General features: G+C 57.8%; 100 protein-coding genes, 1 tRNA gene, 1 other RNA gene and 2 pseudogenes (2 of these 104 cut by a window edge). 59 read left to right on the top strand and 45 right to left on the bottom strand.

Annotation, left to right across the window (positions count from 1 at the left end):
- The 3 genes from recB to J2T60_RS08060 form a co-directional block, all read right to left on the bottom strand.
- Positions 1-1,488 carry the beginning of an exodeoxyribonuclease V subunit beta gene (gene recB, locus J2T60_RS08070; protein ID WP_253448133.1) on the bottom strand. 2,271 nt of this gene lie to the left of the window's left edge, so 1,488 of the gene's 3,759 nt are visible here — the first part of the coding sequence; it begins with the start codon at positions 1,486-1,488; its stop codon lies beyond the left edge, outside the window.
- Positions 1,485-5,000, bottom strand: a complete 3,516-nt coding sequence (gene recC, locus J2T60_RS08065; RefSeq protein ID WP_301288399.1) for an exodeoxyribonuclease V subunit gamma — start codon at positions 4,998-5,000, stop codon at positions 1,485-1,487. The genes recB and recC overlap by 4 nt, the downstream gene beginning before the upstream one ends.
- Before the next feature lie 131 nt (positions 5,001-5,131).
- Complete coding sequence (locus J2T60_RS08060) at positions 5,132-6,514, bottom strand: PD-(D/E)XK nuclease family protein (RefSeq protein WP_253448125.1); 1,383 nt, start codon at positions 6,512-6,514, stop codon at positions 5,132-5,134.
- A 213-nt stretch (positions 6,515-6,727) separates the two neighbouring features.
- Here J2T60_RS08060 and J2T60_RS08055 point away from each other — a divergent pair, with 213 nt between their 5' ends.
- The 3 genes from J2T60_RS08055 (at position 6,728) to J2T60_RS08045 (ending at position 8,572) form a co-directional block, all read left to right on the top strand.
- The gene (locus tag J2T60_RS08055; protein ID WP_253448123.1) at positions 6,728-7,381 is read left to right on the top strand and encodes a HEPN domain-containing protein; all 654 of its coding nucleotides are present in this window, start codon (positions 6,728-6,730) and stop codon (positions 7,379-7,381) included.
- Between the two features lie 122 nt (positions 7,382-7,503).
- Positions 7,504-7,956, top strand: coding sequence for a GIY-YIG nuclease family protein (locus tag J2T60_RS08050; protein ID WP_253448121.1), 453 nt, complete (start codon positions 7,504-7,506; stop codon positions 7,954-7,956).
- Between the two features lie 49 nt (positions 7,957-8,005).
- Positions 8,006-8,572, top strand: a complete 567-nt coding sequence (locus J2T60_RS08045; RefSeq protein WP_253448118.1) for a hypothetical protein — start codon at positions 8,006-8,008, stop codon at positions 8,570-8,572.
- Positions 8,573-8,575: 3 nt separating this feature from the next.
- On the opposite strand, the gene J2T60_RS08040 is transcribed toward J2T60_RS08045, so the two are convergent.
- Positions 8,576-9,439: a hypothetical protein gene (locus tag J2T60_RS08040; protein WP_253448116.1), complete on the bottom strand. Its 864-nt coding sequence runs from the start codon at positions 9,437-9,439 to the stop codon at positions 8,576-8,578.
- Between the two features lie 272 nt (positions 9,440-9,711).
- Between J2T60_RS08040 and J2T60_RS08035 the strand changes: the two genes are divergently transcribed.
- From J2T60_RS08035 to J2T60_RS07995, 9 genes are all read left to right on the top strand, one after another.
- Positions 9,712-9,900, top strand: coding sequence for a hypothetical protein (locus J2T60_RS08035; protein ID WP_253448112.1), 189 nt, complete (start codon positions 9,712-9,714; stop codon positions 9,898-9,900).
- Between the two features lie 9 nt (positions 9,901-9,909).
- Positions 9,910-12,048, top strand: a complete 2,139-nt coding sequence (locus J2T60_RS08030; protein ID WP_253448109.1) for an AAA family ATPase — start codon at positions 9,910-9,912, stop codon at positions 12,046-12,048.
- 9 nt (positions 12,049-12,057) lie between these two features.
- Positions 12,058-12,729, top strand: a complete 672-nt coding sequence (locus tag J2T60_RS08025) for a hypothetical protein (RefSeq protein WP_253448106.1) — start codon at positions 12,058-12,060, stop codon at positions 12,727-12,729.
- A 202-nt stretch (positions 12,730-12,931) separates the two neighbouring features.
- On the top strand, positions 12,932-13,360 hold the full coding sequence (locus J2T60_RS08020; protein WP_253448103.1) for a hypothetical protein: 429 nt from the start codon (positions 12,932-12,934) through the stop codon (positions 13,358-13,360).
- An 81-nt stretch (positions 13,361-13,441) separates the two neighbouring features.
- Positions 13,442-13,627, top strand: a complete 186-nt coding sequence (locus J2T60_RS08015) for a hypothetical protein (protein ID WP_253448100.1) — start codon at positions 13,442-13,444, stop codon at positions 13,625-13,627.
- Positions 13,614-15,656, top strand: coding sequence for an AAA family ATPase (locus tag J2T60_RS08010; RefSeq protein WP_253448097.1), 2,043 nt, complete (start codon positions 13,614-13,616; stop codon positions 15,654-15,656). The genes J2T60_RS08015 and J2T60_RS08010 overlap by 14 nt, the downstream gene beginning before the upstream one ends.
- A 2-nt stretch (positions 15,657-15,658) precedes the next feature.
- Positions 15,659-16,144 carry a DNA phosphorothioation-associated 4-like protein gene (locus tag J2T60_RS08005; protein WP_253448094.1) on the top strand — a complete coding sequence of 162 codons (486 nt, stop codon included), beginning with the start codon at positions 15,659-15,661 and terminating at the stop codon, positions 16,142-16,144.
- On the top strand, positions 16,113-18,293 hold the full coding sequence (locus tag J2T60_RS08000) for a DEAD/DEAH box helicase family protein (RefSeq protein ID WP_253448091.1): 2,181 nt from the start codon (positions 16,113-16,115) through the stop codon (positions 18,291-18,293). The genes J2T60_RS08005 and J2T60_RS08000 overlap by 32 nt, the downstream gene beginning before the upstream one ends.
- 353 nt (positions 18,294-18,646) lie before the next feature.
- Positions 18,647-20,575 carry a GmrSD restriction endonuclease domain-containing protein gene (locus J2T60_RS07995; protein WP_253448088.1) on the top strand — a complete coding sequence of 643 codons (1,929 nt, stop codon included), beginning with the start codon at positions 18,647-18,649 and terminating at the stop codon, positions 20,573-20,575.
- A 232-nt stretch (positions 20,576-20,807) separates the two neighbouring features.
- On the opposite strand, the gene J2T60_RS07990 is transcribed toward J2T60_RS07995, so the two are convergent.
- Positions 20,808-21,932: a cysteine desulfurase family protein gene (locus tag J2T60_RS07990; RefSeq protein ID WP_366518297.1), complete on the bottom strand. Its 1,125-nt coding sequence runs from the start codon at positions 21,930-21,932 to the stop codon at positions 20,808-20,810.
- A gap of 112 nt (positions 21,933-22,044) precedes the next feature.
- Between J2T60_RS07990 and dndB the strand changes: the two genes are divergently transcribed.
- The 4 genes from dndB to dndE are packed head-to-tail and all read left to right on the top strand — an operon-like array spanning position 22,045 to position 27,083.
- Positions 22,045-23,160 carry a DNA sulfur modification protein DndB gene (gene dndB / locus J2T60_RS07985; protein WP_301288422.1) on the top strand — a complete coding sequence of 372 codons (1,116 nt, stop codon included), beginning with the start codon at positions 22,045-22,047 and terminating at the stop codon, positions 23,158-23,160.
- A complete protein-coding gene (gene dndC / locus J2T60_RS07980; RefSeq protein WP_253448079.1) occupies positions 23,132-24,712 on the top strand; it encodes a DNA phosphorothioation system sulfurtransferase DndC in 1,581 nt (526 codons plus the stop codon). Before dndB ends, dndC begins: the two co-directional genes overlap by 29 nt.
- On the top strand, positions 24,709-26,703 hold the full coding sequence (gene dndD, locus J2T60_RS07975; protein WP_253448075.1) for a DNA sulfur modification protein DndD: 1,995 nt from the start codon (positions 24,709-24,711) through the stop codon (positions 26,701-26,703). Before dndC ends, dndD begins: the two co-directional genes overlap by 4 nt.
- Positions 26,700-27,083, top strand: a complete 384-nt coding sequence (gene dndE, locus J2T60_RS07970) for a DNA sulfur modification protein DndE (RefSeq protein WP_253448072.1) — start codon at positions 26,700-26,702, stop codon at positions 27,081-27,083. The genes dndD and dndE overlap by 4 nt, the downstream gene beginning before the upstream one ends.
- A 283-nt stretch (positions 27,084-27,366) precedes the next feature.
- On the opposite strand, the gene J2T60_RS07965 is transcribed toward dndE, so the two are convergent.
- The 3 genes from J2T60_RS07965 to J2T60_RS07955 all read right to left on the bottom strand — a co-directional run bounded on the left by J2T60_RS07965 (position 27,367) and on the right by J2T60_RS07955 (position 30,669).
- Positions 27,367-28,476 (bottom strand): HNH endonuclease domain-containing protein, encoded by a 1,110-nt coding sequence (locus J2T60_RS07965; RefSeq protein WP_253448069.1) that lies wholly within the window; start codon positions 28,474-28,476, stop codon positions 27,367-27,369.
- Positions 28,477-28,493: 17 nt separating this feature from the next.
- Positions 28,494-29,117 (bottom strand): class I SAM-dependent methyltransferase, encoded by a 624-nt coding sequence (locus J2T60_RS07960; RefSeq protein ID WP_253448067.1) that lies wholly within the window; start codon positions 29,115-29,117, stop codon positions 28,494-28,496.
- Positions 29,118-29,211: 94 nt separating this feature from the next.
- Positions 29,212-30,669: a PD-(D/E)XK nuclease family protein gene (locus J2T60_RS07955; RefSeq protein ID WP_253448064.1), complete on the bottom strand. Its 1,458-nt coding sequence runs from the start codon at positions 30,667-30,669 to the stop codon at positions 29,212-29,214.
- 413 nt (positions 30,670-31,082) lie between these two features.
- Between J2T60_RS07955 and J2T60_RS07950 the strand changes: the two genes are divergently transcribed.
- The 7 genes from J2T60_RS07950 (at position 31,083) to J2T60_RS07920 (ending at position 37,681) form a co-directional block, all read left to right on the top strand.
- Complete coding sequence (locus J2T60_RS07950) at positions 31,083-31,823, top strand: hypothetical protein (RefSeq protein ID WP_253448061.1); 741 nt, start codon at positions 31,083-31,085, stop codon at positions 31,821-31,823.
- Positions 31,824-33,320: a DUF2779 domain-containing protein gene (locus J2T60_RS07945; RefSeq protein ID WP_253448058.1), complete on the top strand. Its 1,497-nt coding sequence runs from the start codon at positions 31,824-31,826 to the stop codon at positions 33,318-33,320.
- A 46-nt stretch (positions 33,321-33,366) separates the two neighbouring features.
- Entirely contained in the window at positions 33,367-34,221 is an 855-nt protein-coding gene (locus J2T60_RS07940) for a hypothetical protein (RefSeq protein ID WP_253448056.1), read from the top strand.
- 83 nt (positions 34,222-34,304) lie between these two features.
- Entirely contained in the window at positions 34,305-34,526 is a 222-nt protein-coding gene (locus tag J2T60_RS07935; RefSeq protein ID WP_253448053.1) for a hypothetical protein, read from the top strand.
- A 59-nt stretch (positions 34,527-34,585) separates the two neighbouring features.
- Positions 34,586-35,224 (top strand): hypothetical protein, encoded by a 639-nt coding sequence (locus J2T60_RS07930; RefSeq protein ID WP_253448050.1) that lies wholly within the window; start codon positions 34,586-34,588, stop codon positions 35,222-35,224.
- Positions 35,211-35,519 (top strand): hypothetical protein, encoded by a 309-nt coding sequence (locus J2T60_RS07925; RefSeq protein ID WP_253448047.1) that lies wholly within the window; start codon positions 35,211-35,213, stop codon positions 35,517-35,519. The genes J2T60_RS07930 and J2T60_RS07925 overlap by 14 nt, the downstream gene beginning before the upstream one ends.
- Positions 35,520-35,602: 83 nt before the next feature.
- Positions 35,603-37,681 (top strand): AAA family ATPase, encoded by a 2,079-nt coding sequence (locus tag J2T60_RS07920; protein WP_253448045.1) that lies wholly within the window; start codon positions 35,603-35,605, stop codon positions 37,679-37,681.
- Between the two features lie 59 nt (positions 37,682-37,740).
- Here the strand turns inward: J2T60_RS07920 and J2T60_RS07915 are convergent, their stop codons facing one another.
- Positions 37,741-38,538 carry a restriction endonuclease gene (locus J2T60_RS07915; RefSeq protein ID WP_253448042.1) on the bottom strand — a complete coding sequence of 266 codons (798 nt, stop codon included), beginning with the start codon at positions 38,536-38,538 and terminating at the stop codon, positions 37,741-37,743.
- A gap of 460 nt (positions 38,539-38,998) precedes the next feature.
- On the opposite strand from J2T60_RS07915, the gene J2T60_RS07910 reads away from it, so the two are divergent.
- The 3 genes from J2T60_RS07910 (at position 38,999) to J2T60_RS07900 (ending at position 42,223) form a co-directional block, all read left to right on the top strand.
- On the top strand, positions 38,999-40,036 hold the full coding sequence (locus J2T60_RS07910) for a DUF2157 domain-containing protein (RefSeq protein WP_253448039.1): 1,038 nt from the start codon (positions 38,999-39,001) through the stop codon (positions 40,034-40,036).
- A gap of 170 nt (positions 40,037-40,206) precedes the next feature.
- Complete coding sequence (locus J2T60_RS07905; protein WP_253450794.1) at positions 40,207-41,862, top strand: diguanylate cyclase; 1,656 nt, start codon at positions 40,207-40,209, stop codon at positions 41,860-41,862.
- A gap of 22 nt (positions 41,863-41,884) precedes the next feature.
- Complete coding sequence (locus tag J2T60_RS07900) at positions 41,885-42,223, top strand: TraR/DksA family transcriptional regulator (protein WP_253448036.1); 339 nt, start codon at positions 41,885-41,887, stop codon at positions 42,221-42,223.
- 17 nt (positions 42,224-42,240) lie between these two features.
- Here J2T60_RS07900 and J2T60_RS07895 read toward each other — a convergent pair whose 3' ends face one another.
- The 4 genes from J2T60_RS07895 to J2T60_RS07880 form a co-directional block, all read right to left on the bottom strand.
- Entirely contained in the window at positions 42,241-43,437 is a 1,197-nt protein-coding gene (locus J2T60_RS07895) for a hypothetical protein (protein WP_253448034.1), read from the bottom strand.
- On the bottom strand, positions 43,425-46,661 hold the full coding sequence (locus J2T60_RS07890; RefSeq protein WP_253448031.1) for an amidohydrolase family protein: 3,237 nt from the start codon (positions 46,659-46,661) through the stop codon (positions 43,425-43,427). Before J2T60_RS07890 ends, J2T60_RS07895 begins: the two co-directional genes overlap by 13 nt.
- A gap of 104 nt (positions 46,662-46,765) precedes the next feature.
- Entirely contained in the window at positions 46,766-48,928 is a 2,163-nt protein-coding gene (locus J2T60_RS07885; RefSeq protein WP_253448028.1) for a TonB-dependent siderophore receptor, read from the bottom strand.
- A gap of 106 nt (positions 48,929-49,034) precedes the next feature.
- On the bottom strand, positions 49,035-50,024 hold the full coding sequence (locus tag J2T60_RS07880; protein WP_253448025.1) for an alpha/beta hydrolase: 990 nt from the start codon (positions 50,022-50,024) through the stop codon (positions 49,035-49,037).
- A 94-nt stretch (positions 50,025-50,118) separates the two neighbouring features.
- Between J2T60_RS07880 and J2T60_RS07875 the strand changes: the two genes are divergently transcribed.
- On the top strand, positions 50,119-50,907 hold the full coding sequence (locus J2T60_RS07875) for an AraC family transcriptional regulator (protein WP_253448022.1): 789 nt from the start codon (positions 50,119-50,121) through the stop codon (positions 50,905-50,907).
- Here the strand turns inward: J2T60_RS07875 and J2T60_RS07870 are convergent, their stop codons facing one another.
- Both J2T60_RS07870 and J2T60_RS07865 read right to left on the bottom strand, forming a co-directional pair.
- Positions 50,908-51,543 (bottom strand): FMN-binding negative transcriptional regulator, encoded by a 636-nt coding sequence (locus tag J2T60_RS07870; RefSeq protein WP_253448019.1) that lies wholly within the window; start codon positions 51,541-51,543, stop codon positions 50,908-50,910. It abuts the gene before it with no gap.
- A gap of 124 nt (positions 51,544-51,667) precedes the next feature.
- A complete protein-coding gene (locus J2T60_RS07865; protein WP_253448016.1) occupies positions 51,668-53,755 on the bottom strand; it encodes a tetratricopeptide repeat-containing diguanylate cyclase in 2,088 nt (695 codons plus the stop codon).
- A gap of 256 nt (positions 53,756-54,011) precedes the next feature.
- Here J2T60_RS07865 and J2T60_RS07860 point away from each other — a divergent pair.
- Positions 54,012-54,263: pseudogene (locus tag J2T60_RS07860) on the top strand (methylated-DNA--[protein]-cysteine S-methyltransferase); the annotation flags it as partial.
- On the opposite strand, the gene hemP reads toward J2T60_RS07860, so the two are convergent.
- Positions 54,260-54,445 carry a hemin uptake protein HemP gene (gene hemP, locus J2T60_RS07855; RefSeq protein WP_253448010.1) on the bottom strand — a complete coding sequence of 62 codons (186 nt, stop codon included), beginning with the start codon at positions 54,443-54,445 and terminating at the stop codon, positions 54,260-54,262. The pseudogene J2T60_RS07860 and the gene hemP overlap by 4 nt on opposite strands.
- Entirely contained in the window at positions 54,438-55,154 is a 717-nt protein-coding gene (locus J2T60_RS07850) for a Fur family transcriptional regulator (RefSeq protein ID WP_253448007.1), read from the bottom strand. Before J2T60_RS07850 ends, hemP begins: the two co-directional genes overlap by 8 nt.
- Before the next feature lie 337 nt (positions 55,155-55,491).
- Here J2T60_RS07850 and J2T60_RS07845 point away from each other — a divergent pair, with 337 nt between their 5' ends.
- Positions 55,492-56,481, top strand: coding sequence for a DUF6607 family protein (locus tag J2T60_RS07845; RefSeq protein WP_253448004.1), 990 nt, complete (start codon positions 55,492-55,494; stop codon positions 56,479-56,481).
- 97 nt (positions 56,482-56,578) lie between these two features.
- On the opposite strand, the gene J2T60_RS07840 is transcribed toward J2T60_RS07845, so the two are convergent.
- The 5 genes from J2T60_RS07840 to J2T60_RS07820 form a co-directional block, all read right to left on the bottom strand.
- The gene (locus J2T60_RS07840; protein WP_253448001.1) at positions 56,579-57,223 is read right to left on the bottom strand and encodes a class I SAM-dependent methyltransferase; all 645 of its coding nucleotides are present in this window, start codon (positions 57,221-57,223) and stop codon (positions 56,579-56,581) included.
- Positions 57,224-57,243: 20 nt separating this feature from the next.
- Positions 57,244-58,437 carry an HmuY family protein gene (locus J2T60_RS07835; RefSeq protein WP_253447998.1) on the bottom strand — a complete coding sequence of 398 codons (1,194 nt, stop codon included), beginning with the start codon at positions 58,435-58,437 and terminating at the stop codon, positions 57,244-57,246.
- 29 nt (positions 58,438-58,466) lie between these two features.
- Positions 58,467-60,488, bottom strand: coding sequence for a TonB-dependent receptor plug domain-containing protein (locus J2T60_RS07830; protein ID WP_253447995.1), 2,022 nt, complete (start codon positions 60,486-60,488; stop codon positions 58,467-58,469).
- A 232-nt stretch (positions 60,489-60,720) separates the two neighbouring features.
- On the bottom strand, positions 60,721-62,253 hold the full coding sequence (locus J2T60_RS07825) for a tetratricopeptide repeat protein (RefSeq protein ID WP_253447993.1): 1,533 nt from the start codon (positions 62,251-62,253) through the stop codon (positions 60,721-60,723).
- Between the two features lie 111 nt (positions 62,254-62,364).
- Positions 62,365-63,249, bottom strand: coding sequence for an AraC family transcriptional regulator (locus tag J2T60_RS07820; RefSeq protein WP_253447991.1), 885 nt, complete (start codon positions 63,247-63,249; stop codon positions 62,365-62,367).
- Between the two features lie 170 nt (positions 63,250-63,419).
- Here J2T60_RS07820 and J2T60_RS07815 point away from each other — a divergent pair, with 170 nt between their 5' ends.
- Positions 63,420-63,782 (top strand): DUF2200 domain-containing protein, encoded by a 363-nt coding sequence (locus J2T60_RS07815; protein ID WP_253447988.1) that lies wholly within the window; start codon positions 63,420-63,422, stop codon positions 63,780-63,782.
- A gap of 66 nt (positions 63,783-63,848) precedes the next feature.
- On the opposite strand, the gene J2T60_RS07810 is transcribed toward J2T60_RS07815, so the two are convergent.
- A complete protein-coding gene (locus J2T60_RS07810; protein WP_253447985.1) occupies positions 63,849-64,232 on the bottom strand; it encodes a YciI family protein in 384 nt (127 codons plus the stop codon).
- Between the two features lie 138 nt (positions 64,233-64,370).
- Positions 64,371-65,282 carry a LysR family transcriptional regulator gene (locus J2T60_RS07805; protein ID WP_253447982.1) on the bottom strand — a complete coding sequence of 304 codons (912 nt, stop codon included), beginning with the start codon at positions 65,280-65,282 and terminating at the stop codon, positions 64,371-64,373.
- Positions 65,283-65,382: 100 nt separating this feature from the next.
- Between J2T60_RS07805 and J2T60_RS07800 the strand changes: the two genes are divergently transcribed.
- On the top strand, positions 65,383-67,311 hold the full coding sequence (locus J2T60_RS07800) for a TonB-dependent receptor domain-containing protein (RefSeq protein ID WP_253447980.1): 1,929 nt from the start codon (positions 65,383-65,385) through the stop codon (positions 67,309-67,311).
- Between the two features lie 31 nt (positions 67,312-67,342).
- Here J2T60_RS07800 and pdxR read toward each other — a convergent pair whose 3' ends face one another.
- Positions 67,343-68,803, bottom strand: a complete 1,461-nt coding sequence (gene pdxR / locus J2T60_RS07795) for a MocR-like pyridoxine biosynthesis transcription factor PdxR (RefSeq protein WP_253447977.1) — start codon at positions 68,801-68,803, stop codon at positions 67,343-67,345.
- Positions 68,804-68,907: 104 nt separating this feature from the next.
- Here pdxR and J2T60_RS07790 point away from each other — a divergent pair, with 104 nt between their 5' ends.
- The 6 genes from J2T60_RS07790 (at position 68,908) to J2T60_RS07765 (ending at position 75,420) form a co-directional block, all read left to right on the top strand.
- Positions 68,908-69,594 (top strand): pyridoxamine 5'-phosphate oxidase family protein, encoded by a 687-nt coding sequence (locus tag J2T60_RS07790; RefSeq protein ID WP_253447974.1) that lies wholly within the window; start codon positions 68,908-68,910, stop codon positions 69,592-69,594.
- Between the two features lie 173 nt (positions 69,595-69,767).
- Entirely contained in the window at positions 69,768-70,181 is a 414-nt protein-coding gene (locus J2T60_RS07785; RefSeq protein WP_253447970.1) for an SRPBCC family protein, read from the top strand.
- 284 nt (positions 70,182-70,465) lie between these two features.
- On the top strand, positions 70,466-70,759 hold the full coding sequence (locus J2T60_RS07780) for a cupin domain-containing protein (RefSeq protein WP_445376055.1): 294 nt from the start codon (positions 70,466-70,468) through the stop codon (positions 70,757-70,759).
- The gene (locus tag J2T60_RS07775) at positions 70,752-71,627 is read left to right on the top strand and encodes a CPBP family intramembrane glutamic endopeptidase (protein ID WP_253447965.1); all 876 of its coding nucleotides are present in this window, start codon (positions 70,752-70,754) and stop codon (positions 71,625-71,627) included. Before J2T60_RS07780 ends, J2T60_RS07775 begins: the two co-directional genes overlap by 8 nt.
- Positions 71,628-71,830: 203 nt before the next feature.
- On the top strand, positions 71,831-75,073 hold the full coding sequence (locus J2T60_RS07770) for a S41 family peptidase (protein ID WP_253447962.1): 3,243 nt from the start codon (positions 71,831-71,833) through the stop codon (positions 75,071-75,073).
- The gene (locus J2T60_RS07765; RefSeq protein ID WP_253447959.1) at positions 75,073-75,420 is read left to right on the top strand and encodes a hypothetical protein; all 348 of its coding nucleotides are present in this window, start codon (positions 75,073-75,075) and stop codon (positions 75,418-75,420) included. The genes J2T60_RS07770 and J2T60_RS07765 overlap by 1 nt, the downstream gene beginning before the upstream one ends.
- Positions 75,421-75,462: 42 nt before the next feature.
- On the opposite strand, the gene J2T60_RS07760 is transcribed toward J2T60_RS07765, so the two are convergent.
- From J2T60_RS07760 to J2T60_RS07720, 10 genes are all read right to left on the bottom strand, one after another.
- Complete coding sequence (locus J2T60_RS07760; RefSeq protein ID WP_253447955.1) at positions 75,463-76,521, bottom strand: patatin-like phospholipase family protein; 1,059 nt, start codon at positions 76,519-76,521, stop codon at positions 75,463-75,465.
- On the bottom strand, positions 76,518-76,883 hold the full coding sequence (locus J2T60_RS07755; RefSeq protein ID WP_253447952.1) for a P-II family nitrogen regulator: 366 nt from the start codon (positions 76,881-76,883) through the stop codon (positions 76,518-76,520). Before J2T60_RS07755 ends, J2T60_RS07760 begins: the two co-directional genes overlap by 4 nt.
- On the bottom strand, positions 76,849-77,682 hold the full coding sequence (locus tag J2T60_RS13470) for a DUF1538 domain-containing protein (protein ID WP_445376053.1): 834 nt from the start codon (positions 77,680-77,682) through the stop codon (positions 76,849-76,851). The genes J2T60_RS07755 and J2T60_RS13470 overlap by 35 nt, the downstream gene beginning before the upstream one ends.
- A complete protein-coding gene (locus J2T60_RS13465; RefSeq protein WP_445376052.1) occupies positions 77,682-78,416 on the bottom strand; it encodes a DUF1538 family protein in 735 nt (244 codons plus the stop codon). Before J2T60_RS13465 ends, J2T60_RS13470 begins: the two co-directional genes overlap by 1 nt.
- 66 nt (positions 78,417-78,482) lie before the next feature.
- Positions 78,483-79,376, bottom strand: a complete 894-nt coding sequence (locus J2T60_RS07745; protein ID WP_253447950.1) for a phosphoribosylaminoimidazolesuccinocarboxamide synthase — start codon at positions 79,374-79,376, stop codon at positions 78,483-78,485.
- Positions 79,377-79,535: 159 nt separating this feature from the next.
- Positions 79,536-82,121 carry a fused MFS/spermidine synthase gene (locus J2T60_RS07740; RefSeq protein ID WP_253447947.1) on the bottom strand — a complete coding sequence of 862 codons (2,586 nt, stop codon included), beginning with the start codon at positions 82,119-82,121 and terminating at the stop codon, positions 79,536-79,538.
- A gap of 230 nt (positions 82,122-82,351) precedes the next feature.
- Entirely contained in the window at positions 82,352-84,823 is a 2,472-nt protein-coding gene (locus tag J2T60_RS07735; RefSeq protein WP_253447944.1) for a heavy metal translocating P-type ATPase, read from the bottom strand.
- The gene (gene cueR, locus J2T60_RS07730; RefSeq protein ID WP_253447942.1) at positions 84,820-85,257 is read right to left on the bottom strand and encodes a Cu(I)-responsive transcriptional regulator; all 438 of its coding nucleotides are present in this window, start codon (positions 85,255-85,257) and stop codon (positions 84,820-84,822) included. Before cueR ends, J2T60_RS07735 begins: the two co-directional genes overlap by 4 nt.
- Before the next feature lie 135 nt (positions 85,258-85,392).
- On the bottom strand, positions 85,393-86,331 hold the full coding sequence (locus J2T60_RS07725; RefSeq protein ID WP_253447938.1) for a winged helix-turn-helix domain-containing protein: 939 nt from the start codon (positions 86,329-86,331) through the stop codon (positions 85,393-85,395).
- Between the two features lie 101 nt (positions 86,332-86,432).
- Positions 86,433-86,954 (bottom strand): hypothetical protein, encoded by a 522-nt coding sequence (locus J2T60_RS07720; RefSeq protein ID WP_253447935.1) that lies wholly within the window; start codon positions 86,952-86,954, stop codon positions 86,433-86,435.
- Between the two features lie 180 nt (positions 86,955-87,134).
- On the opposite strand from J2T60_RS07720, the gene J2T60_RS07715 reads away from it, so the two are divergent.
- The 14 genes and pseudogenes from J2T60_RS07715 (at position 87,135) to trpC (ending at position 104,317) form a co-directional block, all read left to right on the top strand.
- A complete protein-coding gene (locus J2T60_RS07715) occupies positions 87,135-87,515 on the top strand; it encodes a hypothetical protein (protein WP_253447931.1) in 381 nt (126 codons plus the stop codon).
- An 87-nt stretch (positions 87,516-87,602) separates the two neighbouring features.
- Positions 87,603-88,862: a TolC family protein gene (locus J2T60_RS07710; RefSeq protein ID WP_253447928.1), complete on the top strand. Its 1,260-nt coding sequence runs from the start codon at positions 87,603-87,605 to the stop codon at positions 88,860-88,862.
- Positions 88,859-90,268 carry an efflux RND transporter periplasmic adaptor subunit gene (locus tag J2T60_RS07705; protein WP_253447925.1) on the top strand — a complete coding sequence of 470 codons (1,410 nt, stop codon included), beginning with the start codon at positions 88,859-88,861 and terminating at the stop codon, positions 90,266-90,268. The genes J2T60_RS07710 and J2T60_RS07705 overlap by 4 nt, the downstream gene beginning before the upstream one ends.
- A 172-nt stretch (positions 90,269-90,440) precedes the next feature.
- Positions 90,441-93,554, top strand: a complete 3,114-nt coding sequence (locus J2T60_RS07700; protein ID WP_253447922.1) for an efflux RND transporter permease subunit — start codon at positions 90,441-90,443, stop codon at positions 93,552-93,554.
- A 126-nt stretch (positions 93,555-93,680) separates the two neighbouring features.
- The gene (locus J2T60_RS07695; RefSeq protein WP_253447919.1) at positions 93,681-94,280 is read left to right on the top strand and encodes a DUF2231 domain-containing protein; all 600 of its coding nucleotides are present in this window, start codon (positions 93,681-93,683) and stop codon (positions 94,278-94,280) included.
- Positions 94,281-94,338: 58 nt separating this feature from the next.
- Positions 94,339-96,570 (top strand): annotated as a pseudogene (locus J2T60_RS07690) (heavy metal translocating P-type ATPase); the annotation flags it as partial.
- Positions 96,571-96,596: 26 nt separating this feature from the next.
- On the top strand, positions 96,597-97,523 hold the full coding sequence (locus J2T60_RS07685) for a cation diffusion facilitator family transporter (RefSeq protein ID WP_253447916.1): 927 nt from the start codon (positions 96,597-96,599) through the stop codon (positions 97,521-97,523).
- A gap of 95 nt (positions 97,524-97,618) precedes the next feature.
- Positions 97,619-98,434 (top strand): co-chaperone DjlA, encoded by an 816-nt coding sequence (gene djlA / locus J2T60_RS07680; RefSeq protein ID WP_253447913.1) that lies wholly within the window; start codon positions 97,619-97,621, stop codon positions 98,432-98,434.
- 238 nt (positions 98,435-98,672) lie between these two features.
- Complete coding sequence (gene rpe / locus J2T60_RS07675; RefSeq protein WP_253447910.1) at positions 98,673-99,347, top strand: ribulose-phosphate 3-epimerase; 675 nt, start codon at positions 98,673-98,675, stop codon at positions 99,345-99,347.
- Positions 99,344-100,060 (top strand): phosphoglycolate phosphatase, encoded by a 717-nt coding sequence (gene gph, locus J2T60_RS07670; RefSeq protein WP_253447907.1) that lies wholly within the window; start codon positions 99,344-99,346, stop codon positions 100,058-100,060. Before rpe ends, gph begins: the two co-directional genes overlap by 4 nt.
- Before the next feature lie 156 nt (positions 100,061-100,216).
- Positions 100,217-101,704: an anthranilate synthase component I gene (gene trpE / locus J2T60_RS07665; RefSeq protein ID WP_253447904.1), complete on the top strand. Its 1,488-nt coding sequence runs from the start codon at positions 100,217-100,219 to the stop codon at positions 101,702-101,704.
- Positions 101,705-101,889: 185 nt separating this feature from the next.
- Entirely contained in the window at positions 101,890-102,474 is a 585-nt protein-coding gene (locus tag J2T60_RS07660) for an anthranilate synthase component II (RefSeq protein WP_253447900.1), read from the top strand.
- 17 nt (positions 102,475-102,491) lie between these two features.
- Entirely contained in the window at positions 102,492-103,505 is a 1,014-nt protein-coding gene (gene trpD, locus J2T60_RS07655) for an anthranilate phosphoribosyltransferase (protein WP_253447896.1), read from the top strand.
- Entirely contained in the window at positions 103,502-104,317 is an 816-nt protein-coding gene (gene trpC, locus J2T60_RS07650; protein ID WP_253447893.1) for an indole-3-glycerol phosphate synthase TrpC, read from the top strand. The genes trpD and trpC overlap by 4 nt, the downstream gene beginning before the upstream one ends.
- 3 nt (positions 104,318-104,320) lie before the next feature.
- On the opposite strand, the gene crp is transcribed toward trpC, so the two are convergent.
- Positions 104,321-105,004 carry a cAMP-activated global transcriptional regulator CRP gene (gene crp, locus J2T60_RS07645; protein WP_366518295.1) on the bottom strand — a complete coding sequence of 228 codons (684 nt, stop codon included), beginning with the start codon at positions 105,002-105,004 and terminating at the stop codon, positions 104,321-104,323.
- Between the two features lie 174 nt (positions 105,005-105,178).
- Between crp and speD the strand changes: the two genes are divergently transcribed.
- A complete protein-coding gene (gene speD, locus J2T60_RS07640; protein WP_253447890.1) occupies positions 105,179-105,973 on the top strand; it encodes an adenosylmethionine decarboxylase in 795 nt (264 codons plus the stop codon).
- Positions 105,974-105,993: 20 nt separating this feature from the next.
- Here speD and coq7 read toward each other — a convergent pair whose 3' ends face one another.
- Positions 105,994-106,638, bottom strand: a complete 645-nt coding sequence (gene coq7, locus J2T60_RS07635; RefSeq protein ID WP_253447886.1) for a 2-polyprenyl-3-methyl-6-methoxy-1,4-benzoquinone monooxygenase — start codon at positions 106,636-106,638, stop codon at positions 105,994-105,996.
- A 7-nt stretch (positions 106,639-106,645) separates the two neighbouring features.
- Entirely contained in the window at positions 106,646-107,929 is a 1,284-nt protein-coding gene (locus J2T60_RS07630; RefSeq protein WP_253447883.1) for a (Fe-S)-binding protein, read from the bottom strand.
- A gap of 60 nt (positions 107,930-107,989) precedes the next feature.
- Between J2T60_RS07630 and J2T60_RS07625 the strand changes: the two genes are divergently transcribed.
- The 5 genes from J2T60_RS07625 to J2T60_RS07605 all read left to right on the top strand — a co-directional run bounded on the left by J2T60_RS07625 (position 107,990) and on the right by J2T60_RS07605 (position 110,285).
- Positions 107,990-108,820, top strand: a complete 831-nt coding sequence (locus tag J2T60_RS07625; protein WP_253447880.1) for a DUF481 domain-containing protein — start codon at positions 107,990-107,992, stop codon at positions 108,818-108,820.
- 13 nt (positions 108,821-108,833) lie between these two features.
- Positions 108,834-109,145: a (2Fe-2S) ferredoxin domain-containing protein gene (locus J2T60_RS07620; RefSeq protein WP_253447877.1), complete on the top strand. Its 312-nt coding sequence runs from the start codon at positions 108,834-108,836 to the stop codon at positions 109,143-109,145.
- A gap of 157 nt (positions 109,146-109,302) precedes the next feature.
- On the top strand, positions 109,303-109,731 hold the full coding sequence (gene rplM / locus J2T60_RS07615) for a 50S ribosomal protein L13 (RefSeq protein ID WP_253447874.1): 429 nt from the start codon (positions 109,303-109,305) through the stop codon (positions 109,729-109,731).
- A gap of 30 nt (positions 109,732-109,761) precedes the next feature.
- Positions 109,762-110,154 (top strand): 30S ribosomal protein S9, encoded by a 393-nt coding sequence (gene rpsI / locus J2T60_RS07610; RefSeq protein ID WP_253447871.1) that lies wholly within the window; start codon positions 109,762-109,764, stop codon positions 110,152-110,154.
- A 57-nt stretch (positions 110,155-110,211) separates the two neighbouring features.
- Positions 110,212-110,285: transfer RNA gene (locus J2T60_RS07605), tRNA-Gln, on the top strand.
- Positions 110,286-110,499: 214 nt separating this feature from the next.
- Here J2T60_RS07605 and rpiA read toward each other — a convergent pair.
- The 7 genes from rpiA to J2T60_RS07570 form a co-directional block, all read right to left on the bottom strand.
- Positions 110,500-111,162 (bottom strand): ribose-5-phosphate isomerase RpiA, encoded by a 663-nt coding sequence (gene rpiA / locus J2T60_RS07600; RefSeq protein WP_253447868.1) that lies wholly within the window; start codon positions 111,160-111,162, stop codon positions 110,500-110,502.
- Positions 111,163-111,315: 153 nt separating this feature from the next.
- The gene (locus J2T60_RS07595) at positions 111,316-111,912 is read right to left on the bottom strand and encodes a hypothetical protein (RefSeq protein ID WP_253447866.1); all 597 of its coding nucleotides are present in this window, start codon (positions 111,910-111,912) and stop codon (positions 111,316-111,318) included.
- A gap of 129 nt (positions 111,913-112,041) precedes the next feature.
- Positions 112,042-112,506, bottom strand: a complete 465-nt coding sequence (locus J2T60_RS07590) for an EVE domain-containing protein (protein WP_253447863.1) — start codon at positions 112,504-112,506, stop codon at positions 112,042-112,044.
- A 43-nt stretch (positions 112,507-112,549) separates the two neighbouring features.
- Positions 112,550-113,131, bottom strand: a complete 582-nt coding sequence (locus J2T60_RS07585; protein WP_253447860.1) for a 5-formyltetrahydrofolate cyclo-ligase — start codon at positions 113,129-113,131, stop codon at positions 112,550-112,552.
- A 64-nt stretch (positions 113,132-113,195) separates the two neighbouring features.
- Positions 113,196-113,379: non-coding RNA, 6S RNA (ssrS, locus tag J2T60_RS07580), on the bottom strand.
- Positions 113,380-113,506: 127 nt separating this feature from the next.
- A complete protein-coding gene (locus tag J2T60_RS07575; RefSeq protein ID WP_253447857.1) occupies positions 113,507-113,833 on the bottom strand; it encodes a cell division protein ZapA in 327 nt (108 codons plus the stop codon).
- A gap of 107 nt (positions 113,834-113,940) precedes the next feature.
- On the bottom strand, positions 113,941-114,171 hold the full coding sequence (locus tag J2T60_RS07570) for a TIGR02449 family protein (RefSeq protein ID WP_253447854.1): 231 nt from the start codon (positions 114,169-114,171) through the stop codon (positions 113,941-113,943).
- A gap of 93 nt (positions 114,172-114,264) precedes the next feature.
- Between J2T60_RS07570 and J2T60_RS07565 the strand changes: the two genes are divergently transcribed.
- Together J2T60_RS07565 and J2T60_RS07560 are read left to right on the top strand one after the other, a co-directional pair.
- Positions 114,265-114,864: a UPF0149 family protein gene (locus J2T60_RS07565; RefSeq protein ID WP_253450788.1), complete on the top strand. Its 600-nt coding sequence runs from the start codon at positions 114,265-114,267 to the stop codon at positions 114,862-114,864.
- A gap of 38 nt (positions 114,865-114,902) precedes the next feature.
- Positions 114,903-115,343: the beginning of an aminopeptidase P N-terminal domain-containing protein gene (locus J2T60_RS07560; RefSeq protein ID WP_253447851.1), read on the top strand. The gene runs 876 nt beyond the window's last position; only the first 441 of its 1,317 coding nucleotides appear in the window; the start codon lies at positions 114,903-114,905; the stop codon falls past the right edge of the window.

Here is a 115,343-nt window from a genome sequence, read left to right as displayed (position 1 = left end):
GTTGACCGCTTCAACCATCGCAACACTGGATCGAAAATTCTTCCCCAGGGTGTGGATGAAGTTCGTGGATTCCTCGCGTGCCTTCAAATAGGTTTCCAGGTCCGCGCCCCGGAAAGAATAGATGGCCTGCTTGGGGTCACCAATCAGGAACCAGCTGCTGTCCTCGCTGCCATTGTCCTTGCCATAGATGGCACGAAAGATGCCGTACTGAACCGGGTCAGTGTCCTGGAACTCATCCACCAGGGCCACTGGGAAATGCTCTCGGATGGTAGCCGCAAGGCGTTCCCCGTTGCCACCCTCCAGGGCCTCATGCAGGTCATTGAGCATGTCATCGAAGCCGATCACCGATTGCTGCTGCTTGAACTGCTTCAGACGTTTTTCAATCCAGCCGCAGGCTTGAGCGAGCAGGGCACTGCGTGCCATCTGCAGTTGCTCACTGGCTTCCACCAGCCGGTCAGAAGCAGCGATGACGGGGTTATCCAGGATCTCGCTCGGCGTATCCGCGTCTTTCTTGGTCGCTTTCTCCAGGGTTTCGAGCGTCAGTTGCTGCCAGGGGCTCACATCACAAGGGGGCGAACCCAGGGTTGGGCGCTGAATCCATTCCCGCAGGGCGGGCAGCATTTTGCCGCGCCAGGTTTTTGGCGTGGGCCGGGCATTGCCCTTGAGGGTCTTGGTTTTCCAGGCCGCTTCCAGGGCCTCGTTGAGATCTTCAAGGTGGTCAGCGACCTGCTGGCGAAAGTGTTCCATCGCCGATTGCCAGGTTTTGCTGCGTTTCTTCAGTTGTTCAAACAGCTTTTCCGGGGGGGCTTGGTCCAAATGCGCGGAATGACCAATGGCCTTGCCCACAGTGCCGGCAAAGGATTCCAGGTCGGCGGGTTTGACGGCCTCGCCATTGGCTGGGTCGCCATTGAGCAGCACGCTGAGACCGAGCAGGGTTGTACGGTCCATGCCATAGAAATGCTCTCGCCAGTAATCTTCCAGGGCCAGGCGGGTCAAGCGGTCTTGTTCTTGCGTCAGCTCCAGGTCGAAGGGGCTGCCTGAATCAAAGGCATGCTGGCGCAGCATGCGATTACAGAAGCCGTGAATGGTGTAGATGGCGGCCTCATCCATCCACTCGGCTGCTGCCTGAAGATGATGGCCGTGTTTCAGGCGTCCTTCCTCATCTTGATAGGCCGCCAGCAGGCCGGTGAGGAATTGATCATTCGGGTCTGCCTCAGCACGTCCCAGAAAGCAATCGGCCGCCTCGGCCAAGCGGGCGCGAATACGATCACGTAACTCCTTGGTGGCCGCCTCGGTAAAGGTCACCACCAGAATTTCCGGCGGCAACAGCGCCCGACGTTCGTCCGCATCGTCCGGGCCGCAATGACCCAGCACCAGGCGCACATACAAGGCAGTCAGGGTATAGGTCTTGCCCGTGCCGGCACTGGCCTCGATAAGGTGACGGCCACTCAGGCCGATCTTGAGAGGATCAAGTACGCCCTGGCTCATGATTCGTCCCCCTCGTCCGTGTTATTCAATGCGTCCACCAACGGCTGGTACAGCGCTTTGGCCCAGTAGGCGAAGGCGGTTTCCTCATCCACTTGATCCACCAACAGAGACGCGGCATCTGGAAAGGCGCGTCTGAGTGCCGCATTACCGCCATGATCCATTTCCCCGGTCTTGCGTGAATTGCCTTCGTATTCGGTTTCCAGCTGCTCGGGGATTGGGTCGTCGGATTCTGACCGCTCTCGTTCACGGCTCCCCAACCACTGAAAGACGGTTCGGACGGGCAGCGGCAGGGGCTGACGCAATCCCGCCAGCCAGCCTTTGAAAAGGGCTTGCAGCAATGCCAAGGCCTGCTTTTCACGGACAGGCGCCAAGCAGTATTCAGTATCCGAAGCGATAATCCAGCTCTCAAGATTCTCGCCCTGGGCACAGACGGCCAGGTGAATCACCCAGTCTTCCAGCAGCCGGTTGTAGCGGGGCTTTCCGTCCTTGCTGATCGGGCCACCCTTCAAGGCCAGCCGGCCCCGCTTGTCGGTATCCGTCCCCTGGCGCAGATCACTGATCCAATCTTCCAGCCGCACGCTCTGCCCATCACAGTTAAAGTCCAGCTCAATCTCCAGAGCCGGGGCCATCTCGGGCCAGTCACTCAGGCGGGCTTGCCAGCGTTCGGCCGCAGCCAGGGCCTGGTGGCTTTCCTGCTCAAGGTTCAGTTCACCGAATTCGCCCACCGGCAAGCGGCCGCTGCGCAGCAGGCGTTGGCCACTTTCTTGGATACCGGTCGCGACATCGCTTTCGGTGGCCTGGCGGACTGGCTCAAGCAGGTGGTTGGCCAGGTCGTATTGTTCCAGGCCCGCAACCTGAAACGGTTCATGTTCCTCCAGGGCATCCGATTCATCGTCGAAGCGCAGCTTCAGCCGTTCCCGGAAGAAATGCGCCGGCGCATCCTTGAGGAAACGCATCAGATCCGAGATGCGAAGGACTTCCGGGTCTTCCAGCTCTGGGGCTGGCAGGGGGGCGTAGCTGGGTTCATCCGGCAGCTCACCGTCCTCGAGCAGGGTGCCCGCGTAGGTGAACATTTCCCCTTCCCCGTTATAAGCCGGACTGAAGCCCTGCAGGGGGTGGGCCACGGTCAGCCAATCCACTGGCGTTTTAATCCGCTCATTCTGTAATTCAGTATCCAGTTGCCAGCCATGCTGGATATGGTCCCGCAGCTGACTCACCAGCACCGACGGCGGCAGCGATTCATTGTCGCGAATATTGCGGCCTACCCAGCTCACATGCAGATGTTCCCGAGCCGAGAGCAGGGCTTCCAGAAAGAGGTAGCGATCATCTTCTCGGCGGGAGCGGTCTCCGGGACGGTACTGCCCACGCTGGCCCATCAAATCAAAATCCAGCGGCGGGCGGCTGCGCGGGTAGTCGCCATCATTCATGCCCAGCAGGCAGACCATCCGAAAGGGAATGGAGCGCATGGGCATGAAGGTGCAGAAGTTGACCCGGCCAGCGAGAAAACGCTGGGCCGGGCCTTCATCTTCCAAAGGTTCCAGCCAGGCCTCTTTGGCAATCCCCAAGGGGATGGTCTCGTCAAAGCCGGCATCGCTGCAGGCGGTTTGCCACTCGGCCATCGCCTCCATCAGGCGCACTTCCAGTTGCAGCTCCTCCGGCGAGCGCAGGTCAAACAGGCCGGCCAACAAGCCTTCCACTCGTTCAGCCCATTGAGTGGGCGTGCCATCCTCAGCCAGGATCTGCCATTGTTGTTCCAGAGCATCCAGCAGGGCACGCAGCCGGCCCAGTAACTCGGCATCCAGGCCACCGATCTCCGGGTAAGGCTCAATACCCGCCCAGGCCTCGCCCCGGCCCACGGCATAACCCAGTAACATGCGTTTGAGCCCGAAACGCCAGCTATTGGCTTCGAAATCAATGGCCAGGTCCAAGGCCTGGCGCTGCCCGGCATCCAGACCCCAGCGAATGCCCGCCTCGCGAATCCATTGCCGCAGCAAGGGCAGGTCCTGCTCACGCAATCCAAAGCGCCGCTGAATGGCCGGCACATCCAGAAGATCCAACACATCACCCAGGGTGAAACGCCAATTGGGTAGGTCCATCAAGTGTTCCAGAGCAATCGCTAGCGGTGTGCCATGGCGCTGGCGGCGGTCGCCTATGGAATAGGAGATGTAGCGGGGGTCTTTTTCGTCCAGGCTGCCGAAGACCGCTTCAATCGATGGGCTGTACTGCTCGATATCCGGCACCATGACAATGATGTCCCGGGGGCGCAGGGGCCTGCCCTGGCGATCGGCCGCTTCAAAGGCGGCCAGCAGCCGATCATGCAAGATCTCCACCTCCCGCTGCGGGCTGTGGGCCTGATGAAAACGAATGGAGTTGTCTTTACCCAGGGTTCTCTTCTCCTGGGGCAAGGGATTGAGATCAAAAATATCCTGCTGGATCTGCTGCAGCAGGGGCGCCGATGCCAGTGCGTTTTCGTCTTTGACGACAGGCTCGAAGATATCGATGGCACTGAACCATTCCGCATAACGCTCAGGCAGGTCATAGTCATACAGCAGGCCGATGTAGTCCCGGCCCTGCTTGCCCCAGGCCGCCAGCAGAGGGTGGCCCGGGCTGCCCGCCTTGCTGCTGTGCCGGGTTTGCTCCAGCTTGAGTAGGTGGCGGTCTTCAATAATGTTGGCCCAGTAATGCTGGCAGGGGTTCTGAACCAGCATCAGGATCTGACAATGCCGGGACAGGGCATGCAGGGCTTCCAGCACCTGGCGAGGCAGGGAGGTAATACCGAAAATCACAATGCGGCGTGGCAGACCCGCCACCCCTTGCGCTTCCCCATCCAGTGCATCAATGAAAGCCTGGTGAATACCCGCCCGGGAGGCCTGATTGTCCGGCTCACCGATATCCTCATGCAGGGCACGCCAGAGCGCTGCCTGCCAGCGCTGCTCCCCTAGCGGTTTTGTCTCCCCCTTTAGCGTACGCAACTGGTCCTCGCCAGCCAGCCAGTCCCCCAGCCAGTCGGCGCGATAGACCTGGTACTGGTCAAAGAGATCGGCCAGGTGGCGGGAGAGCTGATGGCGCTTACGCAGCGGGTCACCTTTCTCCAGAAAGCGCCGAAGCGGCAGGTAAGTCTCCGGTTCAGCCTCCAACAGCTCGGGCAGCAGACGAAACAGCCGCCATTGCAGGCGGGTTTTCTCAAACGGCGAGGCTTGGGGCACCCGGTCGTCTCCCAGCGCCGACCGGTAAGCCCGCCACAGAAAGGACTGGGGCAACTCAAAGCGATGCGCCGCCGAGATCCCCAGGCCCGGCTGCTCAGCCGAGGCGGGTGCCGCCAGGGCGAGCTTCAGCCACTGGGCCATGCCGTTGGACTGGACCAGAAAAACCTCATCCTCCAACGGCCCCAGTGGATACTGGCGCAGCCAGTCCACCGTCACGTTGGTCAGATCTTCAAGACGGTTCCCATGGAGAACACAGAATCCAGGCGAAATCGAAGTCCTTGGGAAAGCGGTCTCAGGCGAATTCAACGGGGCGGCTCCTTTGCCAACGGGAATCAATCGATGCTTACCTTATCTCAAACGGGTATCCCATGAGTATCCGCCAAGAAAGCGACATAGCGTGTCGCTCAAGGGATTGTTCGGCTTGGGTATTAATCCTTTCAATGGAGGAGTTGAGTCAGCTTTTTGACTTGAGTCTCGACCCACGCCGGGAAATCCTCGCCTTCTCTTCCAGTCCAGCGAGTTATATGAAACCAGTGGGTTTCTGTCGCTGAGAGAGGATCCTTTGGCTTTTCTCGATTTTTCAGTTTCTCGAGGACTTTTTTCCACTCGTCCCTTTTGAAATCCCCACTGAGCAAGCCTTCCGGTAGCTCGAGGTGGAGTTGCAGTCTACCCGGCCCGGGATTATTTGCGGTTTCAGGCCTCGTCGTGCGTTTCTTTCCATCCAATTCTATTTTGTCGAGCCTGAAATTTATCCAGGCAGAGCCGCCCAGGGGCTTGCAGAAAGATTCCAGTGCTTTAGGGGATATCGCCAAGTCTGAAGTGTAAGCTTCTGCTGCACTTTTTGGTATCTGTCTGAATTTTTCTATGACGCCCTCAAATACCTTGCTTGAGGTGAGCATTTCCATGGTGTGTTGATATCGGTAAGCGAAGTAGGCGAGCCGTAGTGCGTCATCGCCGTAGGTGCCCTCTTTTTTTAATTCTCGACTTCTATTTCTTGCGAGGTCATATGTGGAGTGACTATTCATTGCTTTATTTATTTCGTCAATGGGTTCCTGGTGGGAAGCCTTCAGGTTTGTCCTTAAGGGGACAAGGTTTTCAGCTACCTCGGGGTAGCTCTTGTCCGTGTCTTCCATGTGATTTATCCATTGTCGGATAACGCTGTCAGTAACGTTGAGTTCAGGTTTTTCATCGATGATTTGCTTAAGGAGTTCTGTTAGTGGGGAGAAGCCCATCGGGGAGAAGTAGCCGGGTTCTGTTATTTGTCCTGTTTCTCCTGTCATCAGCATCTCGTTATAGTCGAGAACAATGACGCCGCGATTATGCCCATCTTCTGAAGCAGCCCAGCGCTCATACATCTCAAGTTGGTTATCTCCGAACCTTGCCCCGGTTTTTACCTCGATGGCTAATGTAAATTGCTGGCCAGGGTTCATTAATAGAATGTCAGATCGCAGTGTTCTTCCATCACCTTCCTCAAACGAATGCTCTGTGAAGACCATGGTGTCTTCCAGGGAATGTGCATCCATATCCGATAATCGCCATTCGGACCAAAATCCTTTTTTTGATACGCCCTTTTGCTCTGAGAAATCATCTGCGTGTTGAATAGCGCTCTTTAAGAACTCTCGCAGCACCCGAGTGCCGAATCCATGGCCCTGATGCGAATCCAATAGCCAAGCAATGAGCCGGTTGTGGTAAACCTCATTTAGTTCCAGAACATGAAAAATATTCTGGAATCGATCATATGAGGAAGCTTTTCGGAAATTCGGGTCAGAAAGTAACGCTTCAATGTGATCGATGGTGGTCTTTTCTGTCTTGTTTGACATAGTGCTTCCTTCGGATTGCTTAAACTGGGTCCTGAGCGGGGCGCAACATCATGCATGTGCTAAGTGGTGATGCTAATCGATAAGCTTAAGTTGGAGAAAATATTGATCGTTTGGGATTAATGGGTCAAATCGAGGGTGCTATGTTCGAGGGGATGTAATGCCTGCTAGCATCGGGCAGTCTGTTAAATTCAGTTGATGGCAGGGAGCGTGAACGTGGGTAAGGGATACACCGAACTCAAGGAACGCCAGCGCGCCGAGCGTGATGGCTATCCGGAAAACCTGAGCCTGCGCGTGCACCGCGCCCTGAGCTGGCTTAACCGTGCCGAGCAGTGCGAGGACGACCTGGACGGTCGTTTCATCTTTCTCTGGATCGCCTTTAACGCAGCTTATGCCAATGACACTGGTGAAATCCGTATCGCCGAAGGCCGGCGCCTCGGTGAATTTCTGGAACGCATTGTCCGCCTGGACGCGGGAGGTCGGCTATCCGGCATCGTATGGCAGCAATATCCCCAGGCCATTCGTGTCCTGCTCGACAACCAGTTCGTGTTTCAGCCCTACTGGGATCACCTGAACGGCATTGAAGGGGCCGAAGATTGGGAGCAGGAATTTCGGAGCGCCCGCATCGCCGCCCAGAAATCGTTGGCCAGGCAAAACACCGCCAAAATCCTCGGCATTGTCTTTAGCCGCCTTTACACACTGAGAAACCAGCTTGTCCACGGCGGAGCCACCTGGAACAGCCAGGTCAATCGGCAGCAGCTTGCCGACGCCAACCAGATCCTGGGCGACCTCGTCCCAGTTATTATCGAGATCATGATGGATAATGACCAGGATTATTGGGGTGAGGCTTATTATCCGGTGGTTCTATAACATTGATCCATTATTTGCTATTTGGTAGATGTGGAGCGTCACGCCGTAGCGCATATAGAGGATAGTATTGCTGATCGTAAATTGTTTATATCTCCACTTGGATATCCTCACTAGGAGGATTTATGCAATCTCCCTTTCCCCGCGGAAAACCACGTGTATGGCGCAAGGATTTTAGCTATTCGACGTTGCCCCAGCAGTGGGCAATGTATCGATTTGTTGCACCCGGTAACGGAATCGATTATATCGGGATAACAAATAATTTATATCGTCGGGCCGCGAACCATAGATCTAAACCAAAGGTGTATCTGCCAGATATTCACGAGATCCATTATCAGATTCCTCGCGAAGGAGTGCATTATGATGAACTGCGGGCATGGGAGATTCATAAAATCGCCCAACATGAGCCTCGTCTTGTTGGGAATATGGGTGGGGGTGGTAAAACACCCACGATTGTCATATATGGTGAGGAAGTTGCTATTGAAGATGGCGAATCCGCAGAAGATGCAGCAGAGCGAGTCGGTCTATTTCAAGAGTTTTTGGATATTTTTCGGTCCCGGTTCGGCTCAAGCGGCTAGCTAGGTTTGAGAGTGCGGAGTTGTTTCTAGGTCACCATGGAGAGGTACATTGAGCATTAAGCTGTATAGAAAGACGAATAAAACCGACAGTAGTATCTTCGAGTATCAGAAATCGAAATCCACTCGTCGTCCGCCCGGTAATGTGCCCTACATCGTGGATAATCTCTGGGAATGGGCGAGGCCCGAGGATATGCCTAACCGGCGGCACTCGGTGTTTGCGGGCCCCGATCCAGAGGCACTGGATATCGAAGGGCAGGCGTATCAGGTGGAGTTGTCTTCAGACGCGGTTGTTGCCCAGATTCCTGAGAACGATGCTAAGTGGCATCCTGATGTAAAGAGGCTCCCCAAGGCGGTTCTAAAGCACCTCGGCCTCGGCTGGGCAACTCTGCCATTGGAAGAAAAAGCTCATATTAGTCCGCTCTGGGGCCCCTGCCTGTCTGCGCAGGAAGTGGAGCGCCTCCTCGATGAGGAACTCTTGGTGGATTTGAAAGGCGAACTCCGCAAGCTAATCACCCTATGGGATGACGCTAAGCTGGTTAGTCAGAATGGAGACTGTCCGTTCAGCACTGGCGAAGCGTTCTTTGAAGCTTCCAGCTGGCGTCTGATACCGACCTAGCTGCTAGTCGACTCCGAGTTGCGGCTTCAAGGCGTTTCGAATGGCCTTCTGCCGCAGGCTCCTATTGTTGCTTTTTAGTTGCGCCGCAAAACGCATGAGCTCTCGACGGCGGGTGAGATCGGTGATTCCGGGCAGTTTCAGAATCGTTTCATATCGAGTCTCAGGCTGCGGGATTTGCCGTGAGATTTTTGAGAAACCGTGCATCAATTCGGGGTCTTCCAGTTTTTCAATAGTCTGGTAAATCCGCTGGATCATACGGAAGTGGTCGGCTTCGAATAGAGTTGCCTGAGACCAGTCCCTCTGCGCGGCTGCCAATTGGGCAGGGCACATCCGATCATCTCCAAATCGACGCACAATCTTCCCGAATAGCCTCACGGCGGGGGTCTGATTGAGCGATTGTGCCGGGGCGGTCAAAATCCATGATGCCAGCATGGCCGCGTGGCGCGGGCTGGCAGTATTTTCAAGTAGGTCCACGAAGTCCTGGGTTGCCGGGAGCTCCCGGCAGGCGTGGAAGAGTTCGATGTCGAGAATGTAACAGAGAGGCTGATCGGGCGGAGACCAACCCCAAAATCGGTTGCTATTCTCAATAGCCTGCTTAACCGGCTCACTGTCTTTGCAACGCGGGCCATTAAACAGGCAGCGAACTTGCCAGATAGCCTCATCAGGCCCTTTAGCCCTGGCAAGCCGAAGCAATATGGCCAGGATTGTCCCGCTCGTGGTCAGATCGTGTAGCCATGAGACACCTTCCTTGATCTTGCGGCATCGAATACGTTCGTCAGCCCGCCCCAGCTGTCGACTTGAGAGGCCACAGAGTGTGCGTAGCGAGTGGACCAGGACTTCAATTTGATTTGTATGAGAAGTTTTCATGATGGTGGCCCGGATTGTGTGGGGCTCCGCAGCTCAACAGGCCACCTCGTCTCGGCGGCGCGGTGAAAAGTGCAAGGCTTAGCCCTGAAAGAGCTGCCCTTGAATGCTTTTCAGCGTGCCAACGGCGCGCGACATCAGCTGTCGCCACCCCCACCTACGCTGAAACCTGCGACACATCCCACCCGCTGGGCGGAGCTCGCCTGGCAGGGACGCGGTGGGGTGTGTCGCCCCGTTTTCGGTTCAGCCAATTTCGACCTACAGGGGTGGCGCTCATGAATACACAAAACCGCTTCGAGACCGGCCACCAGGCCACACTCGCCGCCACTGGCGAGAAAGTCACCATCCTTTACCGACTCCATGACGGCCAGGGTGGCCACGCCCGGTACCGGGGCATCCTGCCCCCACAGGCCCCCGGCCACCGCGAGCGCATCCAGACCATCCGCGCCCAGCGGCTGGCCTAGGAGGCCGTCATGTCTCCCCAGGCATTCCTGGAACGCATCAAGGCCCAATCCAGGGCGGCGGAGGGTCGTTCTCAGCACTTCTCGGCCCTGACCGCCACCTGGCTACTCAACCTTCTCCTGGCTCGGCGGGGCCGCATCCATCTGCTGCTGCAGGACGATCGCCGCCCCTTGCACAGCCTGTTGGATGAAATGGGGATCGAAACCCACCAGGCCCTGGAAGCGGCCGAGATTCAGCACCTGCTAAGTGATCGCGCCCAGCGTCTGCAGGCGGCCCGGATTCGCCCGGGGGGCCGCTTTGCCCGCAATCTCGAAAGCCTGCGAGAAAAGCTGGGGCTGACCCCGCTGGAGCGCGATGCACTGGGCTTTCTCGTCATCACCCGAGCCGACCCCACCGCGCGAATGCTCATCGACGCCCTCTATCCCCAGGCCCCACAGCACGCCTTGATCGAGGCCATCAGCACCGGCCTGCAGGCTTCAGCTTCCGGCGTGGCGGCCTGTCTGCGATCGGATGGCGTCTTGCGTCGGGCTGGCTTGATCAGCCTGATGGACGGCTCCAACTTCCCCTTCTGCTCCCGGCTCGGCATCCGGACCGGGCTGATCGACGCCCTCGGTGCCCGGGAACTGGATCTGGAAGACTTCCTGCGCGATGCCATGTACCCCGCACGCCCCAGCCGCCTGGCCTGGGAAGACTTCCAGTACATGCAGCAGGAAGCCGAGCTGATCCGAAGCAGGCTGGCCCACGCCTACCAACGCCGCGATAACACCGCCCGCGAACAGCCATCCAATAACGCCGCCAGCCCCGGCCACTGCAACGTCCTGCTCGCCGGGCCACCCGGCACCGGGAAAAGCGAATTCGCCCGCCTCATGGCCCGGGAACTGGCCGCCGATGCCTGGGAGATCGCCGACCTGCAGCCCGGGGATGATGCCAGCGCCCGAACCCGTGACATGAGCCTGGCCCAGGAAATCCTCGCCCACGCCAAGCGGCCCCTGATCATCTTCGATGAAATCGAGGATGTCTTCGGCCGTGACCTGGGGCTTGGCAACCAGGACAGCGCTGACCACAGCAAGGGCTGGATGAACCGTTTCCTTGAATCCAATCCCGTCCCCACCCTCTGGATCACCAACTCCGTGGCCCGCATTGACCCGGCCCACCTGCGCCGCTTCGACCTGGTCATCGACATGCCACAGGCCAACAAACCCACCCGTGAGCGCCTGGTCCGCCGACAACTGCCCGAGCACCTGGCAGAAACCCGCCTGGGCCGTTACCTGACCCGGACCCCGGACATCACCGCCGCCGATGTGGAAATACTGGCCAGGGCCAGCCAAAGCCTCGCCACCAGTCATCCGGCATCCACCGAAGCCAGCCTGGAACGCCTGCTCGACCATCGCCTTCGGGTCATTCACGGCCAGCGTTACCAGCCCCCCCATAACGACAACGCCCCCTACAGTCTCAAATGGCTCAACCCGGACACCGACATCGAACCCATCGCCAACGGCCTGGCCCGCAGCCGAATGGGCCGCATTCTCCTCCACGGCCCACCTGGCACCGGCAAGACCGCCTTCGCCCACTACCTGGCCGAACGCCTCGATCTCCCCCTGGTCAGCAAATCCGCTGCCCAACTGCTAGGCTGCTTCGTAGGCGAAAACGAACAAAACGTTCGCCGCCTCTTCGAACAAGCCCGCCGTGAACAGGGAGTGCTCATGCTGGACGAAGCCGACAGCCTCGTCGCCAACCGGGAAGGCACCAGCCAACAATGGCAAGTCAGCCTCACCAACGAAATCCTCCAGCAAATGGAAACCTTCCCCGGCATCTTCATCGCAGCCACCAACCGCATAGACCATCTGGACCCCGCCGCCATGCGCCGCTTCGACTGGCGCATCAAGCTGGATTGGCTGAAGCCTGAACAGGTGGTGGATATGGCGCGGGCGACGCTGAGAGCCCAAGAAGGGCAAGAGCCCAGCGAGGCTGACTTGGCGCAGTTCAAGCAGATTGGGCCTGTGGCCCCGGGGGATTTCAATGTGGCCCGGCGTCAGGCTCTTGTTCGTGGGATTGAATTGAATTCGGGTGCTCTTAAGAGAGTCTTGATGGAACAGAGACGTGGAAGGCAACTGGAATCGCCAGGAATGGGGTTCCTCGCTCTTGTTTAAAGGATACGAATGGAGCTGCGTAAAGTGGCCAATAAAGTTGATTTCTCATCCAAAACCCAAATCGAACCATGGAAAGGCGATTTGTTTGAAAGCCCGGATAATATCTTCGGGCTCAAATTAATGTTTGTCGGCCTTTCAGCGTACTGGAGCCATGACTCCGAAGTAGACGCGCAGCATTTGATCGAGGATACAAAGAAATTTGGTGTCGAACGCCGCGAAAGGAACGCTTTCTGGACCCGTATTCAGCAGGTAGGGTTGGGAAAGCCAGTAGAAGATACCTGTGACGACGAGCGCAAGCAATTCTGGCATTCCATTGCCTTGGTGAACTATGTGCCGGCTGTAGTGGCAGATGCCGCTAGAAAGGATCCAACGAGCGAAGAGCTCGAGTGGGGCTGGCGCTGCTTCAAAGATACATTTGAGACGCTTAGGCCAGACTGCGTCGTCGGCCTGGGGTGGCTTGTGCACTCAGAATGGAAGAAACGCTCGAAGGACTACAATATCAGGCAGACCAATCTTATTGGCAAAGAAGGGAAAGGCAGCCATATAAGGAAACTCTCCACGGATGACCACTCGGCTCAAGCCGTACATATTCGCCATCCATCAGGTGGTTTTAGCTCCGATACCTGGAGAATCCCCGTCGAAGCGTTGCGGCTACATACCCGCGCGGGTGAACGGCTTTGAATACGGCGGTAGCTACCAGCGTGAGCAGGAGCTTAGCACTCGGCAGGAGTCTGGAGGGGCAGTAGTAGATGTCGTGTATGGCGAACGATGTCATTGCCAGGAAAGCTTGGAGATATATGATTGAAATGGCAATATCAGCCTTCTAAGCCATGCATAGCGCTGCTACCCTAATTTCTTTACATAATCGACGAACGGAATCGCGATGGCCAAGGCAGTTCTCACAATCTTCCCCAGTTCTATCTACGACGACCTGCCGGAAGCACACTACCATTTCCCGCGGACCTTCCTGCGCCAGATGGAGGCTGCGGCGGGGGGTTGGGTGATCTACTACCAACCCCGAAGCGATAGCGGCATTTCCAGGTCCGACGGCCAACAGGTCCACTTTGCCGTGGCTCGGGTGGGTAGAGTTCGCCCGGAGCTCGCCAAACACGACCATTTCTACCCAGAAACCACCCAATACCTCACATTTGATCAGTCGGTCTCCCTTAAGGGCGTAAACCAATACCGTGAGCCCCTGCTGAGGCGACAGAACGCCGCCTTCAACAAGAGCGCCTATAGCCGAACCGTGGCGGTGTTATTGGAGGCGAAATTACAGCCTATCCACGCCCCTTCCGGGAGCAGGTTTTGGTAAGTATTGATTGCCTGCTGTTTTGCGACAGCATTAATAATGTAGATTTGAATGAGATTTAGCCATATGCAGCGAGGTGAAAAAATGGCCCAGGATGATCAAGAAACAGATGAGTTTGAAATCAGTGTCAAAGAATTAGTTCAAGATGTTATAAAAATTGAAAAAGAGTACGCTCACGAGAATAGAGGTGCGGAAACCAAGAGGCGTGAGAGAATTCGCTCAGAACTTGAAAGAATCGGATACCAGGTGACTAAGCATGAAGATTCGTAGCATAAAGATAGAGGATTGGCGGCAGTTCTACGGCGAGCAATCTCTGTGCTTATCCACGAGCGATAAGAAGAATGTCACTTTAATTCATGCGGCTAATGGCGTTGGTAAGACGACCATACTGAACGCTATTCTGTGGTGCTTTTATGAGACGACGACCAGTCGTTTTGAGAAAGCGAAAAGTTTGATCAATAACGAAGCAGTCAAAGAAAGAAAGAAAAAAGCATCAATTGAAGTAGAGCTCATGCATGCCGACGCCCAGTTCCGCATACTTCGTAGGGTTTTGGATAAGCGTGGTTCTGGTGCTGGACCAAGGTTCAAAAAAGATTGGGATTTTTCTGCGTACGCTGTCGAAAATGGAATAAGTCGTGCTTTAGATGCACCAAAGTCGTTTATAAATTCTGTAGTACCCGAAGAGATGGCTCCATATTTCTTCTTTGATGGGGAAGCTGCTGAGACCTTTTCTGCCGAGGGTGATAAGAAAGCGACGGAAGAAGCGATCAAGAACATATTGGGATGCAACCTTCTAGAAGATGCTATAAAGGATCTTAGTTATTGGGTTAAACGTGACAGGAAGGAAATGGGCGACCTCCCGGGTCAGGATGAAGTGCGTTCATTGGCGGATAGGTATGACGAAGTTGAAGTTCAGATAGAAAAATGGAGAGCGGAAAAAAAGGAGTGCCAAGACAAGTACAACACTGCTGTGAAGCAAATCAATGTTCTTGAGGACGCGCTTCGTAAGAACGAGAATGCCGCGGCAATACAAGAAATGCGTGATACCCAGTCCTCAATACTCGAGGACAAGAAGACACAAGATGATGATCTTCTTTCGCAAAAAGTTACCTGGCTTAGAGAATTCTTAGCCCCTATGCTAGCCCATGAAAAATTAATACGTTTACAGAGCCTTCTGGAAAGTGAATCAAGGTCCGGGAGAATTCCAAGCCCCTATAATGAGGAGTTCGTTCGCAGTTTGCTTAATGCCCGGTCATGTGTATGTGGGCGTAGCCTAGAGCCAGGAACGAACGAATTCAATGCAGTAGCTAAGCTTACAGGTGATGCGGGTGATTCCACCGTTCAGCGTCGGATTGTCGCGGTCCAAGCCTTCATCCGGTCTTTTTCGCAAGGTACCGAAGGGGCAATGGATAAGTACAAAGAGATTGAACGAAAGATTGCAAAAGTCAGCGACGCAATTACAGCTGCCGAGCAAAAAATTACGGATTGTAAGGAAAAGTTAAAGGGTATTGATGTTAAAGAGATAAAGGAGAAGGAAGCGAAGCGTGCTGAGTGGGATCGGTTGAGAGATGAAGCAAGTAAGAAAATAGGTATTCTCGACTCAAATATCGAGAGGTTTAAGATTGAGGCGGATCAGATCAAAAGCAATATAAGGAGAGTCGCAGCGAAGAGCAGGCAGCTTAGCCCTATTCAGGCTCGCATACGGCTGGCAGAAGCAGCCCAAGAGCGTCTGGAATCAATTGCAAACGAGCATATCGAGTCAGCACGTAAATCAGTTGAAAAAAATATAAATGATATTTTGGACGAAACAACACGACGCGCGTATCAGGCTCAAATTAACTCGGACTTCTCGATGGAGCTTCATCACGAAGGCACAGTAACGGCTAAAAGCAGCGGTGAAAATCAGCTGCTTAGCCTTGCCTTTATGTCAGCATTGATCAAATTTGCGCGTACCCGACAAGGCCAGACTGCGGGTGGCTACCTTATACCTGGTACCGTTGCTCCTCTTGTGCTTGATTCACCGTTCGGGCAACTAGACCCCCATTACCGAAGGAGTACGGCAAGGTTTATATCCGAATTGTCGGATCAAGTTGTGCTCTTGTTGTCGGAATCACAAGCGAGCGGAGACGTCCTAGAGGAAATCGAACCATATGTTGGAAAGGAGTACGTTCTGGTCGCACACAATCGGGAAGAAAGGAGAGCGCGTCCGGAAGATACTATCGTGTTTCAGGGTGAGCGTATTCCAACAACAATTTACGATTCTGATCGGACCTATACAGAAATTCTGGAGCTCCGGTAATCATGCAGAATATTAGATGTGAGGCAACGACGCAGCAAGGGTTTGAGATGTCGGCGGAAGAGGTAGTGAGAAAGTATTGTGAATCTGTCGACCCTAAAACTGGGAAACCGCTTTTTCCAACAATGCGGGAATTCGTCTGTTTTGCAGCGCTTCTCGGGCTGTCGGAAAGTAATCTACGTCATTTGACGGGCGAGATTGTCACAATTGTTGATGGTCGAATCTTTGAGAAGAGTGACCGAGCAATGGACATTTACTATGCAGTTGTTCTTGCTCACGATCGATCGACGTCTATCCTTTCGGATGAGAATGAAGATCTCGCACACAGATTGTTCGAAGCTTATGTTAACGGAGGTTTAGAAATAGTTCAGCGCACAATGATAGACGAACCCGGATCGTCTTCTGGTCTTACATATCTTGAAAGACTCGCCATAAAGTTGGCAGACGAGGAAATTATCGGTGATAAAAGGTCGATTGATGTCGAATTCTAATCGTCTTAAAGAGTTTAGCTGGAAAGCTGTTTATTCATCAGATGTAGATGATTTTCTTGAGGATTTTTATTTTCCAGTTCTTAAATGTGCCGCAAAGTATGATCGGTCCGTTGGGTATTTCACAAGCGGGATTATTTCAGCTGCAGCGAAAGGCCTATCGAACTTGATCGAGTCTGACGGGAAGATGCGACTAATCTTTAACGGAGAAGTCAGTGACGAAGACTTGGAGGCAATAAAGACAGGCTATGGCTTAAAATCGATCGAATCTAATCTCGAAAAGCGGTATTTCAAAGTTATCGATAATATCGGAGATTACCTAGTAAATCATAGACTGGATGCGTTGTCATGGCTAATAGCTTCTGGCCAATTAGATATTCGGATTGCGTTACGGCCACGAGGGATATTCCACGAAAAGGTAGGGATTGTCTATGATTGGTCAGGCGATTGTTTGGTGTTCTCTGGATCATCAAATGAGACAGCACCGGGAGTTATGCCGGATTTCAATTTTGAGTCGGTGAACGTATTCTACGATTGGAATCCAGCATTTCGGCAGCATGTAGAAATGCATCGCGAGAAGTTTGAAAGATTGTGGGATAACAAAGCGAAAGGCACGTTCGTTACTGACTTTCCAAACGCAGTCAAGGAAAGGTTGATACGAAGGGTGGCGGGAAAACCAATTCCGAATCCAGATGTGGAGGTGTCCCTTTGGCGTCGCATCTCTGGCCGAGAAGAGCAGCACGTAAAAGAGGAAGACGAATGGCCGCTGGCACCGACTATTCCCGACGTTATAAATGGCCAGCCTTACCAATTGCGAGACCATCAGTACCAAGGGTTGTACAGTTGGAAGGGAAGCGATTATCGCGGGGTGCTTGAATATGCAACGGGATCCGGAAAAACGATTATGGCATGCCACGGTCTAGTAAAGTTATTCGAAGCGCTTAAGCAGTTATTCGTTGTCATTTCCGTCCCGTATCAGAACCTAGCGGATCAATGGGTTGATGTCCTTCAGGAATTCGGAGTGGCTCCAATTAGGTGTTATCGATCATCAGATCAATGGAGGGATAAGCTTAGTTCGGCATTGAGATCGTATCAACTTGGTGCGTTGGAACTCGTCTGTTGCGTGGTTGTGAATAGAACGTTGAGTAGCGATAGCTTCCAATCGAAACTAAAGGAAATACCGGGGGATGATCTTCTATTCATTGGGGATGAATGCCATCATCTAGCTAGTAAATCGTACTCGAGTACCCTACCGATGCATGCTAGGTATAGGTTGGGTTTATCCGCGACACCCACAGTTCGTGGTAGTTCTGAAATGGCCGAGCAACTATCAGAGTATTTTGGGGATATCGTATCCCGTTATGGGTTGGCAGATGCTCTACAGGATGAAGTTCTAACTCCTTATAGATACTATCTAGAATGTGTTCGGCTAGAAGAGGATGAATCCGACGAGTATATCAGTTTATCAGATGAGATTGCTCGACTGTACGCGGCTGAATCTGATGGCTCGGATATTCAGAATACCCGGTTAAAAGCTTTGTTAGGTAAGCGTGCACAAATCGTAGCGCATTCGCGCCAGAAGTTGCGTAGATTTTCAGAGCAAGTGGAAGTTTTGGAGAATACGCCATATACGCTCGTGTACTGTGGTGCGGGGACCCCTGATTATGAGGATTGCGTAGAAGGGGAGGTCAGTCACCTAGAGTCAGTCGCGAAAACAGCTTACAAAGCAGGTTGGTCTGTAGGACGATTCACTTCGAAGGAAACCCTTGCAGAGAGGCGTAAGATCTTACAGCACTTCGTTGATGGCAGGATAAGAGCCTTGCTAGCAATTCGATGTTTAGATGAAGGTGTGGATGTCCCCGCGTGTCGCAGAGCGTTTATTTTGGCTAGCTCAAGTAATCCCCGGCAGTTCATACAGCGCCGAGGTCGGATACTCCGTCGGGCACCGGGTAAAGACTTTGCGGAGATCTATGACTATCTAGTCCTTTTGTCTACTTCTCACGAGTCGCAAGAAAGTGCGGCAAAGAATTTGTTAAAGCGAGAGGTTGAGCGTGTTGTAGAGTTCGCAATGCTTGCCGAAAACTGGCAAGAAGCCATTGATTCCCTCCACCCTTATCTAAAAGCTTACGATCTAGATCATCTAACATTATGAATTATTTCGACTTGCGGGTGCTCTGGACAGTGTTATCCGCGTGTCAAGGTGTTCTATGTGTTCAATGTATAAGGGGCTCGGTAGTTGTGTTTCTCTGTGGTGAGCCTTTATCTCGCGCAGAGGCTCCACTTCGAGATTCCGATCGGTGCTGGGATTCGCTTGTCTACCGCAGTTGCGTATCAGAGAGAGGGTGCGTGCGAAGCTGATGTGTCCGAGGCGCGTTTAATGGTAGCGGATCTCCACCGATACGTTTTACGCTATTTGCTAATTTCTCGGTGCTCGCTTGTGGAGTGGCTTTCCAACGTTGCATCTCGTTGGAAAGCATTACCATAATCTAGGTTCAGGAGAACGGCATGGAAGGTTTGATTCAGGTTATACGGCAGAGATTGTTTGTTATTCCACATAATCAGAGGGGGTTTAGCTGGGAAACAAGACATGTAAAAGAATTTCTCGGCGATTTAGAGCTGGTGGGTAATAGGTATCACTATATGGGTCCCATAATAATTACCACTGTAGACGATGGGGATATCCAGGAGAAAGATTACAATGTTACCAAAAAAGTAATTCTTGAGGATGGACAACAGAGAATTACGGCGTGTTTCTTCTTGTTGAATGCAATATTTCGCCGCCTAAAGGAATTAGACGCTTCTGATGCGGATTTGGAAGAATTCAAAAGGGTTCTCACATATAACATGGGTGGTGCGTTATCTTTGCGCATAGAGAACGAAAACGATGCCCTCAACATGTGTTTGAATCACTGTGTCGACATCGCTCGCAGTAGCCCAATGCCTGAATCAAGAACAGCACCAATGAATAACATGTTGGATGTGAAAGTGTGGTCGGAGAATTTCTTCAGTGACAAAGACCATTCAGAGTGCTTGATGTGGAAAAATAAGATATTAAATCAAGCGCGTTTCATTCTGGTAGATTTACGCGCGGAGAATATCGATAGATATCTAACATTTGATGCAATTAATTCCCGAGGGTTGCCGCTAAGTCAGTTCGATAAAATCAAAAATTTTAGTATTCTTGTATCTAATAGAAGAGAGGCGAATCTAGACGCAGAGAGTCAGTGGTACAAATCGTTGGAAGAGCTTGATAGATATGGTGTCGGTGGGCGAAGCCATGAAGAGTCCTTTGTGAATGAGATCTATAATGTTTACCACCAAGTGAAGGTCTCCCAATCGGATGTTCATTCGGAATTCGTTAAGCGCTATCGGGGCCTGTTGGAGGATAGCGAGGCGAGCAAAGAAAGCAATTTTCTTGGATTTGTGAACATCTGGTCAAGCTACGCAAAGTCTTTCGGTTTTATTACCTCGAAGAAGAGGAGTAAATTGTGTGTTAACGAATCAACGTTTAGGGCAGGGGTATGGCTTAGAACATTAGATAACCTAGAACTAAGCACAATCACTCGAGCTCTTCTCGTTACGGGGCATATGAAATTCTCCAGTTTAGACTTTGAAAGGTTGGCGGAAGCTTGCGAAAAATACACTTTCCGCGTACATGCTGTGATGGGGCGTCGGATAGATAGAAATGCAACTAAGATAATCGGTCTCGCTCATGAGGTTCTAAGAAATGATAAAGACATCGAATTTGTTCTGAGAGAGTTGTGCGCGCTAACAGTAGAAGACGCGCCGCTCAAAAGTGTGATTCATCAGTTGTGTAGTGGAGAACCAAAGTATCCGTTTGACCCAACGGTATCTGGATGGGCTTACTGTTACTATTTTCTATATGAATATGAGCTCTCTGTTTCGCCAGAGGGTGTTAGCCCAATGGAGTGGCGCGTAAAGCCAGCCGAAAAGAAAAACACGATTGAACACATTCTTCCGCAGCAGCATCGGGATGCCGGATGGTGGGAAGCGCATTGGCCTGAAGAGGCTAAGGCGGACAAGTATAAGCATCGTCTGGGTAATTTGTCGTTGACGGCAGGTAACCATTTCCTTGCAAGGAAATCCATTGAAAGAAAGATCAGCGACGAGAGCGGGGCTTATTCATTTACGTCAACGAATGCGACAAACTCCGAGAAAAGAATCCCAAGTTTTACTGATGGAGTATCGTGGGATGATGATTGTGTGCTGAAACGAGAATATGAGATGTTGAAATTCGTGATCGACAGGTGGAGTTTTCCATGCTGTGCCGATAATTGTAGCGTGCTTTTGCCTGAGGAATTCCGGGGTATCGGGGAAGAGTTCATTGCGATCGAATTTGTAGATTGTATAGAGAGCGCAGACGATGAAGCGTTGGAGCCGGACGAGTTGGGAGCTGTCGGCGAGTCAGATTAAAAGCGAACGTAAATAGTTGGGATTGTTTTTGAGCGTGTGTCGCATTGTTTTGTTGTAGGAGGCCATAGGTGTTTTTATACGCTATTAGTTGAAACGGGATGTCATGGTTGTAGCGGTAGGCGTGATGTATTGGTTTATGTAGAAGTGTTATTGGACGCATCACAGTTATAGATATTTCACCTGGGGGATTGTCTGCAAGTACTGGTCTGCGGCGGGATGGTTATGCTTGGGACTAAATGGGTGAAAAAAAAGCGGAAGGAATCGGTGGGGTCATGTGACACCAGGATGCACGACATGCTGTGTCCTGAAACGAGCCATCTTTGTACATCGCAGAGATAACATGACTGGGTTTCCATTCTGTTGACGTACACGCACTTCCCGTTGCTAATGCGGCAGAATGTTTTACAGCTAATATTAAAGCTTCAGAATCTAAGTTAGGGATCGAAAAGTTAATGATATATGGGCTGGTAGGTTCTGTGCCGTGGATTATTGCGTGATGTTGTTTTAGTTGCTGGCGGAATTCGTTTTTTCGGCAATTAGCAATTGATCGGTATTGGTCGTGATTTGTTGTTGCGAGTTCAGCGGCGTATCCGAATGCAGCTATCAATGGGACTGGTAACGTGCCTGCCCTTAGGCCGCGTTCCTGTCGTCCCCCATGGAAAAGCGGAGTCAGTTTTCGGGATGCTTTTCGACGTGCTCTGAGTATGAGGGCTCCCACTCCTTTTGGTCCGCAGATCTTATGGGCACTTGCTGATATAGCGTCTATACGCGGATGCCTTAGGCGTCGAAGATCCTTCGTGAATCCCTGTGCGGCGTCGACATGAAAGATAGGACCGTCTTCAGGTAATTCGTCGGCGATTTCATCAATTGGCTGAATTACGCCAGTCTCATTATTGATGTGCATGACGGAGACGAGCGCAGTGTCCGACCTGATTGACTGTACAATATCTTTCGTGTCTATCCGTCCGGACTCGCCCGGATATATGTAGTCGATCTCGAAACCTTGACGCTCCATTTCTGCCATGGGTTCGAGCACTGCTTTGTGCTCTATCGCGGTTGTTACGATGTGGCGACGGTCCTTGCTTCTTGCATAGGGGGAGCAACCAAGGAGCACGATATTGTTGCTTTCGGTCGCACCCGACGTGAAGATGACCTCCATGGGTGAAGCGTTGACTACAGCGCCGATCTGCTCTCTAGCACGTCTTACCGCCTTCGCCGCCTCTTGGCCGTACATATGTGTACGGCTTCCCGCGTTGCCATACTCAATGTCGAAATATTCGAGCATCACCTCTCGGACTCTGGGGTCGAGGGGGGTAGTGGCTGCGCAATCCAGATAAATTGGCCTATTGTCAGGCACCTAGAGCCTCCGATGATCCAAACGTACGTCAGTTAATTGACAAACGTATGTATTGTATTTACAGTTTACCGAAGATTTCGTGGAATTCAAGGAGTGGGCCGTGGCCACCGATATGCGGTTCGGATATACGTTTCCAGCGATACGGGGTGTCCAGGCGAATCGGGAATATTTTACCTCAATGTGCCCCCTTCGCCTGATCCCCAAAATATTCCTGTTCGATGAAGACGAGGCGGAGTTGTCCCCGGAGTTGCGGGCGCAGCGGACCCTAAATCGGGGCCGTGTGCCGGACATGGCGGACTATCTGCTGCGGAATCGCGACAACTACGTATTTTCCGCCCTAACGGCCTCAATTGACGGAGATGTCCAGTTCGAGTCGCTGGGCGAGGACGGGCATGAGAGCCTTGTCGGCCTTCTCCGTGTGCCCATGGATTCAAAATTTATTATCAACGATGGACAGCATCGTAGAGCCGCTATCGAAGAAGCGCTCAGGCAACAGCCGGACCTCGGCGACGAGAGTATCGCAGTAGTTTTTTTTCTCGATCCAGGGCTACAGCGTTGCCAACAGATGTTTGCCGACCTTAATCGACATGGTATCCGTCCGAGTAAATCACTTGGCGTGCTCTACGATCATCGCGATGACATGGCGAAGCTTGTCCGTTTAACCGTATTGAAATCCAAGTTCTTGAAAGATCTCGTGGAAATGGAGAGAAGCAACCTTTCTCCAAGATCCCGGAAGCTTTTTACGCTGAGTGCTCTCTATCATGCAACTGACGAGCTCTTGAAGAATATTAAGCTGAATGACCAGGAAGAGGCTGCTGAGCGCGCGATTGAGTTCTGGGAGGCAGTCGCGGCTCATATGCCTGAATGGAAGTTTGTGAAAAAGCGACAGATGTCTTCAGGCGAAGTGCGAAAAGACTTTATCCATTCGCATGGCATCGCGATCCATTCGCTTGGTCGTGTCGGGAATGCGCTTATGCGCCGTTATCCCAAGAATTGGAAAGCAAAATTAAAGGGGCTCGACGATATTGATTGGTCACGCTCGAACTCCAAAGTGTGGGAGGGCCGGGCCATGATCGGTGGTCGTGTCTCAAAGGCTCAGCAAAATCTAATATTGACTAGCAATCTAATTAAACACTATCTGAATCTGGAACTGACACCGGAGGAAGAGCGACTGGAACGGGCATTCCAAGGAGCCAGCGATGAAAGAGCGAGCAGCAGCGGGAACTAGCATCTTTTCGGCCGGGGGTTTTGCGAACTCTATTGGCGACCATAAAGAAGCCATCCGTGAGCTATATCTCTCCGATAGTACGCCTTGGGTTATTGGGTATAGCGGTGGCAAAGATTCCAGTGCGGTAGTGCAACTTGTTTGGCTCGCTCTTTCCGAGCTCCCAAAGGCGCAGAGAAAGAAGCCGGTTCATGTTATTACCACGGATACCTTAGTAGAGAACCCTGTCGTTGCGGCATGGGTGGATAACTCGCTTCGAACGATGGAAGAAGCGGCAGAGAAGCAATCCATGCCTATTACGCCGCACCTGTTGAAGCCCGATGTTGAGAATACATTCTGGGTAAACCTGATTGGGCGTGGCTATCCAGCGCCGCGTCCCAAGTTCAGGTGGTGCACTGAGCGTCTGAAGATTAAACCTTCTAACCGATTCATCGAGAACGTAGCCAGCCGCCATGGTGAGGTGATTTTGCTCCTTGGAGCCCGACGGCAGGAAAGTATTACGAGGGCGCAGGCATTCAAGCGCAGAGAGAAAAGTGCCGTGAGAAAGCAGCTCGCGGGCCATCCGGATCTTGTCAACACCCTTGTCTATACGCCAATTGAGGATTGGAGTAACGACGATGTTTGGACGTTTCTGCTTCAGGTCCCGAATCCATGGTCATTCAACAACAAAGACTTGCTGTCTATGTACCGGGGTGCGAGTGAAGACAATGAATGCCCGGTAGTGGTGGATACTAGTACGCCGAGTTGCGGCAACAGCCGGTTTGGTTGTTGGACCTGTACTTTGGTCGATGAAGATAAATCCATGGGCGCGATGATCCAGAATGATCATGAGAAGGAATGGATGATGCCGCTCCTGGAGATTCGTAACGAGCTGGATTTCCGCGGCGATGAAGCGAGAGAGAAAGATCGAGAGAGGAGAGATTTCAGGAGGATGGGGGGGCATCTTCAATATTATCGGGATAAGGATGGCGAAGCACAGCTGATTCCGGGGCCTTATACCCAAGACTCTCGTATGTATTGGTTGAGACGGGTTTTGGAGGCTCAGCGTGAGATCCGGGATGACGAGTTCGCGCCGGACTATGTGACCGAGCTGGACCTGATCTCCCTTGAGGAGTTAGAGGAAATCCGCCGGATTTGGTTGACGGAGAAACATGAAGTCGAGGACTTGGTTCCGAAGATCTACGAAGAGGCAATGGGGGAGCCATACCCGGGGACTGAAAGAGCCATCGTCGATCTTTTTGAAGGTGAAGTGCTTGAGCTCTTGCGTGAGGTGTGTGAGAACAATCCCATGCGTTATGAAACAGCGAGGAATCTCTTGGCCGTAGAGCGTCGCTATCAGGGAATGGCTAGCCGACGCGGCCTTTTTAAGGATTTGGAGAAGGTTCTCAAGGCTGGTGCGTTTGAGACACGCCAGGAAGCGCTTGAGTTTAAAGAACGTGAGGCGAAGATTCACCGTAAGTATAGGATCAACAGTGAGGATACGACTAAGCAAATTAAGGAGCATGCCGGCGCTTATTCGGAACAGTCAGCTCACGTAGCGGGGGAGGCGGAATGAGATTTCAAGAAATAACACTTCACAATGTGGGTGTTTATCAGGGGCGCCAGGTCATAGACCTTTCATCAACTAGCGTGGATAAGCCGGTTTTGCTATTTGGTGGCTTGAACGGTGGTGGTAAAACGACATTTCTCGAGGCTATTCAGCTTGCATTGTATGGGAAATTGGCACAGACAGCCCGACGAGGAAGTCGGGCCTACGAAGATTATCTCCTTGAGCTTACGAATCGTGCAGTTTCACCAGAGGAAGGTGCAGCGATCACGCTCGTATTTGAAGAGTCTGAAGGCTCTGAGCGTCATGAATACACGCTTGTACGTACTTGGCGGGTGAAGGGTAAGGGTTTTCGTGAGTCAGTTGAGGTTTATGTTGATGGCGGTTATTCGCCGGCTTTGAGCGAAAACTGGGAGGAAGAGGTTGAGCGATTTCTCCCTCAGAGGCTTTGCAACCTGTTCTTCTTTGATGGGGAGCAGATCGAGGCATTGGCCGAGCCTAGCCGTACGACAAGTATCCTGAGAACAGCGATAAGCTCACTTCTAGGGCTTGAGTTGGTCGATCAGCTGCAAGCCGATCTGACGGCAGTGGAACGGAAAAAACGACGACAGAATGCATCCCCAGGGTCAGATGACGAGATCCGGAGGCTCGAAGAGCAACGCGCGGCGGCGATGCAACGATTGGAGTTCTTGCAGTCTGATAGCATAGCAAAGCACGCCGATTTGCAGGCGGCAAAGCAGCGTTTATCGAAGGCAGAGGCAGATTTCGAGGCTCGAGGCGGCTCGCTCTTTGAGCGTAGCCAAGATCTGGAGAAGCAAAAAACGGAGCTTGAATTAAGGCTAAGGTCCCACGAGGGAGACCTTCGTGAACTGGCGAGCGGCGTACTACCCCTGGCGTTGGTAAAAGATCAGCTTGTAGCGCTGCAAGGAAAGGCAGAGTCGGATTCTGAAGCGCGAAGTGCGTCCGTAGCCGTTCAGCTTTTGTCCGCAAGTGATGCCGCGCTTCTGGAGGACCTTAAGTCGAAAATTCATGACCATAAGGTTATAAACACCCTAGAGTCGAGTCTGGCGGCTAGGCGAGAGGGCCTGCACGAAACAGCTGGGAATAAGGCTAGTGGTTTGGCATTGGACGAACCTGCTAAAGATCAGTTGAATGGGCTCCTCCAAGGGGAAAGGTTGGACAAGTCGATAGGAAAGGTAGAGCAGGTAAAGCAAGACCTGGATGAGCTATCAGAGGCTTTGACTAAAATTGAGCGTGAAATCGCTCGAATCCCGGATGAGGGCGCCTTGCATGACATTATAGAGGCCCGAGCGGACGCGAAGGTGAAACTTGAGTATGCAGAGGCTCAGTATCAAGAGTCGAAGAATGCCTGGGAGTCCTGTAGACAGGGACTGGATACTCTAGATGAACAGTTGGCGAAGACATATGAAAATATTGAGCTAAATAGCCAACGAGACGAATTGGATGGCCGAATAGTGGATAGGGCCGTTCAAATAAGAGAGGTCATGACAAGCTTCAAAAAGAGAGTTCTTGAGAAGCATGTTGCTCGCTTGGAATCTCTGATCCTCGAGTCATACCAATGCTTGCTACGGAAAACTGGCCTCATTCGGGGCGTCGAGATCGATCCCGACAGTTTGACACTTAATCTCAGAGGCATTCATGGGGAGGTTGTCCAGCCCCGGCATCTGTCAGCAGGGGAACGCCAGCTATTAGCGACATCTATTTTGTGGGGGCTTGCAAAAGCCTCTGGACGTTCACTGCCTATAGTGATTGATACTCCGTTGGGTCGGTTGGATAGCAGTCATCGGACGAACCTGGTAGAGAATTATTTCCCTAATGCCAGTCACCAAGTGATCCTTCTATCTACGGATGAAGAGATCGATGGGCGCTATTTGAAGAAGCTCAAGCCTCATCTAGCCGCTTGTTATGAGCTTTCGTACGACGATGAAACTGGCGGTACAAATGTCGTCGAAGGATATTTCGAGGAGACCGCGGCATGAATACGACGATCGAAACAGTTCGCCTGGACCAGCGCTGTCGGAATCAGCTGATGACGCTAAAGCGTCGGACAAAGATCGAGAATTGGAACATCCTTTGCCGCTGGGCATTTTGTATGTCTCTGAATGAGCCGACTGCGATTAGGAAGGACGTTATTGGGACGGAACTTGGGGTTGAGATGACCTGGCGAACTTTTGGCGGCGAATACGCGGATGTTTACCTAGGTTTGCTTAAGCAGCGGTGTCAGAATGATGGGTTGCCTCTAACCGTGGATTCAGTGAACGAACAGTTGCGAGGACATATCCAGCGGGGTGTAGGGTATTTGCTTAATGCAACTAAGGACAGTGGGATCTCGGAATTCGTCGATCTAGCGAAGACCTGATAGGTCCGCTATCAGGTCTCTAACTGAATTGATATTGGGCTTAAGATGTCAAGTTCGTGAATTGTGGGTGTTCCCGAGTCGTTGTGGTTCGACAAGAATTAGAGTCTGTGTGTCGATTGTTGAGGGCCATTTCATGTTCGTTAACATTGATAGGCTATCATTTAGCTTTACTGTTTCCGGTACGTCTTTCATTTTTCTACTGAATCATGCATTTATGCGGAAATCTCCACTTTCGGCATGACGTGGGGAGGGGTAGAACTAATTCCGCCCCCTTTTCGATGGTTTACCTACGTTTAACAAATCCCATGTTTTCGGCTAGCGAGATCATAGGGTCTAATTGCTGATTATAGGCGTTTGTAAGCTCGGTTTTATCGATTATGTCGCATGGGGCGAGCTTTAAGTCGGTCCGATATGATTCTATAGCTATTTTCCACTCCGTTTTTTTAAGCAGTGCGTAGCTCGTGGTAAGAGCGTGATGCTGTGTCTCAATGAATTTCTGGATGTCATGACGGCAAGGTAATTTGGATCCTTTGATCGAGTTCTGTGTTGGGTCAGAAGGGATGAGATTCCATAGTTGATCATGACCGACAAATGACCAGGGAAGAAAGTGGTCTAGAGCGTAGTTCTCTTTGGTTAGTAGTTTTCCGCTGTAAACGCAATAAATTTCTGTGTGACCTAAGATTTTTTCCCAAAAGGCTTTCTGTTTGGTCAGAGATCGCCGGAAAGAGGGTTTTGTAGCCTTTGTTATAACAGCAGGGACGTTCGGATTTCGTGATTGAAGGAAGGAAGCCCAGTGATGCTGATGCCAGCTCTTTATGATGGGCAAGTGTTGGGTTAAGTAAGCCATCCAATAGGGATGGAGGTGTATGGTTTGCTCGATTTGGCAAATACGGTATAGCGGTGGAGTTGGTGTAAAGAAGCGTTGGTCAGCGAGCTCGTTTATTCGCATTCGTCGAGCTGAATCTCGGGTTCCGCTCAGTTCTTTTGTGAAGAACGGCGTTAACAAACGGTAGGGGGCATATCTAAGCAGTGATTTTGCCTGGATTGCTTCGAACTGATATTCGATTTGTGCTCTTAGGTCTCGGGCGTTTTGCGCTTTACACGCATTCTCATCGGTAGGGAACTCAATTTTTTCTAAAATAGATCCAACTTTATCTTGCAAGCCAAAGGATAGTGCAAAGAAACGATGTGGGTACCAGGCGTCGATAAGCATCTCAATGCAGATCGATCGGTAGCTGTATTTTCCTTTCCAGGTTTTGCGTTCACTTTCTTTCTCCAGAAGAGACAAGAGTGCACCAAAAAAGAGCAGTTTGTAAGAGGTGGTCTTGTGTTCAAATAGCCGTGATAGGCAGGCTACATCTAGAGTGGTCGATTTCGGCAGGAAGTTGAACATTTATCTCCCTAGGTTAATTAGCGCTTATGCAGAATTTCTGGATTTAGGAGAATGTTGCTCCAGGTCGCGTCCCGTCTGCCGGCTACGTCTGGAATGTTGGTCTCCAATGATTCTATCGTTATGTTGTGTTTGCTCGCCAGATCCACGGCCTCGTCAATTGAAACATGGTGAAAACCTCTGGCAGCGTCGGCTGGCCCGTGGCGTAGGGTGAGCGCAAGCCGTCCGCCGGGTTTTAGCGTACGGACAAGTTGCCGAAAAGCGTGCGGGCGCTCGTCCGGCGGGACGTGCATCCAGACCGCGCTCAGGAGAATGAAGTCGAATTGCAGTCCCAGGCGCTGGGTCTGGGCCAGGCCGGGTAGTTGGTCCTTTAGCCAGCGGATTCTGGGGTGGGGGTGGCGGCGGTCGGCTTCCTCGAGCAGGGTGTCGCTGGGTTCGACGGCGACGACTTCATGACCGCGCTCTGCCAGCCAGGCGGCGTCGCGGCCGGATCCTGCGCCGATGTCCAGGATCGTGGCGTTTCGGTCTTCTGGTAGCAGGTAGAGCAGCCAATTGTGGACTACGGCGAAGTCTAGGCGCTCGTAGCCTTCGGCTACTTCCTTGCCGTGTTGGTTGTACCAGTCGATTGGGTCGTTTCCACTCATGACCGCTCGTTTTGAGGTTTGCCGAAATGAGTGTGAAGTGGCTGCATCCATTTATTCATTGGGGCTTTTCCAATTGCCATCAATGATATCCCTCTCAGAGGTGTTTTTTGATTATTCCCGTCACTTCTTGAATATGGTCGTTCAACCACGGAGGAAAGGTTGTGTTATGAGCGTCACTGCCATCCCAGCGTTTAATAAGGAAATTCTCTCTTTTCTTCTGCACGGGCTTTTGGATTCGTTCTGTTTTCTTTCTTGTTGTGATGATGCTTTCTAGAAAGTCCCACCACTTGCAATTCTCTGATGCGCTGAGCGATTCAGGCACTTCTAGCCATAACGTAAGCCGGCCAGGCCCTGGATCATTAGATGTTTCGGGTGCCCGACGGTGGACATTGTCATCAGAATCCTGGTGGTCAAGCTCATAGGTGAGCCAGGCATATCCGCTTAGCGTTATTGCGAACTGGGTGAGAACCTCAGGATATATGTGGAGAGTGGCGCGATTGGCGACGTAATCGATTGTTTTGAGGCTCGAGTGACTTTCCATTGCACCTTCAAAAGTCCGGCTTTGCGCCAACAGTTCGAGTGTATCTCCGTATTGGTGGTAGAAACGCATCAAGGCGTATTTTTTCTCTACTTCTGCTGTTTTTCTATCCGGGAATTCAGAGAAGGTAATTTCTGTCGGGGCATATTTCGAAGCGTGGGCGTTGAGTAAATCAATCTCTGCTCGGAACGCGCTGCGAAGTTGAGTCCTTAGGGGAATCAGGTCCTCAGAAACATTGCGATAGGAAGTGTCGGCATCTTCCATGCTGTCAATCCACTGGCTGATGATCAGGGAGATGTCGTCGGAGATTGCTTCCTGCTTTAGAATGCGTTTCAGTATTCCGAAGATTGGCTCAAACCCCAATGGGGAAAAATACCCGGATTCTCCCTTTGGGCAGTGGCTGGTAGTGGCTGTGCAACCGTCCGATTCACCCTCAAACTGCTCGTCGAGATCGAGAAGTACGATGGCTTTGTCGTAATTCGGATCTTTATTGGAATTCAAGTGGTAATTCGAAGCCCAGTGGGAGTATCGCTTAAGCTGTCCGACACCGTAGCTTGCACCCGTTTTGATCTCAACTGCGATGGACCATTCGTGGTAGATGTTGACCAAAAGGATGTCAGCGATAAGCCCGGAATCGTCGCCGTTTGATTTGTCTGCAATTTTTGACTCGGTCAGAACAATGGTGTCATCCAGATGCCAAGAGTCGATGTCGAGCAGTTCCCATTCATTCCAGAAGCCCTTTAATCCTTTTCGACCAGGCGCTTCTCCCTGCCAGGAATCGGCTGATTCGCGGGCTAGCAAAAGAAACTCACGCAGGAATCGCGAGCCCAGACCATGGCCTTGATTGGGGTCCAAAAGCCAGGCAATGAATCGGGTGTGATAGATCTCGCCCGGGTACAGTACATGGAAAATATTCCGGTAACGGTTGTAGGCGCCGAGCTGGCGGAATAGTGGGTGTACGGTTAATTGCTCTGCAGCTTTCGCTAGTGCGGCAAGTGTTGTGGTGTCCGTCATCCGTCGATCTCCTTGCTATCCCACGGCGATGCTTATCAAACGCTTCCTGCCTGCATTGATTGTGTTTGCAGCTATTTTTTCAGATTAGCGGAAGCCCGCGCGCCGCCCTTCGAGTGCTTTCTATCCTTTGGGCCGCTGTATTAAACCTCTGTGCCGGTTCGAAACCGCAGTATCGCGCCTATGCTGGGGTACAGCAAGGTGGCTGTTATCGGTAATCCGGTTGCCGGATTTTCAGTTATTCGGGTCGCTCGAAAAAACAGTGCGACATAATCTGTCGTTGATTTTTGCCTAAATATGTTGTGCTCTCGAAATTAGGCAGTCGGTTTTTGGAGTTGGTGTGGGCGTGGACAGCAAAAAATGCACAAATTAATCTGGTGGGAAGTCGATTGAGTCGTGGATATAAGGATGGGGTAATGAGTAAAGAGAAAGCGGAACTGATGCTAGATGCGCTTCGAAAGTTTAACCGTAAGGAGCGCTATCACCTGATACGGAAAGTGGTGATTGGTCGTCCGATGGGCCTTCAGGATGATTTCAAGAAAAGCCTTGAGTCCGAGTTGGGGATCAGGATTCCACAAAACCCCTATGTGGCCATGGATTACCATCTTGACTGGATTTCGGCTGCCTATCATCTTGGATCGAAGGGTGTGGTGGTCGAGGATGCGGTACGAGAAAGTCGTCGGTATAGCAATTACCCGGGGCAACAGGAAGATGGCTTGCCACTTCTGTCGGGCAATCAGGAGGATGTGGATCTTCTGGTTGCCTTTCGGGAAAAAGACCAGGTTGTTTTGATACTGATTGAAGCGAAGTTGGATTCTGGTTGGTCTGGGGAGCAGCTGGCATCGAAAGGAAACAGGCTTGATGCCATTTTCAAGAAAGGGCAGGCCAGTTCGTCCTTGGTGCGGCCATATTTTGTTCTGATGGGCCCTTCCCGGAGTGATGAGAAATCAATGGGATTCGATGATAACTCGATTGATCAGTGTCCAACTTGGTTCTTTCGGGGTAAAAAGTCGGCTGGGAACCTATTCTTTGTCCCTCTGAATCCAGATGTTCCACTATATGCGCCAACGAGAAAGAAAAACGACGATGATAACTCTGAGCGATACAGTAACTGGATTGTACAGAAGCGGCTTGTGAGCGACAGGGATGGAGAATAAATGAGTGCTAGGAAGGCAAAAAACTCTAGGATCTCAAAGTCCCGATTCATCTCGGGAACCCAGTGCCCCCTGCGCCTCTGGTATGACATCCATGCCCGGCATCTTGCGGCGCCGCCGGATGAGGGCTTGGAGGCGGTTTTCGCGACGGGGCATGCGGTGGGTGAGTTGGCGCAGAAGCGTTGGTCTGGCGGTGTGCTGGTTGATGGGCCGTATTGGGAGGTTGAGCGGGCGATTGAGCGTACTCAGGCGTTGATGGCGGATCTGTCGGTGCCAGCGATCTATGAGGCGGCGATCGAGCATCGCGGGGTGCTGACGCGGGTGGATATTCTAGCGCGGGCGCCGGAGGGTGGCTGGGATCTGGTGGAGGTGAAGTCCTCAACTCGGGTGAAGGAACCTTTCGATACGGATGTGGCACTTCAGTACTGGATACTGCGTGGGGCCGGGCTGGATGTGCGGCGCGCGGGGGTGTTGGTGCTGAATCGGGATTATGTGTATCCCGGTGGGGAATACGACCTGGATCAACTGTTTCATTTTGAAGATCTGACAGCGGACAGTGAGCATCGCTTAGGGGAGATTGAAGCGCAGGTGTTTGCTTTCCAGGAAGTGGTGGCCAGCGAGGAGCCGGAAGTCGAGATTGGGGATCATTGTTTTACCCCCTATGACTGCCCCTATTACGGCCACTGCAGTCGTGATGTGGAATTTTCCGAGCAACCCATTGACTGGCTGCCTCGGCTTGGGAAAAAGCGGGATGAGTTGAGGGCGATTGGGGCGGAGTCGATTGACGAGATTCCGGATGGCTTTCCTTTGAGTAACGTTCAGGAGCGGGTGAGGCGCTGCGTTGCCTCTGGTGAGGCTTGGGTTTCTCCGGCGTTGGGGCGGGCTCTTGAACGGGTGGAATGGCCGTTGTACTTCCTGGATTTCGAGGCGGCCATGCCGGCACTTCCTCGATGGCCGGGGACGAGCCCTTACGGGACCGTCCCGTTTCAGTTTTCCTGTCACAGTCAGGCCAGGCCCGATGCGGAGCTGGAGCATTCCGAGTTTCTGGCCACCAGCGATGATGATCCCCGCGAGGCCCTGGCCCGGGCCTTGCTGGAGTGCCTTGGGGAGCAGGGGTCGATCATTGTCTATTCCTCGTATGAATCGCGTGTCCTGGGCTTGCTGGCTGATGCCGTGCCCGCGCTGCGGGGGGAGCTGCTGGCCTTGCGGGACAGGCTTTGTGACCTTTTACCGGTGGTTCGGGATCATTACTGCCATCCCGGGTTTCGGGGTTCTTACTCGATCAAGGCCGTACTGCCGGTGCTTGCCCCCGGGATGGATTACGGCGATCTGGAAGTGGCGGATGGTCAGGCGGCGGCCCGGAGCTGGCTACAGATGCTCGATTGTGCGGATGCAGCAGAGAGAGAGCGCCTGGAGAACGCGCTCAGGGTGTATTGCCGGCAGGATTCCTTGGCCATGGTTCGAATCCGGGAGGCGTTGTTGAGGGTGGTTGGGCGCTGATTTGGGCGACACCTTAATTTCAGGGGGCTTAGCTGGAACAGCCGGTATGAACACCATGACGATTGAAACGGCATTGAGAACGTCCTCGGTTCAGGCGAGCGAGGCGGAAGTGGTCAATGCCTACAAAAGCCAGTTCCCCAATGGTTCGGTGGGATGGGTCGATGGCTGGAGTGATGCACTGCACCGCCTGATCCGTGAGGTTGAGGGCGAGATTGAACGACGTGACATCGCGAATTTTGAGTGGGCACAGATCAAGTCGAAGTTTGGGACCTTGCGTGCCTATTACGAAGGCCCGGAGGGATTGAATCGGTGGGTTGAGCAAGCCTGTCGTGAAGCGGCGCATACCTGCCAGGTCTGTGGTCGTGAAGGCCGGCTGAGGCAGCTGGGGCGCAAGCAGGCAACGCTGTGTGTACTTCATGCCATACAGGAAGTTGCTGTATTGCTGGAAGAGAATGGGGAGCCGGAGGGCATGCTTGGCCAGTCATGGCCGGAGCTAGGTGGTAGTCGGCCTCTGGCAATGGAAGCGAGCCCGGAGAATATCGAGTCCCTGTGGAAGTGCATTCTCTCCCGCTTTGCCAGGCAGCATGCCTGTGCGCCAAGGAGATCGCTGGAAGACGCTTTTCCTGATTTCCCGTCTGCCCCTGATATGGATTCGTTTGTCTTTCTGTGGCTGGGCGAGGTGTATCTGGCCGGCTCCGGTGCCCCTGTGCCGGATGGGGTGGTCATCCATGATCCCGCCAATGAGGCCGTAGCGCGTGCATTCAGGGACGAGATTGCGCGAGCCTACCGCGGCAGTCCCGTCCATTGCCTGTCGTCCGAAGACCTCCACCGGCCGGCTGACTCGAGTCGACCGCTTCGGGCCATCTTGGCCAACCATGCCTGGCGGGCCCGCTCAGTCTGACCCGTTTGCGACAGCCCTTGTCGCTCCTTGCTCCCAAGCTCGTTTCAAGCCGTTGTAACGGGTACGGTCCGGGGAGGTTGGAGATGGCGGAGAATCTGGCATTGGGATTGGCGGTGTATGTGGGGCTATTTTTCCGCACCACGTTAGGGTTCTGGGCAGGACTGGTTGCTTGTCTCCTGTTGATTTTTGTCGGCGATAAGGAGGTCGGTCATACTGGCTGGCTGGTGTTCTTTACGGTGCTGTGCCTGGTGGTGATGTTCGCTTCCCAGGCGATGCATGAGGCTCAGCGCGATCAGGAGGAGTAGGTCTGGATCTTTTGATTGCCTGGATGTTGCCTTCTGAAAGGACGTTGGAGCGGTGATTGATGCGCGACTGTGACCGGATTCATCTGGATGTGACTGCCTGGCATGAGGCCGGCCATCTGGTGGCGGCCCTTTTTGAAGGCTATACCGTGTATGAGGTCGAGGCCTCGCCGGTGCGGCCGGGTAATGGGGTGACGCGGTTGATGCATCGCCGACGGCCAACGCGTTTTGATCCGGCCCTTGGGGTGGGCAATGGGCGCTTGGCCTGGGCGGAGAGTGTGGCGCGGGTTCAGCGGGAGATGCGGGTGTTTCTGGCCGGGCCGCTGGCCGAGGCCAAGGTGTTGGGCAAGCCGCTTCGCGCCCTGGGGGCGCGATCGGATCTGGACCACTGCAAGGCGATGGCAAAACGCCTTTTGATGCTATGGGGAGATTTCGGCGTGCATCAGGGGGCAACCCGGCCACGGCCTCATGCGCTGATGAACCAGGAGCGGGCTCGGATGCGGCGGTGGATTGCTCAGCCCCGGGTTTGGTCTTTGGTGACGACCTACGCTGAGATATTGAGTTCTGAATGCTATTTGGATCAAAGCGATATACAGCGAATCCTCAACAATCACGATGCGGCGCATGGGCAGAGGGGGCTCGACTTGTTGCCGAGGGGTGGCTGGGGCAACACAACGGTGAAACGCCTTGAAGCCGCCTGACGAAGAGGACCGTTTCGATGACCAGGCAGACGCTGAGCCTGCCGTGCCGGGCTTTAGCCGCGAGGCGGCACTTAACATGGCCGCCTGGCGGGCCAAGGTGCCTGTCTCCGAATTGAAGATTTACGATGAGTTGCCGCCCAGAGCATCGCCTTATATGACCGAGTCGGGCGATTGCTGGTGGATCATGGCGCCCTGGAATGATGGGGTGATTGCCCTTCGCTCATCGCGTCTGATTGGCATACGCAAGTCTGATGGGCGCGTACTGTATGACGGCAGTGCCGGTGATGAAGGCTAAAAAAGCCGACAGGCATTTGCCACGACAAGATCTGTCGTTGCCTTGCCGTAAGCTGTTGTACCAACAGCAGAGGAGGGCGACGGATGCTGAAAGTCGAGTATGCACCGATCCAATCGGCCACAACGCCGCGGTTGTCGGCATCGGAATGGATGGCGGCGGTCTGGGCTGTTCGCTTGATGCTGGCGGCGGTGCCGTTCAGCTCGGGCATGATGGGCCGGCCGTCGCTGGGGCTTCAGGCGGCCCGGATGACCGGGATTGAGGAAGGCCTGGATCTGTCGCAATCGGAGTGCCGTGAGCCCTTGGCTGAGGCCCATGAGCGGCTGTTGGCCGACCCCGTTTCTTCCCCGGATGAACCCCTGCGTAACCTGCATCTGCTGGCGGAGTGCCTGGGCCTGTGCGAGGCCGAAGAAGTGGTGCTGGCGGTGGGTGTGTTTTATGAGATGTACGACTGGTTTGAGGACGTGGTGGATGATGCCTTGCGTTGCGGCAACGTCCGCAGTGCCGGGCATATGATCAGTGCCTGCACGGGCCTGTCCCGCCAAGTGGTCAAGCAGGCCATGGACCCGGCCGGGCCGCTGTATCGCAGTGGTTTGATGCAGACGAACCGCCGGGGCGCCACGCCGGGCCTGGCCACCATGCCGGGGCTGGATGAACGGCTCTGGCAGCCTCAGAGCGATGCCATGGAGTTGTTCCGGCACCGGGTGACGCCGGGCCGGGTGGCGGAGCTGGGCCTGGATGATTTTGGCCACATGTCGGAGCAGGTGGCTTTGCTGCGCGATTACCTGGCCAAGGCCCATGCGGCCAAGGGCCGCAATGTGCTCCTGCATGGCCCGCCGGGGGTGGGCAAGACGGAGTTGGCCCGGGCCCTGGGCCAGGTGCTGGGTTTTGAGACCTTTGAGGTGGCGGATGAATCCCGCCCCGGGGAGCCCATGTCGGCCTCCGAGCGCTTTGCCAGTTTCGAGTTGGCCCAGACCGCGCTGCGTTCCAGTGGCCGGGGGCTGATCCTATTCGATGAGATCGAGGATGTGTTCGGGCGGGATCTGCCGATGTTTGCCATGGGCCGCAAGGAAGAGCATTCCAAGGCCTGGGTGAATCGCCTGCTGGAGTCTAATCCGGTGCCGGCGGTCTGGATCAGTAACAGCATCCGCATGCTGGACCCGGCCCACCTGCGGCGTTTTGATTTGGTGATGGAGGTCAAGGCGCCGCCCCAGGAACACCGGGAGCGGATCCTGCGCCGCTATTTTCGGGGCATGGGCGTTGATGGTGGCTGGCTGAAATCCGTGGCCGCGCGCCGGGATGTTTCGCCGGCTATCGCCGAACGGGCGGCGCGGGTGGCCCGGACCGTGGCGGCGGATGATCCCCAGCGCGCCCGGGCGGTGGCCGAGCAGGTCTTGACCGGGCAGCGGGGGGATAGGGCCAAGCACAAGCTTCGGCCGGCCAAGCCGCCCAAGGATTTTGATATGCAGTGCTTGAATACCCGCCCGGGGGTATCCGAGCTGCTGCGACTGATGCGGGGCGGCCAGGGTGGCCGACTCTGCTTCTGCGGCCCGCCGGGGACGGGTAAGACGGCCCTGGCCCAATACCTGGCTTATCGCCTGGGCCGGCCGGTGCTGGTCAAGCGGGCCTCGGATCTGCTGGGCAAGTATGTGGGCGAGAATGAGAAGAACCTGGCCAATGCCTTTGAGCAGGCGCGGCGGCAGAAGGCGGTGCTGGTGATGGATGAAGTGGACAGCTTTCTGCGCAGCCGGGCTGGGGCCCAGGCGGGCTGGGAAGTCAGTCAGGTGAATGAGCTGCTTACCCAGATGGAGGCCTTTGAAGGGTGGTTCGTGGCCACGACCAACTACATGGAGGCACTGGACACCGCCGCCTTGCGGCGCTTTGATGTGAAGGTGTCCTTTGATTACCTGCATCGCCAACAGGCCGAACGCCTGTTCCGTCGCACCTTGGGTGGGCGGCGTGGCCCGCTATCGCGCTCCATCAGCGAGCGTCTGGCTCGCCTGCGCCAGCTCACGCCGGGCGATTTTGCCGTGGCTCAACGGCAGGCCGGCCTGTTCGGGCGCGCCTTGACGGCTGACTCCCTGATGGCGGTGCTTGAGCGTGAAGTGGCTCACAAGCCGGGTGCGCAGGCGACCGGGATTGGGTTTCTAGCCACGGTGGAGTAGGGGCTTACTCTGCATCGGCCAGCGCTATACAAGTCGTGCGGTCGTCCATTAGTAGGGACCTAGTTGAACGGGCGGGTCTGTCGGCAGTTGGGGAAGTTGGGGCAGCCCCAGAATTGCTGTCCGGCATTGGGGCTACGGCGGGCGGTGCGGGCAACCATGGGGGTTTTGCAGGCGGGGCAATCCGGGGCGGCGGCTTCTTTGGAGCGGCGTTCGATGCCTGCGGTGTTTTGGGGCTCGCTTTTGGGGGATTGTCCGGTGAACCATCGGCGCAATTCCACCGGGCCGATCAGGCGGACGCCCGCCTTTTTGGCGAAACGCTTGGCATCGGGGGTGAAGCCGCTGCTGGAGACTACAATGCCGGCGTCGACGCCGGCGGCAGTGACAACCCCGTGATGTTCGCGGATGACGCTGACACCCACCGGCTTGTGATGCCAGTGTTTGGCCTGGACGTAGATTTTCTCCCGCCCTTTTCGGAGCCTGAGGTCGATGCCCTCGTCCGGGCCGGGGGGATTGTCGGCCACCAAGTAGCCTTGTTCTCGGAAAGCCCCGGCCAGCATCTGCTCAAAGTCACGCCAACTCAGGCTCTCCACGGGCTGGCCGCCCTTCATTTTGTAGAAGAGCTTACCCTGCCACCAACTGCGGCCCACGCTGACGGTGGCCGAAAGAAAACTGAGGAAGGCGAGGAAGTAGACGAACCACTGCACATGGACGGTGAATAGTCCGACGAACTTTTGCCCTTCAAGCAAAGCCGGCACAAAAACCAAGCCAACGATTAAAAAAAGAATGCCGAAAATGACCCCGACCCACCAGGGCAGATACACCATGTCGACAAAGATGGATTGGGAGCGCTTGGCCATTGAGCAAGTTCCTTTTGCCTAGATGCTGGGCGTCTAGTTTACCTGCAATTCGGTCTAGGGCAACGTTTACGAAGACGTTCCATCATCACGACCCGGCCGCCTGAGGCCGAGGTGCAGAGTTGTGGGCCCAGAGCTGTGAGATCAATCCTGGAGCCTAGATTAGAGCAAGAATTTAGAGCTAGTCCGGGTTTCGCCATAAAGACAGCGTAGGGTATTGGATGAGTGATCAGGAAGACGTTAATCACCACAGAATGAAGTTACTCCGGTCCGGGCAGCGAGCGCCACAGGAGTCTCGTCGGGGGTGTGCCCGTGCTCGTTTTAACTTCGGCTCCAGGAGGCAATAGCAACCGTTATAGCTCAAGTTCGGGGTGCGACAAAATGGAGGCGTTATCCCTGTCTAGATACATGATAACTTCAGGATGTCTGTCGAGGGCGTTTCTTTGAGAGGGGGAAGCAGAACATGAAGATATCCAAGCGGGATCTGGAAGCGGCGGCGGCCGAGGGGCGGATTGAGTCGGGGCAGGTGGAGGGGCTTTGGGCCTTTCTGTCGGATCGGCAGGCGCATGGACCGGGTTTTCGGGCGGCGCATATTCTTTATTACCTCGGTGGTTTGGTGGCCATTGGGGCGGTGAGTTTGTTTATTACCTTGGCCTGGGATGCCTGGTCGGGTTGGCCCATGCTGTTGCTTGGCCTGGGGATGGCTGGGGTTGGGGTGGGGTTGACTGAACGGTTTCGGGCTCAGGGGCTGCGCCTGCCGTCGGGGGTGACAATTACCTTTGCGGTGGCGACGGTGCCGTTGATTGTTTATTCCTTCCAGCAATTGATCGGTGTCTGGGAGGGGGATCGTTTGGTGACGGATTATCACCGTTATATCGATTGGCGCTGGTTCTATATGGAGCTGGCTACGCTGGCGGCGGCTGCTATTGCGTTCTGGCGTTACCGGGAGCCTTTTGTACTCCTGTTGGTGGCGGTGACGCTGTGGTATCTGAGTATGGATCTGGTACGGCTGATTGAGGTGGACGGGGGGAGCTGGTCGGATTACTACGATCTGCGGCGGATGGTCACGCTGTACATAGGAATTCTGACCGTTGGCCTGGCCTTTTGGGTGGATCTACGAAGTAGCCACAGCCAGCGGGATTATGCTTTTTGGCTTTATCTGGTGGGCGTGTTGATGTTCTGGTGTGGGATGACATTCACCAGCTCGGACAGTGAGCTGGCGAAGTTTGTCTACATGCTGATCAATCTGACAATGATCTTTGTTGGCGCCGCCTTGCGCCGTCGGGTGTTTGCCGTGTTTGGGGGACTGGGTGTGGCGGTCTACCTGGGCCATCTTTCCCGGTTTTTCCAGGATAGTCTGCTGTTTCCAGTGGCGTTGGCTGCGATTGGCCTGCTGATTATCTATGCCGGTATTCTCTGGCAGAAGCACGAGGCCAGGCTCCAGGCTTGGCTGTTCGCGCGCATGCCGGCGCCGCTGCGCGCATTGCTCGATCACGGTTGATGGGGGTGATGCCAGGCTGAGCAGGGGTCGAAGTCCGCATTGGACAGGGCCGGTGGGTATGACCATACTCCAAGGAAGCGTAATTCATCAGGGATGTGCTGATATTGGATAGTCCCCGAGGCCTATTGCTGGGAAGTTTTTCTGATGCGGGGCCTTGCCGTTTGGGCCCTGTGTTTGTCATTGCTGTCGCTTTTGTCCTGTTTTCTCCCGCCCTTTATGCCGATTCCGGCCCGCTGATTGAACTGGAAGCCGTGGAAGCGGAGCTGATGCAGGACGTTGATGACGAGCAGCGTCTGTCCTTATTGCTGCGCCGGGGTCAGCTGGCCCGTGGTTTGGGACGTTATGCGCAAGCCAAGGTCGATGCGAGAGAGGCGATTGAGTTGGCCGAGACCCTGGGCTCTCCCGAGAAGCGCGGGCGTGCCCTGCATCTTTTGGGGACGGTAAAGGCCGAGCAGGGGCGGCTGGCGGAGGCCATCGACACCTTTTTTGAAGCCCGGGAGATCCTGGCCGATACCGATGACCATGCTGGGCATGGTCGGGCCCTGATGGCCATTGGGGTGGCCTACCTGATGGCGGAGGAATACAGGGGGGGCCGGGATTATCTGGAAGAAGCGCGGGCGCTGGCCGAGACCCATGGGCTGGATGGGCTGAAGCTGGCAGCGATCAATAACCTGGCAATTGTTGCTCAGAATCTGGAAGGCATGGAGGCCAGTCTGTCCTTGTACCAGGAGGCGTTGGACTTGGCCCGGGCACAGGATAATCAACCCGAAGTGGCGCGGGTGTTGGCGCTTCTCTGTCAGCCCTTGGTGGAAACCGGGCAATTGGATGACGCCGAAGCGGCCTGTCTGGAAGGCAAGGATCTCTTGGACGAGCTGGGCAGTCTTCGCTTGCGAGCAGGGGTGGGGGTCAATCTGGCTCGTCTGCGGCTGGCACAGGGCGAGCCCGACCAGGCCGAGGCGCATCTGAGGGAAGCTGTGGATCTGGCTGAGGGGAAAGTGCCGACGGTGGAACGAGATGCGCACCGTGTACTTTACGAGCTCTACGAAGAAAGGGGAGATTATCGCCTTGCCCTTGAGGCCTATCAGCGGGTCCACGCGCTAAATGAAAGCATGCTGGCTGAAGATCGCCGCCGTGAGTCGGCACGCCTGGAAGCCCAGTATGAACTCGATCGGAGTGAGCGCGAGATTGAGCTATTGGAGCTCGACAGGCAGCTGGCGGCGGTCAGAATGCAACGCCAACGGTGGATGCTGTGGGGCACGGGTTCGGGATTGATCATTTTATCCTTCGTGGCCTTTTTTATCTGGCGCGTTTACCGTGCCCGGGCTCAGCGGGGCGAGGAACTCGCGGCGCGTGACCCCCTGACGGGGCTGCTGAATCGCCGGGGCTTTACCATTCTGGCGGACCTGGAAGCCTCACGAGGTCAACGGGAAGGTTATACCAAGGCCATTGCCATGGCCGATATCGATCACTTTAAACCGATTAATGATCAATACGGTCATGCCATTGGCGATACGGTATTAAAGGTCATCTCCGATCGTTTGCAGAATAATGTAAGGGGCTTCGACTCGGTGATTCGCTGGGGCGGTGAGGAGTTTTTGATTATGCTGCCCCGGGTGGCGGAAGCGGAATGTTTCGAGTTGGCCAGTCGCCTGTTGGAAGCCGTTACCCGGGACCCTGTGGAAACCGAAGCTGGGTCGATTCCCATCCAGATGACCATCGGAATCGCGCAAGTGACTGATGGCTTTGACGATGCTGTGGCCCGCGCCGACGAGGCGCTCTATGAAGGCAAACGGGCTGGCCGCAATCGAGTCATTGTCGCGGACTGAATAGGCGCATACAGGAGTGGATGTGGACAAGGCAAAGCGCGAAGCCTATCGGGATAAATTGCTGACTATGCGCGAGGAGCTCAAGGCGGCGGCGGAGGACGATGCCGATGCCAATCGGCCGGTGGAGTTGGACCAGACCCGCCAGGGTCGGCTGTCGCGCATGGATGCCATGCAGGCCCAGCAGATGGCCCAGGCCGTGGCGCGGCGTCGGCGGGACAAGCTGCACCGGGTCGAGGGGGCCCTGCGCCGGCTTGGGGATGACGAGTTCGGTGATTGTTTCAAATGCGGCCAGCCCATCGAGGAAAAGCGCCTGGCCGCCGACCCCACCATTACCCGCTGTATCGATTGCACGGCTGAATAGCAGCGCTAACAGAAGATTCATGGCGCAATCCGGCCAGTGAAACGGATGTAGATATCCTGGCCGGTGCGCCGTGAACTGGTGTCCACTGGAATTTCCAGTTCCCGGCGCATACGGAAGCGGCTCTCCATGCTCCAGGTTGGGTTGAAGCGGTACTGGTGCCGGATCTCGAAAAGGGCATCGTTGTTGCGATAGTCGACGGAGTGAAGCCATCCGCCTCCGGCCCGACCGTAGACCACGCCAATGCGGTGCCCGGGCAGAAATTGCTCCAGGTTGGCGGAGAGTTGCCAGGCGCTGCTATCGGCACGGCCCTGGTCTCCGCTGCCAATGACCGTGGCCTGGGGACGATGCCGGACCTGGCCGAGTTCACCGGCCAGCAGGAAGTCGGTGCCGGTATCCCCGATCGCCCAGCTGGCCGCGCCGCTGGCGGTCAGGCTGAGATAATCCTCCCGGCGCGGATCATCAAGGCCGTAGCTGGCGAGACTGTCCGGTTCCCAGGTCAAGGTCAGTCGACGGAGCACGACCGGTCCGAGGGGTTGAGTGTTTTCCAGTTTCTGGGTCAGGCCGATGCGGCTGCCGGAATCACTGTAGTCCAGCGGGGCGCGATGCACACTGCCGCTGCCCCGGCGGTGGTTGTAATGCAGTCGGGTCTGGCCTTGCCAGTGATCGGTGAGCCGGTAATCGGCCTCGATGCCATCGGTCCAGGAGACGCCCACATTGGAGCTGTCCTTGCGGTCGATGCCTTTGGCGGGAACGACCGGAATACCGGCGCGTGACTGGAAGCGCCCGAAGCGAAGCGACCAGTCGGCTCCCAGCGGCTGCCAGCCCAGATGGAGCTCATCCACGGTAGTGTCCCCCGGGCGAAGACCACTACGTGTGGGGGCATGGGCCCTCAGGAAGGCACTGCTCTGGTCCTGGTCGTTTGTATATACGCCTGCGATCCGGCCTCTGGCGGTCCATGTCGGGCTGAGGGAGCGCTCGGCATGGAAGCGCAGGCGTGTGCGCCAGTTCTCGTTGCTGCTGGTCTCCCCGGTCCGGGATTCCTGTTCGCTGGCGTACAGACCACTGCGGATGTCGATGCCTGTCTGCCAGAGATTATCTTGTCTGTCTTGACTGACGGATTCCTCCGCCACTACGGGTACGGGTGTCAGCAGTATGGTGGCGATGGAGACGGCGCCGAGAGAGTGTATTGCCGCGTGTCGGATCATTCGATGCATGCTGACTCTTCCTGGAACCAGAGTGGGGGTAGCGGTCGTGCTCGTGGCCAGACCTCGTCCAGGGTGTCGGCCTCATGAAGACGGCCGTTTTTCATCACGTAGTCGAGGGTCAGGGTGTTGTGGATGTCGTCCAGGGGGTTGTCCCGGAGGACGAGCAGGTCGGCGAGTTTTCCGGCTTCGATACTGCCCAGGTCGCCGCTGCGACCGATGACCCGGCTTGAGCCGTGGGTGGCAATACGAAGCACTTCATGTGCCGACAGTCCACCCTGGGTCAGCGCCTGCATTTCCCAGTGAAACCCGATTCCCTGGAATTCCCCGTGACTGCCGGCACCCACCAGGGCGCCGGCCCGGTACAGGCGGGCCGTGTTTTCGGCATGCTGCTTGACCCGTGCATGTTCTTCGCTGCGCAGGGTGAGGTCGTCGGTCTTGTCACGGATTACGAATTCCGGAAAGAAGTGGCGGATCTTGGGGTCGTTTTCCGGCTCGGCATCCTTGATGAAGTGATTGAGGCCGGGTGCTGAGTCGCTGATGGTGAGCGTGGGGGAGTAGGCCAGGCCGCTACGAGTGAACAGTTCGATAATGTCCCCGCCCAGGCTGGCAAGTGGCAGAGCGTGTTCGAGCCCGGCAAAGCCGTCCAGGACCTGGGTCAGGCTGAGCTTCAAGTTGTCGGCGCCTTCGGTAGTGGTCATCAGACCCATGTCGGCGGCGGCACGGGCAAACCACTGGCGGGTCTGGCGGTTGCCCACCCGGTATTGCTTCAGATTATGAACCCGGTAGTGATCCCGGTAGCGGCGCAGGACATCGCGGACGGCCTGTTCGGACCGAAACTCATTGAAGGAAAAGACAGCCGGGCCGGTGGAAAAGGCGCGTGGGCCGGTCATCAGGCCGGCATCGATCATGTCCTGGTAGGCGAGCATGTCGATGGTCAGGGTCGAGACGTCCAGGCCGGCGGTGACGCCATAGGCCAGGTTGGCGAGAAAACCATGGCTTTCGAGGTCGTGGACATCGCGCCGGATGTCCGCCCAGTGAGCATGGGTGTCGATGAATCCAGGCAAAATGTACTGTCCGCTCAGGTCGCGGGTGTCGGCCCCTTTGGGGACCGAAATGTCACCGCGTTCACCGACGGCCTGGATGCGATTGCCGGCAATCAGGATGTCCGCATTCTCGATGATTTCATCGTCGCGCATGGTGATGACGGTCGCCCCGCGCAGCAACAGGTGGCCGTCGGGCCGGTCCCGGGGGTATTCGATGTGGACAAGGGTGCTTTCCGTGTGGGCCTCGATGCGGGCATTGGTTTCTGCCTCGCCTGTCAGGGGCAAGGAATCTGTTGGACGACGATGGAACCGGGCGCCGACCGTCCAGGTCAGGGTCTTACCATCCTTCGACCACTCGGCATAATCGGCCCCCACGGTGGTAATCTGGCGGTTGGCGGTCTCATCCTCGCCCAGATCCACGGTGGGTGGGTCTTCCTGCTCCGGTACGTTGTCAGGGACGGCCAGCAGATGAAGCTGGGAGCGCATCACGGCCAGGGCACGGTCGCCGTCGGGGTGGAGGCGAAGTGCCTGGACGGGGCTGCGGCCTTCCTCGAAATAGTAGGACGGGCCGGTGACCCGGAAATGCAGGCGATGGTCTCCGCCGTCGCGATCAATGGAGGCGAGGCCGTCCTCGCCGTAAATAAAGATGCGCTCCGAGTCGTGGAGGAACTGGACCGGGCCGGTGTAGGCCCCGGCGGTGAGGTGGTCCGCGGGGCCGCCATCAACGGGCAGGCGAATGATCTCGGCCTCGCGGAAGACGCCATATTCCATGGCCTGATCCAGACGCTCCTGGTGGCCGGATTTCAGGGCAATGACGGCTTCACCCTCCGGTGTGAAGACCGGATGGGTGTAATAGGCAGAGGCGTCGGTCAGACGGCGGGAGGCCCCGCCGTCGGCAGCGACCTGGCGAATATGCCCACCGTCACGGGCGCTCCAGCTGACATAGACAATGCGCTCGCCATCCGGCGACCAGGCGGGGTGATAGCCGGTGGCCTCTTGCCCGGTCAGACGCCGGGGCTGCTTTTCTTCCAGGTCCATGACGTAAAGCCCGCTCATGGCGGTAAAGGCAATCCGCTGACCGTCCGGTGACAGGGCCGGTGACTGGATCAGGCGTGCCCGTACCGGCCCGGTCTCTACCTCAATGGCCTGGTGCATCGAGGGCCCGATGGCCAGCTCGACGTCCACCTGGAAGGGCAGGATCTGCGTCTGGCCGGAATTGATGTCGATGCGCCGGAGTTTGCCGTCCCGGCCGTGATAGACGAGAGACTCACCGTCCGGCGTGAAGGCGTGCCGGGGCATGAGATCCATGGTGGCCCAGGCATCCTGCTGGTCGTCCTGGAGCGGTGCGGCCAGTTCACGGTCCTGCCCGTTGTCCAGGTCACGCAGACGAAGTGCGCTCTGGCCGTCCTGCCGGGTGACATAGGCAAGGAAACGGTCATCGGGTGACAGGACCGGGCGGAGGGCGCCGCCCGGCGCCGTGATGATGGCCGTTTCCTGACCCGAATCCAGGTGACGCCGGACGATCTCCCAGGGCCGGAATTCGCCCCCGGGCTTCACGAAGCCTGCTCGCCGGGCGTAGTAGAGGTATTCGCCGTCACTGGCAGCGGCCGCTCCCACGGTGCTGATCCGTTCCTCCCTGGCTTGCTCCGGGGACTCCCTGGCCTCCGTGATCTGGCGGGCCTTGCTCCCATCGACGGGGTACTGCCAGATCCTCAGTGCCCCGAAATCCGGCCGGATCCGGGATACCAGGACAGACTCGCCGTCGGCCGACCACTCGGGGGAGGTGAATTCCGTGTTGTCATCCAGGCGGGAAAGCGGCCTTGCTTGCGTCCCGTCCGAGCGAGCCAGCCAGAGGTTCTCGTTGCCGTCCCGGTCGCTGATGAAGGCGATGTGACGTCCGTCCGGTGAATAGATTGCCTGGGATTCGAAGGCCGGGCCCACCAACAGGGGAGCGGCTTTGCCGCCCGCCAGCGGCATCGTGTACAGATCGCCGAGGAGGTCGAACAGCAGGGTCTCGCCATCGGGGTGGATGTCGACGGAGATCCAGCTGCCTTCATCCGTCTGGAAACGGACCTGCTGTTCCCCGGCGAGGGGGAGTTCGGCATGGGTCGTGGCCGCCATGTACATCGCTATGACAAGGCCGGGCAGGGTGGCGAAAACCGGATTTTTCCATTGCATGCTGACGAACATTGAGAAATCCCAATCTGTCTTCTGTGGTGGGATGATCAGTTTGCCGTCACTCATCGGAGAGGCCAGCCTTGCTAGCCCCTCCGATGATTCAGAAGGGCGGTGACTCAGAAGCTGCGAGTCACACTGCCGATCACCATGCGTTCGGTGCCGTAGAAGCAGTCAATGGCGCTGCTGCAGCGGGCAACATAGCTCTCATCGGTAAGGTTGCTGACATTGAGGGCGAAGCGCCAGAAGTCGTAATCATAGCGGACTGTGGTATCGAACAGGGTGACCGAGTCACCCTGCCATTCATTGGCGGGATCGCCGTAAGTAGCGCTCAGATAACGCATGCCGAGATTGACGCCCAGACCGGCCAGAGGGCCATCCTGGATGGTGTAGTCGGTCAGCAGCGAGAACTTGTGCTTGGGTACCATGGGCAGTCGTTGGCCCAGGTCCGGTCCGGTGCTCTCGGTGACTTCGGAATCGGTCCGGCTGTAGGAGGCATTGAAGCTGAGACGCTGCTGGTAGCGGGCGACGGCTTCCAGTTCGAAGCCACTGACTTCGACTTCGCCGGCCTGGACGCTGAAGAGCGGATTGTCAGGGTCAGGGGTGAGGACATTCTCCTGGACGATCTGGTACATCGCGGCCGAACCGAAGAAGCGCCAGTTGTCCCCCATCCGGGCACCATCGTGCTTGAGACCGATCTCGTACTGGGTTCCCGTGGAGGGGTCGAAGGCATTTCCCGACACATCCACGCCTGGGACCGGCTGGAAGGACGTGGCGGTCTGGGCGTAGGGAGCGAAGCCGTTGTCGAACAGGTAGTTGATACCGGCACGGTAGGTGAGCTTGCTTTCACTGGTGGATACGCCTTCATTTTCGGAAGAGAGCCAGTCCTGTCGACCACCAAGGGTGATGATCATGTTGCCGGTACGGATCTGGTCCTGGATGTAGAGCCCAGTCTGGTCCTGCTCCTGGTCGGCAAAGGGAAACAGGGCCGGGTCGTCAATGGCTTGTCCGTATTCGGGATCGAAGATGTCGATAGACGGTGCGGCGTCGAAGCCTGATTCCGACTGATTGCTGTACTGACGATGATCCAGGCCGACCATCAAAGTATGGTCCACATCACCTGCGCTGAGTTCGAAATAGCCCCGGGTATCGATATTGAATGAGTCGACTTCCTCATTGAAAGGGAAATCGGAGCGGGTGACGGTCCGGAAATCATCCGGTACTCCATCGCCATCCATGTCCTCGAAACCGGTGCCGTAAATTTCCCGTGATTCCACTTCTTGATCGAAATACTTCACGTTCTGCTGCATCGTGAAGTTGTCACTGAAGCGATGAGTGAATTCGTAGCCGACACCATACTGGGTCCGGTCAAAGAAATTGAGTCCCGGTTCCCCGATGTTCCGGCTGACAGGAATCTGGCCGTGGGGGTTGGGCAGCAAGGTGCCCTGAGCGGGCAGGAAGCCGGTGCTCTGGTTGTCGATATTGTCCTGTTGATAGTAGCTGAGCAGCGTCAGTTCGGTATCAGCGGAGATATCGAATGTCAGGGCGGGTGCAATATAGATTCTCTGGGATTCGGTGAAATCCGTCTGGGTTTCCCGGTCACGGAAGAGAGCGGTAAAGCGACCCGAGACATCATTGCCGACGGAACCGGTGACATCCGCATTGATCTGCTTGTGGTCATGGCTTCCAGCCTGCAGGCCGATCTCCGCAGCATAAGAGCTTTCCGGGCGGCGACTGGTCATGTTGACGATCCCGCCGGGAGGGGACTGGCCGTAGAGAACGGAAGCCGGCCCCTTGAGCACATCCACGGCCTGGAAGCCGTACAGGTCGGTGCCGATGTTGTTGACTGAGCCAACCGGTGCCTGCAGCCCGTCAATGTACTGAACCGGGTTGAAGCCACGAATGGTTAGCCAGTCATAGCGTTCGTCAGGCCCGAAGTTTTCCCCGGTGGCACCTGCCGTGTAGCGCACGGATTGATCAAGACTGGTCCAGTGAAGCTGGTCGATCTGGTCACGGGAAATGACGGTGACGGACTGGGGGATTTCGATGAGGGGTGCGTTGGTCTTGGTGGCGGTCTGGCTGGCGGTGGAAACGTAGTCCTGGGCCTGGACCTGGATGATGTCGAGTTCGGCGTAGTCGTCTTCTTCATCACCTTCCTGGGCGAGTGCGCTTGTACACAAGCTGAAGGCGATGAGCAGGACGGTGGTCTTGCCGAGGACGTGTGGTCCGGTGGTTGCCAATTGCGAAAACCGTCCGGAATCGGGTGTGTGAATTTTCATCATGGTCGCTCCCTCTCTATGGAGTTGTTGCGATTTGGCGTTACCAATTTCCCAACTCTAGTTCTCCGGGGAAACATCGCATTCGAGTACAGGACGCATACTGTCGAGATCAGGCCATGTCCTGCTTCAGGGCCTGTTTGAGCCAATTGGCGGTGTCGTAAAGGGCACGGTCACTGACTGGGGCGATGGAGATGGCTTCCAGGAAGCTGTGGGTGGTACCCGGATAAACTCGGTCTATGGCATCCACGCCGGCGGCACGCAGTCGCTCAGCCATGCGCAGGTTCTGCTCGGTCAGTACGTCACATTCGGGAATCACGAGAAAAGCTGGTGGCAGATCATGCAGGTCGGCATGGAGGGGGCAAACCAGCGGATCCTTCAGATCGTTGATGTCCCGAATGTAATTGCGCCAGTACTGGCGCATCTCATCGGCACCCAACATGTGGTTTTGCTGGCCATAAGCCTGCTCGGCCTGTCGGGATATCTCATAATCAAATGCCCCGTAGTTGAGCACCATGCCGCGAATTAAGGGCCCTTTCGGATTGTCTCGAAGCATCAGGCAGCTGGACAGCGCCAGATTGGCACCGGCGGAATCGCCTCCAATTGCTAGTTTCCGGATATCAATCCCAAGCGAATTCGCCTGATCGGGAAGCCACGCCAGGACGTCGCAGATCTGGTGAAGGGCCGTGGGGTATTTGGATTCGGGGGAAAGGGAGTAATCGACCCCGATGACAGTGATGCCGGTCCGGTGGGCGTATTCGCGCATCAGGCGGTCGTGGGTTTCCAGGCTGAACAGCGTCCAGCCTCCGCCATGAAGATAGACCAAAGCAGGTGCGTTGCTTACCTCGTGAGGATAGTGCACCCGCAGTCTGATTGGCCCATGACGGGTCGGGGCATGGCAATCGAGGGCCCTGGTCATCTCCGGCCCGCCTTTTCTCCAGGGTGTCCGAAGCTTTTCTGCCAGATTCCGCGCTTCCGGAAGGGGCAGCTCATCCAAGGGGGGGTGCCCCGCCGCATCCTTGATCATGATGTCCATGAACTCCCGAATTTCGGCGTCCAGACCGTCGGTAGCAGGCTTTTTTTGATGGTTTTTATCGATCATGGGAATCCTTTCGCTGGCTCAGTACCCATAACCATGGGCCAATTGGGAGCAATCTGCTGTCGTACGGGGAACGAAAACCATCTAGACTGGGCCAATGATCAGAAGCAAGCGTGGTATTGACTATCAGGACGTGCCGAGACCGGTGGCCGCACTTTCGGACGAGTACTCTGCCGGCTTCCTGGATCCAAGACACAAGCACAGCAGGGCTCAGTTGATCTATGCGTCGGCTGGGGTGATGTCAGTGACTACCGACGAGATCAGTGCAGTGGTGCCCCCCTATCGTGCTGTCTGGGTGCCCGGCGGGGTATATCACGAGGTTCGTTGCCAAAGTGCGGTGTCGGTGCGCACGGTTTATGTGGATTCATCAGCCCACCCTGACTTGCCTGCGTCTTGTCGCGTACTTGAGGTCTCCACCCTGTTGCGGGAATTGATCATCGAGGCAACGGTGGTTCCGGTGGAATATGATGAGGATGGCCGGGATGGCCGTGTGATGGCATTGTTGCTCGACGAAATTGCCTCCACGCCAGTGGCACCACTTCACATCCCCATGCCGCGGCACGAACGGCTACTGGCCGTTTGCCGGAGCATTATTACTGACCCAGGTTACTGGGGGACGGTGGACGAGTGGGCGGAGATGGCGCGGATGAGTCGGCGTACTTTTACCCGTCATTTCCGGAAGGAAACCGGCATGAGTTTCTCCGAGTGGCAACAGCATGTGCGTCTCATGGATGCCCTCTCGAAATTGGCAAATGGCGAGCAAGTGACCCAGGTGGCCTTCGATGTTGGCTACAAAAGCGCCAGTGCCTTCACCGCCATGTTTCATCGCACCTTCGGTGCGCCACCCTTACATTACTTCAATCGAAAGGAGCGTGAAGAGGCATGATCAGCCTGTCTTCGGACGGTCGGGGTTGAATCGTTTGACCCACTCCAGCAGGGCCTGGTGCTCTCCTTTCGCCAGCCCCTCGACAATCTTAGTAAACACCTCGTCGTTCTCGTCCTGGGCCAATTTGTATCGCTCCTCTCGATATTCGATCTGGGCCGTGAATCCAATAATGTGTCGGGCCAGCGTGGCGTAACGATCGCCGATGTCCTCCAGGCGCCACTGATTTTCCCTGCCTTCCTCCATGCAGTTAACCAGTTCTTCCAGGTGCGCCCTGAGTCGGTTTTCATCTTCGAAGAACTTTATACGGACACGGCACTGGGCACTGGCGAAATTCCAGGTCGGAGCCCAGCTCCGGTCTTTCATCCACGATGGAGAGATGTAGGCGTTGGGGCCAAGAAAAAGAACACGGGCTTCGGGGTCTTCGCGAAGAAGGTCCACTTGGTCATTGGAGCGTGGAAAGTGGCCGACGAGTTCGGTAATGCAGTTGCCTTCCGTTCTATAGGGACGAACCGGGAGCAAGCTGGCGCGAAAGTCTTTGCCATTGCCTGAAACAATCCAGGCCACAGGCTGTTCATCGACAAGACGTCTGAAGTCGTTATTCGATCTTGGGCCAAAGCGTTGGTTTTTTTTGCTCATTGTTGCTTCCCCGTCATGGTGTCTGGGTGTCTGATCGTATCAGCCCGGACTTTATCGGTGAAATTCAGTCGCACACCGGGGTGGGAGGGTTGTGTTCATAGCCGGAATTCGAATCGAAAGTGGTTTATTGCTGACCTTGTTCGGGCCCGGGAATGGTGACGTGTTTTACCAGATCTTTTTCCACCGCTTGGGCCAGGTCATTGCTCAGGGTATCTTTAACTTGCTCGTAGGGCTGGTTGAGTCCGAGGACGCCTATGGCCCGATTGCGGCCATGGGTCTTGCCAATGTAGAGGGCCATGTCGGCAATGTGCAGGGCCCTTTCCCAGTCGATTTCATCTTCCGGTACCCCGTCGAAAGGAAGCTGAATAAAGCCCCCCGTGGCGGTGACGGGAATGGACTCGCCCCGGTATTCGATGGGTTCTTCGGCAATGGTGTTGAGGATGCGGGTGACGTAGTCCTGCTGGACTGACGGGTCCATGTTCCGGAGCAACAGCAGCAGTTCTTCCCCGCCCCAGCGAATCACCATATCCGAGGAACGGGAGACGGCCTTGATGCGCCGGGACAATTCCTTGAGCACCGCATCACCACCGGAATGGCCGTAGCGATCATTGATCTTCTTGAAGAAGTCGATATCCAGCAGCAGTAGCGTGTCCGGATGGGTCTGGGCCCGACGTTCGACACCGTCCTGGCCACGTTGTTGCATTTCCTCCTGGAAGGAGCGCCGGTTAAGCAAGCCTGTGAGGACATCGTGTACTGATTGATATTCCAGCTGCTCATTGGCAGCGGTCAGGCGCAGGTTGGCCCGGCGCGCACTGCGATAGGCCAGCCAAAGCAGGACCAGGCTCAACACCACCACCATGATGAAAAGAATAGTTATCTGCTGTTGCAGACGGCTGTTTTCAATGGTTCGTTCCTGTAGCTCATTGCGCTGTTCCAGCAACTCGATCTGGGCGGCCTGTTCCCGGGTTTCGTATCGGGTCTGTAACTCATTGAGGCTTTCTTCGCGTTCGGACTGGAAGAGCTCGTCGTTCATCTCCCGCTGCTCGATCAGGGTCTCGATGGCACGATCCAGGTGACCGGCTTCCCGATAGGCCTCGGCAACATAGCGCAGCAGATCGGCCATATTGGCCTTGCTGTAGAAGGCTACCAGTTCTTCAATTGCGGCTTCCATTACTGTGACGGCCTCGTCCCCGCCGCCCTGCATGATGGCCAGATAGGCCAGGTTGAACTCCAGCAAGGGCCGGGTGTGTTCATCGTCCACTTCCAGCGCCATCTCCAGTGCCCGCTCCAGAATCTCGGTGGCGGCCGTATAATCTTCCATCTGAATTCGGGCCGAGCCGATGTTGTTCAGGCTGGTGATGATGATATCGGGCCGTTCCAGCCGCTCGGCCCACTCGATGGCTTCCTCATGGGCCTGGATGGAGTCCTCGTGTTCTTCCATCTGGGCGAAGATATAGCCCTTGAGTAGAAAAAATTCTGGTAGGTAAACGCGGTATTCCAGTTCCCGGATCTCGCGGATGCCACGCTGCACTATCTCCAGGGCCTGGTCATGGTTATTCAGTTCCGCCTGCATCTGGGCAATGTTGTAGTTGAGGAACTGGCGCCGCGGCTGGGTTCGATCGTCGTCGGTTTCCTGAACCGCATCATAGGCTTCCAGAAAATGGGAGAGGGCTTCTTCGTACTGACTGTGGGCGCGCAACAGGCGGGCGGTCAGGTTATGGCCGTAGTAGCGAACCCGGGGCGCCTGTACCGACGGCAGAATGGCCTCCAGGCGAGGGACGTACATCATCGCTTCCTCACGATCATCCAGGCGCCAGAGGAGGTCGATCCGGAAGGCCAGGGCCTCGGCCTGGATGTCGGTATGCCCGCTGGCTTTGGCCAGATTCAGTAGTTCCTGGCTCCGGGCCAGGGCGGCGGCCTCGTCTTCCTCGTGGAGGAAATCCACCATCTGATAGCCCAAAGCCCGGAGGCGTGTGGCGGCCGGGGTGTCGGCACTCAGTGCTTCGACGATGCTTTCCAGCGTCTCTGCACGCTCATCCTCGGGGGCGGAGAAATCGGTGATGTAATCATCCAGCTGACGTTCCAGCTCGGGATCGACTTCCGGCGCTTCGGCCAGTGCCAGGCCTGCCTGCAAGGCAAGGATCAGCAAGGGAATGCGGGCAATTATCTGCATTATGGAAAAAGACAGAGGCGTTTCGTGCTGTGCCGTCATGATGCCCTCGAGCTGTTGGTTTCCCGCTCAGTTTACGATGATCGCTATAAGGAATGGGGTGTCCCTTGCGGCTTTCGGGGCCAGTGGTGCGGCGGCCACGACAAATGGCGACTTTATTCCCCCTTTATCATCGTTTGGCTCGGCAACACCGCAAGATCCGGGTCGGCTGCCGCCCGGGCTTGAAGTAAGCTGACTGCAGGTTTTGAACGGTATGGCTGCCATGTCGGATTTCAAGCGGATCGAACAGGCCCTGACGGTGGCGCGGGGCAAGCGCTTGCTGCGCATCCCCCCGGGCCGCCTGGCCAGCTATTCGCAGATCGCCGAGGCGGTGGGCAAGCCCGGAGCCTCCCGGGCGGTGGGCAATGCCGTGGGGGCCAATCCGGTGGCCCTGCTGATCCCCTGTCACCGGGTCATTCAGCAGAGCGGGGCGCTGGGCGGCTATTGCTGGGGCAGTCCTCGCAAGAAGCTGGTGCAAGCCTGGGAACTGGCTCGCCATGACGCGGGCTAATTGAGGATCAACTTGCCACTGCGAGTCATGCGCAGGTGATATTCCCGGCCCCGGTGGCGGATGATCACTTCCCGGCTTTGCCCCAAGAGCCATTCGCTGTTGATTCTTCTGGGTGGATGCCGATCCGTCGATTTGGGAGATGGCCCCGCTGGGCGCTCCGCTTCCTTGCTCTCCTCAGACATGCCCCTTCTCCTTGTTCTTGTCCCGGACCCGAAGCACGATCTGCATGTCCTCCAGCATGATGCCCTCCGGCAGGCGGGGTTCGGTGAGATGGAATTCCTGGGGATCGGCGTCCCGAATTTCCCCCGTATCCATGTTGTAAACATGAGCATGGGGGGCGGTGGTACGGTCGTAGATGGCCGGACCGTTGTCCACGTAAAGCACCTGCACCAGCTTTTGCTCGGCGAATTCCGACAGGGTGTTGTAGATGGTGGCCCGGGCGCAGCGGCAACGGCCGGATCGCAGATGAGTGAACAGGTCCTCGGCGGTGAAATGATTGGGCCCGGAATAAACCCGCTCGGCAATCAGCAGCCGGGGTCGGGTGGGGATCAGCCCGTGGTCCCGCAGACGCTGGGCCAGGCTCCGCCAGGGCTCACGCGATCGGTCGGGTAATGACTCGGTGTCTTCGGCGGCGATGGCTAGTTGGGACATGGGTAACTCCTTTTGTGATTCCAGTTGTGAGGCGATTCGGGCTGCCGCCAGGAACAGGGCATGGACCTTTCGCTTGGGGACGCTCCAGGCACCCGGCCGCAGCCGGCAGTTGCGGCACAGGGAACGGGCCATCTCGCCGTCCCAGTAACGACGGTAGCCTGCCGCCTGGTACAGCCTGACCTGCGTCCCGCTCCGCGGCCGGTCACGAACCTCCACTGTCCAGTACGACGGACGAGCCATGACGCCTCACCGATGTTTGCGATGGGTATCAATGTAAACGAGAATCATTCGCATTGGTAGAGTCACTGGGAAGATTGGACCGAATCCAGAGTGAACACCGACGCCAGCATTCCGGCTGGGGTGGCGTTTATTTTATGGAATCGAGAATTGTTCTCATTTAGAATGGTGTTTGATCTCGCCAAGCCAGCCCCTAGCCAGCCAGGCGTGCTTTTGACCCATACGCCACAGCCAGCCAGATGCCCCGCCCGGGGCCAGCCAGCCGGCGTTCCCAATCTCATATTCAGAATCGGCCGTGCGTTTCGCCCGGCCGGAATGAAGTCATATCAGGAGAGAGTGAATGCAACGCGAGACTGTTATTTTCTTGTCGGCGATGGGGCTGGCAATCACAGGCTGTGCCTCAACGGGGCAGTCATCCGATGAACAGCAGATCCAGACACTGGAACAGGATCGCTCGGCCATCCGGGCCATGACCGGTGACTACCGGGTTCATTTCAACTTCTTTGAATCGCTGCCCCTGTTGGCCGATTACGAGCTGCGGGACGATCAGCAATCCAGCGGTCTGGAACGGGTCAAGGTGATTGTGGACGAGCCGGATCGCATCGTCCTTCAGCATATTCTGATGGTGGGTGAAGACCACGACCGACCACTCAAGCATTGGCGCCAGGAATGGATCTACCAGCCGGAGGCCATCTTTGAATATGCAGGCAACGGTCAGTGGGAACGGGAGACATTGTCACCGGAGGCCGTTCGGGGCCAATGGCTGCAATCTGTGACCCAGGTGGATGACAGTCCCCGCTACGAAAGCCTGGGTCATTGGGAACACCACGCCAACTTCTCGGAGTGGACCGGCCATCGTACCTGGCGGCCATTGCCGCGACGGGAACACACCAGCCGAGATGACTACGATGTGCTGGGCGCGGTCAATCGCCACACTGTGACCGAGACCGGCTGGTGGCATGAACAGGACAACCGAAAGATTGAACTGACAAGTGACAGTGACAGGGTCCTGGTCCGCGAGATTGGTCTGAATGAGTATCGTGTCGTGGACAGCGATGCCGCGGCCTTTGAGCAGGCGGCCGACTACTGGCAGGAAAACCAGGCCTTCTGGGATTCGGTGGTGGCCGCCTGGGATAGCTTGAAGCAGGAATGTGAGCAGATTCGGGTCACGCCTGATGACAACGGCCCCATCTGGCGATCCATGTTCGATCTGGAATCCCGCTGGCAGTCAGGGGAAATCGACAACACCAGCGCCGCCATCCGGGAAACCCTGGGCGAACGCCTTGAAACCGAACCCGCCGCTTGTCGCAATGCGGCTTGGGGAGAGTGACAGGGCGCCTGCCATGACGTGGCCCAGGCTCGCCCGGAAAAGGTCTGCAAGGCCCTCTCCGGTCGGGCCGGGCGCCCTCCAATTGATCTGACAATGATCAGACTCGGGCCAGCAGGATATGGCTATGTTTTTCCACCATTTGGCCATTATTGCTCAGCCCGGTTTCCCAATGATCATCCACACGCTGGATCTGCAAGCCCCGCCGGGTCAGCTGATCACAAACGGCCTGCAGGTCGGGCAGATTAAAACCATGGGCGGTAAAGGCAAGGGATTCCATGAAGGCCCGTTCACCGAAGGCCAGGCAGAGCCGGGCACCCGGTGCCATGACACGGCGAATTTCGTCCAGTGCCTGATTCAGAGGGTCCCAGAAATAAAGACAATGAACGCTCAGGATGCTGTCGAACTGGCCATCGGCCAGGGGCAGTTGCTGTACGCTGGCGTGGAGAAAGCGCGCCCGATGATGCATTAACAAGTGGCGATTGAGTCGTGCGGCTTCGGCCACCATGGTGGGTGACCAGTCGACCCCGGTGTAATCCACCCCCGGGGCCGAGCCAGTAATGAAATCGGCAAAGGCCCCATTGCCCTGGCCGATTTCCAGTACCCGTTCCCCGGCTTGTGGCGACAGGGCCCGAATGCAACGTCGATTGATGGCCTGATTGGCTTCATTCATGGCCTGGGCCACCCCGACGGCATTCCTGCCGCCGGGACAGCGCAATTGCGAGGCCAATGCCTTGTTATCCATGCTCATTGGTCCTGCCTGCTTTACTCATCTTCCCCGGGTGCTTCCCGATAACGCAGGCTTACATGGCCGGACTCGCCAGCGTCGTCGTAGTAGTCGGTGACTTGCAGGGCATAGCGGGGGGCATCGTCCTGGTTTTCATCGCTGTCGATGAGATAGACGCGGTAGTTGGGCCAGAGTTGGTGACGGCCTTCCAGGTTGTAGGCGTACCAGCTGTGTTCAGCGAAGACCCCGCCGGTGGTGTCAGCACTGTAGTGATGGGCAATGCTTTGTCCACCCGGGGTATAGGTGGCTTCCTGGTATTCATCCAGATCGTCACGATCCATGGGACCGAACAGGCCACCCTGGCCGGGTCCGCTGGGGCCGCTGTTGCTGCGCAGAAAGACGTCGCGTCCTTCAAAGCCCAGTTGAACGTCCCAATCGTCGCTGCTGCAGTCGCTGCTTCCACCGTTGTCGGCAAAGTGGAAGCAGACCACGCCCCCGCTGGCGGGGATGATGCCATCGTCTTCCCGCAGGCTGAAGGTTTGTTCAAAGCCGGAAGCCCCGGCCGGCTGGACCCGGAGGTCGAATTCGATGGCTTCAACCCCTTCCCCGGCCCGGGTGCGGAAGAGGAAATCCTCCACCACCAGGGCGGCGTAGCTTTCGCCATCATGGCCACGTACCAGCCAGCCGAGGTTGCTGTTGGCCTCCATGTTGCCGCTGGCCGGGTCGTAGAGATACCAGTCGTCATCGAAGGCGTTGGTAATATGCTCCCGGTACCAGTCCTGGTCATCGGGTTCGTCAAACTCGGCCAGCAGGGTGTCCAGTTCATCGTCGGCCTGTCGGTTCAAGAAGATGTTGGGATCGGGATTGCCCTCATCGTCGTAATAGTCTTCCTGGGCCTGGATCAGAGCACCCACCACATCCGCCTCGCCGGAGGCACCGCCGTTGAGCTTGAGGTCGGTGCGGCGGGCCGCGATATGCCAGTCTTGTTCGGCGCTTACCACCTCACCATTGTCCAGATTCAGGTGGGTCCATTGATCCGAGTCAGTGGCATCAAGGGTGATGGCCTGGTATTCGGTATCGTTGTCGCCGTTATCACTGCCGTTGCCGGGTGAATCGCTGTCGCTGCTGCTAAAGCAGCCGGCCAGCGATCCACTCAAGGCCAGGGTCAGGCACAGGGCCAGACGGTTCCCCGGTTTGTTCATCAGTGACTGTTGGCTTTTGGTCTGTCGCATGGTCTTGTCTCCGTTGCTGTGGTGCTTGCTTAGAAATCACGCCAGTCCAGGCGCAGCCCCAAAAAGATATGCCGCCCCCCATCGGGGCGGATATCGCTGGGGTCCTGGAAGTCGCGGGTGTCGTCGAGCAGGTTGTCCACGCCCATCAAGAGCGTCAGTGGGGTGGCCAGGGCCTCGGTGGTCCACTGGGCCCGCAGGCGCAGGCGGGTCCAGGCCGGTGAGCTGTCTTCATTGGCGCTGTCGATGAAGACACGGGACTGGTAGCGCGCGCTCAGCGAGGTTTGGAAGGCGCCATGGTGATAGCTCACTTCGGAGGTGGCATGGTGGCGGGGCCGCTGCACCAAGCGATTACCGGTTTCCCCGTCCTCGGCGTCCAGCCAGGTGTAGCCGAAGGCCAGCTGCCAGCGCTCCCATGGCGACCAGCGCAGGCTGCTCTCCACGCCCCGAGTCGAGGCCTGGCCCACGTTCTGGTAATCAAACACCTGCAGTCCTTCTTCGGCGGAGCGCGCCGGATTGAATTCGGTGGCGATCAGATTGCGGATGCGGTTGTGGTAGAGGTTGATGTCCAGCTGGGGCGCCCGGGGGGCATCGGGCAGCCATTCCAGACCGAGCTGCACACTGGTGGAACGTTCCGGCGACAGCTCGGGATTGCCCATGACCATGTAGCCCCGGTCGCTCTGGTCGAAGGCGAAGTAGCGTTCCTTGAGGTTGGGTACCCGGTAGCCCCGGCCCACCCCGGTTCGCAGGTTGAGCAGGCCGCGATCCCCCGGGCGGGCCCAGAGGACGTTGAAGCTGGGACTGGTGAATCCGCCGAAATCACTGTCGTTCTGAAGCCGCACGCCGGGCAATAGCTCCAGGTTTTCACTCAGAAACAGGCTGCTTTGGGCAAACAGCTCCTGATTGTCGTGGCGGGTGCCGGGGGGGATTTCATCGGTGCCGTCGATTTGCTGCGAAAGCCGTTGCTGGCGGACCAGACCACCTACGGTCCACTCCTGCTGATCTCCCACCCAACGGTTCCATTGCCCTTCCACCCGGCCGGACTCAATGCGTGACTCCCGGCGGCTGATCAGCGTGCCGTCCGGGCGGCGTTCATCCACCTGGTTCTCGAAATCGGACCAATGACTGCGCAGCCCCCATCCGCCTTCAATGCCTCGGTTCTGGATACCCGTCTGCAGACTGGGCTGATCCACCGTCTCGTAGCGAATCCGCTGGCCTTCCCGTCCACCGGGCAGGTTGACCGCGAGACGTTGGCGCTTGTCTTCATGGAAATGGGCCGGTCGGGCGGTAAGGGTGGTGCCGGTGTTGAGATCCCAATCGAAGCGGCCTGAAAGGTTGCGATGCTCCAGTTGGTGGCGGTCCTGGGCGTAGCTTGATGGATCCATGGAAAAGCCGTCGTCCCGGCGCCAGTCGCCGGTGAGCTCCCCGGACAGGCGCTGCCCGCCGAGCGTGACATTGCCTTGAAGCTGGCCGCTATGAGGGGCATCATCTTCGCCCACGCTGCCTCGACTGCCGGCGCGGGCTTCGAGTCGCGCCCGGTTATGGGTGGGGTGGCGGGTGATCACATTGATGACCCCGCCCATGGCTTCCGAGCCATACAGGGCCGATTGCGCCCCCCGGATTACTTCGATCCTTTCAATATCCGCCACCGCGATCTGGGTGACGTCCACCGTGCTGCCGGTGGAGGCGGCAGCCGGGAATCCATCCACCAGCACCAGCACCCGGTCCCCATCCAGGCCCTGAATGGAGACCGCCTCGCCTTGTTTGCCGTGAATCTCGGTAAGACGCACCCCGGGCAGCAGCCGCAGGGCATCGGCCAGGTCCCGGCTCATCTGGCGATCCAGGGTCTCGCGGTCGACGATGTCCGTGCGGATGGGCACTTCGCGCATGATGCGCGGCGTGCGGGTGCTGGTGACGGTGATTTCATCCAGCTTGAAAGGGGTCAGTGCGGCGTCGTCTTTGGTTTCCGCCCCGCTGCTAAGGGGCATGGCCAGGCCGACAAGCAAAGGGGTGACGCAGACCAGCGTCCTTGGATTGAGAGGGTATTTCGCCATGGTTCAGCCAGCATGTTCGGTGTGGAGTGGGGCGGCGATCGCCGCGTGCTCACACCCTGGCTGGCCGCACGGGAAGGGTCCCGGGTTGGCTTGGGCGAATGAGTGGGAATGATAATCATTCCTATTTGTAAGTCAAGTCTTGATGGGGAAATGGGGCTTATAAGCAGGGTGTCGATGTGAAACGAGAGGGTGCATCACCCGGCGCGTGTTGCCGGGTGATGCACCGAGCGTCTTAGCGGCGGGCAAATGCCTCTTGTGCTTCTTCCATTCCGGCCCGGGTATTGCGCCGCCCGGGCCAGATGTCTTCGGAGGCCTGGTAGGCATTCAGGGCCTGCCGGGGCCGATCCATTGCCAACAGCAGGTCCCCCAGGGCTTCGTTGGGCGGGTAGAGGGCCCCCGGGGTGACCGGGTCCTTCTCCACGGTGGCTTCCAGTTCGGCGGCCGCTTCCATCAGATCTACTGCGGTTTCGGCCTGGCCTTGTTCATGTTCCAGCCAAGCGGCCAGAATCTTTCGGTCCACCTCGATGTAGGTGGCAAAGCGTTCCTCGCCGGCGGCTTCAGCTTCATCGCGCAGGGTTGCGAGTTGGGATTCGGCTTCGGCGGCCACTTCAAGCTCGCCGCTGTGAACGCCACCCAGGCCCCGGGCGTACCAGCTCAGGCCCTCGGACCAGTAGCTGTCATCCCAGGGGAGGTAATCCGGTTCCCGGGGTGTGATGGCCTTGGCCGCTTCCCAGTCTCTCTGTTCCACGGCTATACGGGCCGGGATGGCCGCGGCATGAAAGGCGGAGACGAAACCGGGCTGGTGGCGTTCCACTTCCCGAGCCTCTTCTTTGACGGCTTGGGCCTTGTCCACCTCGCCTTGCTGCATATAGCCGTAGACCAGGTAGTCCAGGGCATGAATGTAATGAAAGGAAATGCCCCCGTTGACTGAATGTTCCCGGGCGGCATCCGCTGAGCGGCGGTTCCATTCGATGACCTCGTCCCACTCGCCCAGGCGGACATAGATATGCGAAGGCATATGCAGGGCATGAGGCACGCTGGGGGCGATGTCGGAATAGGCCTCCATCATCTCCAGGGCATTCTCGGCCCGCCCATCCACATCGGTGGCATGGATGGCGTAATGGATGGCACCGGGATGGTGTTTCTCCTCGGCCCAGATATCAGCCAGGATAGCCTCGGCTTCATCATGCAGGCGATGGCGTTCCTCGCTCTCCTCGCCCATGGCCAGGGCCAGGCGTGACAGGCTGTACAGGGCGGCCACATCCAGGTCCTGGGAATGCTCGGCATAGGCGGCCTCCATGCCTTCGGCCCAGGCCCTGATGCGCTCCCCATAGCTCTTCTCTTCGGGTGAGAAGAAGGCGGCGACCGCTTCGATCAACGCCGCTTCCCGCTCACTGCCCGGTCCGGCCTCCCGGGCCCGATCGATGGCCTCGCGGCCCGCGGACAGGGCCGCCTCATCCGGGCGCTCCGGCCACAATGGCTGAAACCAGGTCGCCGCTTCCCCCCAGTGGGCCATGGCACAGTCCGGATCGTCTTCGGCCAAGTCCCTGAAGGTACTGCGGGCCTGCTGATACATCATGTGGTGTTTCAGGGCCAGGCCCTGATCAAAAGTCTCGGCCGAGTCTTCCCGGCAAGCGGGCTGGAAATGTACCTCACCGAGCGCCTCAGCATCTTCCACTTGCCGTTCTCCCGCCTGTAGCGGCAGCGCCAACGCCGTGCCGCTCATGATGAGTATAATCAACAATTCCTTAATCATCTTTGGCATGACAACCTCCTTCCCTTGATGGACAACTCCGGGAGTCTAGGCCCGGTGTGGCCATTGGCGCTTGTTCAATCTTGCGCTGGCTGAATCGGTTTTGCGGTGCGGGTCGGCGGTTTAGTGTCGGTGTTGGCGACGGTATTCGCTGGGTGAGCAGCGCAGGTGGCGTCGGAAGTGGCGGGCCAGATGCTGGGAGGAGTAGCCGACGGCATTGGCGATCTCGGTCACGGATTGTTGGCTCTGACTTAACAGCTCCCGCGCCATTTCCAGGCGTAGGTGAGTCAGGCAACGGTGGGGCGGCAGGCCATGGCTTTCTCGAAAAGTGCGGGCGAAATGCCAGGGCGACAGATTCACCACCCCCGCCAGTTCCCGAAGCGAGAGCGGTCGATCCAGATGGGCCCGCATGTAATCCATAACCTGCTTGGACTGCCAAGCCGTCAAGCCGCCGTGGTTAGGAACAGGTGTTGTTTGACGGGCCGCGAGCCTTTCCAGCCGGGCCAGGAGGCTGGCGATGGTGGTTTCAAGAAACAGCCGGGAAGTGTCATCACCTTGCCCCAGTTCCTGCCAGATGGCCTCAAGGGCCTGGGCGATGAAGGCATCCCGGTTTTGCTGCCGATGGAGGCGGCCGAAATCAAGGGGATCATCATGATTCCGGCCCAGCAGGGTCCGGGCCAGACTCAGGGGCATACCGAGAAAGCGCAGCCGATGCCATTCGTCAATCTGGCACCAAGTGGGCGAGTTCGGTCGCACCAGGACAAAATCCAGGGGGATGCCCTGGCCCGAGAAGGGCCCGGCCCCCAAATCACAGCGGTAATGAAAGGAATGGTGCAGGGCCACGCTGATCACCAGCTGCGGCAAAGGCGGGGCAGGCACATGGCCGGGTGGCCCGGCGCTCTCCACCATATTCAGCGCCAGTGGCGTAGCCTGGCGCTGGGCTTCCAGCACCTCAATGCTGGCCCGCCCCGGCGCCAGGGCACAGATACCTTCAACCGCGCCACCCATCGGGCCCCCCGCCGCGTTTCAAGCGGCAATGCCAATCGCTGCTACCAGAGGATAAGGGAAGGTTAGGCCATGTTTCCATGTTTATCCAGCCAGTATTAAGCTTCAAGTTGGACCAGAATCCGTCTACGATCACCAAGACGGTCCCTATGCGCTTCGCAGGAGGAATGACGATGTCCAGACATCCCATATTCGATATGGCCTTTGCCAAGGTCTATCCCATGTATGTGCAAAAGGCAGAGAAAAAAGGACGCACCCAGCAAGAAGTGGATCAGGTCATCTGCTGGCTGACCGGCTACGACCAGTCGGGTCTGCAGAAGCAGATTGGGGCGGAAAACAGTTTCGACACCTTTTTTTCCCAGGCCCCGGCCTTGAACCCCAATGCCTCGCTGATCAAGGGTGTGGTTTGCGGGGTCCGAGTGGAAGAGGTTGAAGATCCCCTGATGCAAAAGATCCGCTATCTGGACAAGCTGGTGGATGAGCTCGCCAAGGGCAAGGCCATGGAGAAGATTCTACGCGGCACCATCACCAAATGATGTCTCTCATCCGCTTGGGTGGTGCCCCGCTGTACACAGCTAAGGGGCACCGGGTAGAAACCATGGCTAGGAAGAGCCTTGATACGACTCGAATAACTCGCATGCTCGGACCTCCACTGCGAATCCGATATGTTCGCCGTAGTTTGCTGCTGCATGTTTGGCAGCCACTTGGCGAGCTTCTTCGTCGCTAGCAGCTTCTACAAGAAAGAAAGCGCCCGCTTGATCCTTTCCTTCCAAATAGGGCCCATTGAATTGTTGCGGCTTCCCATCTTTCGGAATGAAGTGTGTCCATGTATTCGGTAGCGATAGTGATCCCTGCAGAACGAGTTTGCCAGTGTCGCGAAGGGCGACATCGTGCGGCTGGCACGCGGCCCCGATTTCCGATTGCTGGGATGGTTCCAGTGTGTTCAAGGCTTCTTGGTCGTAGTAGCACAGGCATAAATATTTCATGACGCCTCCTTGATCTGGATTGAAGCACTGCCAAGTAGTCGAACTATGAGCTAGGTATTCGACAGGCTCTCTCACTTTTCGAGTGCCTGACCGTGATTTTGGCATTTGTGTCGCCTCCCAGGGTCGCATGGTGTCTCTTTATCCGGCGCGTCCCCAGGCTTTCGCTCGCGTTTTGGCGACGGCTGAAACGGTTCGAAAGAAGGCATTGATGGCTGGCGATTCGCCGCCAGATGCGGTTTGGGCAAGGCCAACCTCTCTTTCGCAGCGAGGGGTCAGAGGGCGAACGATGACACCTTCTGGAAGTGGGTCAGGCAAAGACAGGGCTGGCTTGATTGAGATGCCGCTTCCGCGGGCGACCATCTCGATGATGGTCTGAACCTCTCGGATACGGTATTGCACGTCCAGACACCCTTTGGCTACCAATGCCTCAATCTCGGGTTCGCATCCCCCCGTCGACATAATGAAAGCGTGTTCTGAAAGGCGATTGGTGTGAACCTTTTCCTGCTGAGCCAATTCACTATCAGCAGGCAGGATCACCAATAGTTCGTCCCGCGCGATATGGACATAGTTTGCATGATTGGTCGGCAGGGTCACAAAACCGGCATCGATATGGTTGTCATGCAGCCATTGGTCTACCTCTTGATCACTGCCTTCCATTATCTGGATCTCCAACTCCGGGTGACGATGAGTGAAGAGGTCCAGCACTGGCGGGAGGAGGTGGCGAGAAGAGGTTGGCCCGAAGGAGCCAACACGTACCAGCCCTTGCCGAAGATCCCGTGCTGATTTAGCTTGTTGAAAAATCAAGGTCTTTTGCCGCAGGCTCTCCCGTGCATTCGAGACGATACTTTCGCCAAGCTTTGTCAATCTCACTCCCTGGTTATCCCTTTCCAACAGACGAACTCCCAAGGAATCTTCAAGCGCCGTAACGGCATGGCTTATTGCGGACTGGCTCAATGCCAGAACGCTTGCCGCGCGTGTGAAGCTGCCTTCATCCGCCACCGCGACCAGGGCCTGTAGCTGGGTATCGGAAACCATTTTTTTCATTCCCATGTATGAATCCCTCCTCATTGGTGCATGAACAGCTATCTTCATAGCCTGATCGGGCCGCCTCGCCTGGCGAGAAATTAATATAGCAATAAGGGCTCGTGTCATGCGTCAGATATTCGCTGTTCTATTTGTTGTTCACCTCGTTTCCTTTTCTGATTCGGTGCAGGCAGGTCAGTCGGACCCTGCTGAAGAAAACCCCGTGACAACTGCCGGGGACGCCTTTGGGACTAGCATTGGCGGTGAAAGCATCGGCCTCTATCAGGCTGGCAATGTACGAGGATTCAGTCCCGTGGATGCGGGCAATGTACGTGTTGGCGGCCTCTATTTCGATCAGCTTTCTGCCTTTACTGGGCGACTGGTCAGTGGAACGACCATTCGCGTGGGGCCGACGACGCTTGCTGATCCCTTTTCTGCACCGACTGGTATCGCCGACGTGAGGATCCGGACCCCGGAACAACAGCCTGATTTTCGCATAGCGCCCCAGGTCAACAGCAATGGAGGGCGGCAGATTGAGCTGGATGCCCAACTTCCCCTTGAGGATGACAGGCTGAATGTCGGTCTTGGTATAGGCCAGTATGAACACCGTTATTCCGAAGGGGGAGATTCCTCTGTGACATCGATCGCGGTCATTCCCCATTGGCAACCTGCGGAAGGGGTGGAAGTGATGCCTTTCTGGAGTTATACCGATACCCGGGATATGGATGTCAGCCTGACAATCCACGTGGATGACGACCATCTTCCGCCGGAAATTTCCCGGCATCGTTATGCCAGTCAACGCTGGGCAACGACCGACAGAACCCGCGCCAATTACGGCGTGCTGGCGGGCGCTTCTGTAGGTCGCTGGACATTGCGAAGCGGCCTGTTTCGTTCCATTGAAAAGCCACTGAGAAGCTTCTCCGTTCAGTTCCGGGAGACTGACTCCGAAGGTCGCGCTGAAAGGACGGTAATCGCCAACCCGTCTCAGCGCTTCGGCTCTACATCCGGGGAGATTCGCTTGTCGCGCGGATTTGAAGCGGCTGATGCCAATCACCAACTGCATCTGTCACTTCGTGGCCGCGAACAATCTCGTCGGTACGGCGGATCCGATCAAGTCAATCTGGGCCCAGGGCAGATCGGCAGTGAGGCGCCCGTTCCGGAGCCTCAGCTCCAATTTGGTGATCAGACGCTTGATGAGGTTCAACAGTGGACTGCCGGTGTGGCGTACCAGGGGCACTGGCCCGGGGTGGCGGAAGTCAGTGTTGGCCTACAACGGGCTGATTATCGCAAACAGGTGGTACCACCGGAAGGTGCATTGCCGTCATCGATAGAAACGCCTTGGCTCTATAATGCCAGCGGCATCCTGGAAATCGATTCTTCTCTGGCGCTGTATGCCAACTATTCCCGGGGCTTGGAAGAGAGCCCGGTTGCACCGGAGGTCGCAGCCAATCGGGACGAGGCGCCACCGGCCCTGCGTACCGAACAAACCGACTTTGGCTTACATTGGCAGACGGAGAGGGGGCTGCAGTTGATTGCCGGTGTGTTTCAGATTGACAAGCCCTATTTCGCCATGGATGCCGAGGATATCTTCAGGCAACTTGGCAAGCAGCGACATGAAGGGGTAGAGCTGTCACTTTCCGGCGAGCCGTTGCCAGGGTTGACTCTGGTCACAGGGGCGACCCTCATGGACCCCGTAGTAACCACAGATACCTTTGAAGCGGAGACCATCGGCGAACGTCCTGTGGGGACTGCGCGCCACCAGGTCATCGCCGACTTGAACTACCGTTTGCGTTCCTTACCGGCTCTTTCATTGGATGTTTCCGCTGAGTACTCAGGACGGCGTATGGCTAACCTGGAGAATACCCTGAAGGTCTCTGGCACGACGGTCGTCAATCTAGGGGCACGTTACCGTTTCCGGTGGAATGACAAGAGCGGCTTTCTGCGTTTGCGACTAAGCAATGCATTTGACGATTTTTCCTGGGAGGTCAGGGGGGATAGCGCGTTCGCCTATAACTCCCCGCGTCAAGTTACGTTGAGAGCGACCATGGATTTCTGAGTGAAAAGGCATGGGTGGCCGGTCAATAGGATCAGTGCAAAACCGACCAAAGTTTTTTCAAGCGCTTTATGCCTTCACGAATCTGCTCCGGTTCCAGGGTGGCATAGCCTAGTAACAGTTCCAGACTGGTGGGGTGGCTGTGCAGATAGTAGGGGCTGGTGGCGTAGATGCCGATGCCGTGTTTTGCGGCGGTCTGGATCAGTGCAGTGCTCTGTTCGGGAGGATGGTCCGGCCAGCGGGCCACCAGGTGCATACCGGCCCGGGCGCCAAGGATTTCCACTGCCTGCCCAAAGTGCTCCCGTAGTGCGGCCACCAGGGCTTCGCGGCGTTCAGAAAGCTGACGGGCGTTGCGTTCCAGGTGACGGCGAAAGGCACCGCTGCGGAACAGCTCGGCCAGCGCCCGCTGTTCCAGGGCAGGGCTGCCGCGATCATTGAGCCATTTCAGTTGCCGCATGGGTTCTACCCAAGTGCTGGGCAGGACCAGGTAGCCCAGGCGCAGGCCGGGAAACAAGACCTTGGAGAAAGTGCCGATGTAGATCACCCGGCGGCTACGGTCGAGACTGTACAGTGACTGGAGAGTCCCGCCTTCATGGCGGTAGTCGCTGTCGTAGTCATCCTCGATGATCCAGGCATCCTGTCGAGACGCCCATTGCAGTAATGCCAAGCGTCTGGATACCGGCAGGACGCCGCCCAGAGGGAACTGGTGCGAGGGTGTCACACAGGCCAGCTTAATCGGTGCTTCGTAGTGGCCGGGGTCATCGGGCAGGGTCGCGGTACGCAAGCCATCGCCATCCACCGGTAGGCCCAACAGGCGGGCGCCGATGGCGCTGAAGGCGTGACGCGTTCCCTGATATTGCGGTTCTTCCAGTACCACTCCGTCACCCGGGTTCAGAATACAGCGGCCGATCAGGTCCAAGGCTTGCTGGGTGCCACTCACCACCATGATCCGAGCTGGATCGGCCAACAGGCCTCGATGTTCGCGCAGGTGTGCGGCCAGGCTTTCCCGCAGATCCGGTTCGCCCATGGGATCCGGGTAGCCGATGCGCGGGGAGATTGCCGCCTGTCGCAGGGAACGACGCCAGTCTGACAGCATTTCCCGGCTCACTGCCGGCCGGCCATACTGGAAATCCCAGTCCAGTATCGGGGTGTTCCGACCGACAGGTCTGCCTGGGCGGTTATCGGCTGCGTAGCGAGCCAGGCTGGACAAGCGAGGTATTGGTGCATCGTGCCCGGTGAATCGCGCCTCCAACAGTCCTTCCAGGGCTGCCGCTACCCGGGTGCCGGCACCGCGACGCGAATCCAGATAGCCTTCGGCGTCGAGCTGCTCGTACGCTTGTATCACCGTGATTCTTGCCACACCCAGCTTCCTAGCCAGCGGTCGGGTGGCAGGCAGCCGGCTGCCCGGCGGCAGTTGCCCGGCAAGGATGGCGTCCCGTACTTGGCGATAGATTTGGCGATAGATCGGGCCTTCACCATCAAGCCGAATAAACATGTTTGGACCTATCAGAATCAACAGATTGGATCTATGGATGAAACCGCTTTGTGGCTAGTCTAGCGGCTTAACTGCTCTGATGACACAACATTTAAGGAGGTCCCATGACGGAAGGGCATATCGTGCAAAGGAAACGTAACCGAGGAAAATACGATTTCGAGGCGGTCCGGGGCGTCCTCGATGATGGGATCGTTTGCCATGTGGGATTCGTGCAGGACAAAGCACCGGTGGTCATTCCCATGTTGTATGCCCGTGAGGGGCGGGACTTGTTGCTGCACGGATCGGTTGCCTCAAGACTGTTGCGTGAGCTGTCCACGGGCATCTCGGTCTGCGTCACCGTGACGCACTTGGATGGACTGGTACTGGCGGCCTCGGTCTTTGATCATTCGGCCAACTATCGTTCCGCCGTCATTTTTGGCCAGGCAAGGACCATTGAGGATCCGGCAGAGAAGGCCCGGGCCTTCGATCACCTGGTTGACTTCATGATACCGGGCCGCTCCCAGGAAGCCCGGCCCGCCAACCGCAAGGAAGCGGCGGCCACCACGGTGCTTAGGCTTCCCATTGAAACTTTTTCGGTCAAGCAACGTTCGGGTCCGGCTGGGAGTCCCGAACCCGGCGATCCGAAGGATGTCTGGACCGGTGTGATTCCGATCTCGACCCAGTGTGGTCCGGTCAGAGCAGAGCAGAATCCGGGGAAAATACCTTACTACATTTCCAGTTATCGCCTGAATGCCAGTCGGCTGAAGGAAGGAGGGCAGTACAAGGCGTCGCGTGATGGAATGGAGAGTTGACCTCGGTGCCAGTTCCGACTGGTTTTAAATGCCCAAAAATTCCTGTCGAATGGCAGCTCTTTCATTCGACGAACGGGGAAACGGAGGAGTGATAGGCACCATCTTTGTCTATTCCTCAGCGGCATTGGTGGATTTTGTTTTTAATGGTTTTACGCTTCACGCAAGGAGTAATTATGGAAATATCGATCGAAACTACCGTCAATGCGCCGATCGAACGAGTTTGGCAGGCATGGACGACGCCGGAGGAGATCAAGTGTTGGAATTTTGCATCAGATGATTGGTGCTGTCCTGACGCTACCCTGGACCTGAAGGTCGGTGGGAAATTCAACTACCGAATGGAATCTAAGGATGGATCAATGGGATTCGATTTTGAAGGCGAATTCACTGCTATCGATAGCCCTTATCGCATTGAATTCACGCTTGGTGATGAGAGGGTTGTTAAGGTCTCCTTCCATGAGATTGGAGACAATGTTCAAGTGGTAGAGACATTCGAGGCAGAAGATGAGATGTCGGCAGAGCAACAACGAGATGGTTGGCAAAGCATTCTGCTGAATTTCAAGAAGCATGTTGAGGGTGACAGTGCTTGATAATGTGACGCCAGCTTGTTGTTCCGGTTATTGCCATAATCCAAGCGTGCTTGTCGATTTGGGTTTAGGGCTTTTGATGGCTTGGTATTTTCGAGTGCGCCAAAAGAGTATTTCCAGGCCTTGCCCTTCGATTCCAGAGTTCCCCAGGGAGAGGTGGTCTACCATGGCGCGTTCTCAGAATAGAGCGAAACGTTGTTGGTAGACGGGGTTATTTGCTATTGCCCATATTGAATTCACACGGAGGGTATATGACAAAACGACTCACTCGGTCGAATGCTCTGGGAATGATTTCAGACAACAAGGACATGCCATTTGCTGAGGTTTTTCGGCACGGAACCCTTCAGGTTGAGATCTATAAGCCAGATGGTGTGGATTATCAGAAGCCTCACGCAAGGGATGAGGTCTATGTGATAATTTCCGGTTCGGGCCAATTTATCAATGGTGCCGACAAGCAGCCATTCGAGGCGGGTGAAGTGCTGTTTGTTCCCGCGGGCGCCGAGCATCGATTTGAAAATTTCACTGATGACTTTGCTACATGGGTCTTCTTCTTTGGTCCGGAAGGCGGCATAGTTGATTGATATTATGATCGCAAATAATCATACAGACTCTCTATACGAGAAAAGCAAGTTGGCCTCTCTGGTATTTGCTGTCGGGGTCACAGCGGTTTTTTCAGTCATATTCTTTTGCGTCTTGGTCGCTACAGACTTTATGGATGCACCAATGCTCGTCCGCGCTGTGAGTTTCGCGCTGTCAGGTCTGGCGTTGGTAGCGGTGGTCTTGCTTTGGAAACCCGATTACCTTTCCGATTCCCGGGTAGGGTGGAAGGGGCGACCAGTCATTGCGTTTCTTGTCGGTGCAGGCTCATGTGGCGTTTTGGCCGTATTGGGGCTCAGTTTTGGTGTCTTGATTGGCGATTACCAATTAATCTTGAGCCCTTTGACGGCAGCTGGCCTGTCCGCTCTGCTGGTTCATATGATCATAGTGCTGATCGCTGAAGCGATACCCGAGGAGTTCGTCTTTCGAAAGCTGGTGCTGAATTCGCTCGCAGTGGGTTTCAGACTTTGGGCTTCAGTTATTATCCAGGCATTTCTGTTCATGGGGATGGCTTTTTCACTTATCGGGCTACAGAGCATCTTTGGTATAACACCTGAATGGTCAATTAACTGGGACCGGGTCGTGCTTTTCCTCAGTTTCGGCATTGTGCTTGCCCTTGCGCGAATTGTCGCAGGCTCTGTTTGGGCCTCTATCGGTTTTCATATGGTGTTCCAGGGCCTGGTTCAGCTTTTTGTCGGGGGGAGGTTCCCGGGTGCTACTGCTGAGCCTGTCACAGCCGGAGAATATGTGGCGATCAATATCTGGCTTTTCAGCGTTCTAATCGGCGGTATTATATTTACAGCATTCCTTTTCTTTCGATCGCGCCTGAAAGATAAATCTAAGCCTTGTTAGGGCATTGACACGGCCAGGACTTTTGTCTGGCGGCTGCATAATTAACTTTGTAGGCCGAAAAAACAGCCCTGGGCCCTTTCTCGGTCCGAGCTGCTCATCATTTGTCTCACCGGAAGTCGAGTGAATTTTCCTCTTGTTTTCGGTATAAATGACATTCTATTGGAATGACGCCCCAATTGTCCTAGCCTGTTCAGGAGTGAAGAATGCTCTTTCGCGCCCTTTTGCTGACCACTTTGTCCCTCGTGACCGCGCCAGTCCTGGCCGGGACGCTTGGCTACTATCAATCACCCACTTTGCACGAGGACACCCTGGTTTTTGCTGCGGAAGGTGATCTGTGGTCCGTCTCCGTAGATGGTGGAACCGCCAGCCGCCTCACCAGTCACGCTTCAGAGGCCAGCGCGCCACATTTTTCGCCGGATGGAGAGTGGATAGCGTTTACTGGCCGATATGAGAGCAATGCCGATGTCTATGTCATGCCGGCCAGTGGCGGGGAGCCGCAACGGATTACTTGGGAAGGGGGACATGTCCAGGTGGAGGGCTGGACGCCGGAAGGGAAGGTTCTTTTCGCCAGTAACAATCGGGTGGGGCCCAGTTGGTACTGGCTGTTGAACCAGGTTGACCCTGAGAGCCTCGAGATCAGCGAGCTGCCCTTGGCAGATGCCCGTGAAGGCGCTTTCCTGAAAGACTCCCAACTGGTGTTTACCCGATTTGGTCTGGCAGTGACGGCGGACAATGCCCGCGAATACCGAGGTGGCGCCATGGCCCAGCTCTGGGCATTCAATCTTGAAGGCGACGAAGAGGCCCACCGTATCGGACTGGATCACGATGCTAACCTGAATCATCCCATGAGCGATGGTGAGAATCTCTTTGTGCTGAGTGATGTCAGTGGCCTCTACAACCTGGGCCGACTGGATCCGGAGTCCGGTGAATTCACGGCGCTGACTGAACATGAGAATTTTGAGGTGCGTCGCCCCAGTATGGGAGATGAGGGACGCATTGTTTATCAACACGGCGCTGACATTCGACTGCTGGACACGGTCAGTGGCGAGGACCTGAAAGTTGATATTCGCTTGTCCACGGATCGCGCCCATGCCCGGGAACGCTGGCTGGACAGCCCCATGGATTACCTGGACTCGATCCATTTCGCCCCCGAGGGGGATCGGGTGGCGCTGACGGCCCGGGGCAGGCTGGCCATTGTCGGTACCGGCGAGTTGCGCCGTATTGAAATCGAACTGCCTGAGGCCAGCCGTGCCCGGGAAGCGGTGCTGGGCCCGGACGGCCAGTGGGTCTATGCCTTTGTGGATGCCAGTGATGAAGTGGAACTCTGGCGTTTTCCGGCCGATGGCCGTGGTGACGGTGAGCAGCTCACCGACGATGCCCAGACCCAGCGTACCGGTCTGAGCATTTCCCCGGATGGTCGTTACGTGGCGCACCAGGACATGGACGGACGACTGTTCCTCTATGACACCCGCCGGGGCCGTAATCAACAGATTGATGATTCTGAAGGACAGGGCTATCGGGACCTGGTCTGGTCACCGGACGGTAGTGGCCTGGCACTGGTACGGCCGGACAGTGAACAGCAGCGGGTGCAGGTCCTGCTTTATGAGACCCGCCGGGGCGGGCTGCATACCCTCACCAGTGATCGCTATGAAAGTTATGCACCAGCCTTCAGCCCCGATGGTCGCTGGCTGTACTTCCTCTCCAACCGTCACTTCCGAGCCACGCCGGGTTCTCCCTGGGGGGATCGCAACATGGGCCCCATGTTCGATCGCCGGGCCCAGCTCTTTGCCATCAGCCTGCAGGAGGGCAACGTCTTTCCTCTGCAGCCGCGCAATGAGCTGATCGAGGAGCGTCCCGATCATGGCGAGACCGATGATATTCCGGGCATCGATTGGGATGGCCTGGCCGAGCGCCTGTTCCAGGTACCGGTGGACCCCGGTAACTATGACAACCTGGTGGTGGGGGCCGACCGACTCTTTCTAATTGACCGGCCCACCGAGGGTAGTCCGCTGGTTCATACCATTGATTTCGGCAAGGACCGCCCGCGCCTGGAGACCTTTGGCGAGAATCTGGATCTTTTGCAGGTCTCGGCGGAACGGGACCGACTGATGGTGCGTCGCAATGGCGAGCTCTTTATCGTGCCGGCCGGTGGTGAGATGCCGGGTGATCTGGAAGAGGCCCGGGTGCGTATCGGCAACTGGCGTCTGCCCGTTCAACCGGCCGTGGAATGGCGGCAGATGTTCGCCGATGCCTGGCGCATGCAGCGAGATTTTCTCTTTGATCCCGAGATGCGGGGCGTCGATTGGGAAGCGGTGCGGGAGAAATACGAGCCCTTCGTGGACCGCATTGCCGATCGCCGCGAGCTGGACGATCTAATGGGCCAGATGGTGGCCGAGCTGGGCGTGCTGCATTCCCAGGTACGGGGCGGTGATTACCGGGATGATCCGGAGTCCGCCCGTCCGGCCTTCCTGGGGGCGGATTTTGAGCCCGTGGAAGAGGGTGCCCGGATCAGCCGTATCTACCAGACCGATCCTGAACTGCCCAGCCAGGGCTCTCCCCTGGCCCGGCCCGGTGTGAATTTACGTGAAGGCGATGTGGTCACCCATGTGAATGGCCGTGCCGTGACGGAGGTGGATCATATCCATCAGCTGCTGGCCTGGCAGGCGGGGGAGCAGACTCGCCTGGATTATCGTCGTGGCCGCGAGACCGGCTCGGTGATCGTCAAGCCGGTCCATGGCTGGGAGAACGATGCCCTGCGTTACCGGGACTGGGTGACAAGCCGTCGTAATGCGGTGGAGGAAATGTCTGACGGCCGTATCGGTTATCTGCATCTGCGCGCCATGGGCCCCAACGACATTGCCGATTTTGCCCGGGAGTTCTACGCCAATATCGACCGCGACGGGCTCATTATCGATGTGCGCCGCAACCGGGGCGGCAATATCGATTCCTGGATCATTGAAAAGCTGCTGGGCCGGGCCTGGTCCTTCTGGCAGCCGCCGGGTCAGGCCCCGTTCTGGAACATGCAGAACGCCTTCCGTGGGCACTTGGCGGTCTTGATCGATCCGCTCACCTACTCCGATGGCGAGACCTTCTCCGCCGGGGTGAAATCCCTCGGTCTCGGGCCGCTTATCGGCCAGCAAACCGCCGGGGCCGGTGTCTGGTTAAGTGACCAGAACCGCCTGGTGGACCGGGGTCTGATGCGCGCTGCCTCCCTGCCGGTGTTCGATCCGGATGGCCGCTGGATCGTGGAGGGCCGCGGCATTGCCCCCGACATCGAAGTGGAGAACAAGCCTCACGCCACTTGGCGGGGAGAGGATGCCCAGCTGCAAAGGGCGGTTGAGGAACTGCTCCAGACCCTGGAAGAACAACCCGTGACGCAACCCGAAGCCGAATCCATCCCGCCCCTGGGTACTCCGGGGCGGGGTGTGGAACGGAGGTTTGAATAATGAGTATGTTCGGCGAACGCTTGCAAAGCCTGGTGGACAAGGCCACCGCCGCCAACGAGGCCTTCAATGCCAAGCATTCGGACGCCTTCACGGTGGTGGGTGCCAGCAATGAAAGTCTGCGTCGCCTGGGAGATGACGTGGATGCGGTGAGCATTGATGATCGGCGTTCCAATCAACGCTTGATGTTCATCCTCAAGGACTCCATGCCGGACAGTGTAGGCATCGGCATCGGTACCCCCGGCGGTGAGGATCTTGAGTTCATTGGCGAAGCCCGTCTGGACAGCCTGGACGAGATGGGCATCATCTCCCTCATGGAACGCCACTTTGACAAATCCAAGTCCCACTAAATGAGAGGGCCCATGGACGGCGCCATGTCCCCGTGCAGCCGTTCAGAGGGGCTTGACCTGTTCCGCCACCTGGCCGGATTCGGCCAGCGCCAGGAAGGCTTCCCCCATTTGCCGGGAAGCATCGACCACTTGCTCCCAATAGGCTATGCGTTCCGCGTCATGGAAGCGGTAAAAGTCCTTGCGGTCGGGGATCTTTCCGTGGGGCAGGCTGGCCACGAGTTCCCGTGAAGGGGCGATGATCAATGTGTTGTCCAGGCCAGGCAGTTGGTTGTGGCGCTCGCATCTGGATTTATCAAACCAGCCGGGGATGGCGGCGGGATAGAAATGGGGAAAGACGCGAATGCCGTCGCCCACCGCATCCGGCAGGGCCGGGTGGTAGTCCGTGATCCCGCCGTCCAGATAGGTGCCGGCCTTGGCGCCGGGGATATCGTGCATGACTTCCATGATGCCGGGAATGGCACCGCTGGCCAGCAGGGCGGGACGCAGGTTCTCGGCCGTGAGTTCAAAGCGTTCCGTGGGCAGATCATCGGGGGCGGCCAGGGTGGCGGCCGCCGCTTGGGTCTCGAACAGGCTGCGGCGGACCCAGCGCCCCAGGCGCCGTCGATCCCGTCGGTTGGCCAGTGCCGCGCCCAGCAATCTTGAATACAGTCCGGGTCCGGACAGCCGCTTCTCCGGCTTCATTCGGCAGGTGATGATGCGCAAGGGACGGCGGGGATTGGTCACCGCCTCCCGGGCCCCGTTATCCCCCAGGGCCAGGTCCAGCAGGCGTCGGCATTCGGCGGAGATGACCGCCGGCCCGGGCCGCCGGGGATAGCGTTGCTCATACACATAGCTGTGCAGGAAACGATCCAGTGCCATCTGGGGATCGGCCTGGGCCTGAATGGCCATGCGCCAGGCGCCGATGGAAGAACCCGTCAGAGTGATGGGTTGCTGGGCATCGGCCAGCCACTGGCCGAAGAAATAGCGGTCGAATTCGGAGAGAATCAGCCACTTGGGACCGCCCGATGCGGCGGTTACCGACTTTACTTGCTCCGGCCTCAGTCCATGCTCACGAACACGGGCAAGGGCTTTGGACCCTGCTCGCAGTTCAAGTGCCGTCATTGCGCATCATCCCTTTGCTGTGTGTGCTGTTGGGCCATCATGGCTTCCAATTGGCCGTCCAGGCCCGTGGCATGTTCCACGGCCAGTTGGATGGCCATGCCGGTCCCGGACTGGGTATCGAACTGACCGGCCCGATTAACGGCTTTCATGACCTTCTCGGCCAGTCCCTCTTCCACCAGAAACAGCAGCACATCGCATTGGGCGGTCAGTTCCAGGCCGAAGAAGGTCTTGCGAGGATGTCGTCCTTCGCCACGTGCATTATTAATAACGGTGCTGCCGGTGGCACCGGCTTCACGGGCGGCGTTCAAAACCTGGTCGGTATGGTTGTCATTCACCAGTGCGATGATTAGTTTCAGTTTCATCGTGACTGTCTCCCTTCGCATGTGAGCGTCCCCGCCAATGGGCAATCTGGGCAAAAGCGAGAACGGAGATAACCGGGAAGATCACGGCAAAGGCAATCATGCCAAAGCCATCGATCAAGGGGCTACGGCCTGGCAGGCTGCTGGCAAGCCCCAGGCCCAGGGCGGCCACGATGGGCACCGTGACCGTGGAAGTGGAAACCCCGCCAGAATCATAGGCCAGCGGAATCATGTGGCGTGGTGCAAACAGGGTCTGAATGATGACAATGCAGTAGGCGCCAAGAATGAAATAGTGCAGGGAGCCGCCCGTGACGATGCGGAATGAGCCAATGGCAATGCCCACACCTACCCCGACGGCAATTGCGATTCTCAGTCGATTCGCGTGGATGGCGCCACCGGAAAGTTGATGGGCCTTCATGGCGACCGCAATGACGGCAGGCTCCACCATGACCGCCGCCGCCCCTATGCTGAAGGCGAAGAGGTAGACGGCGTAGTAATCACTCCAATGGGCAATAACGTCGGTGGGTGCATCGCTCCCCTGAATAAACTCAGGTGCCGTCAGTTGTTCCGCCATGGAGCGGCCCAAGGGGAACAGGGCCTGTTCCAGACCCATGAGAAAGAAGACCAGGCCGGCAATTACGTACAGCCCGCCCTTGATCATTCGCCAGGGGTTGGGGATGCGGCGGCGCAGCACCAGGAATTGAAACACCAGGATAACGGCCAGAATGGGGGCCACATCCTTGAGTGTGCTCCACAGGGTGAGCTGAAAGGCCTGTGTGAAATCCGCCAGGGTGGTATCCATCAGCTAAGCACCCCATAGATCATCACGAAGATCATCGGCGTCAGGGAAGCAAAGGCGATCAGGCCGAAGCCGTCGATGGCCGGATTTCGTCCCCGAATGGCCATGGAGAGTCCCACCCCCAGAGCAGTGACCAGGGGCACGGTGATGGTGGATGTAGTGACACCCCCCGCGTCATAGGCAATGCCGACGATTTCCTCCGGGGCGAAACCGGTCATGGCCATGACCAGGCCGTAACCACCGATGATCAGATAATGCAGTGGCCAACCCAGCAGAATGCGCAGCACCCCAAGCAGGATGGCACATCCCACTGCCAGCCCCACCGTGATGCGCAATCCAAGCGCCCAGGCATCCTGGGCGGCTTGATCCGAAGCGATGCGGCCTTCTGCGGCGGCGACCGTGGCGGCCTCGCCGGCGATGGCAATCAATGCGGGCTCCGCAATCGTGGTTGCGAAACCCAGGGAGAAACCAAACACCAGCAGCCAAAATGCGCTGCCTTTGCTGGCAAAGGCTTTGGCCATGGATTCGCCGATGGGAAAGAGGCCGGTTTCCAGGCCATGCACGAAGAGAGTCAGTCCAATGATGACGAACAACATGCCCTGGAGGAGGGCCAGCAAATCGGGCAGGGGGCTACCGATGACAATCAGCTGAAAAAAGGCCACCACCGCGACAATGGGCAGCAAATCGCGGGTGCTGCTCAGCAAACTGCCCAGAATGCCCTTGCCGGCATTATTCAAGATCGTCTCCCCGGGCGGATCAAGATGTCGGTTGCTGCGCCCCTCAGCCGTGGGAAAGGGGGATGATTATTCTGTTAATAATCTCTGGGCTTCGCGGTACTTTTCCGCGGTCTTGCGGATAATATCCGCCGGCAGTTTGGGGCCCGGGTCTGTCTTGTCCCAGTCCAGGGTTTCCAGGTAATCCCGTACGAACTGCTTGTCGAAGCTGGGCGGGCTCATGCCCGGGGCATATTCACTGGCGGGCCAGAAACGGGACGAGTCCGGTGTCAGAGCCTCATCGATCAGGTGCAGTCGGTTATTTTCGTCCAGGCCGAATTCGAATTTGGTATCGGCGATAATCAGGCCCCGGGATTCGGCATGTTTGACCGCATAGGTGTAAAGGGCGATGCTGACTTCCTTCACTTCTTGGGCCAGTTTTTCACCCAGCAGACGCTCGACTTCATCAAAGCCGATGTTTTCATCATGGTCGCCCACGGCCGCCTTGGTGGAAGGGGTGAACAGGGGCTGGGGCAGGATATCGGCCTGTTTGAGGCCCTGGGGCAGGCTGATGCCGCAGACGCTGCCGCTTTGCTGATAGTCCTTCCAGCCTGAACCGATCAAATAGCCCCGGACAATGGCCTCAATGGGCAGCGGTTTAAGGCGCTTGACCACCATGGCCCGGCTGGCTACCCGGGCCCGTTCGACCTCGTCGGGAAGGGCCTGTTCCAGGGTCATATCGGCAATATGATTGGGCACGATGCCGGTGGTGCGGGCAAACCAGAAGTTGGAGATGGCGGTCAGCACCTCGCCCTTGCCCGGAATGGGGTCGGGCAGGACCACGTCAAAGGCCGACAGGCGATCCGAGGCCACCACCAGCAGGTGGTGCTCATCCACGGCATACAGGTCCCGGACCTTGCCGCTGTGGATCTTCTCGAGACTCTTGATGTCGGCGGAATACAGCGCATTGTCCCCGCTGCTCATGGCCCTTCCTCGCTGATTGAATGAATGCCTTGGCAAGGGGCGTATCTTGGGGGAGCCGCCGGATTCTGTCCAGTCGAGCCCCGCGCGAATGTGCTCTCGCAAAGGGGCTGAGGCGCAGCGCAATGTCTTGATGTCTTTGGGCATCCAGTCTGAAACTAACTAACGCCCAGCCTCCCAACCGGTGGGTGCGTTATCGTCACTGGCCGGGTCGGGAGCGAAATCGAAGGGGGTGCGTTCCAGGAAGTCTTCCAGGAAAACCTGGGCGGCCTGTTCATGGCCCTCGCTCAGCAACACCATGTAGCGGTAATAGCTGAGTCCGGCGGTGACATAACCCCGCTGGGCCTCGTTTAAGCCGTTCAGGTAGGGGTCTTGCGCCGGTGGCAGGGCATTGGCGAGGGCCTCGTAGAAACGGGCCAGTTCCATGCCCACGAACCATTCATCCTCGCCTCGCTGGGTCCGGGGAGCGCCGTACTCAATGATCGGCCGGTTGTCGGTATTGACGGGGCCGTCCTCCATCAATCCGCTTTCCCCGATATTGCCGATATAAAAGCGCAACAGCGCGGCCAGGGTGGCGTCCGGGTCGGTGCCGGGGGCAGCCATGGCCTGGGTATTGGCCTGGACTGCCTCCAAGGGCAAGGTGGTCTCTTCGCCATAGGCAATGAGTGCCACGATGGGCCCCTTGGGGTACATATCGCCCCGCCAGAGCACGACTTGCGGGAAAACCGAGTTGATCGTGCGGGCAATGGTTTCGAACTCTTCCCGTGACAGTTGATAAAGGGGTAGCCACTGAGCGAAGACCCCGTTCTCGGCCAGTCGCGACTTGACGATCTCATAGTGCTCGACGGTGTAGAGATTGCCGGTGCCGGCCCGCCAGGGGGTGAACAGGTCGCTGATGATCACATCGTGTTGCCGGCGGCTGCCGGCCAGGCAGTTTCGACCGTCCTCGGCCCGGATCCGTACCCGCTCGTCGTCAAACAGGCCCCGGGCCGGTTCATTGAAGTGGCGCTCTGCCAGTTGAATCACTTCCGGCAGCAGTTCGCAAATGGTGATCACTTCCACCGGGAAATCTCCCGCCGCCCCGGCGGTAATCCCGGTGCCCAGACCAAGGAAGAAGACCGATTCGGGGTCGGGATGCACCAGCAGGGGGATGCGGGCCTGGTTTCGCTCTGAGTCCAGGGCCCCGGTGCCGCCCAGGCGGTAGAAATTATTCACCCGGATCAGTCGGTGGCCGTCCCGCTCCGTGGCGGCCGCCGTGGCATGGGCCCCTTCCACCAGCTCAATGACCCGCTCGCCGGGGGCCAGCTGCAGGCGGTTGAGCTGGCCGGTATCCAGTACCAGCAAGGGCACCATGAGGCTGGCACAGGCAACCGCCCAGGCCAGGCGATGACGTAGCGGATGCAGGCCAATGGTGACCACCGCCAAAACCAGGTATCCGCCGGCCATCAAAAGAATGCTCGGCCATAGCCCGATCAGGCTCAGCAGGCCGAAGCCGGCTACCAGGGAACCCAGGATGGCGCCCACGGTATTGGCCGCCACCAGGCGCCCGATGGCCTTGCCCGGCACCACGTCATCCCGCTCCAGGGCCCGCAGCAGGAAGGGGAAAAGCGCACCCAGCAGGATGGCGGGGATGAGCATCACCGCCCCGGCATGGGCAAACACGCTGATGATGTAGCGAACAAAGCCCCCGTCCTGACCCATATAGGCCAGTCCGCCGGTAACGGCGTGGAAGCTGAACGGCGTGGTGGCCAGTGCTACCCCCGACAGTGCCAGCAGCCCGGCGGTGACCGCCACCGGGTTCAGGCGCCGGGCCGCCAAGCGGTTGGCGACAGACGCCCCGATCGCCAGGGCCCCCAAAAACAGGATCAACACCACCGCATAGGTATAGACGGAGTTCTGCAGTACCTGGGCGAACATCCGCGTCCACAGCACTTCCACCGCCAGGGTGAGAAAGCCGGAAAGGAAGGCCAGCCACCACACCAGCCCCCGCCGGAAACCGCTTTTTATTGGCGCCAATGCGGCGCTTGCGGAGGGGGCGGTCTTGCTACTGTCAGTCGGGGCCTGGGTGGAGGCAGGCGCCGGCAGCTGTCCCAAGCTGAGCACCAGGGCAATGGCCGCCACCCCCACCAGTAGGTCCAGGCCGATGGCCAGCAGATAGGCCCCCACAAAGCCCAGCGCCAGGGGCAGGACAAAGGCCGCGGCAAAGGCCCCGCTGGCCCCGCCCAGAGTGTTGAGGGCATAGAGGAGCGAACCGGTCCGGCCCAGGTCCTGGGGTTGGCGGATCAGGTGCTGGCCCATCATGGGCAGGGTCCCGCCCATCAAAAAGGCGGGCGGAAACAGCACGGTAAAGGCCAGCATGCCCTTAAATAAGGTGTTGAGCCCCAGGTGATCCCCGGCAATGGCGTAAATGGCCGGGTAGAGGGCGTGGTAGGCATCCACCAGCACGAAATGCAAAAGCGCGGTGGCCGCCACCCCCAGCTCCAGCAGCCCGAAGACCAAAAGCGGGCGCTCAAAGCGTGACGCCAGCCGCCCCCAGAACCAGCCCCCGGCGGCGATGCCGGCAAAGAACACGGCAATGGTGGTGGCCGCCGCCTGGGCGGTGGCCCCAAACAGCAGCCCCAGCTCCCGCAGCCACAACACCTGATACACCAGGGCGGCAAAACCTGAAACAAAAAGCAGTATGAGGGCAGCTGCAACCAGCAGTCTTGCCTGGTGAATGTCGGCCTTGGCGGGGGAATCAACAGTCATGAGTTGTGGGGCTGGGCTGAGAAAAAGGCGTTACATCATAACAGAACCATATGCGGTGGGCTCCAGAAACCGTAGGAGCGGATTTATCCGCGATCGCATGTAGATGCCGTCTCGGCATCGGATGGTTATCGCGAATAAATTCGCTCCTACGGTGTTGCGGTTTCTCCGCGCAAGATATCCTCTTTCGACCCTCGGTGTTTTGGCGACTTTGCGTGAGACCAAGCTATTTCTCAAGCCGCAAACCGTCTCAATCGCAAGGCATTCGTCAAGACACAGACACTCGATGCGGCCATGGCCAGGGCGGCGAACATGGGGGAGAGCAACAACCCCATGACGGGGTAGAGGACGCCGGCGGCCACGGGGATCAGGGCGGTGTTGTAGGCGAAGGCCCAGAACAGGTTCTGACGGATGTTTCTCAAGGTGGCCCGGGACAGTCGTATGGCCCGGTGGACACCGGCCAGCTCATCACCCATCAGGACCACATCCGCGCTTTCGATGGCCACATCAGTGCCGCTGCCGATGGCGATGCCCACATCGGCCTGGGCCAGGGCGGGGGCATCGTTGATGCCGTCTCCGACGAAGGCCACCTTTCGCTGTTCCTGCTGCAGTTGCTCTACCGCTTCCACCTTGCCGTCGGGCCGGACCTCGGCCAAGACCCGGCCAATGCCCACTTCCCGGGCCACGGCTTCGGCGGTGCGGCGGTTGTCGCCGGTGATCATGACGGTTTCCAGGCCCAGTGCATGCAGGCGCCGGATGGTCTCGGCGGTGTCGTGCTTGATGGGATCGGCCACCGCCAAGACAGCGGCCAGCTGCTCGTTTATCAGGACGAAGACCGGGGTCTTGCCATCGTCGGCCAATTGATCCACCCGGGACTGGACGCTGGCGATATCCACCCCGCGATCGCTCATCAGGCCGGGCCCGCCGATGGTGATGGCGTCACCATCCACCGTTGCGGTCACGCTCCGGCCGGTGTGGCTGTCGAAATCGCTGGCCGTGGGCAGGCTGAGATTTCGCTCATGGGCGGCAGTGACGATGGCCCGGGCAATGGGGTGTTCGGAGTGGTCCTCCACGGCGGCGGCCATGGCCAGCACGCGTGCTTCCTCGAAGCCGGCTTGGGTATCCATATCCGTGAGCGCCGGGCCGCCCTCGGTGAGGGTGCCGGTCTTGTCGAAGGCGACCACATTCACTTCCCGCAGCCGCTGCAGGGCCTCGCCCTGGCGGAAGAGGGTGCCCAGTTCGGCGCCTCGCCCGGTGCCCACCATGATGGAGGTGGGCGTGGCCAGGCCCATGGCGCAGGGGCAGGCGATGATGAGTACGGCCACGGCATTGACCAGGGCCAGGCTCAGAGCGGGCGCCGGCCCGAAGACCATCCAGACGCCGAAGGTGAGCAGGGCCACGGCAATCACGATAGGCACGAACACGGCGGTGACCCGGTCCACCAGTGCCTGGATGGGGAGCTTGGCCCCCTGGGCCTTTTCCACCATGCGGATGATCTGGGCCAGCACGGTGTCGCCACCGACCCGGGTGGCGGTAAAGCGCAGGCTGCCGCTGTCGTTGATGGTGCCGCCGACCACTTCATCGCCCGCCGTCTTTTTCACCGGCAGGGGTTCACCGGTGACCATGGATTCATCCACCCGGGATTGGCCGTCGATGACTTCGCCGTCCACGGGGATGCGTTCGCCGGGCCGGACCTGGATTTCATCGCCGGCCTGGACCTGGTCAATGGGGGTTTCCACGGCCTCGTCGTTACGGATCACCCGGGCGGTCTTGGCCTGCAGCTTCATCAACCGGCGGATGGCCTCGCTGGTGCGGCCTTTGGCAATCGCTTCCATGAAGCGCCCGGCCAGGATCAGGGTGATGATCACCGCCGAGGCTTCGAAATACACGTGGGCGGTGCCCTCGGGCAGGATGCCGGGAATGAAGGTGGCCACCACGGAATAGGCCCAGGCGGCACTGGTGCCGATCATGACCAGGGAATTCATGTCCGGCGCACCCCGCAGCAGGGTGGGCAGGCCTTGCTTGTAGAAACGAAGCCCCGGCCCGAACTGCACAATGCTGGCCAGCACGAAGAAGAGGTAATAGATGTTCTGCTGACCGAAGGTCTCCGCCAGCCAGTGATGGAAAGGTGGGATGAAGTGCCCGCCCATGTCGAGAATGAAAATGGGCAGGGTCAGGGCCGCGGCCAGGATCAGGCTGCGCTTGAGCTTGCCACGCTGGGCCTCGCGCTCGGCTTCCCCTCGATCGTCAGTCTGCCCTTCCTGGAGGCGGGCTCGGTAGCCCACGGAGGCCACCGCCTGTTCCAGGGCTTGCGGGTTCACGGCACCCCGCAGGAGACGGACATGGGCGGATTCCGTGGCCAGGTTGACCCGGGCCGACGATACACCGGGGAGGCGGTCCAGTGCCTTTTCCACTTTGCCTACACAGGAAGCGCAGTGCATGCCCTCGATGGTCAGTTCCACCTCATCCTCGACGGCCGGGTAACCGGCCTTGCGCAGCGATGCCAATACGTCCTTCAGCTCGGGGGGCGTGTCCGCATAGCGAACGATGGCGGATTCGGTGGCCAGATTCACCTCCGCCTGGGCGGTGCCCGGCACGTCCGCCAAGGCCTGCTCCGCCCGGCGCACACAGCCGGCGCAACTCAAGCCCTGTAGTTGCAGCCTGATTTCATCGCTTTTCGTCTGCCTTGTTTCGTTCATGCTCATTGTCCCTTATTCGATGCGGCATGCGGCTCGGCCTGCCCGGCCAGATCATCCAGGATGGGGCAGTCTGGGCGATCATTGCCCTGGCAGTGGTCGGCCAGGTGCCTGAGGGTGTTGCGCATGTCTTCGAGTTCGCGGATTTTCGCTTCCAGCTCGGCAATATGGGACAGGGCCAGGCGTTTGACCTCCTGGCTGCTGCGCTGCCGGTTTTGCCAAAGATCCAGCAATTGCCGGATCTGGGCCAGGGAAAAGCCCAGGTTTCGAGCCCGATGAACGAAGCGAAGGCGTTCGATATCCCGAGGCTGGTAATAGCGGTAGCCGTTGGCACCCCGGTGAGGGGCGGGGATCAGCCCCCGTGATTCGTAATGCCGGATCAGGCGGGCCGATACCCCGGAGGCCCGGGCGGCATCAGCGATCTGGTAAGCACCCTGTTCCATGCCCGCTCCCTTCGCTGTGTACTGGCTTGGATTCAACATCAAGATAAACCTTCCAATCATTGGAAGGTCAAGTCTTGTTTGCCGGGGCAGAAGGTTTTGGAGCAATCCGTCGGAAAGGAATCCGTGTTCGGGGGCTTATTGAGTGGCCAGGCAATCCTGGCCGCAACGTCTTGCGGCTTGTTCCAGCTCCAGGGCAAAGCTCTGCATCTGTTCTCTCACCGCCTGGGAGGAGAGGGCATCGCTGACAAAGCTGCGGGAGAGGAGAATGGTTTGCTCCTCCACCTTCACTGCACTGATGTTAATCAGCCAGTCCTGTTCGCCTTCCTGTCGATAACTGCCTTCGATTACCAGGTCCACCCGCAGTTCTCGACCCAAACGGGGCAAGAGCTCCTCGCCGGCCGGATAGTCCACTACCGAGGTGCGGCCAATCACGGCGTAGGGTGGGCTTCCCTGTTCGGTATCGGCCCGGCTGACCACTTGGCCCAAGGCGGCGATCAGGCTGTCGGCCAGCAGCATGGAGGCGCGTTGTTCCCGGTCGGCATCATCCACCGACAGAAAGGGCAGGACCGCCACGCGGGGCGGCCGATCTGCTGCTTCCGGGTCGCCGCCAAATGGGACTAGGTCCCAGGCCATCAGCAGCACCAGCCCGCCCAGCAACAAGGCGAGTATGGTCGTGACGATCAAGCGGATGGGGCGCGGCAAAGCGGCGCTGGATGGGGCGTTTCCGGCTTGATCTGTGGTGTCTGGCTGGACCAGGAAACGGACTCCGCGTCGGGGGATGGTTTCGATGAAGGTGGGCGAACCGGCCTGGTCGCCCAGCGCCGCTCTGAGTTCCTTGATCAGGGCCGAGAGACCGGCATCGAATTCCACTACCCGGCCCTCGCCCCAGACAGATTCGACCAGGGTTTGCCGGTCAATGACCACGCCGGGCCGGGCCAGCAAGGCCTCGAGGAGCCGGGCGGCCTGGGGACGCAGGGTCTGGGTGCCGGTGGGCCCGCTCAGGCGACCGCTGTCCGGTTCATAGACAAAGCCCTTGAACTGCAGCCTGCTTGTCTCTTCCTGTCGCGCTGGCATGGTGGTTCCGTGTCCAGTTCCGGGCGATGATGGCGATTATCTCACGGCGAGTGAGGAAGTTGTCGGCCCAGGCTCATTGGCCGGGGCCGACAATGAATGCTTTAGCTGTCTTCGTCCTCACCATTGCCGTCATCCGAACTGTCCATGGCGGGCAGATCTGGATAATGGCTGTCACCCTCGCCATCGTCCACCTTCCAGAGCACGAGGCGAAAGGCACGCCGCTGGCTGCCTTCCTGGCGATGCAGGTGGAGGCCACCAATGCGGTAATCCTTGCCTTCTTCCACAACGAGCTGCAAGGGTTCCACTTCGATCCGATTGCCTGGGCGGGTTGCGCCCACAATCTTACGCTGGAAGGCAGAGGGCATGATGGCCGCCTTGATTTCGTACTCTCCGGGTTTGAGCCAGAGTACATCTCTCTGGCCGGTCACTCTATGCCCATTTATTTCCGTGAAATAGACCGGGAATACGTCATGACCCTCTCTGCCCATTGTTCCCAATATACGGCCGTGCTCGTCCCGTGGGGATACAGTGTAGTCACTGAGGGAATCCGCGATGCCCATTGTAGGCAGGATTAGGGTCAGAATGGCGATTAGGATAAGCAGGTTTTGCTGTAGTGTTCTCATGGCAACCTCCTGGTTCCGTTGGGTACTGTCGAGACCAAGTGTGGGGCAGGGCGGGGGTGTTTCCCATGTGAGAAGCTTGAAATTGCCATGAAATCCAGCTGAAAACTGCTTGTGAGGGGCATGGTGGCGGCAGCCAGGCTATGCTAGATTGAATTCAAGTTGACTGGAGAGACCGGACCCGTGACCCAGGTGGCCCGACAACTTGCCGCTCTCGCACTGTGCCTGCTGACGCTGATGGCCTTCAGCACCCAGGTGCTGGCGGACTGCTTGGCCGAGATGCCGGCCAATGGCGATGACTGTCACGAGACGGTCATGAGCGACTGCGGTCATCACATGGCGGATCAAGCCTGTATGTCGGCGGCGGATTGTGGCCAGGCCGAGCAGGCGGTGCCGGCGGGTGAGCGCAAGCAGGACCGGGATGCCGAGCCGGACCCGCTGTTGACTGTTCCGGCCACCGGACCACCACCAGCGTCCCAACCCGCCCGCCTCCCTGCAACCTTATACACCTACCAAAGTAATGACAGGCGGTGCTATCTGCACTGCTGCCGCTTCCTGGAATAAGCCCCTCACTGAACGGATTGCTGCCGGCGATCAGATTGACCGGTGGTGTGTCTTTAGTCTGTTTCAGTCGCTGAGGGTGTCGTTCCCATGAAACTCCCATTTTTGATGGCCCTGCTAATGGCAGTGGCTGTTCTCTTGCCGCCAACGCTGGCGGCTCAAAATTCGGTGCTGGATATGGCCGAGGCGGAAGAACGGGCCCTGGCCCGGGATGCCGGCCTGGATGAGCTGCGGGCCCGGGTCGAGGCTACGCGGGATTCGGCCGTGGCCCAGTCGGCCTTGCCGGATCCGGAAATCACCGTGGGGCTGCAGAATCTGCCCGTGGATAGCTTCAATCTCAATGAAGACCGGATGTCCTCTTTGATGATCGGCGCTCGCCAGCGTTTTCCGGCCGGAGAGAGCCGGACTCTGTCTCGTGAGCGTGGCATGCGGGCCGCCGAGGCCCTGGAAGCCGAGGTCAGTGCCCGTGAGCGGGAAGTGCTGCGTCAAGTTCGGCGTGCCTGGGTGGCCTGGGCCTATACCCGTCAGCAGTTAATGCTGGCCCGGGAGGAATCTGCGGATTTTGAAGCGCTGGTGGAAGTTACCCGCAGCCGTTACCGGAGTGGCTTGGGCAGTCAGCGTGACTTGTCCCGTTCCCGTCTGGAGCTGGCCGCAGTGGAGGAGCGAATTCTGACCCTGGAATCCGAGCAGGCGGCCGCTCGCGCCGAGCTTGCTCGCTGGGTCGGTTCTCTGGCGTCCGGAACCGAGCCGGGGCAGGCCGATTTGCCGATGCCCAAATCATTGACCGTGATGAACGAACGCCTGCTGGAGCATCCCAGCCTGCAAGCCGAAGCCCATCGCCTGAAAGCCGCCGAGACGGAGGTGGATCTGGCCCGCCAGAGCTACCGGCCGGAGTGGATGATGGAAGGTAGCTACGGCCATCGTCGGGCTTCGGACATGGATGGTGGGCGGGCCTCCGACATGGCCTCCCTGATGGTGGGTTTTTCCCTGCCCCTGTTCACCCGGGATCGACAGGATCGGGTCTTGTCCGCTTCCCGCTCGGAGGCTCAGGCGGTTCACTATCGGCGAATGGATCAGATTCATGTCCTCCAGGGGGAGTTGGAATCCGAGTATGCACGCTACCAGCGTCGACTGGAGCTGGCTGACTTGTATGAGTCCAGCTTGCTGGCCGAGGCGGCGGAAAACCTTGAGTTGGAGTTCTCGGCCTATCGTGCCGACCGAGGCGATTTCCGGGATGTGATTCGGGCACGGGTGGATGAACTGGATTACCGGCTGCGCTTGCTGAATGTGCAGCAACAGATTGATGAGAGCCGAATTGAGCTGGATTACCTGGCTGGAGAGTCGCGATGAATGCCCTGACCCTGATTCGACGTTTGATGGCCATCTCTCTTTTGGGTCTGCTGATGGCCTGCGGGAATGGCGAAGACCACCATGACCACGCGGAGCACGAGAGCCATGATCATGGTGAAGAGGTGCATGATCACGATCATGATCATGGGGACGATGCTTATTACTGCCCCATGCATCCCGAGGTCACGGATGATGAACCGGGTAGCTGTCCCATCTGTGGGATGGATCTGGTGAGTGATGATGATGAGGACAATGGCGATCATGATCACCACGACCATGACCATGACCATGACCATGAACATGAAGATGGTAATGGCGATGGTGTCTGGACCTGCCCCATGCATCCCCAGATCGAAGAAGATGAGCCGGGCCGCTGCCCCATTTGTGGCATGGATCTTGTCCAGCGGGAAGGCCACGACATGGAAGTGGATCAGGTGCATGTGCCCGCAGGCATGCAACAGGCCATGAATATACGCACCACCACGGCCGAGCATGGCCGGCTGATGCGCCGCATTGAAACCGTGGGTCGGGTCGAATATGACCAGTCCCGCCTGCACCACATCCATCCGCGCGTTGAGGGGTGGATCCATGAACTGGATGTGGATGCCGAAGGGGATCACGTCTCCCAGGGAGATCGGCTTTTCACCCTGTATTCCCCGGAACTGATCAATGCCCAGGAAGAGCTGTTGCAGGCCTTGCGTCGAGGAGAGGGTCGTGTGGTTGAAGCGGCCCGCGACCGACTCCGGGCATTGGATGTGAATGAAGAGGTGATCGAACGCCTGGAGCGGGAACGCCGTGTCATCCAGTTCGTTCCCTGGTACGCGCATCAGGATGCCTATGTGACCCAACTTGGGGTTCGTCACGGCATGTATGTGGAACCCGGCAGCGAAATCATGGAGCTGGCGGATCTCAGCCAGCTATGGGTGATCGCCGATGTGTTTGAAAACCAGGCGGACTGGATTAGCCAAGGGCAGCATGCCCAGATTGGCCTGCCTTACGCGCCGGGCCGTCAGCTGGAGAGTGAGATCAGTCATATCTATCCCACCCTGGATCCGGTAACACGCTCGGTCCGTGTTCGTCTGCCGGTGGAGAACGTGGATACCGGCCTGCGTCCCGGCATGTGGAATGCCGTCACCATCCATGCCGAGCCCTCCGAGGAAGCCGTGATCATCCCTCGGGAAGCGGTGATTTGGACCGGGCGCGGTAATCGCGTGGTGATCCGAGAAGATGAAAACCATTTCCGGGTGCGGGAGATTACTCCCGGCATGGTCAGTGGTGATCAGATTGTGATCCTGGATGGCATTGAGGCGGGTGACGAAGTGGTTCTGTCAGGACACTTCCTGATCGATTCCGAAGCCAGCATTCAGGGTGGCCACGGCCGTGTGGAAGATCACTCGGATCATTAATGAATATCTCGCGCAGAGGCGCAAAGGCGCCGAGAAACCGCAACACCGTAGGAGCGAATTCATTCGCGATAACCATCCGATGCCTAGGTTTCCTCTACATGCGATCGGAGATTTAACGCACCTCTGCGCCTCCGCGCCTCTGCGGGAGAACAATCATGCTCTGGAGTAATCCATGATTGAAAAACTGATTCATTGGTCCATTGTCAACCGTGTCCTGGTGCTGATTCTGGCACTGGTGACCGCGGCGGTGGGTCTGTATGCGGTCAAGCATACCCCGGTGGATGCCATTCCGGATCTGTCCGATACCCAGGTCATTGTCCGTGCCGAGGCACCGGGTCTGGCGCCGGAGGTGGTGGAAGATCAGGTGACCTATCCCCTGACCACGGCGCTGATGGCGGTGCCGGGGGCCGAGACCGTGCGTGGCTTTTCCATGTACGGCGATGCCTTCATCAATGTGCTGTTCGATGACGACACCGATCTCTATTGGGCCCGCAGCCGGGTCCAGGAATACCTGAGCCAGGTGGAAGGGCAGATGCCGGAGGGGGTGACGGTGTCCCTGGGGCCGGATGCCACCGGCGTGGGCTGGATCTACAAGTACGCCCTGGTGGATCGTTCCGGCAATCATGATTTATCTCAACTGCGGGCTCTACAGGACTGGTACCTCAAGTTCGAACTCCAGTCGGTGCCGGGGGTATCGGAAGTGGCCACCGTGGGCGGCATGGTCCGCCAGTACCAGGTGGTCATGGACCCGGATCGACTACGGGCCTATAACCTGCCCATCGATCAAGTCCGCCGTGCCATCCAGCGGGCCAACGCCGAGACGGGTGGTTCCACCCTGGAGATGGCGGAAGCCGAGTACATGGTGCGGGCCTCCGGCTACATCCAGAATCTGGATGATTTGCGGCTGATTCCGGTGGGCGTGGATGCCGGTGGGGTGCCGGTGATGCTGGATCAGGTGGCAGACATTCGTCGGGGTCCAGCGCCCCGGCGCGGCATTGCCGAGCTGGACGGCGAGGGGGAGGTTACCGGCGGCATTGTGGTGATGCGTGATGGCGAGAATGCCCGCGAGACCATTCGTGCGGTGCGATCCCGGCTGGATGAGCTGAAGGCCGGTCTGCCGGAAGGCGTGGAGATTGTCGAGACCTATGATCGCTCCGAGTTGATCGGCAATGCCATTGCCACCCTGTGGGAAAAGCTGGCCCTGGAGTTCGCGGTGGTGGTGCTCATCATTGGGCTCTTCCTCTGGCATATGCGCTCATCCCTGGTGGTTTTGATCAGTCTGCCCCTGGGCGTGCTGGTGGCCTACATCGTGATGTACTTCCAGGGGATTAACGCCAACATCATGTCCCTGGGCGGGATTGCTATCTCCATCGGCGTGATGGTGGATGCTGCCATCGTGTTGATCGAGAACGTCCACCGACGATTTGAAAAAGATCCGCCACCACCGGAAAAACACTGGGCGGCCATCGAAGAAGCCACCCTGGAGGTGGGCCGGCCCATCTTCTTTAGCTTGCTGGTGGTGGCATTGAGCTTTTTGCCGGTATTCGCGCTGGAAGCCCAGGAAGGGCGGCTGTTCGCGCCCTTGGCTTTCACCAAGACCTATGCCATGGCCGCAGCGGCCGGGATTGCGGTGACGCTGGTGCCGGTGTTGATGGGCTATTTCATTCGCGGCCGGATACGCAGTCAGGATGAGAACCCCATCAGTCGCGGCGTGAAGGCGGTCTACCAGCCGGTGATCCGGGGTGTATTGCGATACCCGGTCTGGGTGCTGGGTGCGACCCTGATCGTCGCTGCCACCACCTGGTGGCCCATGGATCGGGTGGGCACGGAGTTCATGCCCGAGCTGGATGAGGGCGATCTTATGTATATGCCCACCACCTTGCCGGGGGTGTCTCCCGACAAGGCCCGTGAACTTCTGCAGCAGACTGATGCGCTGATCAAGCAGGTGCCTGAAGTGAAACGGGTTTTCGGTAAGGTGGGTCGGGCCGAAACCGCCACGGATCCCGCCCCCATGACCATGATTGAAACCTTCATCATGCTCAAACCCCGCAGCGAGTGGCGGGACGGGGTCACCACCCAGGACATCAAGGACGAACTGGATGCCCTGGTTCAGTTTCCGGGCCTGACCAATGCCTGGGTCTTTCCCATCCAGACCCGCATCGACATGCTGGCCACCGGTATCCGGACCGATCTGGGTATCGGCATCAGCGGGCCGGATCTGAGTGTCATTGAAGAAATCGGCCAAGAAATCGAAGCGGTGGTCAATGAGATTTCGGGGACCCGCTCGGCCCTGGCCGATCGTACCGCCTCAGGTCGGTACCTGGATATCCATGTGGATCGCCAGGCAGCGGCCCGCCATGGACTGAATATCGATGATGTGCACGAGGTGGTTCGTTATGCCGTCGGCGGGACCAATGTGGGTGAGACGGTGGAAGGGTTGGAGCGCTTCCCCATCAATATCCGCTATCCCCATGACTGGCGGGATTCCCCCGAGAAGCTGGAGCAGCTGCCTTTCGTGGCCCCCAACGGTCAGGCGCTGAGCCTGGGGCAGGTGGCCCATATCGGTGTCTCCGATGGCCCGGCCATGATCCGCACCGAGAACACCCGGCCGACGGGCTTTGTCTTCGTGGAAATCGGTGATCGCTCCCTGGGTGACTATGTGAGCGAAGCCCGTCAACGGGTGTCCGAGCAGGTAGACCTGCCTGCGGGTTATTCACTGAGCTGGGGCGGCCAGTATCAGTACATGGAACGAGCCATGGAGCGGCTGTCGGTACTGATTCCCATTGTGCTGGCCATCATCCTGGTATTGCTGATGATGACCTTCAACCGCTTCTCCGATGTGGCCATGGTGCTGGCCACCGTCCCCCTGTCCTTGGTGGGCGGCTTCTGGCTGCTGTGGGGGTTGGGTTTTGATATGTCCATTGCCGTGGCGGTGGGGTTCATCGCTCTGGGCGGCCTGGCGGTGGAGACGGGCGTAATCATGCAGGTTTATCTCAATCAGGCCTATCGTGATTGGCGTGATTCGGTGGGTGAGAATATGACCCGGGCCAATCTGCGCGAAGCGGTCATGGGTGGGGCGCTCCGACGCGTCAGGCCCATCACCATGACCGAGACCACGGTCTTCCTCGGCTTGCTGCCCATCATGATCGGCACCGGCACGGGGGCCGAAGTCATGCAGCGCATCGCCGCGCCCATGGTGGGCGGGGTGTTCAGCGTCTGGATTGCCGCCCTGGTGGTACTGCCGGTCTTGTACTACCTCTGGCATGCCCGGGGGTTGCGGGAATGAAAGAGAGCTTCAAGCCACAAGCGCCAAGCTTCAAGCGGCTTTGTGGCTTTTCATGGCTTATAGGAAGTTGAACGTATATAAGTTTAATTAACTCACAATCGGCAGCTTGCCGACGAAGGAGGCCCCATGATCGAAATCGTCCCCAACTGGCACCCCATCTGGGTGAAGCTCACCATCGGCCTGCTATTCGGCAGCGGCCTGTTCTATGCCTTCTGGGCGCTCAAGCCCGAGTGGAAAGACCTGCGCATTGCCGGGCGCTGGACGCTGTGGCTGGGTGTTCTGGCCGCCATTGCCGCGGTGATCAGCGGCTTTATTGCCTACAACACCGTGCCCCATGACGGTGAAGCTCACCCGGTTATGCTCACCCATCGTAACTGGGGTGTTGCCACGCTCCTTATCTTTATCGCCCTGGGTGGCTGGGCACTGATGCGCTATTTGTCCCGGGCCAGCGAGACCCGGCCCTTCGCCATTGCCCTGGCCCTGGGCGTGGCCGTGATGATGACCACCGGCTGGTATGGCAGTCACCTGGTTTACAAGCATGGTCTGGGTGTGGAACGCCTACCGGATGCTGATGAACACCATCATCACCACAACGGGCATGATGATGGTGACGACCACGACCACGACCACGACCACGACCACGACCACGACCATGGCGATGGTGATGAAGTAGATGATTCGCAGGAAGCCGATCATGAACACGATGACGATGATCATGATCACTGAGTGAGCCGTTGTTGGTTTTTCTCCCTGGCTGAGAGGTGGCCTTATGAGTGACAAGGAAATCGAACTGATCGTCCCCGGCATGGGCAGTGACCACTGCGCCGGGATTGTCCGCAAGGCCCTGGAACGGGACAGCAATGTACGCTCGGTGCAGACCTATATTGCCCGGCACCGGGTGCTGGTCACGGTTCCCGATTCGGTCAGCGGGGAGACGCTCAAGGCGCGGGTGGAGGGCGCCGGTTACGATGTGACCTCGGTGTCGGATGACGATGACGGCGAGGCGGGAGAACAGGCCTATGTAAAGCGGGCACGCCGCAATCTCTGGCTGGCCATGGTGCCGACGGTGCTCATCATGATTTTGATGATGCCGCATATGTTCTGGCAACCGATCCCGGGTTATTTGGCCATTATCGCCGTGCTCGCCTTTCCTGTGGTCTTTATCGCCGGTGCCTCCACGCACCGTTCCGCCTGGCGATCGGCGAAGAGCTTATCGCCCAACATGGATGTGCTGATCAGCATGGGCAGTCTGCCGCCGTATTTCATCGGCCTGGTTGGTTTTGTCTTTCCCATGACGTCCTTTATCGAGATGGCGGCCACCATCATGGCCTTTCACCTGCTGGGTCGTTATCTCGAAGACCGGGCCAAGGGCCGTGCCTCCAGCGCCATCCAGAAGCTACTCACCCTGGGCGCCAAGACGGCCCGGGTAGAGCGGGACGGTGACGAGGTGGAAGTGGCCGTGGATGAGCTGGCGCCCGGGGATGTGATGATCGTGCGTCCGGGTGAAAAGATTCCCACCGATGGTGAGATTCTCGACGGCAACAGCCATCTGGATGAGTCCATCGCCACGGGGGAATCGGTCCCGGTGGAGAAGAGCAGTGGCGATACGGTGATCGGGGCGACCATCAATAAGGAGGGTCGTCTGCGGGTCAGGGCAACGAAGGTCGGCAAGGAAACCTTCCTGTCCCAGGTGATCAAGCTGGTGGAAGAGGCCCAGAGTTCCCGGGTCCCCGTTCAGGAACTGGCCGATCGAATCACCGGTCGTTTCGTGCCTGTCGTGATCGCGGCGGCCCTGCTCAGCTTTTTGGTCTGGCTGTTCTTTGCCGAGGCCCTGACGCCTATCCTCCACTGGGGGGAGACTTTCCTGCCCTGGGTGAATCCGGATCAATCGCCATTGTTGTTGGCGGTACTGGCAGCCATTGCCGTGCTGGTTATTTCCTGCCCCTGCGCCCTGGGCTTGGCCACGCCCACAGCGCTTATGGTGGGTTCCGGCATGGGTGCCGAGCGCGGCGTGCTGCTGCGCTCCGGCAGTGCCATTCAGACCCTGCGCCATGTCCGGGTAGTGGTATTGGACAAGACCGGTACCATCACCAAGGGCGAGCCAGAGCTAACTGACGTGCAGGCTTTCGAGGGCTTCGACGAGGATCGTTTGCTGGCCGCGGCCGCCGGGGTGGAAGCCGGCTCGGAACATCCCCTGGCCCAGGCCATTGTCGACGGTGCCCGGGATCGAGGCGTGGAGAAGCCCGAAGCCCGGGATTTCAAGAGCATCACGGCCCGGGGCATGCAGGCCAGCGTGGACGGCGAGACCGTGCTGGTGGGCAGCCGGCGTCTGATGCAGGAAAAGAACGTGGACTTGCCCGGTCACGCCGATTCGGACATGCAGGCCCTTGAGAAAACCGGCCGCACTGCCATGCTGGTGTCGATTGGTGGCCGGGCGGCCGGCATTGTGGCGGTGGCCGATACCGTCAAGGAGGATTCCAAGCGAGCCATTGAGGCCTTGCATGGCTTGGGCATTCGCACGGTCATGGTGACGGGTGACAATGAGCGCACGGCCCAGCATGTGGGCAAGCAAGTGGGCATCGACGAAATCCAGGCGGGGGTGCTTCCCGACGGCAAGGTGGAAGCAATCCGTGAGCTGCAATCCCGTTATGGTGATCGAGTGGCCATGGTGGGTGACGGCATCAATGATGCGCCGGCCCTCAAACAAGCCAATGTGGGTATTGCCATCGGTGCCGGTGCGGACATTGCCATTGAAGCGGCCGATGTCACCCTGGTTCGGGGCGAACTCTCCGCCGCCGTGGAGGCCATTCGCCTATCCCGCGCCACCTTTGCCAAGATCGTCCAGAATCTCTTCTGGGCTTTTTTCTACAATATTGTGGCGATTCCCATCGCGGCCGTTGGCCTGCTTCACCCCATGATTGGCGTAATCGCCATGACCCTGAGCTCCCTCTCGGTGGTGGGTAACTCCATGTTATTGAAATGGACTCGCCTGGGCCTGGGTAAGCGAGCAGACTGATTTAAGGTTATCTCGGGAGAAGATACATGTCGGGACATCAGCATCATGGGATGGGGCACGGCCGCCAGCTGAAGATTGCTGCCGTGGTTACGGGGGCGTATTTCTTCTTTGAATTGGCGGTCGGGCTCTATACGGGGTCAGTCATGGTCCTGGTGGACGCCGCTCACACCTTTTCGGCAGTGGGCGGTGTGGTCCTGGCCCTGGTGGCCCGAAGGATTGCCCGGCGGCCGGCTTCCCTGTCACAGACCTTTGGTGGGCAGCGCGCCGAGATCGTGGGGGCCCTGATGAATGGGGCTGCGCTACTGGTCATGGCCTTGGTGGCCATGATTATGGGGGGCATGCGTCTGATGTCGCCCATCGAAATTCCGGCAGCGCCCATGTTTATCGTGGCGCTTGTTGGTATGTTGACCGAAATTTGGTTGATTGCGCTCATGTTCCGCAGCCAAAAGGAAGACATCAATACCCGTGGTGCCTTCTGGCATGTGGTTCAGACTTTTCTGGGCAGCTTCGGCATCATCTTCGCCGCCGGAGTGATCCACTTCACCGGTTTTATGTTGATCGATCCCATTCTGGGCATGCTTTTCGGGCTTATGGTCTTGTATGCGGCGTGGAGCATTTTGCGGGAATCTCTGTCCGTGCTCATGGAACATGCGCCTGAAGAGCCATCGGTTTCTGAAATTTGTGAATACCTGAATGCATTGGATGGTGTTCGTCATGTGCATCACCCGCATCTGTGGCTGCTGACATCCGGAAAACCTATTTTTTCTGCCCACCTTAGAGTGGATGAGTCACTAAACCTTGATCAGCTGGATGCTTTGTTGAAACGGGCCAAGACCGCGCTGGGAGAGCGATTTTCAATCTATTTTTCCACCCTGCAGCTGGAATTGTCAGAGCTTGATGAGTCCGAGGTGGCAGAGATTGATGTGACCGGGACGGGGAGGGAGAGTCCATAGCTGCGTGGCCCATGGGCGCCGCACTCGTGTTGTCCCGGTTTCTTTCTTGCCACGAGTGACGGACAATAGTCCTTTTCCATTGCCGTACATTCTCCATGGCCGAGTCGCAGGCGAATATCAATAATTGGTGGGGCAAGCTCCTGGGGAGCGGCCTGGGCTGGGTAGCCGGCGGCCCCTGGGGTGTGCTGGTGGGCCTGCTGGTTGGGCATGCCTTTGATCGCCGCCAGGCGGGGATTACCCGATTCCGTCGCCAGGGCAGCGATCCTGCCCGCTTCCCGGATACTGTCTTTCAGGTGATGGGGCATCTGGCCAAGATCGATGGCCGGGTGTCCGAAGCCGAGATCGGGGCCGCGCGTCAGGCTATTGGGCAGCTGGGCCTGGACGAAGCCGGTGCCGAGCGAGTCAAACAATGTTTTAACGAGGGCAAGCAGAAGGGCTTCCCCCTGGAAGCGGCCCTGCGCCGTGCCCGAACCATCTGCGGTCGTCGGACTGATCGTGCCCGCATATTCGTGGAGTTGTTGGCCCAGATTGCCCTGGCCGATGGGCATGTGCGGGCTGCCGAGCAGCGGGTGCTGGAGAAGGCCTGCTATCACCTGGGTTTCAAACGGCCCGAGCTCAATCAGGTCATCGCCATCATTTCCGCCCAGCAAAGCCGCTCCAGCAGCAACTGGCAGCCCCGTCGTCCGCCGCCGGTGAATGATGTGGCGGCAGCTTATGCGGTATTGGGCATCAGCAAAACAAGTAATGATGAAGCAGTAAAAAAGGCCTATCGACGCCTGATGAGTCAGCACCATCCCGACAAGCTGGCGGCTCGCGGCCTGTCTGATGAGATGCTCAAGCTGGCCGAGGAAAAGACCGTGGAGATTCGTGCCGCCTACGACCGCATCCGCGAAGCACGCGGCATGCGCTAAGGATGCATTGCATCCTTAGCGCGCTACAAGCCTCAAGCTGCAAGCTACAAGCAGGCGGGTATTTGCTTCGGGCGCGGTGCCTGTAGCGGTTCACGGTGTCGCTCGAGGCTCGACAAGGATGAATTCGTATGACTCGGGCACGGCCAGCTTGCAGCTTGTGGCTTGTAGCTTGTAGCTGGCGCTACCCGCCACCGCCCAATAACCTGAATGACCCTGCAAACTTAATCGGAGTCAACCCATGGCCAAACCTGTAATAGCGCCTTCGATCCTTTCCGCCGATTTCGCCCGTTTGGGCGAGGAAGTGGACAATGTGCTCGCCGCCGGTGCCGACTGGGTGCATTTCGATGTGATGGACAATCACTATGTGCCCAACCTCACCATCGGACCCATGGTCTGTGAGGCCCTGCGCAAGCATGGTGTGACCGCGCCCATTGATGTTCATCTAATGATTCAGCCGGTGGATCGGATCATTCCCGATTTCGCCCAGGCGGGCGCGACCACCATCAGCTTCCATCCGGAAGCCAGCGAGCATCCCCATCGGACCATTCAATCCATTCGGGATGCCGGTTGCAAGCCGGGACTGGTGTTCAATCCCGGCACCGCTCTGAATCATCTGGACTGGTTGATCAATGAGGTGGACCTGGTGCTGCTGATGTCGGTGAACCCGGGCTTTGGTGGTCAGAAGTTCATTCCTGCCACCCTGGATAAGCTGCGCGAGGCGCGCAAGCGGATCGATGCCAGCGGCCGGGATATCCGCCTGGAGGTGGATGGTGGCATCAAGGCCGATAATATCGGCTCGGTGGCCGCCGCCGGCGCGGATACCTTCGTGGCGGGCTCGGCCATCTTCGGCGCCGATGACTATGGCCAGGTGATTGCCGGTATGCGGGAGGAAATCGAGCAGGCCCGCTCGTGAGCCGCTGGTGTCTCGATGCCGCCGGGCACAGCTACCCGGCGGACCTGGTGATCTTTGATCTGGACGGCACGCTGGTGGATAGCGTGCCGGATATTGCCGCGGCGGTGGATGCCACCGCCATTGCGGCCGATCTCTCCCCACCCGGGGAGAGTCAGGTTCGCCAGTGGGTGGGCAATGGCTCGCGCAAGCTTATTGAGCGCCTGTTGCAGGCCGGCTTTGACAGGCCGCCCGAAAAGGCGGAACTGGATGATGCCCATGAGCTGTTTCTGGCGGCTTATGGTTCACGCCTGGTCCAGGACAGCCGGCTGTATCCGGGGGTATTGCCCCTGCTTGAGTCCCTGGCTGAGCACCGAATCCCCATGGCCTGTGTCAGCAACAAGCCCGAGGCCCTGACCCATGGGGTGCTCCAGGGCCTGTCACTGGATGGATTCTTCTCCTGGGTGCTGGGTGGCGACAGTCTGGCCCAGCGCAAACCGGCCCCTGAACCGCTCTGGGCGGTGATGGAGCAGGCCGGCGTTCCCGCTGCCAATAGCGTGTTGTTGGGGGATTCGGAAGCGGATGTGGGCGCGGCCCGGGCGGCGGGGTGTTCCGTTTTGGTCGTGAAGTATGGTTATAATCAGGGCTTCGTCGGTTCGGATGTGCAGCCGGATGCCTTCCTGAATGATCTTTCCGAGCTGACCTTGGACGAGACGACCATGGAGTCGGATTTTTGATTCATCGCATTGAACAGCCTGTTGGGTCCTCCTGCCGCTGCCATCATTGGTGGCTGGCTGCGGACGGCTGGTGGTGGCCAAGCGCCATGCACGCCAGCCGCAGTGCCCTGCCCGAAGCAGGCCTTTTGTCGATGAATGCTGTCAGGACCGAACACCATGGATCAGTCACAATTTCAGGTACTCGCCCGCCAGGGTCATAACCGCATCCCGGTCTACCGGGAGATCCTCGCCGACCTGGAAACCCCGCTCAGTACCTATCTCAAGCTGGCCCATGGCAAGGGGCCGGGAACCTATCTGTTTGAATCCGTTCAGGGGGGTGAGCGCTGGGGGCGTTATTCCATTATCGGTTTGCCTGCCCGTGAACGGCTGGAGGTGGACCAGGGTCGCTTGCGCCATTACCGGGACCAGCAGTTGCTCAGTGATGAAGCCAGTGCCGATCCCCTGGACGATATTGCCCAGTGGCAGGCGGGGTTCTCCGCCCCGCGCCTGTCCCAATTGCCCCGTTTCACAGGCGGCCTGGTGGGCTACTTCGGCTATGACACCATCCGCTATATCGAGCCCAGGCTGGCGGATCGAACACAGCCCGACGAGAGTGGTTCGCCGGATATTCAGCTATGGTTGTCGGAGGAGGTGCTGGTCTTCGATAACCTGCGCGGACGCCTGTTTCTGATCGTCAATGTGGATCCGGACAGCGTGGATGCCTGGTCCCGGGCCCAGCAGCGCCTGGACGAATTGGGCGAGCAACTGTATCAGCCTAGCCCCCGCCGGCCCGTACCCAATGGACGCCCACTCCCGGCCCCCGAACCCCGTTTCCCGAAAGCCGATTTCCTCAAGGCCGTGGAAACCGTGCGGGACTATGTCCGGGCCGGCGATGCCATGCAGGTGGTGCTGTCCCAGCGCCTGTCCCTGCCCTGGGAAGGGGATGCCCTGGATATTTATCGCGCCCTGCGCTGTTTCAATCCCTCTCCCTACATGTATTACATGGATCTGGGGGATGCCGAGATCGCCGGCTCTTCCCCGGAAATCCTGGTCCGGCTGGAAGATGAATACCTTACCGTGCGACCCATCGCCGGAACCCGGCCCCGGGGCAAGACCCTGGCCGAGGACGCGGCTCTGGAAGAGGCCTTGCTGGCCGATCCCAAGGAGTTGGCCGAGCATCTGATGCTGATTGACCTGGGGCGCAATGATCTGGGCCGGATCAGCCAGGCGGGCAGTGTGCGGCTCACCGACCGGATGATTGTGGAGCGCTATTCCCATGTGATGCATATCGTTTCCTCGGTTACCGGCAAGCTGCAATCCGGTCTGGGGGCCATGGATGCCTTAAAGGCTTGTTTCCCGGCGGGCACGGTGAGTGGTGCGCCCAAGGTGCGGGCCATGGAGATCATTGATGAGCTGGAACCAGTACGGCGGGGCATCTACTCCGGGGCCATCGGCTATCTGGGTTGGCAGGGGGATATGGATACCGCCATCGCCATTCGCACGGCCCTGTTGAAGGACGGTCGGCTGGATGTGCAGGCCGGGGCCGGCATTGTTCATGATTCGGTGCCGGAGAAGGAATGGGAAGAAACCCTGAACAAGGGCAAGGCGCTGATTCGCGCCGCTGAACTGGCCCGCAAGGGCCTGCATCGCGGTGATTTGTTTTAGGAAGTGAACAGTGAGCAGTTCCCAGTGAACAGCTGGCGGCGCATCGTTTGACTGCATGCAGTTTACTGAGAACCAAGTGCTAAAAGCTGAATTGGGTTGGCGCTGTCCTTTCAAAGTAGCGGGGCAGAGCAGTGGGTACAGCCTTACTGTTCACTGTTCACTCAATTAATCCGAAGGATTAACTGATGGTCTTGATGATCGATAACTATGATTCCTTCACCTACAACCTGGTTCAGTACCTGTTGGAGCTGGGTGTGGAGGTGGTGGTGTATCGCAATGATGAAATCACGGTGGAAGAAGCCGTGGCCCTGGCGCCGGACCATATCGTGATTTCCCCCGGCCCTTGCACGCCCAATGAGGCCGGGATTTCCATGGCACTGATTGAGCGGGTTGCAGGCCGGATTCCGGTGCTGGGGGTGTGTCTCGGCCATCAGGCCATCGGCCAGGTCTTTGGCGGCCGGGTGGTCCATGCCCGGGATGTGATGCACGGCAAGACCTCCATGATGCATCACACCGACAAGGGCGTATTCCGTGATCTGGACAACCCTTTTGAAGCGACCCGATATCACTCCTTGATTGTGGCCGGCGAGGATTTGCCGGACTGCCTGGAAGTGACGGCCTGGACCCAGACCGAAGACGGTGAACGGGATGAAATCATGGGTTTCCGTCATCGGGAGCTGGCGGTGGAAGGGGTGCAGTTCCATCCCGAGTCCATCCTGACTCAGCACGGGCACCAGATGCTGCGGAATTTCCTTGAAGCTTATAAATAAAAACGACGAGGCATGGCATGGATATCAAGCTGGCGATCGCTGCGGTGATTGATGGAGAAGATCTCTCCAGCGAGGAGATGGGTGCGGTTATGCGCCAGATCATGCAGGGCGAGGCTACCCCGGCACAGATCGGTGGCTTTCTCACGGCCCTGCGGGCCAAGGGCGAGACGGTACCGGAGATTGCCGGTGCCGCCCGGGTCATGAGGGAGTTCGCCAGCAAGGTCGACGTGGACACCGCAGGCCTGGTGGATACCGCCGGTACCGGGGGTGACGGGCGTGGTTTGTTTAACGTTTCCACTGCCGCCTGTTTCGTGATTGCCGCAGCCGGGGGCCGGGTGGCGAAACATGGCAATCGCTCCCTGTCCAGCAGCTCCGGCAGTGCGGATGTACTGGAAAGCCTGGGGGTGCGCATCGACATGAGTCCGGAAGAAAGCGGTGCCTGTATTGATGCCATCCGCATCGGCTTTCTCTTTGCACCAGCCCATCACGCTGCTACCCGTCATGCCGCCGGGCCCCGCAAGGAATTGGGCACACGAACTCTGTTCAATCTGCTGGGGCCCCTGACCAATCCGGCGGCTGCGCCCAATCAGATCATGGGGGTGTATGCCCCGGAGTGGGTGGAGCCCATCGCCCATGTTTTCAAGGATCTGGGCAGTCGCCATGTCCTGGTGTTTCATTCCGACGATGGCCTGGATGAGATCAGTATTGGCGCCCCCACCATGCTGGCTGAGCTGAAAGAGGGAGAGGTTCGTCAACAACGGGTCAGCCCGGAAGATTTCGGCATGGCGCGGGCGCCGGTGGATGCTCTGGCGGTCTCCGGGCCGGAGGAGAGCGCCCGATTGATTGCCGGCGTCTTGAACGGGGAGGCGGGCGCGGCGGCGGATATGGTCGCTCTTAACGCCGGCGCCGGTATCTACGTCTGTGGTCAGGCTCAGAGTCTGGCGGACGGGGTGGCACGGGCCCGACAGCTTCTGGCGGACGGTTGTGCCCATCAAGTACTGACGGCCTTGCAAGCAAGGAGCCGTTCATGAGTCGCTCGGATATCTTGCAGCGCATCGTGGCCCGAAAGCGGGAAGAGATTGCCGAGAGCAAGCAGCAGTTCACGATCCCGGCGCTTGAAGCCATGGCAGCGGAGCAAACACCCCCGAGAGGGTTTGCAAGGGCCATGCAGGCACGGGTGGCCGCTGGTGAGGCGGCCGTGATTGCCGAAATCAAGAAGGCCTCACCCAGCAAGGGGGTATTACGGGAGGTTTTTGAGCCGGCCGCGATTGCCCGTGATTATGCTGAGCATGGTGCGACCTCCCTGTCCGTGCTCACGGATAAGGATTTTTTCCAGGGTGATCCCAAATACCTGAGACAAGCCCGGCAGGCTTGTGACCTTCCGGTACTGCGCAAGGATTTCATGATTGATCCCTGGCAGATCGTGGAGAGCCGGGCCATGGGGGCCGATTGCATTCTATTGATAGCCGCGATTTTGGATGATGGGCAAATGGCCGAGCTGAGCAGGGCAGCGCAGGATTACGGCCTGGACGTGCTGGTGGAAGTGCATAATGGGGAAGAACTGGATCGCGCTCTGGCCCTGGATACGACCCTGCTGGGGATCAATAACCGCGACCTGCGGCACTTCGAGACCCACCTGGAGACCACCCTTGATCTATTACCACTAATTCCCGAGGGGCGTCTAGTGGTGAGCGAATCAGGCATCCATGCCACTTCGGATGTGGCCCGGCTCAGGGAAGCCGGTGTATTGGCCTACCTGGTGGGAGAGGCCTTCATGCGAGCTGAATTCCCAGGGCGGGCGCTGGCGGAACTGATTCGCAGGCCAGATTCAACGCTTGGCTGATTGTCAGGGGCGACCACATTCCGAAGCCAGCCCTTCCGCTTCCCGGTCAGGGCCGGCGCCCAACACAACGATCTTTTTGCCGTGGGCCTGGATCAGGCCCTGTTCTTCCAGGGACTTGAGTACGCGCCCTGCCATTTCACGGGAGCAGCCCACCAGTCGCCCCAATTCCTGACGGCTTAGCTGGATCTGAATGCCGTCCGGGTGGGTCAGGGCATCCGGTTCGCGGCTCATCTCCAGCAATGCCGCTGCTACCCGGCCAGTGACATCCAGAAATACCAGATCACCCAGGCGGCGCGTGGTCTTTTGCAGGCGGCGTGCCAGTTGTCGTCCCACCGCGAACAGGATATCCGGTTTTTCCTCACACAGGCGCTGGAAGCGGGCATAACTGATTTCCGCAATCTGGCACTCGGTTCGGGTTCGGACAAAGGCACTGCGTGTTGCTTCCGCGTCAAACAGCCCCATCTCGCCTAAAAATTCCTTTTCATGAAGATAGGCGATCACGGCCTCATTACCATCCTCATCTTCAATGAGTACGGTGACCGACCCCTCCACGATCAGATAGAGGGAATCCGGGGAGGCACCTGCATGAATGATCAGCTTGCGCGCAGGGAGGCGCCGGACATGGCAATGGGACAAAAACCAGTCCATATCCTCCGGTTCCAGCAAAGGCGCGTTGTCTCTGCTCATGCGGTTCTACTCCAGGGTGAATCGCCAGCTTGTGGGCTATCAGGGAAACCGGCACAAGAATGGTAACTATGACCGAAAAAAGCTGGCGATGACAAGCGCACACCCTTTCGCCGAGGGTATGCAATCAGGATAATACGGTCCTTGATGCGCTCCCTGCCCCAGAAGGAGGCCGGAATGGAAAAGCTGCGGCTGCACGGCTTTAATAATCTCACCAAGACCTTGAGCTTCAATATCTACGATATCTGTTATGCCCGGACGGAAAAGCACCGTCAGGAGTATATTGCTTATATCGACGAAGCCTATAACGCCGAACGCCTGACCCAGATTCTCACGGATGTCTCTGACATCATCGGCGCCAATATCCTGAACATTGCCCGCCAGGATTATGAGCCCGAGGGGGCCTCGGTGACCATTCTCATCTCAGAGGAACCAGTGACCGAAGCCGAGGCTGAAGCACTTTCCCGGGAAGAGCCGGGGCCATTGCCGGAGGCCGTGGTGGGGCATCTGGACAAGAGCCATATTACCGTCCATACCTATCCCGAAAGCCATCCCCATGAAGGGATCAGTACCTTCAGGGCGGACATCGATGTCTCCACATGCGGTCGTATCAGTCCACTAAAGGCGCTTAACTACCTTATACATTCCTTCGAATCAGACATCGTTATGTGTGATTATCGGGTGCGGGGCTTTACCCGGGATGTGGATGGTGAAAAGCACTTCATTGATCATGACATCACCTCCATCCAGAATTTCCTGTCGAACGATACACAGGACCGCTACCAGATGGTGGACGTGAATGTGTATCAGGAGAACATGTTCCACACCAAGATGATGCTCAAGGATTTCGAGCTCAATGATTATCTGTTTGGCATGGGCAAGCGCGAACTCAGTCCCAACGAGGCCGGGCGTATCGAGGAACGGGTGGATCGGGAAATGCAGGAGATCTTCTACGGGCGGAGCATGAAGTAGGTTTTACCCGCGTCCGTGCTTCAGATTCGGTAGGCCAGGGTGGTCATCACTCGGGATACGGCCCACATCATGCCCTTGACCGGCGCGGGCAGCTCGCTGCCGCCTTCCTCCAGGGCGTTTTGACGATGTTCCTCTTCTTCCTGCTGCATCTGGGTCAGTACCGCGCGGCTGCGCTGGTCATGGGCTGGCAGCCGGCCCAGATGGTCTTCCAGGTGATGGCAGACCTGTGCCTCGGTTTCAGCCACGAAACCCAGATTCCAGCGATCACCAAAGGTGCCGGCCACGGTGCCGATGGTGAAGGCCCCGGCATACCAGAAAGGGGTGAGATGGCTGGGGCCATCCCCCAGCTCTTCCAGTCGAGCTGCGCACCAGGCCAGATGATCGATTTCCTCGTCGGCCGCTTCCTGCATGCGTTCTGTCACCGCCGGGTTGCGGGCCGTCAGTGCCTGTGACTGGTAAAGGGCCTGGGCGGCCACCTCACCGGCATGATTGACCCGCATGAGACCGGCCACATGGCGTTGTTCCTCATCGCTGAGGTCGTTGTCCGGGTGATCGTCGGCAGGACTGGGGCGGGCGCTGCGAGTTTGTCCGGAGAACAGGGTCCGCAGGCCCCGGTCCATGCCGCTGATCCATTGGTCGAGAGGGGTGAGCTGTCGTTGTGTCATGGCTTGATTATATCGCAAGCTGTCGGGCAAGGAGTTCCACGGGATGAAGGATTTCACAATCCAGGCCCCGTACCTTCAGTTGGGCGCGCAATTGGAGTTTGCAGCCGATATTGGTGGTCAGCAGGAGATCCGGTTTCTGCGCCTCTATCCCCTCGGCTGCACGCCGGCCCAGTTGATCGGAGAGTTCGGGCTGGCGGACCAGATAGCTGCCGGCCGCACCGCAGCATTCTCCCTTGGTCTCAGGCGTGATGATGTCCAGCTCAGGGATTCGTTTCAGTAAATGGATTATGGCCGAACTGCCGCCAACCACATTTCTCTGGCTACAGGGCAGATACAGTACGGCACGTGAGGGCAGTGCCTCAAACGAGAGGCCATCCACTCGACCATCCAGAAACTGACAGATATCCCAGACCTGTTGTTGAAAGCGGTGATGATCTTCACTGCCCTCAATTTCGGCGTACTCCTGCAAGGTGGCGGTACAGCCCGAGGCCGTGGCAATCACCGGCAGTTTGTCATTGAAGGCAGCCAGGTTCCGCTGGGCCAGCCGGCGGGACTGGCTGGCTTGTCCGCCATGCTGGGCGGGGGCACCACAGCAGCCCTGGGCCGAGGGAATTGAGACGGCGTAGCCTGCAGCCTCCAGTAGCTGTTTGGCGGAGCGGCTGACACCGGGATCCAGTTCATCGGCCACGCAGCCGAGAAAGAGTTGTACCGACCCTCTGTCCTGGCGGCCGGCCGTCTTGGGAACCCCTTGTCTCCGCCAGCGGGTCGGCGGCAGCAGGCGACTCAGGCGGTTCAGTTTTGGAAAGAAGTGCAAGATCGACCGCTCCGCCAGCCATTTCATGCCCGAAGCTTGATAAATCCAGCCCAGGCGGCTGACCATCCAGAGCAGACTAGGGCGGGTCAGTACCACATTGGCCATTCGTTCCGTGGGGCGGATCCGGCGTCCCTTCTCGGCCAGAAGCCGTCGGCCGGAATCGATCAGGCGTCCGTAGGGAACATTGGCCGGACAAACAGGCTCACAATTACGACAACCGAGACAGCGGTCCAGGTGGGTCGCCAAGCGGTCGCTGGCGGTCAGTTCATCACGCGCCAGGCCCTGCATCAGGGCAATACGGCCCCGGGGAGACTCGTTTTCATCGCGGGTTTCCCGATAAGTGGGGCAGTGGGGCAGGCAAAGTGCGCATTTGACGCATTGATCGGCGTCGGCCAGCGGGAATTCCCACCGTTTATCCGCTTCTGGTGGCCGGTGACTGGGTGTATTTCCATCCGGGTTGGGTTTTACCATGGTCATGCCGCTATAATACGCGTAAAAACAAGGCCCTGTCTCTCTCGTCCGGGAGGCCGGGATAATTTGTCCAATCATCATCTGGAGTGCCCGTTGCGCTACCTTTCAGCCTGCATTCTCCTTGCCTGTTCCTCCCCCCTGTTGGCCGACAGCTTTTCCTCGGACGACCACAGTATTTTCGGCAGTGTCGTCGATGATGCCCCGGACCGTTCCGATGTGGATATGGAAGAGCAGTTCATGGAGTGGGGCTATGGGGGACGCATCGAGGTGGGGTATCAGGCGCGGAGTGGCAACACGGATCGGACCGATTTGAATTCCCGATTGATATTGGGAGCAGAGAAAGGGGCCTGGGGCCATTCTTTCGAGGCACGCGCCGTATCGGCCACCGCCGATGAGGAAACTGCGGAAGAACGCTATTACCTCGCCACCAAAAGCGAGTACGACGTTTCCGAACGGGATTACTTCTTCGGTGCCGTCAACGGTGAAAAGGATCGAATCCGGAACATCGATCGTCAGACCACCGAGGCCCTTGGTTACGGTCGTCGTTTAGTGGCTACAGAGAATACGCGCCTGGACGCGGAAGTAGGTCTGGGTGCCCGTCAGGTGAGGTTTCGTGATGGCACCCCCAATGACAGTGATCGCATTATCCGATTGGCGTCGGATTTTAGTTGGGATATCAATAGCAAAGCCAGTCTGAGTCAAGATATTCGTATTGAGTCGGGTCTCGGTGATGGTGATCGAACCTTTGGTGAATCCATTACCTCCTTCTCGGCCGCTTTGGTGGGTGAGTTGGCGCTGAATCTGTCCTATACCGTCCGTTATGTGGATGATCCGGCCCTGGATCTAGCCACTCGCACCGATACCATCACCAGCGTCGGTCTCAATTACAAGTTCTAAAGGGCCGGATTCCATGAGCGGTATGTTTCAGCGACACGCCTTCTTTTGCACCAATCAGCGCCAGGATGGTCGGGCCTGTTGCCAGGACCATGGCGCCATGGAACTGAGAAAATATGCCCAGAAACGGCTCCGAGAGGCCGCCGTTAACGGGCCCGGTGGCGTCCGGGCCAATGCCGCCGGTTGTCTGGATCGCTGCTCCGAGGGGCCGGTGCTGGTGGTCTACCCGGAGGGTGTCTGGTATACCTATCTCTCCCAGGACGATGTGGACCGCATCGTGGATGAGCACCTGATCGGCGGCCATATCGTGGAGGATCTGCGGATCTGAATCGCTCCCCTGGCCGCGCTTGCGGCATGGGGTTTTCCCCTGTACAATTGCCGCCTTTTAGCGGGAGCTGAATGGCCTGCCGCCGTTAAGCCGTACGGTGCCCTACAGGCTCCGTACAATGAATCCCGTAATTTTCAAGGTTTTGGAGCGGACTCAGATGAAGACCTTTTCCGCCAAGCCGGAGACCGTGAAGCGTGACTGGTTCGTGGTTGACGCCGAAGGCAAAACCCTCGGCCGTCTCTGCACCGAGATCGCCCGCCGTCTCCGCGGCAAGCACAAGCCGGAATACACACCTCATGTGGACACCGGTGATTACATCGTAGTGGTCAACGCCGAGAAGGTGCGTGTCAGCGGTCGCAAGGCCGAAGACAAGCAATACTTCTGGCACACCGGCTATATTGGCCACATGAAGAGCCGTTCTTTCTCCGAGATGATTGATCTTCATCCGGAGCGTGTGATCGAGCTGGCGGTCAAGGGTATGTTGCCCAAGGGCCCCCTGGGTCGCCAGATGTATCGGAAGCTCAAGGTCTATGCCGGCTCCGATCATGATCACGCCGCCCAGCAGCCCCAGCCGCTGGAAGTCTGAAATTCCCGATCAAATCGGTAGCGAGAAATCATGGCACAGGAACAGTATTACGGCACCGGCCGACGCAAGACCTCCACCGCCCGCGTTTTCCTGCGTCCGGGTAGCGGCAATATCGTGATTAACGGTAAACCGCTGGATGAGTATTTTGGGCGCAAGACGGCTCAGATGATCGTCCGTCAGCCGCTGGAAAAGCTGGAGATGGAAAAGAATTTTGACCTGATGGTCACCGTCGCTGGCGGTGGTAGCACCGGCCAGGCTGGCGCCATCCGTCACGGTCTCAGCCGGGCGCTGATGGATTACGATGAAGGCCTGCGTTCGCCGCTTCGCCAAGCCGGCTGGGTCACTCGTGATCCCCGTCAGGTGGAACGGAAGAAGATCGGTCTCCGCAAGGCCCGTCGCGCTCCCCAGTTTTCCAAGCGTTAATTTCTGGGAAAAGATCGGATTCCTCACGGGTAATCCGCCAACGCGACCCGGCATTATTGGGGGATCGTCTAACGGTAGGACAGCGGACTCTGACTCCGTCAATCCAGGTTCGAATCCTGGTCCCCCAGCCATAAAAAAACCCCGCCGAACAGGCGGGGTTTTTTTATGGCTGGGCGTGCCTGATGAGTATTTGGGATTAACACGGAGATCACGGAGGGTTTCTTAGATTGCTTTCTTGCTGTGGGAGCGGCATTCCTGCCGCGACAGAGCTTGGCAGGACGAATTCATCGCGGCAAGAATGCCGCTCCCACTGCAGGAATTGGCGTGAGGCCTATTCAGAAAGGTTCACCGCCGATCCAGGCGTTCGACGCCGTTTTCATCCCCCAGCAGCAGAACATCCGCGCCCCGGCGAGCAAACAGGCCCACCGTGACCACCCCGGGAATGGCATTGATGCGATCTTCCAGCTTAATGGGCTCAGAAATGGTCAGTCCGGCCACATCGATGATTTGATTTCCGTTATCCGTGGTGACACCTTCCCGCCAGTGGGGCACACCGCCCAGCCCCTTGAGCTGGCGGGCGACAAAACTGCGGGCCATGGGAATAACTTCGACGGGTAATGGAAACTCCCCCAGAGCGCGCACGAGCTTGCTGTGATCGGCGATGCAAATGAAACGCTTGGAAGCCCCGGCCACGATCTTTTCCCGGGTCAGGGCGCCACCGCCCCCCTTGATCAGCTGTAGCAGGCGATTGCTTTCGTCCGCCCCATCCACATACAAGTCCAGATCACCGGTACTGTTGAGATCCAGGATCTCAATACCCAGTTTCCGCATCCTGTCCGTGCTGGCGTCCGAACTGGATACCGCCCCCCTTATGCTTGGACCTTCGCTGGCCAGCATGTCGATGAAGTGATTGACCGTGGATCCGGTGCCAACGCCCAATATCGACCCTTCTTCCACAAACTTTAAGGCTTCTCGGGCGGCGTTGCGCTTGCCGGTATCTGAACTCATTGGGTACTCCTGGCAGATGGGGTATTGAGGCTTGCCAGAGTATAACGGTGTGAGCTGGCACAGGGGAAGGCACAGTGGTCTGGTGGGCCCTTGGTGGGGCCGCCTAAAAAAATGGCCGCCCGAAGGCGGCCATTATGTATGCGGAGTCCCGTATCAGGTTCCCCGCCGGCCTCGGCGGACCGCCAGACGTCGCTGGCTGGGGCGAGCGCCGGTCTTCTTCTTGGAAGCCTTCTTCTTGGAAGCCTTCTTCTTGGAGGCCTTCTTCTTGGAAGCCTTCTTCTTGGAAGCCTTCTTCTTGGAGGCCTTCTTCTTGGAGGCCTTCTTCTTGGAGGCCTTCTTCTTGGAAGCCTTCTTCTTGGAGGCCTTCTTCTTGGAGGCCTTCTTCTTGGAAGCCTTCTTCTTGGAAGCCTTCTTCTTGGAAGCCTTCTTCTTGGAGGCCTTCTTCTTGGAGGCCTTCTTCTTGGAGGCCTTCTTCTTGGAGGCCTTCTTCTTGGAAGCCTTCTTCTTGGAGGCCTTCTTCTTGGAAGCCTTCTTCTTGGAGGCCTTCTTCTTGGAAGCCTTCTTCTTGGAAGCCTTCTTCTTGGAAGCCTTCTTCTTGGTGGCTTTCTTCCTTACAGCCTTTTTCTTGGTCGCCTTGCGACGAGTTGCCTTCTTCCGGGTAGTCGCCCGGGTGGTGGTCTTCTTACGGCGAGTTGCCGTGCGTTTCTTTCGCGTGGTCTTCTTGCGAGTCGACGTCTTTCGAGTTGCCATGTTTTACCTCCGAGAGAAGAATCTCGCCACTGAGTATATACGAGACTTGACAGATTTCCAGGAATCCGTTCATTGAGATTGTTACAGGCAAAACCCGCTGAATGCAAACACGTGCTTGCATAACCGTTACTACTCGCGTCCCATCTTAACGATGTGGTCCCATTCCTTCTTGCTGACGGGCGTAATGGAAAGGCGGTTTCCCCGTTGCAGAATCTTCATATCGGACAGTTGGGACTGCTGTTTAAGCTCTGCCAGTGGGATATAACGGGGAAATTTTTCCACAAACTTCACATTCACCATGAACCAACGGGGTTTGTCCGGATCACTTTTGGGGTCGTAGTGGGAATCTTCCGGGTCAAAGGCGGTGTGGTCTGGATAGCCTTCCTTGACGATTTCCATGATGCCGGCTACGCCCGGCGGCTTGGTGTTTGAGTGGTAAAAGAGCGCCAGATCACCGACCTTCATCTGGTCCCGCATCATATTCCGGACCTGGTAATTCCGGCAGCCGTCCCAGTGGGCGGTTTGGCGCGGACATTTTTTCAGGTCATCGATGCCAAATTCATCGGGTTCGGATTTCATCAGCCAGTACTGCATTCAAATGCTCCTGTATGGATGAATGGGTTTGGGTGGTTCAATATCAGAAGCAACGCCAGCCGAGCTCCGATACCACCGCGTCCAGGGGAACGTCCCAGGGTTGGGCATCCAGGTTGGACTGTTCTTGAAAAGCCCATGCCGTGCCCACCAGTTTTGGCTGGTGCCAGCAGTCGCGGTGGCGTCGGAAAGCGAAACTCCGGTCATAAAACCCAGCCCCCATGCCCAGGCGATTGCCGCGTGGGTCAAAGGCAAGCAGGGGCGTGAGGATCAGATCCAGGGCGAAAAGAGCGGTATGGGGGCTTTGCTGGCTGGGTTCGGGAATGCCGAAACGGTTATTGACCAGCATGTTGCCCGGCTGCCATCGGTGGAAGGCCAGGCGGCCGGTGCGGCTATCAATTCGGGGCAGGTAGCAGCACTTACCTTGTTGGGCGGCTATCCCAATAAGGGGAAGTAAGTCGGGTTCCCCACCAAAGGGCAGATACGCAGCGAAGCGCCCGGCATTGCGAAAGGCATGGGAGTTCAGGATATGGCGGCAGAGTTGCCGGCTCATGTCACGGCGTTGCGCGGCGGGAAGTTGCTTTCGCTGTCTTTTTAGCTCGCGCCTCAGAGCCGCCACTGAAGCCATGCCCACCTTCCCGGTGTCAGGAGCGGCCAGTGAAAAATTTGCGCCGCTCCACGCGTATAAAAGGGCATCTCCCGCCTGAGCCGTTGCCGGCCATCGCCCTTGAACCAACGGTTCAAGTGGGGCCTTCCGCCCTGTCTTAGGCTTTCCGCTCCATGGCGGACATGCTCACTGACACGGCAGGTGCAGCCCTTGGGTATTGCTTAAGGCTCGAGGGGTTACCAGGCCCACATCGAACTCCGCAGGAGATGCCTGCCTTTTGAGATGACGTTTTCGCCATCCACGCCCCCATTATGGTGACTAAATCGGCCGGATTCAAAGGATATCGACGGATAATTAGGCGGTGGGTACATCCAGCGGCACGTGGGTCGCGGGCCGCTAGTCTCCGGAAGCACCGGATGAAGAATCGGCGTTGTTCCCCAGGCCTGCGCCGAGCTTGCCCTGAAGGCGGCGAATCCGGGCCAGACTGGACTCCGTGACGGCCTGTTCGGAGTTCTGGTGGTGCAACAACTCATTGGCCATATTGAGCGCCGCCATGACTGCAATGCGGTCCAGTCCGACGATGCGCCCGCTTTCCCGAATCTCCCGCATCATTCGATCCAGGTAATCGGCCGCCTGCAACAAGGAAACCCTTTCTTCCTCGCGGCAGGCGAACTGATATTCCTTGTCCAGGATTCTCACATTGACCTGGGTGGTCTCCGACATGGATGCAACCCCTTGCTCTCTGCGGAGGCATGTTCGTGAGTAGAGCATCACGGCCCATTATGGAGCAATTGTACACCAGCTGGGCATTCAGGTCGTTCAGGCGGGGATCAGGCCTGTTCCAGTGACTTCAGGCGGGTGATCATGGATTCCACGCGGGTTCGCGCTTCCTCGTTTTTCTGCAGCAGACTGGCCCGTTCGGTCACCAGCGAGCCTTGCTGATTCTTGAGCGACTCGTTTTCCTCCCGCAAATGGGCAATAAGCTGCAGCAACTCGTCCACCTGGGATTCGAGCTGTTGCAGTTCCTGCTCCAGAATGTCGCGGGATGTTTTCTGATTCATGCAACAAACTATAGGCGGAGATGGCCACGGAATCAATATTGAATCAGGGCGGCTGCCCTCCGGTGCGGGCCAGGAATGTTAGACTTTCCCTTGATGCCACGATTTTCCAAGGGGGATGCCGTGTCCTTGCCCAGTCACAATGAATTCGCACGTATCCTGAAACAGGCCGAGGCTCTGTCCGAGGCTGCGGAGAGCCATGGCACCCTGACGGGCCTGCTGGCGGCCGCGCCAGAAGGGGATTGGCGCCAGCAATGGCTTGCCTTGTGCCTTCAGGGTGGCGATCAGCAGGGCACGGTGCCATTGTCGGCGAATGCCCGCCCTCTCTTTGATCAGGCCTACGACACAACCCAGGCAAGTCTGGCGGATCTGCGCATGAGCTTTGAGCCTCTGTTGCCGGGTGATGATTCACCCATGGCGGAGCGGGTGCATGCCCTGGGGCAGTGGTGCCAAGGCTTCCTCTATGGATTCAGCGTGGCCCGTCCCGGTGGCCATGAGGGCCTACCGCCACAGGTCAAGGAAGTGCTGGACGATATGACTCGTCTGGCTCAGGTGGAAGCGCCGGATAGCCAAGGTGATGAAGGGGACGAATCGGCACTCACCGAGATCGTGGAGTATGTGCGGGTGGCGGCTCAGCTGGTCCATGACGAGCTTCGCTTGAAAGATCCCGCACCGCCGAATCGTACCCGGCATTGAAATGCTGGATCCATTGTCAGATTCAGGGCTGACTCCCTATGCCGAATAAACGGGAATTTGAGCGTCGACGGCGACAGTTGATGCGGATCATGGGGGATGATGCGGTCGCTATCCTCCCCGCCGCACCGGAGCAACGCCGCAGCCGGGATATCTTCCACCCCTACCGGCAGGACAGTGATTTCTTCTATCTTACCGGGTTTCCCGAACCGGAAGCGGTGATGGTGCTGATTCCGGGCCGGGCCCACGGTGAGTACATCCTCTTTTGTCGCGATGCCGATGAGGACCGGGAAGCCTGGGATGGGGCAAGAATCACGCCTGATGGTGCCTGCCAGGATTTTGGCGCCGATGATGCTTTTCCCATTGGTGACATGGACGACATTCTGCCCGGGTTGCTTGAGGGGCGGGAGCGGATTTTCTATGCCATGGGTCGCGAGCCTGCTTTCGATCGCCGGGTGCTGGATTGGGTCCGTCACCTCAAG

Source organism: Natronospira proteinivora (assembly GCF_024170465.1).
GTDB classification, from domain to species: domain Bacteria; phylum Pseudomonadota; class Gammaproteobacteria; order Natronospirales; family Natronospiraceae; genus Natronospira; species Natronospira proteinivora.
Note: the sequence above shows the minus strand (reverse complement) of the source record. Positions and strands in the feature narration are given on the sequence as shown.

What these genes read in the sequence shown, in the direction of transcription:
- J2T60_RS07950 (WP_253448061.1), top strand. Translation starts at nt 31,083, where the DNA reads ATGAGTAAAGAGAAAGCGGAACTGATGCTAGATGCGCTTCGAAAGTTT.
- rplM (WP_253447874.1), top strand. Translation starts at nt 109,303, where the DNA reads ATGAAGACCTTTTCCGCCAAGCCGGAGACCGTGAAGCGTGACTGGTTC.
- J2T60_RS08060 (WP_253448125.1), bottom strand. Translation starts at nt 6,514, where the DNA reads ATGTCAAACAAGACAGAAAAGACCACCATCGATCACATTGAAGCGTTA.
- J2T60_RS07685 (WP_253447916.1), top strand. Translation starts at nt 96,597, where the DNA reads ATGTCGGGACATCAGCATCATGGGATGGGGCACGGCCGCCAGCTGAAG.
- J2T60_RS07575 (WP_253447857.1), bottom strand. Translation starts at nt 113,833, where the DNA reads ATGTCGGAGACCACCCAGGTCAATGTGAGAATCCTGGACAAGGAATAT.
- J2T60_RS07810 (WP_253447985.1), bottom strand. Translation starts at nt 64,232, where the DNA reads ATGAAATATTTATGCCTGTGCTACTACGACCAAGAAGCCTTGAACACA.
- pdxR (WP_253447977.1), bottom strand. Translation starts at nt 68,803, where the DNA reads ATGTTTATTCGGCTTGATGGTGAAGGCCCGATCTATCGCCAAATCTAT.
- J2T60_RS07785 (WP_253447970.1), top strand. Translation starts at nt 69,768, where the DNA reads ATGGAAATATCGATCGAAACTACCGTCAATGCGCCGATCGAACGAGTT.
- J2T60_RS08040 (WP_253448116.1), bottom strand. Translation starts at nt 9,439, where the DNA reads ATGAAAACTTCTCATACAAATCAAATTGAAGTCCTGGTCCACTCGCTA.
- J2T60_RS07630 (WP_253447883.1), bottom strand. Translation starts at nt 107,929, where the DNA reads ATGACCATGGTAAAACCCAACCCGGATGGAAATACACCCAGTCACCGG.
- J2T60_RS07760 (WP_253447955.1), bottom strand. Translation starts at nt 76,521, where the DNA reads ATGACGGCACTTGAACTGCGAGCAGGGTCCAAAGCCCTTGCCCGTGTT.
- rpe (WP_253447910.1), top strand. Translation starts at nt 98,673, where the DNA reads ATGGCCAAACCTGTAATAGCGCCTTCGATCCTTTCCGCCGATTTCGCC.
- J2T60_RS07745 (WP_253447950.1), bottom strand. Translation starts at nt 79,376, where the DNA reads ATGAGCAGCGGGGACAATGCGCTGTATTCCGCCGACATCAAGAGTCTC.
- J2T60_RS07725 (WP_253447938.1), bottom strand. Translation starts at nt 86,331, where the DNA reads ATGCCAGCGCGACAGGAAGAGACAAGCAGGCTGCAGTTCAAGGGCTTT.
- J2T60_RS08050 (WP_253448121.1), top strand. Translation starts at nt 7,504, where the DNA reads ATGCAATCTCCCTTTCCCCGCGGAAAACCACGTGTATGGCGCAAGGAT.
- trpD (WP_253447896.1), top strand. Translation starts at nt 102,492, where the DNA reads ATGGATATCAAGCTGGCGATCGCTGCGGTGATTGATGGAGAAGATCTC.
- J2T60_RS07930 (WP_253448050.1), top strand. Translation starts at nt 34,586, where the DNA reads ATGCGCGACTGTGACCGGATTCATCTGGATGTGACTGCCTGGCATGAG.
- cueR (WP_253447942.1), bottom strand. Translation starts at nt 85,257, where the DNA reads ATGGAACAGGGTGCTTACCAGATCGCTGATGCCGCCCGGGCCTCCGGG.
- J2T60_RS07570 (WP_253447854.1), bottom strand. Translation starts at nt 114,171, where the DNA reads ATGAATCAGAAAACATCCCGCGACATTCTGGAGCAGGAACTGCAACAG.
- J2T60_RS07790 (WP_253447974.1), top strand. Translation starts at nt 68,908, where the DNA reads ATGACGGAAGGGCATATCGTGCAAAGGAAACGTAACCGAGGAAAATAC.
- crp (WP_366518295.1), bottom strand. Translation starts at nt 105,004, where the DNA reads ATGAGCAGAGACAACGCGCCTTTGCTGGAACCGGAGGATATGGACTGG.
- J2T60_RS07590 (WP_253447863.1), bottom strand. Translation starts at nt 112,506, where the DNA reads ATGCAGTACTGGCTGATGAAATCCGAACCCGATGAATTTGGCATCGAT.
- J2T60_RS07885 (WP_253448028.1), bottom strand. Translation starts at nt 48,928, where the DNA reads ATGATGAAAATTCACACACCCGATTCCGGACGGTTTTCGCAATTGGCA.
- J2T60_RS08030 (WP_253448109.1), top strand. Translation starts at nt 9,910, where the DNA reads ATGTCTCCCCAGGCATTCCTGGAACGCATCAAGGCCCAATCCAGGGCG.
- J2T60_RS07735 (WP_253447944.1), bottom strand. Translation starts at nt 84,823, where the DNA reads ATGAGCATGAACGAAACAAGGCAGACGAAAAGCGATGAAATCAGGCTG.
- J2T60_RS07845 (WP_253448004.1), top strand. Translation starts at nt 55,492, where the DNA reads ATGCAACGCGAGACTGTTATTTTCTTGTCGGCGATGGGGCTGGCAATC.
- J2T60_RS07995 (WP_253448088.1), top strand. Translation starts at nt 18,647, where the DNA reads ATGGAAGGTTTGATTCAGGTTATACGGCAGAGATTGTTTGTTATTCCA.
- J2T60_RS07940 (WP_253448056.1), top strand. Translation starts at nt 33,367, where the DNA reads ATGAACACCATGACGATTGAAACGGCATTGAGAACGTCCTCGGTTCAG.
- J2T60_RS07870 (WP_253448019.1), bottom strand. Translation starts at nt 51,543, where the DNA reads ATGAGCAAAAAAAACCAACGCTTTGGCCCAAGATCGAATAACGACTTC.
- hemP (WP_253448010.1), bottom strand. Translation starts at nt 54,445, where the DNA reads ATGTCTGAGGAGAGCAAGGAAGCGGAGCGCCCAGCGGGGCCATCTCCC.
- J2T60_RS07960 (WP_253448067.1), bottom strand. Translation starts at nt 29,117, where the DNA reads ATGAGTGGAAACGACCCAATCGACTGGTACAACCAACACGGCAAGGAA.
- J2T60_RS08035 (WP_253448112.1), top strand. Translation starts at nt 9,712, where the DNA reads ATGAATACACAAAACCGCTTCGAGACCGGCCACCAGGCCACACTCGCC.
- J2T60_RS08025 (WP_253448106.1), top strand. Translation starts at nt 12,058, where the DNA reads ATGGAGCTGCGTAAAGTGGCCAATAAAGTTGATTTCTCATCCAAAACC.
- J2T60_RS07705 (WP_253447925.1), top strand. Translation starts at nt 88,859, where the DNA reads ATGAATGCCCTGACCCTGATTCGACGTTTGATGGCCATCTCTCTTTTG.
- trpE (WP_253447904.1), top strand. Translation starts at nt 100,217, where the DNA reads ATGGATCAGTCACAATTTCAGGTACTCGCCCGCCAGGGTCATAACCGC.
- J2T60_RS07935 (WP_253448053.1), top strand. Translation starts at nt 34,305, where the DNA reads ATGGCGGAGAATCTGGCATTGGGATTGGCGGTGTATGTGGGGCTATTT.
- speD (WP_253447890.1), top strand. Translation starts at nt 105,179, where the DNA reads ATGGAAAAGCTGCGGCTGCACGGCTTTAATAATCTCACCAAGACCTTG.
- J2T60_RS07765 (WP_253447959.1), top strand. Translation starts at nt 75,073, where the DNA reads ATGAGTATGTTCGGCGAACGCTTGCAAAGCCTGGTGGACAAGGCCACC.
- dndB (WP_301288422.1), top strand. Translation starts at nt 22,045, where the DNA reads ATGCGGTTCGGATATACGTTTCCAGCGATACGGGGTGTCCAGGCGAAT.
- J2T60_RS08015 (WP_253448100.1), top strand. Translation starts at nt 13,442, where the DNA reads ATGGCCCAGGATGATCAAGAAACAGATGAGTTTGAAATCAGTGTCAAA.
- J2T60_RS07875 (WP_253448022.1), top strand. Translation starts at nt 50,119, where the DNA reads ATGATCAGAAGCAAGCGTGGTATTGACTATCAGGACGTGCCGAGACCG.
- J2T60_RS07820 (WP_253447991.1), bottom strand. Translation starts at nt 63,249, where the DNA reads ATGGGTGGCGCGGTTGAAGGTATCTGTGCCCTGGCGCCGGGGCGGGCC.
- J2T60_RS07835 (WP_253447998.1), bottom strand. Translation starts at nt 58,437, where the DNA reads ATGCGACAGACCAAAAGCCAACAGTCACTGATGAACAAACCGGGGAAC.
- J2T60_RS07740 (WP_253447947.1), bottom strand. Translation starts at nt 82,121, where the DNA reads ATGACTGTTGATTCCCCCGCCAAGGCCGACATTCACCAGGCAAGACTG.
- J2T60_RS08020 (WP_253448103.1), top strand. Translation starts at nt 12,932, where the DNA reads ATGGCCAAGGCAGTTCTCACAATCTTCCCCAGTTCTATCTACGACGAC.
- dndD (WP_253448075.1), top strand. Translation starts at nt 24,709, where the DNA reads ATGAGATTTCAAGAAATAACACTTCACAATGTGGGTGTTTATCAGGGG.
- J2T60_RS07620 (WP_253447877.1), top strand. Translation starts at nt 108,834, where the DNA reads ATGAGCGGTATGTTTCAGCGACACGCCTTCTTTTGCACCAATCAGCGC.
- J2T60_RS13470 (WP_445376053.1), bottom strand. Translation starts at nt 77,682, where the DNA reads ATGGATACCACCCTGGCGGATTTCACACAGGCCTTTCAGCTCACCCTG.
- dndE (WP_253448072.1), top strand. Translation starts at nt 26,700, where the DNA reads ATGAATACGACGATCGAAACAGTTCGCCTGGACCAGCGCTGTCGGAAT.
- J2T60_RS07890 (WP_253448031.1), bottom strand. Translation starts at nt 46,661, where the DNA reads ATGTTCGTCAGCATGCAATGGAAAAATCCGGTTTTCGCCACCCTGCCC.
- rpsI (WP_253447871.1), top strand. Translation starts at nt 109,762, where the DNA reads ATGGCACAGGAACAGTATTACGGCACCGGCCGACGCAAGACCTCCACC.
- J2T60_RS07880 (WP_253448025.1), bottom strand. Translation starts at nt 50,024, where the DNA reads ATGATCGATAAAAACCATCAAAAAAAGCCTGCTACCGACGGTCTGGAC.
- J2T60_RS07780 (WP_445376055.1), top strand. Translation starts at nt 70,466, where the DNA reads ATGATTTCAGACAACAAGGACATGCCATTTGCTGAGGTTTTTCGGCAC.
- J2T60_RS07895 (WP_253448034.1), bottom strand. Translation starts at nt 43,437, where the DNA reads ATGCATCGAATGATCCGACACGCGGCAATACACTCTCTCGGCGCCGTC.
- J2T60_RS08005 (WP_253448094.1), top strand. Translation starts at nt 15,659, where the DNA reads ATGCAGAATATTAGATGTGAGGCAACGACGCAGCAAGGGTTTGAGATG.
- J2T60_RS07805 (WP_253447982.1), bottom strand. Translation starts at nt 65,282, where the DNA reads ATGGGAATGAAAAAAATGGTTTCCGATACCCAGCTACAGGCCCTGGTC.
- J2T60_RS07825 (WP_253447993.1), bottom strand. Translation starts at nt 62,253, where the DNA reads ATGCCAAAGATGATTAAGGAATTGTTGATTATACTCATCATGAGCGGC.
- J2T60_RS07840 (WP_253448001.1), bottom strand. Translation starts at nt 57,223, where the DNA reads ATGGATAACAAGGCATTGGCCTCGCAATTGCGCTGTCCCGGCGGCAGG.
- J2T60_RS07965 (WP_253448069.1), bottom strand. Translation starts at nt 28,476, where the DNA reads ATGTTCAACTTCCTGCCGAAATCGACCACTCTAGATGTAGCCTGCCTA.
- J2T60_RS07585 (WP_253447860.1), bottom strand. Translation starts at nt 113,131, where the DNA reads ATGGCTTCAGTGGCGGCTCTGAGGCGCGAGCTAAAAAGACAGCGAAAG.
- J2T60_RS07800 (WP_253447980.1), top strand. Translation starts at nt 65,383, where the DNA reads ATGCGTCAGATATTCGCTGTTCTATTTGTTGTTCACCTCGTTTCCTTT.
- J2T60_RS07595 (WP_253447866.1), bottom strand. Translation starts at nt 111,912, where the DNA reads ATGGCAACTCGAAAGACGTCGACTCGCAAGAAGACCACGCGAAAGAAA.
- J2T60_RS07710 (WP_253447928.1), top strand. Translation starts at nt 87,603, where the DNA reads ATGAAACTCCCATTTTTGATGGCCCTGCTAATGGCAGTGGCTGTTCTC.
- J2T60_RS07955 (WP_253448064.1), bottom strand. Translation starts at nt 30,669, where the DNA reads ATGACGGACACCACAACACTTGCCGCACTAGCGAAAGCTGCAGAGCAA.
- J2T60_RS07720 (WP_253447935.1), bottom strand. Translation starts at nt 86,954, where the DNA reads ATGAGAACACTACAGCAAAACCTGCTTATCCTAATCGCCATTCTGACC.
- J2T60_RS07770 (WP_253447962.1), top strand. Translation starts at nt 71,831, where the DNA reads ATGCTCTTTCGCGCCCTTTTGCTGACCACTTTGTCCCTCGTGACCGCG.
- J2T60_RS07830 (WP_253447995.1), bottom strand. Translation starts at nt 60,488, where the DNA reads ATGGCGAAATACCCTCTCAATCCAAGGACGCTGGTCTGCGTCACCCCT.
- J2T60_RS07565 (WP_253450788.1), top strand. Translation starts at nt 114,265, where the DNA reads ATGCCACGATTTTCCAAGGGGGATGCCGTGTCCTTGCCCAGTCACAAT.
- J2T60_RS07915 (WP_253448042.1), bottom strand. Translation starts at nt 38,538, where the DNA reads ATGGCCAAGCGCTCCCAATCCATCTTTGTCGACATGGTGTATCTGCCC.
- J2T60_RS07945 (WP_253448058.1), top strand. Translation starts at nt 31,824, where the DNA reads ATGAGTGCTAGGAAGGCAAAAAACTCTAGGATCTCAAAGTCCCGATTC.
- J2T60_RS07700 (WP_253447922.1), top strand. Translation starts at nt 90,441, where the DNA reads ATGATTGAAAAACTGATTCATTGGTCCATTGTCAACCGTGTCCTGGTG.
- J2T60_RS07815 (WP_253447988.1), top strand. Translation starts at nt 63,420, where the DNA reads ATGTCCAGACATCCCATATTCGATATGGCCTTTGCCAAGGTCTATCCC.
- djlA (WP_253447913.1), top strand. Translation starts at nt 97,619, where the DNA reads ATGGCCGAGTCGCAGGCGAATATCAATAATTGGTGGGGCAAGCTCCTG.
- coq7 (WP_253447886.1), bottom strand. Translation starts at nt 106,638, where the DNA reads ATGACACAACGACAGCTCACCCCTCTCGACCAATGGATCAGCGGCATG.
- J2T60_RS07910 (WP_253448039.1), top strand. Translation starts at nt 38,999, where the DNA reads ATGAAGATATCCAAGCGGGATCTGGAAGCGGCGGCGGCCGAGGGGCGG.
- J2T60_RS07695 (WP_253447919.1), top strand. Translation starts at nt 93,681, where the DNA reads ATGATCGAAATCGTCCCCAACTGGCACCCCATCTGGGTGAAGCTCACC.
- J2T60_RS07660 (WP_253447900.1), top strand. Translation starts at nt 101,890, where the DNA reads ATGGTCTTGATGATCGATAACTATGATTCCTTCACCTACAACCTGGTT.
- dndC (WP_253448079.1), top strand. Translation starts at nt 23,132, where the DNA reads ATGAAAGAGCGAGCAGCAGCGGGAACTAGCATCTTTTCGGCCGGGGGT.
- trpC (WP_253447893.1), top strand. Translation starts at nt 103,502, where the DNA reads ATGAGTCGCTCGGATATCTTGCAGCGCATCGTGGCCCGAAAGCGGGAA.
- J2T60_RS07920 (WP_253448045.1), top strand. Translation starts at nt 35,603, where the DNA reads ATGCTGAAAGTCGAGTATGCACCGATCCAATCGGCCACAACGCCGCGG.
- J2T60_RS08010 (WP_253448097.1), top strand. Translation starts at nt 13,614, where the DNA reads ATGAAGATTCGTAGCATAAAGATAGAGGATTGGCGGCAGTTCTACGGC.
- J2T60_RS07755 (WP_253447952.1), bottom strand. Translation starts at nt 76,883, where the DNA reads ATGAAACTGAAACTAATCATCGCACTGGTGAATGACAACCATACCGAC.
- rpiA (WP_253447868.1), bottom strand. Translation starts at nt 111,162, where the DNA reads ATGAGTTCAGATACCGGCAAGCGCAACGCCGCCCGAGAAGCCTTAAAG.
- J2T60_RS07850 (WP_253448007.1), bottom strand. Translation starts at nt 55,154, where the DNA reads ATGGCTCGTCCGTCGTACTGGACAGTGGAGGTTCGTGACCGGCCGCGG.
- J2T60_RS07865 (WP_253448016.1), bottom strand. Translation starts at nt 53,755, where the DNA reads ATGACGGCACAGCACGAAACGCCTCTGTCTTTTTCCATAATGCAGATA.